Here is a 94,130-nt window from a genome sequence, read left to right on the forward strand (position 1 = left end):
TGGGCATCGTCCGGCATCGGTGGATCTGGCTTCAGCTCTTCTTCCGGAATCTTGGTGTCCGCGAGGGTCAGGATCACTCCTTCCAGATCGGTATGCTGCACCAGCACGGGCGTCGTTATCTCGGCGAAGGCTCGGAGCGGTTTCAGGCTCTTTGCCATATATTCGAACATCCTCTCGTCGCCCCCCTCCGGCGGTTGCGCCTGGAATATTCTTCCGTTTGTCGCCTTCAGGCTGTAACTTCCCTCTGGAACGCAGCGAACTGAAACTCGCCGCTCTCGCGGGCATGAGCATAAAACGATCGTCTTATCTGTCGTATCGGTTAGCTCCAGGCTGCAATAGTTGAGCGGGGCGCCGTCAATCCCGATGGCAATTCCACGAATCGTGTGCAGTCCCGTCAGCGGCAGTACGATTTCCCTTTCGCCTTATATTCGCTATACTCATTTTGCATCCTAACGATGCGATGATGACGACCCAGGACAAACTCGCAATCCTCGCCGACGCCGCCAAGTATGACGCCAGCTGCGCCTCCAGCGGCGCGAAGCGCGCCGGAAATGGCGAAGGCATCGGCCACTCCGATGGCATGGGCATCTGCCACTCCTACACGCCGGATGGCCGTTGCGTCTCCCTGCTCAAGATCCTGCTGACGAACTTCTGCACGTACGACTGCGTCTTCTGCGTCAATCGCGTCTCGTCCGACATCCGCCGCGCGCGCTTCACTCCGGAGGAGGTCGTCAACCTCACGCTGGATTTTTACAAGCGCAACTATATTGAGGGGCTCTTCCTCTCCTCCGGCATCATCCGGTCGCCGGACTACACCATGGAGCAACTGATCTCCGTCGCGAAGCAGCTTCGCAAGGTGCATAAGTTCGGCGGCTACATTCACTTGAAGGCGATTCCCGGCTGCAGTCAGACGCTGATCGACGAGGCAGGCCTGGTCGCAGACCGGCTCTCGGCCAATATCGAGCTGCCTACCCAGCAGGATCTTGTGCAACTGGCGCCGGAGAAGAAATCCGTCGTGATCGAGTCGACCATGTCGCAGATTGCCTTGCGCAAGGACGAGGCCGACGAGGATCGGCGGAGATCCAAGCTCGCACCGAAGTTTGCGGCGGCAGGCCAGTCCACCCAGATGGTCGTCGGCGCAACCCCAGCAAACGATCGCCAGATTCTGACCACGGCGACGCATCTCTACGGGCAGTACAAGCTGCGCCGCATCTATTACACAGGCTTCAGCCCTTATCCCGAGGCCGACACCCGCCTTCCCCTGGCGGCCACACCGCGCATACGCGAGCATCGCCTGTATCAGTCCGACTGGCTTATGCGTTTTTATGGCTTTGAAGCCTCGGAGCTGACGACGCCCGAAGCGCCCGACCTGAGCCTCACCGAAGACCCGAAGACCGTGTGGGCGAAGGGGCACCCGGAGTTCTTCCCTGTGGACGTGAACGCCGCGCCGCGCGAGTCGCTGCTACGGGTGCCAGGCATCGGCTACCGGAATGTCGAGCGAATTCTCAGCATCCGGCGATATCATGCTCTTCTGGTCGACGATCTGAAAAAGCTCCACGTTCGCCTGAAGCAGGCGCTTCCGTTTCTCATCGCCGTCGATCACCTGCCGGGACGTACGCTTGCGCAGGATTCACAGCCAGGTCTCCAGCTCGATCTCTTCGCGCCCATCAGCGCACTGACAGGTTCCATTTAGCCTCGTTCTCTGCATCCAAACAACGTGCATCGAGTTCCCCTTCAATCCGACTTCGAGGCCTGGCGCGCCGCCGCCCGCGACGCCCTGCACGCCGGTTTCAGGCCGGAAGAGCTCGACCTGCAGGACGCAACCGTCCCCAGCACGCTTGCGCTGACGCTCGATACGGACGACGTGGCGACGGGCGCGCCGATTGTGCGGCCGCATACCTCGAAGGCTTTTCTCGAAACCGCGGCGATCGTGGCCGTTCATCGCAGCCCCGACCGCTGGAATCTGCTCTACCGGGTGCTCTACCGCCTTCAGAGCGAACGCAATCTCCTCCAAATCGAGACCGACGACGATGTCAGCCAGCTCGTACGGCTGGAGGCGCAGGTGCGGCGCGACCTGCACAAGATGCATGCCTTCGTCCGTTTTCGCAAGGTGATGGAGGCGTCCGATCCGTCCGAGCGCCCGGTCGTCGTCGACGAGCCGATCCCGATCGACCCCGATCCTCACGCCCACCACCTTGTGCTCGTGACTCCCACGCCCTTCGGTGAGGTGAAGACCGAGATCGAAGCCTGCCCGCCGCCCGTCTCGATTCCCGACAAGGACTGCGAACACTTCGTCGCCTGGTACGAGCCGGACCACAGAATTCTGCCTTTGGCAGCGCCGTTCTTTGCGGAGCGTTTCGCGATCATGCGCTGGTCGATCCTCACGCCGGAGGCCAGCGTCTCATGGGACCCGATCGCAAAGAAACTGATCTTCGGGCCCGGCGTGCCACGCGAGTCCGCTCCGGCTGAAGATGAGCTCGAAGACCTCTGGCGGACCTATTACGCCAGCATCTTCAACCCCGCCCGGCTGAACCAGGAGGCGATGCGGTCGGAGATGCCGGTTCGCTACTGGAAAAATCTCCCCGAGGTCGCGCTTCTTCCGGCCCTGATCGGCGGCGCACAAACCCGGGTCGCGGCCATGGTGAAACGCCAGCAACAACAGCCCACAGCCGAGCCATTTTTGCCGGCCCAGCGCAGCCTTCCCGCCCTGCGCGACGCTTTACCCAGCTGCAAGGGCTGCGAACTCTACTGCCACGCCACGCAGGTCGTGCCTGGTGTCGGTGCGTCAAACAGCCCTCTCATGCTGGTCGGCGAGCAGCCCGGCGACCAGGAAGACGTGCAGGGGCTGCCCTTCGTTGGACCGGCGGGCAAACTTCTCCACAAGGCTCTAGCCGAACTAAACATCGATCCAGCAAGCATTTACATGACAAACGCGGTCAAGCACTTTAAGTTCATTCGACGCGGAAAGATCCGTCTCCACCAAAGCCCGCGCATGTCCGAGATCACCGCCTGCAAGCCGTGGCTGCTGGCGGAGATTGAAGCGTTGAGACCGCGCGTCATTCTCTGCCTGGGCGCTACCGCGTCCAAGTCACTCCTGGGCGGAACCTTCGCCCTCATGCGCGACCGCGGAAAGATCCTCGCAACTCCCCACGCCGAAAGGGTGCTGGCAACGGTTCATCCCAGCGCCGTTCTTCGCGGTCGCGACCAGCAGTCGATCGAACAGCTCTACCAGTTTCTCAAAGACGATCTAGCCCTCGCGTGGAAGTCGGCGCAGGCGACGGCCAGCCCCGCGAGCTTCCTCGTATCGCCCGCGCAATCCTCGTATAGTAGATAGGTCGGCGAGCCAGCCTCGCCTTGAAGGAGTTTCATGAGCACCGTTTCCCTCGTCCCGTTCGACGCCGCGGCATTTGCCGCAAATGCATTGTCCTCCCCGGCCAACCTGGCCGCCGTGCTCGACCACACGCTGCTGAAGCCAGAAGCGACCCGCCAGCAGGTGCTCCAGCTCTGCGCGGAGGCCGCCGAGCACCGTTTCGCCTGCGCGATGGTCAACCCCTACTGGGTCCAGACCGCCGCATCCGCTCTCGCCGGAACGGGCATTAAGGTCGGCGTCGTCATCGGCTTCCCCCTCGGCGCGACGCTCTCAGCCTCGAAGCGGGACGAGACCGCACGCGTGCTGAAGCAGGGTGCGCACGACATCGACATGGTGTTGAACGTCGGCCTGTTGAAGTCCGGCGAGGCCGCCGACTATGAAGCGGTCAAGCAGGACATCCGCGGCGTCGTCCAACTCTCGCACGATGCCGGCGCCATCGTGAAGGTCATCCTCGAAACGTGCCTGCTCACCTTCGAAGAAAAGCTGCGCGCCTCCGAGATCGCACTCTCCGCCGGAGCGGACTTCATCAAAACCAGCACCGGATTCTCGACCGGCGGCGCCACGGCGGACGACATCGCACTCATGCGCGGCGTCGCCGGCTCGCGCGCCGGGGTGAAGGCCTCGGGCGGCATCCGGTCGCTCGCGGACATCACGACCATGCTGAATGCCGGCGCCTCCCGCGTCGGCGCCAGCGCCAGCGTCCGTATCCTGGCTGAACTCGCCGGACACGCCGCTCCGCCACCCGCCTCCAGCGGATACTAAGGGCATTTTTTGTGAAGAGTGGTTCGTGATTGGTGGGGTTTTGCGCTTCTTCTTACCACTCATCACGAACCTCTAAAAACTGTCCTTCGAACCCGGTACAATCGGGTATCCGATGCCCAGCGCACCACAATCCGCCGGACCCGAGGATCTGTCCGCTCCCGAGTCCTTCGAGGGCGACTACCGCCCCTCCGCGTCCGACGCTGGCGCGGGCACGCCGGAAGACTCCAAGCCCCGCGCGCTCTTCCATCCGCACGCCGCAGACCCGCATATCCGGCTGGAGCCGCTGCAGCTCGACTTCCTCATGCGTCTGGCCGACGCGCTCAACACCACGCTCGACCTGAACACCCTGATGCATCGCGTCGCCGACCTCGTCCGCGCCGTCATCGACTACCGCATCTTCGCCATCTTGCTCATCAACGACCGCACCCACGAACTCTGGATGCGCTTCCAGACCGGCCACACGCCGGAGGTCGCGGCGATGCGGATCAAACTTGGCCGCGGCGTCATCGGGCAGGCTGCGCTCCATCGCAAGTCCATCCTGGTCGAAGACGTGCGAACGCTCGACAACTACATCGACGCGAATCCGAACGTGCGCTCCGAACTGGCCGTCCCGTTGATCGTCAAGAACAAGGTTATCGGGGTGCTCGACATCGAGTCCGAGATGCCCGGCTACTTTACCCAGGATCACCAGCGTTTGCTTGAACTTACGGCCTCGCGCATAGGCGTGGCGGTCGAAAACGCGCGGCTGTATACGCGTGTCTCCCGGCAGGCCCAGACCCTGACGGTCTTGCACGAGATCTCGCGCGAGATCACCAGCATCCTCGATCTGGACGACCTGCTGGAACGCATCGGCCAGTTGCTGAAGCGCGTCATCGACTTCCAGATGTTCACCATCCTGCTCTGGAACGACCGGACGGAGCAGTTCGAGCACCGCTTCAGCACCCGCTATGGCGAGCGCGTGCCACGCAGCCGCGACGTTAGGCTAGGCGTCGGCATCATCGGCGCCGCCGCGCAGGATCGCGCGCCGGTCCTTTCGCCGGATGTGCGCAACGATCCGCGCTACATCGCCGAGAACCCGGAGACGCGCGCCGAACTGGCTGTCCCGTTAATTTATAAGAGCAAGGTCATCGGCGTGATCGACCTCGAGCACACCAAGGTCAACTACTACAACGAAGACCATCAGCGGACCCTGACGACGCTGGCCGCGCAGATCGCGACCAGTATCGTCAACGCGCGGCTCTACCAGCGCATCTTCGAGGACGAGCAGCGCATGGAGCGCGACCTGGAGATGGCGCGGCAGGTCCAGCTCCGCCTGCTGCCGTCCGCTCCACCCCGCACCGCGCGCGCGGAGATCGCCGCCAGCTTCGAACCCGCCCGCTCGATCGGCGGCGATGTGTACGACTTCCTCAGCTACGACACCAACCGGACGGTCCTCGCGTTGGGCGACGTCTCCGGCAAGGCCGCGCCGGCCGCGCTTTACGCCGCACTGGTCTCGGGCATCCTGCGTTCGCTCGCGCCCCAGCGCCTCGGCCCCGCCGAGCTGCTTGCCGCTCTGAATGACCAGTTGCAGGAGCGCAAGCTCGACTCCCAGTACGTCACCATGTTGATGGCCCTGTGGGACGACGAGGCCCAGACAATCCACATCGCCAACGCCGGTTCGGTTCAGCCGCTCCAGGTCTATCGCACCAGCACCAGCCTCACCGACGCTCTCGAGGTCCACACGATCGAGGCCGAGGGCTTCCCGCTTGGACTCTTTCCAAACGCCAGCTACGACGAGCACACGTTGCCCATGCAATCCGGCGATCTGGCCGTCTTCTTCTCCGACGGCATCGTCGACGCGCAGAACTCACGCGGCGAGATGTTCGGCTCCGAACGCCTGGCGCTGATCCTGAAGCACCACCCGACCGCCACCGACAGCGCCCAGTCCGCCGTCGATGCCATCCTCGAAGCCGTCCGTACCTTCCGCTCCGGTACGGACCACTTCGACGACGAGACCATCGTCGTGCTGCGGGCGCTCTAGCAAAGCGGGCAGGGCCGAGCAGTCTTGCTTAGCCCCACCCTCGACGATGGAACGCGTTGTCCTAGGAGTTATCGTCGCTGCTGTAATCGCCCGAGTCGGTTGCGTCCGAGTCATCCGAACCGGAGTTGTCTGAACCGGAGTCGTTTGCGCCGTCGTTCGCGTCCGATTGATCGTCGACAACCTCGCTACGCGAGTCGTCTCCGGAGCCGGCAAACCGGTCGCTGCCATCGTTGCCACCCGAACCATGCTCGAACGCGCGATAGCCGTCGTTGTCGACAGGGCCAGGATTGTCCCGGTTGCCCGAGTCCTCGAAGCCACGAGAATCGCCATACCCGGCATGATGCTCGAAGCCGTGCATCAGCGATTCGATGCCCTCGAACGCCAGCGCGCCCGCGGCGACACCGGCCGCAGTCTGCATCGCTCCCTGCAGGAACCCGCCGCCGCCCATACCCGGTCCGGGCCCGTACTGTGGCTGGCCGTACTGGGGCTGGCCGAAGACCGGCCCACCATACTGCGACTGACCATATTGCGGCTGGCCGTATTGAGGTTGACCGTATTGCGGCTGGCCATATCCCGGCTGCGGCATCGCATACCCGCTCTGCTGGCCGGCGTACACCGGCGTATATCCGGCCTGCGACGTTGGCGGCGGCGGTGGAGGCGCCGGCCGATCCTGCCCCAGCAGACTGCCGAGGAAGCTGGTGTGCGGCTTGTTCGCGGCATCGGCCGCAGCCTTCTTCGCTTCGCCCAGAGCAGCTTTTGCCTGGGCTAACTGGCTCTGTGCCTGATCGAGCGCGTACTTCTGCACCAGCACCGTCTGGGCCAGAATGTATAGCGCATCCGGATTTCGACCCAACCCCTGCTGCAGCAGTTCTTCGGCTGCCCCATCCTTTTCCCCAAGCTGTGTGCCGTTTACCCGCTGGACCAGCCCGTCGATCATGTCCTTCTCTTGAGGTGTCATCTCTTCCCTTTCACGCCATGTGAATCTTGCCTCTGGTTAGACGCTGCCGCGAGCCATAGCGGCGATCCATCCGAATGCAGAGCTGTGAAAATCTATACACATCACCAAGACCATCGGATCAGCCACGCCCTCCATCCGTTAAGATAGAACGTAATGGCTATTGAAAAAGTTCTGCCCGCCTCTTCGCTCCAGGGCTCGCTCGTCCTGCCGGGCGACAAGTCCATCTCCCACCGTTATGGCATGCTTGCCGGCCTCGCCGAAGGCACGACCCGCCTTTCGAACTTTTCAACCGGCGCCGACCCGCACAGCACACTCGCCTGCATGGCCGCGCTCGGCGCCACGGTGGAGAATAAGGGCACGCACATTGAGGTGACGGGTGTTGGCGGCGAGTTCCAACAGCCCGACGCGCCGCTCGACTGCGGCAACTCCGGCTCGACCATGCGCATGCTCTCCGGACTGATCGCGCCGCACCCGCACACCTTCACCCTCATCGGCGATCACTCCCTCACCCTGCGCCCAATGGAGCGCATCCGCCGCCCGCTCTCCGCCATGGGCGCGCGCATGGAGCTGGTGGACGGCCACGCGCCGATCACCATCTACGGCGGCCCGCTCGCCGCCATCGACTTCGAGACCCCCATCCCCAGCGCGCAGGTCAAGACCGCCGTGCTCTTCGCCGGCCTGCAGGCCCAGGGTACGACCAGCCTGTCCGAAGCCATCCGCACCCGCGACCACTCCGAGCACGCGCTGCGCGCCTTCGGCGCCACGCTGACGCGCGAGAACAACCGCTTGAGCATCGCCGGCGGCCAGAAGCTGCACGCCATCGACGCGACCGTCCCCGGCGACCTCTCGTCGGCCGCTTTCTTCCTCTGCGCCGCCCTGCTCTTCCCGGACTCGAACCTTATTCTGGATTCGCTCGGCATGAACCCCACCCGCTCGGCGCTGCTCGACGTCGTCACCGCGCTCGGCGGCAAGGTCCGCATCCTGAACGTCGAAGAGACTCACGGCGAGATGGTTGGGACGATCCAGGTCAACGCCGGCCCCAGCAGCCTGCGTGGACCGCTCGAAATCCGCGGCGCGCTCACAGCGCAGCTCATCGACGAGCTGCCGGTGCTCGCCGCCATCGCGCCCTACATGCCCTCCGGCATGATCATCCGCGATGCCAAAGAACTCCGCATCAAGGAGTCCGACCGCATCGACCTCGTCGCACGCAACCTGCGCGCGATGGGCGCGACCTTCACCGAGTTCGAAGATGGCCTCGAAATCCCCGGCGGCCAGACGCTCCATGGCGCAACCATCGACTCCGGCTCCGACCACCGTATCGCCATGGCTTTCGCCATCGCCGCCCTGCGCGCAACGTCGGAGAATACGATCGAAGGCGCCGAGGCCGCGGCGATCTCGTTCCCGGAGTTCTTCACGCATTTGAAGACGTTGTGCAAAAACTGAAGACTGAAGCAGATTCCCTGCGGGAATGACAAACAAGCAAAGGCAACAGCGAGGAGTCTTTACGCTGTTGCCTTTGCCTTTGTGTCTTCTGGTTTTCTCTGCTCTCTTGCCTTTGTCTGTTCCTCTTGTTTGTCATTCCCGCAGGGAATCTGCTTCCGTCTTTCAGACCCAGCACCAAGCTACATCTTGTACTGCCCGGTATCGTCCTCGTTCAGATTCTCGAGCCACCGCTTCAGATCGTCGGCGCCGACATTGGCCGCCGTCTCCGCATTGTTCTGCCGCGTATGCCGCATCACCTTCGAGCTGACGTAGATCGGGCAATCCCAGCGCAGGGCCAGGGCGATCGCATCGGACGGCCGCGCGTCGATCACCACCGTCTCGCCCCCCTGCTCCATCCAGATGGAAGCGAAGAACGTATCCGCGCGCAGGTCCGAGACGACGACCTTGCGAACGGTTGCGTTCAACCCCTTCGCCAGATTCCGCAGCAGATCGTGCGTCATCGGCCTCGGCGTCTCCGTCTTTTCCAGCTCCAGCGCAATCGCGTTCGCTTCGAATACGCCGACCCAGATCGGCAGCACGACATCGCTGCCAACCTCCTTCAGCACGACGATCGGCATGTTCGTCACCGGGTCGAGCATGAGGCCGCGAATCTGCACCTCGATCTCCGGCTCACCGGCCGCGCCGGGAGTCTCGAGGACCGCCACTACTGCACCCGCCCCGGCGCCGCCAGCGCCTCGCCAACCAGGCTGTTCGGAAAGGTCTGCGTGATCCGCACCTGGTGATACGTTCCCGTCGCCGGCATGATGAGCTGCGTCGTCGTGAAGTTTACCGTCTTATTCTGCGAGCTGCGCCCAATGATCTGGTTGCGCGCCTTGTTGTACCCCTCAACCATCACCTCCATCACCTGCCCTAAGTGACGGTCGTAGTTGATCCTTTGAATCTCGCGCTGACGGTCCAGCAGAATCTGCAGGCGTGCCGACTTCACCTCGTCCGAAAGGCTGTCCGCGAGATGCTCGGCCGGAGTATTTGGGCGGGGCGAGAACTTGAAGGCAAAGATCGCATCGTAGCCGACTACGTCGAGCAGCGTCGCCGTATCTTCGAGATCGGCGTCCGTCTCGCCCGGAAAACCGACGATGATGTCGGAGGTCAGCGAAAGATCGCGCTTCGCCGCCTTCATCCACGCGATGCGCTCCAGATACCACTCGCGGGTGTACTCGCGCGCCATGGCCTTCAGGATGCGGCTGGATCCGCTCTGCACCGGCAGGTGGATGTGGTCGCAGAGCGTCGGCGTCGCGTCGATCACGTCGACGATGTCCTTCGTAAAGTCGCGCGGATGGGATGTCGTGAACCGCACGCGGCGTATGCCGGGAATCGTCCCAACCGCCTGCAGCAGCTCGGCGAAGGTCATCTTGCCGGACGGATCGCGGTAGCTGTTCACGTTCTGGCCCAGCAGTTGAATCTCGGTGAAGCCGGCGTCCGCCATGCGCGTCGCCTCTTCCATCACGGAAGCGGCAGTGCGGCTGCGCTCATTGCCGCGCGTGTACGGAACCACGCAGTAGGCGCAGAACTTGTCGCAACCCTCGATGATCGTGATATAGCCGCGGTGCGGGTTCGTGCGCGCGACGAACGGCGTCTCGAAGGTCTCGGTCGTCTTCTTGTCGTCAAGGCCAGTAATGCGCGAGTCGCCGCGCTCCAACCGGTCGAGCATGCCCGGCAGATTGCGGTACGAGGCCGATCCCGCGACGATCGACACGTACGGCGCCTTATCGAAGATCTTCTCGCCCTCCTGCTGGGCGACGCAGCCGATCACGGCGAACTTCTTCCCCTCGCCCTGCAGCTTCTTGTACTCGTTCAACCGGTGAAATACCTTCTGCTCCGCCTTGTCGCGGATCGAACAGGTGTTGTACAGGATGAGACCGGCATCGGCCTCATCCTGCACCTGGGCGTAGCCCTGCTGCTCGAGCGTGCCGACCACCTTTTCGGAGTCATGCGCGTTCATCTGGCAGCCAAACGTCTCGATATAAAAAGTCTTGCTCACCGCTTTAGTATATCGCCCGCTTTAGTCAACCTTCTTCGCCGTCGGAGACTTTGCGCTGGCCAGCTTCACTCTCGCATTGTCCAGCTTGCGTTTCACCTTCGCCACATCCGCCGGATCGGCGTCCGCCGGCAACGAATGCGCGTACTCCGTCATCGCGCGCTCCCACTGCGAGACCGCCAGCTTCAGCCGGCCCGTCTTGTCGTAGACCTCGCCCAGATGGTCGTGGATCGACGCATCGGTCGAGACGCGCTCGATCGCCTTCTTCAGGTTCTGCTCCGCCTGCTCGTACTTGCCGGCCTTGAAGTTCACCCAGCCCAGCGAATCCAGAAACGCGCCGTTCTGCGGATCGAGCTCCAGCGCATGCGTGATCATCTGCTGCGCCTCGGCCAGACGTGTGCCGCGCTCGGCCAGCATATAGCCGAAGTCGTTCAATGCTGTCGCATCGTTCGGATCGATGGCGATGGCCTTCTTGTACTGAATCTCCGCCTCGGCGTAGTCCTTATCGCGGTCGGCGATCGTCGCGCGCAGCCGGTAGATGAACGCCTTCTCCTCCGGTCGCATCGTCAGCGCCTCCGCCTTGTCGAGCGCCGCATAGGCGTCCTTCGACCGCTTCAGACGCAGATTCATATTCGCCAGGGCGACATACGTATCGCGGTCCTGCGTCCCGTCGCTCGTGCCCGCCTCGCCCGGAGGCGACGACAACTGCGCCTTCGCGAGCGCGATTCCCTCGTCCGGCTTGCCCGTGTCGGCAAGCTGGAAGGCGTACATCAGCTGCACGCTGTGATCGCGCGGCAGAGCCTGCGCCGCCTCGGCCGCAGCCGCCAGCAGCTCCTTCCAAAGGTGAGCGTCGCGATACGCGTCCACCTCGCCCTGGTAACCGCGCGAGACATACTCGCCGCCAAGCGAAATCTCTTCCTTGTAAGCGGCAATCGCCTCGGGCGTCTTGTTCGCCTCGCGCTCGACGATGCCCAACCGGTCCAGGAAGATCGAGCGATTGCTCTTCTCCGGATCAGAATACTTGCCGTCCGGATGCGCGGTCTGCTTAAGAATCGCGGTCAGCGACGCCGTCGCCTTGTCGTACTGGCCGAGCGAGTCGTAGATCAGCGCTTCGTTGTAGCTCAGCTCCTCGTTATCGTCCTGCGCGGGCAGCGACTTCGCCTTCTTCAAGGTTGCGAGCGCTTCGGTGTAGTGCCCCTGCCGCCGCTGAATGTCCGAGATACGAACCTGCGACTGCACATCGTTCGCATCGGTTGCGACGAGCTGCTGCAGCACCACCAGCGCCTCGTCGAGCCGATTGTCCTGCAGAAGCGCGGAAGCTAAGCCTTTCTGCGCGTCCACGTTATCGGGATTCTCTTCAAGCGCCGCCTTATAGGACGCGGCCGCATCTTTCGGGCGCTTCAGAATCTCATAGGAACCCGCCAGCGCCAGATCGATTCGCTCCGACCGGTCGGCTTCGGGCACGGAGGCGAGCGTATCCACCGCACGCTGCGTATCGCCCTGCTCCTCATACAACCGCGCCATGTTCAGCACGACCTCTTCGGAGTTCGAATCCAGATGCTGCGCCAGCTTGAACTGTCCCTCCGCCTTGGCCGAGTCATGGTTCAATCCATAGAGCTGACCGAGCAATAGATGCGTCTCCACATCCTCCGGCTTCAGCTTCGAGATGGTCTCATACTCGGCGATGGCCAGCTTCAGCATCTCACCCGACTGCGAACCCTGCATATCGCCCAGCGAGCGCAGATACACCTTGCCCAACAGCGAGTGCGCCTCGAAGTCGTTTGGATTCTTCTTCACCTGGTCCTGAGCCGCCGTCACCGCCTCGCGGATACGCCCGAGCTTGAAGTAAAGATCGGCCAGGCCATCCTGCAGAAACTGGGAGTTCGGATCGGCGCTCAACGCCAGCTTGTACTCCTCCACCGCCTGCGTCGCGTAGTCCGGACGGCCCGCGTTCACGGCCATATCCTCGTACATGCTCGCCAGCCCCTCGTGATAGTACGCCGAGGAGTGGTCCGGGGCCTGCGTCGCGGCGGGTACCTGCGCCATCACGGCATGTGCGGCAAGCAGAACGGCGGCAGCGGAAAGGAGACGGGAGGCGCGGAATACAGGCAGTGTCATAGGCGGTAAGGTTCCTGAGTACGATCGTTAAGCCCGTGGGCCGTTGTCGAGACACTGGTTAGACGGCGCTGCAGGGGCTTTGGATGCTGACCCCGCAGTCCATGGAATCCATGGCCGTGATTATAAACGGAATGTCAATCGTATTTCTCTGCCACAAAAGCGGATGCCCCATGTCTCGCACCTGAGACATGGGGCGCCCGAACAAGCTCGGGTGCAAAATCAGCCGTGCCGGAAGTGCCGCACACCCGTGAAGACCATCGCCACGCCCAGCCTATCCGCCGCCTCAATCACCAGCGCATCCTTCACCGAACCGCCCGGCTGAATGATCGCCGTAGCCCCGGCAGCCGCCACCACCTCAAGCCCATCCGGAAACGGGAAAAAAGCATCGGAGGCCGCAACCGAGCCGGCGAGCGGCAGTACCGCCTTCATCGCGCCGAACTTCGCCGCATCCACACGCGACATCTGCCCTGCCCCGACGCCGACCGTCTGGCCATGCCCATCCTCGAACCGCGCATAGACGATCGCGTTCGACTTCACATGCTTGCAGACGTTCCAGGCGAAGAGCAGCGCGCGCATCTCCTCCGCAGTCGGCTTGCGCTTCGTCGCCACCGTCAACTCATCTTCAGTCACGTGCCTGTGGTCGGAGTCCTGCACCAGCAACCCGCCCGAAACCTGCTTCACCACGCGCGGCGTCCTCGCCGGGACGATCTCGATCAGCCGCAGATTCTTCTTCGCGGCGAAGCGGGCGAGCGCATCTTCGGTGAACGAAGGCGCCACGATGGCCTCGACGAAGAGCTTCGCGATCTCCTCGGCAGCCGCGCCGTCGACCTCGCGATTGATGCCCAGCACGCCGCCAAAGGCCGATACCGGGTCCGAAGCCAGCGCGCGCGTGTAGGCCTCGAGCACGGTCGAGCCGGTCGCCGCACCACACGGGTTGGTGTGCTTGATGATGACGACGGCCGTCTCGTCGAACTCGCTCACCAGCTCCCAGCAGGCGTCTAGGTCGACCAGGTTGTTGTAGCTCAATTCTTTGCCCTGCAACTGCTTAGCCGCTGCGACTCCGGTCCCGGTGCCGTCGGCATAGAGCGCCGCCTTCTGGTGCGGATTCTCGCCATAACGAAGGACGGTCGAGCGCGGCTCGATCAGCCGGACGGTCTCGGGCAGCTTTTCCGTGTCGAAGACCGCCGGCGCATGCGGCGTGTCGGAGTCCACCAGCGATTCGAGCGCGCTCGCAATGCCTGCGTCATACGCAGCCGTCACGGCGAAGGCCGCCTTGGCCAGCCGCCAGCGCGTCGCGCGTCCCAGGCTGCCGCCGTTCGCGGCCAGCTCCTCGGCCAGCAGCGCGTAGTCCGCGACGGAGGTGACGATCGCCACATCCTCGAAGTTCTTAGCCGCCGAACGCACCATCGACGGCCCGCCGATATCGATGTTCTCGATGATCTCCGCCGTCGAGACGCCGGGCTTCTGCGAGGTCTTCTCGAAGGCATAGAGATTCACGACGACCATGTCGATGGGCTGAATCTCATGCTCGGTCACCGCGGCCACGTGGCTCTCGTTCGAGCGAATGTGCAGGATGCCGCCATGCACCTTGGGATGCAGCGTCTTCACGCGGCCATCGAGCATCTCGGGAAAGCCGGTCAGGTCGGAGATGTCGCGCACGGTGAGCCCCGCCTCGCGCAGCGCCTTCGAGGTGCCGCCGGTCGAAACCAGTTCCACACCAAACTCAGCCAGCGTGCGGGCGAACTCCACCAGCCCGGTCTTATCGGTAACGGAAAGCAAAGCGCGGCGAACCTGCTTCAAATCGCCGGGCAGATCGAGGTGCGAGTCGGTCAAACATTCGATATTCACGCCTACCAGTTTATCCGACCAATGTTTACCAGATGCGACGAATGCCAAATCCATCGAGCTTTGGATCGATGCTGATGACGGGGATGTCGTCGGCAAGCGCCTGCGCAGCGATCATGCGGTCGAAGGGGTCTTGATGCGGCCCCATCAAGCGACCTGCGCGCAGACCGTCTTCCACCGTAATCGCTCGCATTTCATATCCGGCGGCTCCTATATCTTCGAGGAAGTTCATCTCGAATTCTGCTGCTTCGGGCATCTTGCCAAGCCGCACCTTCGTAGCTATCTCCCACGCCGATGCCGCCGAGACTACAATTTCGTTTTCTTCATCGGCAATAAGCTCAGAGGCATTCTTACTGAGTGAACGAGAGGCGAGCACCGCCCAGACTAAAGCGTGGGTGTCGAGGAGAACTCTCATTCGCCTTCGCCGTTCCAAAGCCTCAGCTCCTCTTCAGGGAGCGGCTCCCAAAAACCTTCACCCAGAACAAAGCCCAGTGTTTCGCGAACCCCCAAACGCTTCGGTTTGAAGGGCTTGATCGCTTCAAGCCTCGCTACAGGCGTCTTCTCGCGCCCGGAGGTAATGATGACCTCTTCCCCGCGTTGAGCCCGCTTCACTAGCTCCGAAAGATTGGTCTTCGCCTCAAAGATCGTCGCAGAGATCATGGTCGCCCCCCTGACTGCTAACCAATCTTAGCTAAGATGGCCGATAAATATCAACGAAGAAAATCAGTTCGCCCGAGGATGCGACTGGTCATACACACGCTGCACCTGCGTCATGGTCAACTGCGTGTACCGTTGCGTGGTCGACAGCCGCTCATGCCCCAGCATCTCCTGGATCGCGCGCAGATCGGCGCCTTCTTCCAGCATGTGCGTGCCGAAGGCGTGGCGCAGCGTATGCGGATGCACGTCCGCCGGAAGTCCCCGGCTCAATGCAATCGACTTCACAATCCGGCCGACGCTGCGAGTCGTCAGGCGGCAGTCGCCGCGAGCCTTCGCATTCATCAGCAGCGCGCCTTCATCCACCAGCCTGCCCTTGCCTGCCTTGCGCAGCTTTGCGTCCCGCAGCGGCAGGTAGGCACGGATTGCGAGCGCGGCCTCATCGCCCAGCGGAACCAGCCGCTCTTTCTTGCCCTTGCCCCGGACGAGAATCGCGTCGTTGCCCCACTGTATGCTCGCCATCTCCAGCCCCACCAGCTCCGAGTTGCGGATGCCGCAGCCATAGAGCAGCTCGAAGATCACGCGGTCGCGCTCCGGCCATGCGCCTGCCTCATCCTCCCGCTGCACGCCTTCGAGCGAGTTCAGCACGCCATTCAACTCCTCCATGCTCGGCACACGCGGCAGATGCTTCGGCAGCTTGGGCGTCGAGACCAGCAGCGCCGGATTCTGCGCCACCTTACCCTCCTTCGCCAGCCATTTGAACCAGCTCCGCACCGACGCCAGCGCACGCGCCGCGCTCGCCTTCGTCAGGCCACGTTCATACAACGAACCCAGATACGACCGGATATGCAGATGCTCAACCGTATCGATCGCGGCATCCCTGCCCAGCAGCTTCTCCAGAAACTCCGCAAAGTTGTGCACCTCGCGCCGATACGCCCGCACCGTGTGCTCGGAGGCGCCGCGTTCGTTCGCCAGCGCGCTCAGGAATCCATCCGCAAGCTGCGTGAACTCGCTCATGCGGGCACCTGCTCGCTCTCGGACTGCTCCGAAGGCAGCCGCCGCCGCCCGCGCGGATGATGCATCCGGTGGACCTCCTTCAGATGTCCCAGCGCAACATGCGTATACACCTGCGTCGTCGCGATGTCCGCGTGGCCCAGAATCGTCTGCACCGAGCGCAGATCCGCGCCATGCTCCACCATATGGGTCGCGCAGCTATGCCGCAGCCGGTGCGGCCCGGCCTTCGCCTCGCCGGACGCGGCCCGAACCATCGTCCACACCCACTGCCGGGTCAGCGCCCTGCCGTTGATGCTGAGAAAAAGCGCCCGCTGCAGCCCGACGCCGCTCTTCTGCAACACCGGCCTGCCTTCCTTCATATACCGCTCCAGCGCCTCACAGGCACGGCGTCCCAGCGGCACGATACGCTCCTTGTCGCCTTTGCCGCGCACCTGCGCCCGCCCCAGATCGAGATGCAGATCCTCCACACGCAGCGAACAGATCTCCCCCACGCGCAGCCCGCCAGCATAGAGCAGCTCCAGAATCGCGTGGTCGCGCAGCGCCATCTTTTTGCCGTCTTCGAGATTCGCCGCCGCGCCCGAGCGATCCAACATCTCGCCCACCTGGCTCTCGGCCAGCGACTTCGGCAGCGTCTTCCACACCGCTGTCGCCTCGACATTGATCGTCGGGTCGTGCGCAATACGCTTATCGAGCAGGAGCCACCGATAGAACCCACGCAGACAACTCAGCTTGCGCGAGATCGTCCTTGCCTCCGCGGCATTCGCGCGGCGCTCCTCTATATAGTTACGGACGTCTTGCTGCGTGCAGGTGAGCAGCATGCCGTCAGTTTTCTCGAGAAACTCCGCAACCTGCTCCAGATCGGCCTTGTACGACGCGCACGACGCCGGCCGCAGCCCGCGTTCGATCCGTAGATATCCCACATACTCCCGCACCAGACGCATGTTGCCCGTCTCGGGAACCGGCACGGGTTTCGGAACCAACTGAATGCCTGCCATAAGCCCTCATTATCCGGCTGCGGCCCCGTTGCGAAACGCGAACCTGAAACCGCGAACCTCCCCTGCTACCGCCGCCGCAGGTTCCACCCACGGGTTTGTAACCTGCGGCGAACCGCATCGCCATCCATGCCGGATGCTTGTCATCCTTCGCGAAGCGGAGGATCTGCTTCTCTGCCACCGCACTCTCCCCCACACTGATAAACTCGAAGAGCCATGTTTGAAAACCTCAGCGACAAGCTCCAGCGATCCTTCAAAAACCTCCGCGGCCAGGGCGCCATCACCGACGAGAACATCTCCGACGCCATGCGCGAGATTCGCCTCGCCCTCCTCGAGTCCGACGTCAACCTCGACGTCGCCACCAACCTCGTCGAGCAGATCCGCGCCAAGGCCATGGGCTCGCAGATCGCCACCGCCCTCTCTCCGTCCGAGCAGATCGTCAAGATCGTCCACGACGAACTCGTCGCGCTCCTCGGCAAGGACATCGCCAAGTTCAAGACCGCCAGCCAGCCGCCGTCCGTCATCCTGATGGCCGGCCTGCAGGGTTCGGGTAAGACGACCACCTCCGGCAAGCTCGCCGCATGGCTCAAAAAAGGCGGCCACCGCCCCATGCTCGTCTCGGTCGACGTCTACCGCCCCGCCGCGCGCGAGCAGCTCGCCATCGTCGCACGCTCCATCAACGCCAGCCTGTACGAAGGCAAGCTGATCGATGGCGAAGCCGCAACCGACTCCGTGCTCCGCCTCGCCAAGGAAGCCAAGCGCGACGCCGCCAACTTCGGCTGCGACATCCTCATCGTCGACACCGCCGGCCGCCTCGGCATCGACCAAGTCCTGATGGACGAGATGGCCAGGCTCAAGGCGCTGCTCAACCCCAGCGAGATCCTCTTCGTCGCCGACGCCATGACCGGCCAGGACGCGGTCAAATCCGCCAAGGCCTTCAACGACCTCCTCACCATCACCGGCGCCGTGCTCACCAAGATGGACGGCGACGCACGCGGCGGCGCGGCGCTCTCCATCCGCCAGATCACCGGCGCGCCCATCAAGTTCATCGGCACCGGCGAGAAGCCGGACGCCTTCGAACCCTTCCACCCGGACCGCATCGTCAGCCGCATCATGGGCATGGGCGACATCGCCACCCTGCTCGAGCGCGCGGAAGAAAAACTCGACCGCGGCAAGGCCGAAAGCTTCGCCAAGAAGGCCCTCTCCGGCGACGGCTTCTCGCTTGAAGACTTCCGCGAACAGCTCCGCCAGATCAAGAAGCTAGGCTCCATGAAGTCCATCATGAAGATGCTGCCTTCGGTCGGCCCCTTCGCCGGCATGGCGCAGGCAGCGGAAAACGTAGACGAGAAGCAGTTCGGCCGCGTCGAAGCCATCATCAACTCGATGACCAACAAAGAGCGCCGCAACTCCGACATCATCAACGGACCCCGCCGCAAACGCATCGCCGCCGGCTCCGGCACCACGGTCCAGGAGGTCAACAACCTCCTACGGCAACACGCCCAAATGTCCAAGATGTTCAAAACCATGGGCGGCGGTGGCGGCATGAAGCAGCAACAAAGACTGATGGCTCAAATGCAGCAGCAGAAACAAAAATTTGGGCGATAGGATAGTAACACTGTATCTTATGGCTGCACCGTGCCAAGCTTTTGGTCTGCTTTGGCCTTTGCGATCGCAACAATCTGTTGCATTTGAAGGTCTCTGTTGTGACGGTTTATATACCAGTCGCTGAATAACGTCTCGATCAGACGTATCAGCAACTCTGCTTCGCCCGGATCGACATCAATTATGAGATTTATGTCTTTTTCCATGTGAGCGCCAATATTCCCGATGCTTCTTATAGCGTCGATTGCAGCCCAAGTATTCGCATCCACCTTGTCCTTCAAGTCATAAATCTCGTCGACAAGCCGATTTTTTGAGATTTTCCAAAAATCGCGAATGATGCCTTGCAGACACCGACGCGAAAGCGTTGCCGATGCTTTCGGACTGTCATTGAGAACCATGCACGCTTCTTCGTAGTCCTGTCGAACTGGCCCAGGAATGTAGTTCGGGAAAACTTTTGCGGTCGATTTCGGCCGAAGCTGCCAATTAATAAGTGATGGTCCGTCAATCGCTGAAAACGGTTGGCCAGCACCACTGTATTGCACCTTCGTTTTGTAAAGTGCCGCTTGGATGGAATATTCTTTGCATTCGAGATTTGGGCAAACTATGACGAAGGTTTGGAGGCGCAACAGCTTTTCGTCCTTGTTGTTATTGTTAAAATCATGCTCGGATCTGCTGATATTAGCGTTGGTAATGGTCGCGATCTGATTGCAATAAGGACAAGTCCATCCGCTTGGCATAACATTCTCCCCTGTACTCAGGTGTCAATAACAAGCATATCCCGGGATCGCATAGCGGGTGGCCCACATCTCACCGCCGAATCAGGTGCCCCGTATTTCGATACTCAGATGTGGGCCTCGCCCAAAGGACGACTGCACCCCTAATACTCAAATTGACTCCTAGGCCGCAGGGTACGATAGAATCCAGCCAGCGGAGGACACCATGATCGACACCACGCAGGAAGTCCACACCCTCGCCAGCTTCAACGAGCAGCCTGCCGACATGATCCGCCAGCTCAAGGCGACCCACCGCCCCATCACCCTCACCGTCGACGGCCATCCGGAGATCGTCGTTCAGGAGGCCGCCGCCTACCAGCGTCTCCTCGATCTCGCCGCGTTCGCCGAGGAAGAGCAGGCGATTCAGCAGGGTCTCGAAGATATGGAAGCCGGACGCGTTCAGCCGCTGGACGAGGTCTTTGAGGAGCTTCGGGTAAAGCATGGGATACCGCGTTGAAGTCTCCGCGCAAGCGAAACGCGACCTGAGCCGTATCTATCTGTTCATCGAAGCCTACGAGTCGCGAACAGCAGCAAAGTGGTTCAATCGGCTCCATGAGGACTTGCAGTCGCTCGCGAATATGCCCGAGCGCGCACCGCTGATCCGTGAAGGCCAGAACCTACGCCATCTCCTCTTCGGGACTAAGCCGCATATCTATCGCGTCATCTTCCGCATTCGCGAGGATCGCGGCACGGTAACGATCCTATCGATACACCACGGCGCGCGGAAGCCGTTCAAGCCATCCGAACGCTGATCGCCTACTGCGCCAGCAAAAGCGTAATCAGCAACAGATTCTGCACACCCTTATAAGCATCCGTGCTGTCGTAGCTCTCACCAAGAGAGTGCGCGCCCTTGCCCGATCCGCCGCCGCCCAGCGTGACCGCCGGAATCCCGAGATGCATCGGCACATTGGAGTCGGTCGAGCTGGCCTCGAGCCTTGGCGTACCCAGCTTCAGCGCCTCGATCGACGACTTCACCTGCGCGACAATCGCCGAATCAGCCGGAGTTTCGCCCGCCGGACGCACGCCGATCGACTCCAGCTTGACGCTCAGCTTACCCTTGTCGTGGCGAAAGGCATTCTCCTCGTCGAGCCCCTGTTGCACCGCGGCCTTGAACTTCCGGTCGACAGCATCCAAAGCCTTGGGATCGGACGAACGCTCATCGAACTCGAACCATGCCTCGAACGGGATCGAGTTCACCGACGTTCCGCCGCCGATTCGACCTGTGCTGTAAGTCGTCTTCGGCGTCGTGGGCACGTCGATGTCGGCGACATGCGCAATCGCCCGGCTCAGCGCGTGAATCGGATTCGCCAGCCCGAACGCGCCATAGCTGTGTCCGCCCGGACCGGTAAAGGTCACGCGATAGCGGAAGCTGCCGACGCCAGTATTCACAATATGCACCGGGTCATCGCCGTCGATCGAGATGAACTTGTCGATCTGGCCCTTCAGCGTCGTGTTGAAGAGTTCCTTCGCCCCGCGCGAGTCGCCGAGGCCCTCCTCGCCAACGTCCGCGACAAAGGTGACCGTCCCGTTCGTCTGGAGCTTCCCGCGCTGCATCGCGTCGATCAGCGCCAGCAACGAGGCGAGCCCCGTGCCATCGTCGCCGATGCCGGGCGCGGTCAGCACGTTGCCGTTGCGCTTCACGCGAACATCCGTACCCTCGGGAAAGACCGTGTCGAGATGCGCGGCGATCACAAGATGAGGATGCGGCTGCATGCCCGGCCGGTCGCCGAGGATGTTCCCTACCGCGTCCGTCCGGACGTTCTGCAACCCGGCTTCGGTGAAGAGCCGCTTCAGCTCCGCGCCGCGTACGCTCTCGTGGAACGGCGGTGCGGGGATCTCGGTCAGGCGAATCTGCTCTTCGATAAAGTGCGGCTGGCGCGCCTCGACCGACTGCATCGCGGCCTGAACCGCCGGGTCGGCGAGCAGTTGCGCGGCGGTCTTACCCTGGGCCAAAACTACAACAGCCGGGGTCAGGCAGACCGCGGCTGCAAGCCTTGCAAACGAGCTGAACCTCATCGAATTCTCCGCCAGTCGAAACGTTTACATCGCAGGCTTAGGCGCAGCCGGCGGCATCTCATGCGGCTTGGGGACAAAGGCCGGCGGCTTGGCCATGCCGCGGTGGCAGGTGCCGCAGCCTACGGGCGCCGGCGCGGGCGTGCTGCCGAGCGCGGCCAGATACTTCGCGTTGATCTCGGCGGTCATGCGGATCATCGTCCGCGCCTTCTCCTTCATCGGATTGGCGTCCGAGGCGAAGTCGTTACGTTTGGTCTCGGGATTCTTTGCGTGGCAGTACGAGCACTCCACGCCGAGTTCGTCCTCGTACGCGTGCATGTACTTGATCGTCTCGTCGCCGGAGATGTCCTTCGGCAGCGCCTGGATGTTGGTCGGCTTGGGACGCGGTCCGCGCGGCGGCTGCGGCGCGGCGGGCGCCTGAGCCAACGCGCAGACGGCCGCGCCGAGAAGGAAGGTGAGGCTCAAAAACGAAGTCCGGCGAAGCTGCACGCTCATAGTCGTCCGTTCCTTGTTGGATCGTTGAATGGCTGAAGGCTGGTCCCGATGGAGAGAAGAGTATCACCCGCTCACCGGCCCATCAAGCCGCGCCGGATAAGTCCAGGCGCAGGATAACGACTCTCTATACCCGGCAGTGCGACGCATGGCCTCAGATGCGGCTGCCGCTCGTGCTTAGGGTAATCTTTCAGTTATGGATCAGATTCAATCACCCCCCACGGCTGCGAAGTCCGGAGCCAGTTCGCTGCTCGTTCGCATCCTGCTGACGCTCGCCTTCCTTGTACTGGGCTATGAGTTCAGTCTCTTCGCGCTGCAGCACTCGCCCAGCTTCTGGTATGTTCCGGCGGCGGTGCTGTTGTTTGTGGGCGGCTTCCTGTGGTTCTGGCCGGCCATTGCGGCGGCGTTTTCGCTGCCGCTGACGCTCGCGCTGTTGCTCATGATGCTGACGTTGGGTCCGTGGCGCTGGGTTGCGAATCGTGGACCAGGGTTCTCCGCGATCCTGGTGCTGCTGGCCGCCGCCGCCGTCTGCGTGGCGCAGATTCGCCGCCACGGCGTGGCGCAGAAGGCGCTGACGACTGCGGTCGTGCTGCTGATCGTGGCTCTTGCCGTGGATCGCGCCTTCACCAACCGCGTCGAACTGCGCGGCTTCGATATGTCCTGGACCGCGGACGGCGTCGACCCGGTGGGCGACCCGGTCGAGCCCAACGCCAAAGGCGAGAAGCCCGTTCTCCTCTTCCTCAAGGTCGGCGGCGGCTTCTGCTACGACGCCATCTTCTCCGAAGATCTGCGCCGCATGCTGAACACCGAACACAAGCCGCTGGTCCACGTCGTCTACAACGAGTTCCACACCTTCGGACGAGCGACCGATTACAACGTGCATTCGGTCGAGGGCATGATTCTGAACGAAGGCCGCAAGCCGGTCATCGCCAACCCCGACGGCTATCACGGCATACTCCTGAGCGGCGGCGATCAAGCCGATGCTCCCGCAAGCTGCCCTCAGTATCCATAACGCAAAGCGGCTCCCGAACATTGGGAGCCGCTTTGCACTGCGCCGTTACTGCGGCGCGAGCTTGCCGTCGAAGGTCGTGCAAGCCCCCGGGTCACCCGTGCTCAGCCCCTTGCGGAACCATGAGATGCGCTGCTCGCTCGAGCCGTGGGTGAAGCTCTCCGGGCTCACTGCCCTGCCGCTCATCTTCTGCAGATGGTCGTCGCCGACCGCCGCCGCGGCCTTCAACGCGCCGTCAATATCCTTGTCGTCGATGATCTTGCGCTGCTGCGTGCTGTGGCCCCACACGCCGGCGAAGCAGTCCGCCTGCAGCTCCAGATCGACCGAGAGCGCGTTCTTCTCGGACGGATTCGCCTGCACCATCCGCACCTCGCGACCTTCGATGCCCAGCAACTTCTGCACGTGATGGCCCAGCTCGTGCGCAATCACATACGACTGCGCGAAGTCGCCTGTATCGCCGCCGAACTTCTTCAACTCATCCCAGAAACCCAGATCGATATAGACCTTTTCGTCCTGCGGGCAGTAGAACGGCCCGGTCGCCGACTCCGCCGTGCCGCAGCCCGACTGCGTACGCCCGCGAAAGATGACCAGCTTCGCATGCCGGTAGGTCTTGCCCTTGGACTGGAAGATCTGCGTCCAGGTCTTCTGCGCGTCGTCCAGCACGAAGCTGATCAACTGCACATCGCGATCCTCACCCGCCGGATGCGACTGCGCCGCGGGGCGCGAAGAACTCTGGTCCTGATCCACCGGGGCACTCCGACTTACCGTCGAACCGCCACCGCCCCCCGAGAACAAGCTGCCCAGAAAATTATGCCCTGTCACCAGACTGATGATGACCACGATGACCAACCCGCCAATTCCCAGGCCGCCACCGCCGCCCAGGTTGAATCCGCCGCCTCCGCCGCCGTCGTCGCCCGACGAGTCCCGTCGATCCTCGATATCGCCGCTGGTCCCACCCGGTGTCCATTCCATGTCGTGCCTCCGCCCTCCATTCTCTCCCGAGTGAGATGCAGCCAGGCGAGATTTCGCGGAACGAATTTGCATCGCACAGCGTATCTTTCTGGCATGAGCACAACCGTCGTCCGCCCACGGGATGAGAGCCTCGCCGCTGCCCTGCGCCTTGCGAGCGGCTTCGGCTTGCTGGTCTTCGTCTTCCACGTTGCCATGAACCTCCTGCAGCGGCATCTCGGCTACGGCTACTTTCGGGACGAGATGTACTACCTGATGTGCGGCCGTCACCTCGCCTGGGGATACGTCGACCACGGACCGCTCGTCGCCGTGCAGGCGCGGCTGGCGGAGACGCTCTTCGGCGATTCGCTCGCCGGCATCCGCATGCTCAGCGGACTGGCCGGCGCGGCACGCATCTTCCTGACCGGCCTTCTGGCCTGGTCTCTCGGCGGCCGGCGTCCCGCGCAGGCGCTCGCCATGACCGGCGTCCTCGTCGCGCCGGAGTATCTCGCGCTCGACGGCTTCCTCTCCATGAACTCGGTCGAGTCGATCTTCTGGATGCTGTGCCTGCTCGCCGTCATCCTGATCCAGCGCGGCGGGTCCGAGCGGCTCTGGCTGCTCTTCGGCGTCGCCGGGGGTCTGGGACTGCTGAACAAGCCGTCGATGACCTTCTTCCTCGTCGCGCTGCTGGCAGGTCTGCTGCTCACGCCGCAGCGCCGACTGCTCGCCAGCCGATGGGCCGCGATCGGCGTCGGCGTACTGATTCTGATCGCGCTGCCGAATCTGCTGTGGCAGATTCACAACCACTGGCCGACGCTTGAATTCCTCTCCAACGGTCGCAAGGAGCACAAGAACGTCGCACTCCCGCCGCTTGCCTTCCTCGGCGCGCAGATCGTCGCGCTGCACCCGCTGAACCTGCTGCTATGGGGCGCGGGCGTCGTTTGGCTGGTGCGCAACGCCGCATGGCGCTGGGCCGGCATCGCGTACCTCCTCTTCCTGGCGGCGATGATGGCGATGCACGCCAAGGACTACTACGTCATGCCGGTCTACCCCGTGCTCTTCGCCGCCGGCGGCATCGCGTGGGAGGGCTTCTACGGCAAAAGCCGCGGCGTGCAGGCCGGGCGCCGCTTCGCCTTCCCGGTTCTGCAGACCGCGCTGGTGGTCACCGGACTCATCATCCTGCCGTTGTCGACGCCTATCTTCACCCCGCCCACGTGGCTCGCGTATACAAAGGCCACGCACCTTTACAACATCGGCGGCAATTCAGAGAACACAGAAAACGGCCCGCTGCCGCAGTTCTTCGCCGACCGCTTCGGCTGGCAGGAGGAGGTCGACGAGATCACCAGGATCTACAACTCGCTCTCGCCGGAAGATCGCGCCAGGACGGCTATCCTCTGCTCGAACTACGGCGAAGCCTCGGCCATCAACATGCTCGGACACGGCCTGCCCACGGCCATCAGCGGACATAACAACTACTACCTGTGGGGCACGCATGGCGCCACCGGCGAGGTCGTCATCGTCGTCTCCGGCGGCACGGTCGCCGACATGCAGGAGAACTACGCCGACGTCCAGATCGCAGGCCGCATGGACCACCCGCTCGCCATGCCCTACGAGCATCGCAACATCTACCTGCTGCGCCACCGCAAGCTGAACCTGACGGCGGATTGGCTGGCGCTCAAACACTACATTTGAAAACCATGGCTTCACGGAGCGAAACCAGTGCGCCCATTGGCCGACGCTCAAACACTACATCTGAAGGTCATGGCTTCATGGTGCGAAACGGGTGCGCCCATTGGCCGGCGCTCAAGCACTACATCTGAAACCGGCTAGACTGGAAGAGATGTCCCAGATACGCAAGCCCAAGCTCGGCCAGAACTTCCTCGTCGACGACCACGCCCGGCACGCCATCGCCGACGCCCTCGGCGATCTCTCGCAGCGCACCGTCATCGAGATCGGCCCCGGCCACGGCGCCATCACCGATATCCTCGCCCTGCGAGCCAAACGCGTGATCGCGCTCGAACTTGACCGCTCGCTCGCCGCTGAACTCACCTTCCGCTTTCGCGAGCAGCCTCACGTTCAGATCGTCGAGACCGACGTCCTGAAGGCCGACCTCGTCGCGCTCGCCGCGGACGAGACGGTCGACGTCATCGGCAACCTGCCCTACTACATCACCTCGGACATCCTGCTGAAATTGTTTGCAGCGGCTACGCAAGGCGTTCTGGGACGCGCCGTCCTAATGATGCAGCGCGAGGTCGCCGAGCGCGTGTCGGCCCCTCCAGGAATCCGCGACTATGGCCTGCTCTCGGCCACCACGCAGATGTACGCCGAGGTCGACAATCTGTTCACCCTGCCGCCGACAGCCTTCAACCCACCGCCCGATGTCTACTCCACCGTCCTGCGCCTGCACTTCGCGCCACGCTTCGCCGAGCTTGGAGTAGACGCGGCAGGCTTCGATGCGTTCCTGAAGAAATGCTTCGCCCAGAAGCGCAAGACGCTTTCAAACAATCTGCGCTTCGCAGGCGTGGTGCCGGAGACGATCGCCTCCAACTGGCCCCCGCAGATCGCTCCACAGGCCCGCGCGGAACAGCTCTCGCTCGAAGACCTCGCGGCGTTGTACAGGGCATTGCGGATCGAGGGCTGAGGCGCACAGTCAGCTTGTAGCCGTCTCTTGCTTGTAACTCTCGACGCTACAAATACACTCTGTCATCCTGAGCGAAGCCTTATGCAGTCTTATCGTATGAGGCGCAGTCGAAGGACCCGCTTCTTTCTCACGGCCGCACGATGTCTCATTCCGCTTCGAACGAAAAGCAGATCCTTCGGCTACGCTCAGGGTGACAAGCATCTGGGCAGGGACGAGAGAACGCTACTGCATCTCTTTCAACCAACGCGCAGCCTTGGTCCGCACCCGCTCCAGCACCTCGGGATCGTTCGCGATCGCACGCAGCACGGGAGCGATGTTCGCCAGTTCGATGGCGCGCCCGCTCTTCACCGAATCACCGAGCGCGTTGATCTCCGCATCCAGCCCCAGCCGGTCGAAGCGGCGCTTATGCGCCAGCCGCGCGCCTGCCTGCATCGTCTCCGCGATCGCCTGGAAGGTCTCTGCTGTATCCATCACGCCTTTGTCATCCGAGTAGTTGAACACGCAGGAGCTTAGCGCCGTTCCAAACATATAACTCAGCTCTTTGCGGCCCGTATTGGCGATGTGCCTGGCCTTCGTCTCGCAGTCTCCCGTGCTTGCCTTCGCCCCACCGGCGCGCAGGCGCTGCAAGGTCGCTTCGCCGATGACAAGCGTCCGCCAGGCCTTGCCGGCGGGATTCTGCGCCGTCGCCGCCGCAGGCTCCCAGTAGCCGCCCTTCCCATCGGGATAGACGTCGATCCCCCACTTCGGCACGGCCAGCCCATCCCGTTGAAACTGAAACGAAATCGCCCCCGAAGGCAGTCCAGCCGACAATCCGCCGGAAGCAGCTACCGATTTCTCCTGCGCGTTCGCGTCAATCGCGCAGAACATCAGCAGACAGGCGAGCAACACACCCCTCAACGGCCACCACCTTGCGCAATCAAGCTCTGCGCCGTGTGGATGTGGCAGATCGCGATGGCCAGCGCATCGGCGGCATCGGCCGAATCCGGTGCGACATCCAACCCAAGCAGCCGCACCACCATGTACTGGACCTGCTCCTTCGCGGCCAGACCGTAGCCGACGACGGCGCTCTTGATCGACAGCGGCGCGTACTCCGCCACCGGACGCCCGCAGGTCGCCGCAGCCAGCATCGCCACGCCGCGCACCTGCCCCAGCTTCAACGCGGACTTCGCATTGGCCGAGAAGAAGACCTCCTCGATCGCGACGACCTCAGGATCGTGCAGAGTGATCAACGCCGAGAGTTCGGCATAGATCTGCGCCAGCCGCTGCGGCGTCTTATCCCGCTTGCTCAGCCGGATCGTCCCCGCGGCGACATGCGCCAGCTTCGGCATCCGCGCCCGCTCGTCCACCTCGACCACACCATAGCCGGTGAACTCCGTTCCGCAATCGATCCCGAAGACGCGCATGGTGGAAGTCTACCGCAGTGTCTTCTTCAGTTTGACTTGAACCACACGTGCCCAGACGACTGCACCTATCGAGGCAACAAGCAGGAAAGGCGTGGCGTAGGAAAGCCATCGCGCATAAACCATCTGTTGATGCATGCGCACCTGACAGGGGCCGTCGCACCATTTCATCCACATCGAATCGCCTGCAGCCATTCCCATGCCGACCGCCCCCATGAAGACGGCGGGAGCAGCCAGCAGCAAGCCCAGAGCCAGCATATAAAGCCAAGCCGCCCTGGACCATCGCTTCACTTCGAAATCCCATCCAGCGGCGAACTAGCCGTAGCATAAAGTCGCCGAGGCATCCGCCCAGCCAGATACGCCTCGCGCCCAGCCCGCACGCCCAAGCCCATCGCCGAGGCCATCAGCACCGGGTCCTTCGCCCCCGCAATCGCCGTGTTCAGCAACACGCCGTCGAAGCCCATCTCCATCGCCAGCGCGGCATCGGAGGCAGTTCCAAGGCCCGCATCGACGATCAGCGGAACCTCCGTAATCAACTCACGCAGCATGCGCAGCGCATAGCTGTCCGTGATGCCCAGACCCGTGCCAATCGGCGCGCCCAACGGCATGACGGCAGCGGCCCCGGCGTCGATCAACCGCTTCGCAAACACGATATCGTCCGACGTATACGGCAGGACGGTGAAGCCTTCCTTCACCAGAACGCGCGTCGCCTCAAGCGTCGCCTGCACATCCGGGTAGAGCGTCGGCAGGTCGCCGATGACCTCGATCTTCACCCAGTCCGAAAGCCCCACCTCCCGCCCCAGCCTTGCGGCGCGGATCGCCTCGTCGGCCGTGTAGCAGCCGGCGGTGTTCGGCAGCAGAAAGTACTTTGCCGGATCGATGTAGTCCAGCAGCGACTCGCTCGACCGGTCCAGATTCACCCGCCGCACCGCGACCGTCACCATCTCCGCGCCCGAGGCCGCAATCGCATCCCGCGTCTCCGGTCCATCCTTGTACTTCCCCGTCCCCACGATCAGCCGCGAGGAAAACTCTTTGCCAGCAATGACCAACGAATCCATAGGCTTATTCTAGTCGCTTCGGCGGAAACAGAAAGGCCCGCAGCTCAAACGAGCTGCGGGCCTTTCTGGCGGTGAACTGTTGAGATTGACCTGAGGCGTCCACACTCTGAAGTGGGCCTCGGCGGAGAACTGCATTTGAAAACGCCAGGACTAGAGCTGTGACGCCCTAAGCCTCAGTCACCTCACGTACCGTGTTGATCGTGCAACTGTTACTGTCAATTTTCATAGGCTGGATCATCCTCCTTTCCCGTGTAGACAAACGATAACTCTTCGGTAAATAGACGTCAAGCGGCGCACTACTTCAGGTACGCCCTCACCAGGTCGATGATCTCCTCGCCCAGCTCCGGCGTCAGCGGCGCAGCGCCGTCGGCCAGCAGATGCAGACGCACATGATCCTCCAGCACCTCGGCCATCAGCGAGTTGATGCCGCCCCGCACCGCCGCCAGCAGCATCAGCACCTTGGTGCAATCGTGCTCCTCGGACAACGCCCGCTTCACCGTCTCCATCTGACCCTGCACACGCTTCACCCGGTTCAACAGCTTGGTCCGTTCCCTGTCCGTATGCATCTTTATCCTCTTTTAGCTCCAGCTTGATACCCTAGGGGGGTATACTACATACAACGATCCGCGATCCTCGCAAGAAATGAACGAAGCGCCATGCCGATTCTCACTCTATTCAAACATCTGCGCGATGATGTCGTATCCATGACCAAGCGCCCCGTCCTGACGCCGCTGCTGCTGCTCGCCCTCTGCGCCCCGCCGGCGCTCGCCCAGGACGCCCCCACGCCCGCCGCCCCCGCTACCGAGCCGGTGACCATCTTCCCGCACCCGGACGCCGCGCGCTACTTCGTCGCCGGACAGGCGAACATCATCCTTCAGGGCCACACGCCGTTCCACTCCCCCTACGAGGGCGACAACAGCTTCCTCAGCCGTGGCGAGTACAAGACCTCGCTCGTCGGCACACTCTTCATGGGCTTCCAGGTCGTCAGGAATCCTCGCTGGGCCACCGACATCCTCGTCGACGAAGAGTCCGCCGGCGGCCGCGGCGACTCCGAAGCGCTCGGCCTGGCCGGCTTCACCAATCTGGACGTCGTCCGCAATCCGAGCCTCGGTTCGACGCCCTATCTCGCCCGCTACGAACTGCACCAGGTCATCGGCCTTTCAAGCAAGAACGTCGACGTCGAACGCACGCCGTTCTCGCTCGAAACCAGCCTGCCCGAGCGCCGGCTGGAGTTTCACTTCGGCAAGATGGGCCTGCCCGACTTCCTCGACCAGAACTCCATCGGAACCGACTCGCACCTGCAGTTCCTCAACTGGACCACCGACAATAACGGCGCATGGGACTACGCCGCCGACACGCGCGGCTACACCACCGGCATGGTCGCCGAGTACACCGACCACGCCTTCACCCTGCGCTACGCCCTCGCCATGCTGCCCACCGTGCCGAACGGCATCGACCTCGACACCAGCTTTCGCCGCGCCAGCGGACAGAACTGGGAGCTCGAGCACCGCCACGAGGCTTTGCCCTTTCTGCCGAAGCGCAAAGGCGCCGTCCGGCTGCTCGGTTATCGCAACCAGGCCAACATGGGCGTCTACCGCACGCAGAACCAGCTCTTCCTCGCCGGCAAGACCGCCACGCCCGACATCGACGCCCACGCTCTTCACCCCACGGTCAAGTACGGCTTCGGCCTGAACGCCGAGCAGGAGCTGACCGAAAACCTCCGCATCTTCGGCCGCTTCGGCTGGAACGAAGGACAGCACGAAAGCTGGGCCTACACCGAGGTCGACCAGACGATCGAGTTCGGCGGCGACTACGCCATGAAGGATCTGCTGCACCGCGCGAACGACAAGGCCGGCATCGCCTTCGTCACCAACGCGATCAAGCGCGACCATCAGGCGTATCTCAAGCTCGGCGGCAAGGGCTTCATCCTGGGCGACGGCAATCTGGACTACGCCCGCGAAGACATCCTCGAGGGCTACTACAACCTGCACGCCTGGCGCGGCGTCTTCTACGCGCTGGATATGCAGTTCATCGAGCACCCCGGCTACAACCAGGCCCGCGGGCCGGTGCCGGTGGGGTCGATCCGGATGCACGTGGATTTTTAGGCTTTCCACGGCGCACGGATTTGTAGCCGCTTTTGTTTGTCATCCTTCGCGAAGCGGAGGATCTGCTTTTCGTCCCGCCTATACTGATCCAGTGACTCCCATATGGATCTACGAGGTCTTCGGCGCCATCCTCGGCCTCTGCTTCGGCAGCTTTTTGAACGTCTGCATCGGCCGCATCCCTCACGGCGAAAGCATCGTCAAGCCGCGCTCCCGCTGCCCCGAATGCCGCCACGAAATTCGCTGGTTTGACAATGTGCCGCTGCTGAGCTGGATTCTCCTCCGCGCGCGCTGCCGCGACTGCAAGGCGTCGATCTCGTGGCAATACCCGCTGGTGGAGCTCGCGACGGGCGTGTGGTTCACCGAAGTAGGCAACCGGATGTGGCACGCGTGGTGGGTCAACGGATATCTCCCCGCCATGCGCGATTTCAGCCAGGGCAGCATCCTCACCCTCGACGCGCTCGGCCTCGCCATCCTGGGCTTCCTCCTCATCGGCCTGATCGTCATGGACTGGCAGACCTTCACCCTGCCCAACGCCTTCACCTTCTCGGGCATCGCGGCGGGAATCTTCCTCGTCTGCACCCAGGCCATCTTCCTCGGACCGACCGACGACCAGATCGTCCTCAACTCCGCCCACCAGCTCCGCCTGCGCAGCCCCGGCAGCTTCGCCTCGCGCGGCAACGTCTTCCTCACCGGGCCGGAGGCGCTCATCTTCGGCCGGCTGGCCGCAATCGTGGGAGTTGTCCTGCTACTTCTGGCGGTACGCTGGCTCTACAAGCTGCTCCGCCACCGCGACGGCATGGGTCTGGGCGACGTCAAGCTGCTGGCCATGATTGCAGCCTTCCTCGGCTTCTGGCCGTCGATCCTCGCGCTCTTTGCCGGCGTGGTGCTCGCGACCTTCTACGCGGTCTGGCTGCTGGCCCGAAAGCAGGCAAACGCACTCACCCGGCTTCCCTTCGGCAGCTTCCTGGGCATTGGCGGACTGGTCAGCGCGCTCTGTGGGCCGGGGTTGATCGACTGGTATATGGGACTGTTTCGGTAGGAATTCGTGTCACCAACAAATTCGGTTTTTGATACGTTATCAACGGCTTATCGCCGCACAAAACTTGACACTGGACAGCCACACTCCTAACCTCAAGACTGGCCATGCAGACATATCCCTACATCTGGCAATACCTTCCTCTCGTGCTCCAGGTCCTGGTCGCCATCGGTCTGGCGGGCGGCATGGTTGGGGCGAGCTTCCTCATCGGCAAGCATAAGAACTCCCGCACCAAGGGCGGCGCCTACGAGTGCGGCATGGACCCCGTCGGCGACGCGCGCGGACGCTTCTCGGTCCGCTTCTACATGGTTGCCATGCTGTTCATTCTGTTCGACGTAGAGGCCGTCTTCATGCTCCCCTGGGCGGTCATCTTCAAGCAGCTTCCGGCCATCACGGGCAACCACATGTTCGGCTTCTGGGAGATGTTCGTGTACCTGCTCTTCGTCGCCGTCGGCCTCTTCTACGTCTGGAAGAAGGGCATTCTGGACTGGGCCAACGATAAGGGAGACCTGTAACCATGTACGAACCCGCATCCAAAATCTCGGGCACGGAAGCCGTCTTCGCACACCTGATGGCGAACGAGTATGAGCATCCCGCCGTCGCCGCCTTCAAGACGCTCGCCACCGACGCCAAGTTCGACCGCGCCGAGCTGACCATCACGGTCGCCGCCGAGAACATCGTCGCCGCCGCCGAAGCCGCCAAGGCCGCCGGTTACAACTTCCTCGAAGACGTCACGTGCCTCGACTGGTACCCGTCCGAGCCGCGCTTCCGCGTCACCTACCACATCCTCTCGCACAAGCTGAAGTCGCGCCTGCGCCTCGGCGTCGAGCTCGGCTCGGACGCGGCGTCGCTCGACTCCATCACCGGCGTCTGGCCCTCGGCGAACTTCTACGAACGCGAGGTCTTCGACCTCTTCGGCGTTCACTTCAACGGCCATCCCAACCTCGTCCGCATCATGATGCCCGAGGACTGGAACGGTCATCCCCTGCGCAAGGACTACCCCGTGGAGGGCTACCGCTAATGGCTACCGCTACCCCGATCAAGGACCAGATCACCCCCGGCATCGACGACGTCGTCGCAGACGCACTGAAACACGGCAACGCCAACGGCGGCAAAGACCACACCATGGTTCTCAACATGGGTCCGCAGCATCCGTCGACGCACGGCGTGCTCCGGCTGGTCATCGAGATCGACGGCGAGACCGTCGTGGCCCTCGCGCCCGACATCGGCTATTTGCACACCGGCATCGAGAAGACCTGCGAGGCGAAGTTCTTTCAGCAGGTCGTGCCGCTGACCGACCGCATCGACTACCTCTCGCCGATGACCAACAACCTCTGCTACTGCCTGGCGGTAGAGAAGTTGCTCGGCCTTGAAATCCCCGAGCGAGCGCAGTATATGCGCGTCCTGCTGAACGAGTTGACGCGCATCTCGTCGCACCTGGTCTGGCTCGGCACGCACGCCATGGACATCGGCGCTCTGACGGTCTTCCTCTACTGCTGGCGCGAGCGCGAGGATATCTCGCGCATCTACGAGAACGTCTCCGGCCAGCGCATGATGAGCTCGTACTTCCGCATCGGCGGCCTGTCGCTGGAGCCTCCGCTCGACTTCTTCAAGCAGGTGCAGGACTTCCTGAACAAGATGCCCGCGGCGATCGATCAGTATGAGAACCTGCTGACCGGCAACCCGATCTGGATGAGCCGTCTGAAGGGCGTCGGCTACCTCTCGGCTGAGGACGCCATCGCGCTCGGCGTCACCGGTCCACCGCTTCGCGCGAGCGGCGTCGACTGGGATCTGCGCCGCGACATGCCCTACTCCGGCTACGAAAAGTTCAAGTTCGACGTACCGGTCTCGACCGACGGCGACGTCTGGGCGCGCTATGTCGTTCGCATCCAGGAGATGCGCGAGTCGGTCAAGATCTGCCAGCAGGCGCTCGACGGCATGCCCTCCGGCCCCATCGTCGCCGACGCGCCGAAGATCATCCTGCCGAACCGCGAGCAGATGAAGACCCAGATGGAGTCGCTCATCCATCACTTCAAGATCGTTACCGAGGGCTTCGCGGTCCCGGCCGGAGAGGTGTTTCAGGCGGTCGAATCGCCCCGCGGCGAGATGGGCTACTACGTCGTCTCGGACGGCACCGCCAAGCCCTTCCGCGTTCACATGCGCAATCCGAGCTTCGCGACCCTGCAGGCGCTCGAAACCATGTGCAAGGGACGCCTCATCGCAGACGTCGTCTCGGTCATCGGCTCCATCGACATCGTACTCGGGGAGATCGATCGATGACACCGGAGCCCGCCGCGCCACCCATCCTCAGCTTCGACGCTGAGCGCAACGAGCAACTGCTCGCCATGGTCCTCGACAAGGTCCATGGCGCCCTCGCCTACTCGCAGCAGATCTACCGCGAGCTGGACGAGCTGGTCTCGGCGATGGACGCGGTCGCAGCGGCTTCGGACAAGGTAGGCGCGGGCTTCGTGCGGGTCGGGCTGAGCCGCGCCGAGCTGGACGCGAGCCTCGGCCGCGTCATCATCAAGGCCATGAGCAAGATCGCAACAGCTGCCATCGAGGTCAACGTCGGCGCGCCCGGTGAGGTGACCTGGGAGGTGGTGCACGACCTTACGGGCAAGGTGCTGCTCGAAAAGAAGACCATCCTGTTCCCCGCGAGCGATTCGGTGACCTCCGGCGTCAAGCCGCTCGCCATGAACATCTACCGTCAACTCGTCTCGCCGAAATAACGGTGGAGACCAACCTTCAACGCGAACTCTGGACCTCGTGGGCGTCCATGCTTCGTGTCTACGCCGCCGCCCACGGCATGAACAGTCCGTATCACGGCGTGGTCGAAGTCAGCGCCGAAGACATTACGTTGCGGGTCAACGATCGCTGGGTCCGTTTCACGCACGACGCGCTCGAAACGAGCGAAGGCAGCACGGCAGGATTCGCCCTTCAGGAAGACGGCAATATCCTGATCGGCGAGGTTTCGGAAGAGATGGATATGGCCGCCGAACAGGTTGCGCGGCGGATGCTTCAAGGCAGCGAATGATGCGATAATTGTGCAATACCCGGCAGCAAAGAATCAGGAACGGAAGCAGATCCTCCGCAGTGTGCGAAGGATGACAACAAGAGACTGTGGTTGGTTCGATCAGAGTCAGGAGTTCGATGAGCGCGATTCAAAATTCCATCTTTACGCCGGAGACGGCAGCCCGCTTCGACAAGCTGGCCACCATCTATCCGATGAAGCGTTCGGCTCTCGTGCCGATGCTGCTGTACGCGCAGGACGAACTCGGCTACATCTCCGAGCCCGCCATCACCGAGATCGCCAAACGGCTCGACCTCTTCGACCTCGACGTGCGCAACGTGATGAGCTACTACTCGATGCTCCGCACCAAGCCCGCGGGCAAGTACAACATCCAGGTCTGCACGAACATCTCCTGCATGCTGCGCGGCGGCTACGAGATCCTCGACCACTGCAAGGCCAAGCTGGGCATCGGCCACAAGGAAGTCACCGCCGACAAAATGTTCTCCCTCGAAGAGGTTGAGTGCATCGGCGCCTGCTGCTGGGCTCCCGCCATGCAGGTCAACTATAACTTCCACGACGACCTCACCACCGTCAAGGTCGACGACATCATCGAACAGTATCGCCAGGGACTCGGAAAGGATGTGAAGTAATGCCGACCCTCGTCTCCCATCCCGACGAAGTCAAGGTTCTCTCCCGCCGCTTCGGCCAGGGCGCGGCCAACATCGACAAGTACCTGGAGCTGGACGGCTACAAGGCCGTCCAGCAGGCCATCGCCGAAGGTCCGGCCTGGATCATCGACACCATGAAGGCATCGGGACTGCGTGGACGCGGCGGCGCCGGCTTCCCCACCGGTCTCAAGTGGTCCTTCGTCCCCAAGAACGATAAGGCCAAGTACGTGCTGGTGAACGGCGACGAGTCCGAGCCCGGCACCTGTAAAGATCACGTCATCTTCCGCGAAGATCCGCACGCCGTCATCGAAGGCACCATGATCGCCGGCCTCGCCATCGGCTCGAAGCTCGGCTTCATCTACCTGCGCGGCGAGTACCGCTACCTGCTGAAGATCGTGGAAAAGGCGGTCGCCGAGGCCTACGAGCGCGGCTTTCTCGGCAAGAACATCTTCGGCACCGGCGTGGACTTCGACATCATCACCCAGACCGGCGCGGGCGCATACGAGGTCGGCGAGGAGTCGGCCCTGATGGAGTCGCTCGAAGGCAAGCGCGGCGTTCCGCGCATCAAGCCTCCCTTCCCTGCCGTCGTCGGCCTCTACGGCGGACCCACCGTCATTAACAACGCCGAGACCATCGCCAGCGCACCGCACATCCTGCTGATGGGCGGCCCTGCTTACGCTGCTCTGGGCTCCGAGCGCAACGGCGGCACGCGCCTCTTCGGCATCTCCGGTCACGTCGAGCGGCCGGGCGTCTATGAGCTGCCCATGGGCTACAACCTCAAGAAGGCGATCTATGAGGTAGCTGGGGGAGTCAAGGGCGGGAAGAAGCTCAAGGCGGTCGTCCCCGGCGGGTCGTCCTGCCCGGTCCTGCTGCCGGACGAACTCGACGTAGGCCTCGACTTCGACCAGATGGGTAAGGCCGGCACCATGCTCGGCTCCGGCGGCATCGTCGTGCTCGACGAGACCGTTTCGATCGTCGAGTTCGCGCTGCGCGTTATCAGCTTCTACCAGCACGAGTCCTGCGGCTGGTGCATTCCCTGCCGCGAGGGCACGGACTGGATCAAGAAGACCCTCACACGCGTCTACGAGGGCGGCGGCCAGAAGAAGGATGTCGCGAACGTCCAGTATCTTGCGGAAAACATGATGGGCCGCACCTTCTGCCCGCTTGGCGATGCGGCCGCCATGCCGACGCTCGGCTTCGTCAAGAAGTTCCGCCAGGAGTTCGAGGACTACATCGACGGCAAGAAGGCCGGCACACCGATCATCACCGAGCAGCTTCATGTAGGAGCGCATTGATGAAGACGATGCTGAAGCGTGGTTTGCCTCTCATCCTGTGCGCATCGGCACTGTGTTCGTCCGCCTTTGGGATCGATAAGCCAGCAATTCACAACGGCTCGTGGTGGAAGAACAAATCCGGCGCCTACCGTGATGGATTCGTATCCGGCTATAAGTCCGGGGCGCTGCACTCGACCGGTCACACCGCCATGATGAACAAGCTCGCCACCGCCGACATCGTCGCCGGGCTCGACGCCCTCTACAAAGACTTCCGCAATCGCAACATCACCGTGGAAGACGCGCTTCCCTACATCGCCGATCAGTTGAGCGGCGTACCCGACGACAAGCTGAACGCCGAGCTGCTGCATCTTCGCCAAACGGCGGTCGCCACCGAGGAAGAGCAGTAATGGACACCTCAACCTTCACCGCAGAGCAGAACGTGGGCAAACATTGATCCAAACGATCCGCAGGACCTCACAGCTCGCGATACTCTTTGCCTGCGGCCTAGCCGTGGCCGGTTGCGACGCCCGTCAGATGGGCGTCCATACCTCCGCGACCCAGGCCAAGAGCGTCGACGCAACCTGGGCGACCGCGGCTCGGAGCTGCTGGCCCATGATGGCCGACAAGAGCGACACCTACATGAAGTACAACCTTGCCGAGCCAGCGGTCTTCCGCAATACCTTTCCCGCCTATGCGGCGCTTGGCGATTCGCAGATCGCCAAGCTGGTCGCGCAGCCGGTGAACCAGGCGCAGACGCCCGATCCCAGCTTCTTCCAGAACTCGACCTATCCGCTGCTGACCCGCGAGGCGGCTCTCAGCAATCAAGCCAGCACCGCCGACGCGCAGACGACCGCAGCCAATGCGTTTTGCGCCAAACACCCAGGAACGCCCGCAGAATACAGGTAGACGACCTTATGCCAGACGTATCTTTTACCGTTGACGGAAAGAAGCTGACCGCCCCCGCAGGCACGCTGCTCATCGAGGCCTGCAAAACTGCGGGCATCGAGATTCCGGCCTTCTGCTACTACCCCGGCCTGTCACTGCAGGCCGCCTGCCGCATGTGCGTCGTGCGCCAGGAGAAGGTGCCGAAGCTCCAGACCGCCTGCACCACGCCGGTCGCCGAGGGCCAGGTCTTCTTCACCGACACGCCTGAGATCGTCCAGGCCCGCAAAGCCACGCTGCAGTTGCTGCTCGGCAACCACCCGCTCGACTGCCCCGTCTGCGACGCCGGCGGCGAGTGCGAGCTGCAGGACATGACCTTCAAGTACGGCGCGGCCGATTCGTTCTACGCCGAACCCAAGAACCACCGCGAAGAGCAGAAGTGGTCGCCGGTCGTCTACTTCGACCGCCCGCGCTGCATCCTCTGCTATCGCTGCGTGCGCATGTGCGGCGAAGGCATGGACGTCTTCGCGCTGGGCGTCGAGAACCGCGGTTCGTCGGCGGTCATCGCGCCAAACGTTCCCGCCGGGCTCGCGCCCGACCATCTGAACCACGTCGACTGCGAGCAGTGCGGCATGTGCATCGACGCCTGCCCGGTTGGCGCGCTCACCTCCGGCACCTACCGCTACAAGACCCGGCCGTGGGAGATGAACCACGTCGCAACCGTCTGCACCCACTGCGGCGACGGCTGCAAGACCACCCTCGGCGTGCGCTCCACCACCGACGGCGCGGAGATCGTACGCGGCGACAACCGCGATCGCTCCGGCATCAACGACGACTTCCTCTGCAACAAGGGCCGCTACGCCTTCGACTTCGCCAACCACGCCGACCGCATCCAGCAGCCGCTGGTCCGCAAGGCGGGCAAGCTGGAGCCGGTCTCCTGGGAAGAGGCGTTCACCCACATCGGCAAGAAGTTCCGCGAGCTGCGCGATGCGAAGGGCGGCGACAGCTTCGGCGTCATCGGCGGCAACCGCCTGACCAACGAAGAGGCCTACCTGCTGCAGAAGTTCGCCCGCACGGTGATCGGCACGAACAACATCGACCACCACCGGACGGCCGACCACGTCACCTTCGCGCAGGCGCTCATCGGTCACAAGGACCGTACCGCGTCGCTCCGCGACACCAAGACCGCGAAGTCGATCCTGATCTTCGGCGGCGACCCGACGAATCAGTCGCCCGCGACCGCCTGGAACCTGCGCACGAACATCCGCAACAACGGCGCGAAGCTCTTTGTCGTCAACACCGAGGAGATCAAGCTGCGCCGCCAGGCCAAGGCCTTCGTCCGGCTCGCTCCCTTCGGTTATGGCGCGATGGCTGCATTCCTGAACGGCGACGACGCCTCCGGCCCGAGCGCGGTCTCGAACGTCGAGGCGCTCGCCGGATTCCGCGATACGCTCAAAGCGACCGAGGGCCTGCTGATCCTCATCGGCTCGGAGCTGCGCGGCTCGGAGCTGAAGGCGCTGATCGAGTTCGGTCTCACGCTGCCGGGCGCGAAGTTCGCCCTGCTCTCGGACTATGTCAACTCGAAGGGCGCGGCCGACATGGGTCTGCTGCCGGACATGCTGCCCGGCTACACCCCCGTGGGTTCCGAGATCTTCGCCGAGTACAAGGCTCCTGCTCAAGCCGGCCTCGGCCTGCTTGAGATCTTCGACGCAGCCGCCGCAGGCTCGCTCTCCGCTCTATATATAGTTGGATCGAATCCTGTGCTGCGCTACGGCGTCGAGCCTGCTTCGCTCAAGAACACCTTCGTCGTGGTGCAAGACCTGTTTATGACCGAAACCGCCGTGCTTGCAGACGTGGTTCTCCCGGCCGCGAATCTCTACGAGAAGGGCGGCTCGGTCACCAACCACTACGGCGACCTGCAGTTGGTCAAGAAGGCCGGCGACCGCGCGGGCGTCCGCACCGATTTCGAGATGATCGTACGCATCGCCGACAAGATGGACGCGCACATCCCTACCCTGATTCCCTTCGGCAAGGGCTTGCGCGCGGACATGGGTCAGACCCGCGGCGCGCAGTCCGGCGAGGCCGACCGCCACGCCGTCTGGCTGACCGCGCAAAACCTCGAGCCGCGCCTTTCGCCATTCGATCCGTTCGCGATTCTGGACGAGATTCAGCGCCTCGTCCCCGGCTATGACATCCTTCGCCTGCAGTTGCTCAGCGGCAACGATCAGCATCTGGAGCCCGCAGCGTCGCAGCCGCTGGTCCAGATCGGCGCCCGCCGCGACCTCGTGCTGCCCTCGGGCGACACGCTCTTCACCTCGGGCACACTCGGCCACTACTCCGATATGCTCATCGACCTGCAGCAGAACAGCCGGCGCGAACAGCTTCCCATTCTCGACCAGACGGCGGCGGACTAACCCATGAACCTGTCTCCCTTTTTGACGTTTTTTCTATTGACCGTGGTCAAGATCGTCATCGTGCTCGTCATCACGCTTACGTCGGTGGCTTATACGGTTCTGCTCGAACGTAAGGTCGCTGGACGGATGCAGAATCGCTGGGGGCCTTCGCGTGTCGGTCCTTTCGGTCTGCTGCAGCCTCTGGCCGACGGCATCAAGCTCTTCCTCAAGGAAGATCTCATGCCGCTCGCGATTCAAAAGCCGCTCTTCGTGATCGCGCCAATCATCGCGCTCTCCTGTGCGCTGGTCTCGATTGCCGTGGTGCCCTTCGGCCCGCTGACCGAGGTCCACGTTCACGGACAGCCCGGCTTCGACCTGTTCGATATCTCGAATATCAATATCGGGCTGCTCGTCATTCTCGGTATTACCTCGATCGGCGTTTACGGCATCGCGCTGTCGGGCTGGTCGTCGAATAACAAGTTTGCCCTGCTCGGCAGCCTCCGCGCCACGTCGCAGATGATCAGCTACGAGCTTGCGCTTGGGCTTTCGCTGGTTGGCATCGTCCTGCGGGCCGGTTCGCTCAACCTGCGCACGATCGTCGCCAGCCAGTCGGCCCACGGCGCGCTCTCGTGGAATATCCTGGGCGGTTTTCAGATCGTTGCATTTGTGGTCTACCTCATCAGCGCATTCGCCGAGGCAAACCGCACCCCGTTCGACCTTCCTGAAGCAGAGTCGGAGCTGGTCGCGGGCTATCACACCGAGTACAGCTCGATGAAGTTCGCCATGTTCTTCATGGCTGAGTACGCGAACATGATCACCATCAGCTGCGTGGCGACGTTGCTCTTCTTCGGCGGCGCCTCCAGCCCGTGGGGCAACGCGCTGCCAAATATCGGCGGGGCCATCGGCGCGGCGATCTTCCCGGTTCTCTGGTTCGTCCTCAAAGTCTTTTGTTTTCTGTTCCTCTTCATCTGGGTCCGGTGGACCATACCGCGCTTCCGTTACGACCAACTGATGGCCTTCGGTTGGAAGGTGCTGATGCCCATCGCCATCGTCAACATTCTTGTGACCGCTTTGGTGATGTCCGTCCGTTCGTAGTTCAGACTTTGCTTCACCGCGTCAAACGCAGGATCACTGTTTTACAATCGGCAGAACGGCCACATCTCAGCGTCTGCACCGCACTCACACCGAAACCCGGGGCCTTCAACCGGGAAAAGGATACGACGGCACTCATGCAACTTGCCCTCTTCATCATCTTCGCCGCACTGGCCGTCGCAGGAGCTTTGAATTTCCTGCTCCAGCGGCACCCGATCAACTCGGCGCTCTCGCTGGTCGTGGTCATGCTCTCGCTCGCGGTTCTTTACTGGTCGCTTGGCGCGGAGTTCCTCGCCGCCGCGCAGGTCATCGTCTACTCCGGCGCCGTCATGGTGCTGTTCGTCTTCGTTGTCATGCTGCTCAACGCGGGCGAGGAAGAGCGAACCACCGGAAGCCGAGCCGCGTACTTTGCCGGTATCCCCGGCGCCGCCGCTGTCTTCTGCCTGCTCAGCTTCGTCTTTTTGTCGGAGTCGAAGACGCTCGGTTCCTCAAACCTCGGCGGATATCTGAACGACGGCACGGTCAACATCGTCGAAATCAGCAAGATCCTTTTCACCCGGCTGCTGCTGCCCTTCGAGGTCACCTCGATCCTGATTCTGGTCGCCATTCTGGGCGCGGTCGTGCTGGCGCGCAAGGAACCGGATCCCAAGGTCGTCACCAGCTCGACCGATGCGGCGGGCGTGATTGTCATCAAGGAGAAAGTGTAACCATGGTTCCCATCTCCTATTACCTCATCCTCGCCGCCGTCCTGTTCTCCATCGGCGTACTATCGTTCCTGCTCAAGCGCAACGTCGTCACGGTCTTCATGTCGATCGAGCTCATGCTGAACGCCGTGAACCTCACCTTTGTGGCCTTCGCGCATCGCTGGCAGGCCGTGTCACCGCAGGCCGTTTCAGGACAGATCTTCGTCTTCTTCGTGATGGTCGTCGCCGCCGCCGAAGCCGCCGTGGGACTCGCGATCATCATCTCCATCTTCCGCACGCGGCAGACCCTGAACATCGACCAGATCAACCTGATGAAGAACTAACTGGAAATCGAGACCATGAATCCTCAGCTACTCTGGCTCATCCCGCTGCTTCCCTTCACCGGCTTCCTGATCAACGGAACCGTGGGCCGCAAGCTCCCGCGCGCCGCCGTAAGCGGCATCGCGCTCCTCTGCACCGCCATCCCCGCGATCATCGTCGCGACACTCTGGGCGTCGATCCTCGGCGGCGGCTCCGGCATACTCGCGGTCGCCTCGGCGCCGTGGATTCAGGTCACCGGCTTCTCGGTCAACTTCGCCTTCGCGGTCGATCACCTCACGGCAATCATGCTCGCGGTCGTCACCGGCGTCGGCTTCCTCATCCATCTCTACTCCGTTGGATACATGGCGCATGAGGACGGTTACTGGCGCTTCTTCGCCTACCTGAACCTCTTCATGTTCTTCATGTCGGTGCTGGTGCTGTCGGACTCGTTCCTGCTGCTCTTCGTCGGCTGGGAGGGCGTCGGTCTCGCCTCGTACCTGCTGATCGGCTTCTATTTCACCAAGACGGCTGCGGCCAACGCCGGCAAGAAAGCCTTCATCGTCAACCGCGTGGGCGACTTCGGCTTTCTGCTGGCGATGTTCCTGCTCATCCAGCACTTCGGCTCGCTGAACTTCTCGACCGTCTTCTCGTCGATCTCGGCCAGCTCCACGCAGGGTGGCTTTCTGACCGCCATCGCGCTGCTGCTGGTCGTCGGTGCGGCCGGCAAATCGGCGCAGATTCCCCTTTACGTCTGGCTGCCGGACGCCATGGAAGGACCGACGCCGGTCTCCGCCCTCATCCACGCCGCGACCATGGTCACGGCCGGCATCTACATGGTGTGCCGTTGCCACACGCTCTTCGATCGCAGCCCCTACGCCCTCGGCGTGGTTGCGATCATCGGCGCGCTGACCGCCATCTTCGCCGCCTCGATCGGCATGGTGCAGAACGACATCAAGCGCGTGCTGGCGTACTCCACCGTATCGCAGCTCGGCTACATGTTCCTGGCCTGCGGAGTCGGCGCGTACACTGCGGCCATCTTCCACGTCATGACGCACGCTTTCTTCAAGGCGCTGCTCTTCCTGGCCGCCGGTTCGGTCATCCACGCGCTCTCGGGCGAGCAGGACATGCGCGTCATGGGCGGCCTGCGGAAGAAGATTCCCGTCACCTTCTGGACCATGCTGATGGGCGTCATCGCCATCGCAGGCATCCCACCCTGGGCAGGCTTCTTCTCCAAGGACGAGATTCTCTACCGCGTCTTCGTCAGCGACAATCCCATCGGCAAGCTGCTCTGGCTGGTCGGTCTCGTCACCGCGGGCATGACCTCGTTCTACATGTTCCGCCTGCTCTTCAAGACCTTCTTCGGTGAGCAGCGCTTCGCGGAGCACGCCGGCGCCGGTCATGGACACCACGACGATGCGCATGCGGGCCACGGCCACGGCGTCCATGAATCGCCCTGGATCATGCTCTTCCCGCTCGTCGTCCTCGCGCTGCTCTCGATCGTCGGCGGATGGATCGGCGTGCCGAAGGCGCTTGGCGGTTCGAACGAGATCGAACACTTCCTCGATCCAGTATTCGGTGGCGGGGTGGAGCTTGCGAAGAGCGCCGCAGGCGCATCCGAGATCGGTCTGGCGGTCGTCTCTGTGGTCGTCGCCCTGCTCGGTCTCGCGGTCGCCTACTTCCTCTACGTCGTGAAGCCCGGCACAGCCGGAGCCTTCGCCCAGAAGGCAAAGCCGCTCTACGAACTCGTGCTGAACAAGTTCTATATCGACGAGATCTACAACGCGATCTTCGTCACCGGTCTGCTCGGCCTGACCACTGCTCTCTTCCGCAGCGTCATCGACTTCGGTCTGGTGGACGGCTCCGGCTGGGCCGCGAGCAACGGCGCCAAGGGACTTGCCTCCGTCACCCGCAAGATGCAGTCCGGCAACATACGCTCTTATGCTGGCTGGCTCGCGCTGGGCGCGGCGGCGGTGATCGCAATCATGATCTTCGGGCTTCACAACATCAGCTAGCTGGTCGGCATTCAAGACAGGGCAACGCACGTACGGCAGACGTAACCACAAGGATCCGATGAATTTAGACACCTCCATCCTGACCCTCATCATCTTCGCTCCGCTCGTGGGCGCGATCGTCCTGGCGCTTCTGCCGGATCGCGGCAAGACCATGCAGTGGGGCGCGCTGATCGTCACCCTGATCACCTTCGGTCTCACCCTGCATCTTCCGGCGCACTTCCAGTCCGGCATGCCCGCAGGCAGCTTCCAATTCGTCACCGATCTGCCGTGGATCGCGGCGCCCGCCATCCGCTACCACCTCGGCGTGGACGGCATGTCCATGTGGCTCACCGTGCTGACCGGCTTCCTCGCCCCGCTTGGCGTTCTCGCCTCCTGGAACACCATCTCCGAGCGGAAGAAGACCTTCTATGTCTTCTTCCTGCTCCAGCAGGTCGCGATGCTCGGCATCTTCGCCGCGCTCGACCTCTTCCTCTACTACGCCTTCTGGGAGCTGTCGCTCGTTCCCATGACGCTGCTGATCGCCACCTTCGGACGCACCGCCGCCCGCCGCGACGCCGCCGCCAAGTACTTTCTCTATGCCTTCATTCCGTCGGCGATGTTGCTCGTCGGCATGATCTGGCTCTACGCGCAGACCGGCACCTTCGACCTGCCGAAGCTCGCCTCCCTCGCCGCCAGCCACGGCATCTCGTCGAACTCTGCCGCACTCTGGCTCTGCTCTCTTGCGTTCCTGCTCGCCTTCGCGGTCAAGGTTCCCGTCTTCCCGCTGCACGGCTGGTTGAAGGACGCCATCGCCGAGGCCCCCACGGCAGCCGTCATGGTGCTGGCCGGCAAGACCGGCCTCTACTCCATCCTGCGCTTCAGCTTCGCCATCTTCCCGGATGAGAGCCATCGCATCGCGCCGCTCATGATCGCGCTCGGCGCCATCGGCGTGGTCTACGGCGCGCTGATCGCCCTGACCCAGAACAACATGAAGCACCTGGCCGCCTACTCGACCCTCGGCCACCTGTCGATCATCACACTCGGCATCTTCACCTTCACCATCGCAGGCGTCGACGGCGGCATCTACCAGATTCTGAACCACGGCATCTCGGGCGGCGCGCTCTTCATCCTGATGGGCATCCTCTACGAGCGCTACGGCACATACGACATGCGCGACTACGGCGGACTCGCCGCGACTCTGCCCTGGATGGTTACGCTCTACGTCATCACGACGCTCTCGGTCGTCGGCCTGCCCGGCCTGAACAGCTTCGTCGGCGAGTTCCTCGTGCTTTCGGGCACGATGCAAGCCACCATCGCCGAGCACCATGTCCTGTGGACGGTGATTGCCACCTCTGGCGTCATCTTCGGAGCAGCCTACATGCTCGTGATGATCCAGCGCGTCTTCTACGGTCCGGCCTCGAACCCCAACGGCTCCGCCCCGCGCGATCTCGACGCACGCGAGCACCTCGCGCTGTGGCCGATGGTCGCCGTTATGGTCGTCATGGGCGTGCTCTCGCCCTACTGGATCGGCTCGATCGACCCGAACGGCGTCGCCATCTCGCACCAGACCTCCTCCAGCACGAGCGCACCCCAGCAGCACTTCCGCCGGGCGGAGAACGCCCCCGCCTACGCCCGCGACATCACGTCCGCGTCCGCAACCCAAGGAGTGAAGTAATGTCCCCAAATCTTCTGGCGCTCCTGCCCGAGATCATCCTCACCGTTGGCGGCGTCCTGATCATGGTCGCCGAGCCCTGCCTGACGCCCGGCGGCTCGCGCAAACCTCTCGGCTGGCTGGCCATTCTCGCGACCCTCGCCGCCGGAGCGGCCAGCATCTTCCAGCTCGGCTTCACCAAGTCGGCCGCCATCTTCGCCTTTTACGGCACCATCCAGGTCGATCCCTTCTCCATCTTCTTTCACCTGCTGATCGCCGCCATCGTGCTCTGTTCCCTGCTCGGCTCGCTCGACTACTTCGAAGGCGCGACCAACCACGCCGGCGAGTACTTCGCGCTCGTGCTCTTCGGAGCCGTCGGCATGATGTTCATGACCTCGGCGACTGAGCTTCTGATGGTCTTCGTCGGCCTCGAGATCTCTTCGATCTCGACCTACATCATGGCTGGCTTCCGCAAAGGCCAGGCCACCAGCGCCGAGTCGGCGATCAAGTACTTCCTGCTCGGCTCCTTCGCTACCGCCTTCTTCCTTTACGGCATCGCGCTGGCTTTCGGCGCGACCGGATCCACCTCCATCCACGCTATCGCCGCCGGCCTCGCCGGAACCAGTACTCCAACCCTCGCCATCGCCGCGTTGACGCTCATCATCATCGGTCTGGGCTTCAAGGTCTCGGCCGCACCCTTCCACGTCTGGACTCCGGACGTCTACCAGGGCGCCCCCGCTCCGGTTGTCGGTCTCATGTCGACCGCCCCCAAGGCCGCCGCCTTCGCCGTCCTGCTGCGCATCACCTACAGCGCCTTCGGCTCCATGGAGGCCCGCTGGACCATCCTCCTCTGGATTCTCGCCGCCCTCTCGATGACCGTCGGCAATCTCGGCGCGCTGCTCCAGACCAACGTCAAGCGCATGCTCGCCTACTCCAGCATCGCAAACGCCGGCTACCTTCTGGTCGCCTTCACCGCATCAGCCGATCGCGGCATCGCCGCCGCCGCCTTCTACACCGCCACCTATGCAGCGATGAACGTCGGAGCCTTCGCGGTCATCACCCAGGTCGGCGGTTTCAACGAAAGCACCCGCACGCTGGCCGATTACACCGGTCTCGCGCTGCGCCGCCCGGTTCTCGGCGCGCTCCTCTCATTCTTCCTGCTCTCGATGATCGGCATCCCCTTCACCGGCGGATTCTTCGGCAAGTTCTACGTCTTCACCGCGACGATCCATAGCGGCAACGTCTGGCTCGCAGTCGTCGGACTCTTGAACAGCGGTGTCGCCTGCTTCTACTATCTGAGGCTGATCGCGGCGCTCTATACCCGCAGGGAGACGGCGGAGACAAGCCCCGTCACCTCTATCAGCTTCCCCGCCGGCCTCGGTCTGGCCGCCACCGCGCTCGCCACTCTGATGCTGGGCGTGTTGCCCGGACAGATTCTGCACCTCGCCGGTCGCGCAAGCTGGAGCATCACCTCTCCGTCCGCGGCCCGTATTGGTGCAGCGGCCGAGACCGCCTCACGATAATCGTTGTTTCAATCTATGAAATGTCGTATCCTTCCGCTCAGGCTTGGTCCGCTGGGCGGAGATGTTTTGCGACGACAGAACACACCGGCCCCATGCGGATGATCGCCAGCCATGTTTGCGAACACATCCTCTCTTGTCCGGGCCGTGATCTTTGGATATTCGCACGATCTATGAGTTGACCGCCTGCGTCCTGCTGGGAGTCATCGGCTACCTGCTGCTGATCCAATTCAGTACGCCCGGCCTCAAAGGCATTCGCTGGTTCATCGTGGGCTATATCTCAGCCGCTTCCGGGCTGGAGTTGATCGCCCTCCGCAACCATCTGCGCCACCCCATCTTCATTCTGTTCTCGAACACCCTGCTTCTCTTCGCGAACCTGTTCATCTACTGGGGCGTAGCCGACCTGATCGGCGTAAAGAGGCATTTCAAGACGATCCTCTATGTGACCTCCGCGCCGCTGCTGCTCATCAGCTATTTCATCTTCCTCCACGAGCAGATGGCCTCACGGGTGCTCGTGTACAGCATCGCGAACGTCATCCAGTTCACGCTGCTCATCCTCCTCGTTCTGCGCAGCGGTCCGGCACGCACGCGCATGCCCAGGGTCGGCCTGGCGATCATCTCCCTGCTCTGGATCGTCGTCCACTGTGTGCGAGCCATGCAGGCCATTCACAATCATCCACTCTCCATCCTCGATGAAGGCCAGAGCCTGAACTCCTTCCTGCTGCTGGTCCCCGTCATGACGGCCGTCATGACCTGCATGGCCTTTCTCTGGCTCGCCATGGCGCAACTCCAGTCCGAGCTTGAACAGCAATCCCACACCGACGTCCTCACCGGCCTCTTGAACCGCCGCGCTCTGACCAAGCACGCCGAACGCGAGATCGCCTACGCCACCCGCATCGGGACGCCGCTCGCCTTGCTCATCTGCGACCTCGACCACTTCAAGTCGGTCAACGACCGCTTCGGCCACGACGCCGGCGACGTCGCCCTCAGCACCGCCGCGACCTGCATCGTCGAGGCCCTCCGCACCAACGACATCGTCGCCCGACTCGGCGGCGAGGAGTTTGTCCTGCTTCTGCCTAACACCACCGAAGCCGGAGCCCTGCTCGTCGCCGAGCGAACCCGCCTGCGCCTCGCCGCGTTGGAGATCCGCTACCGAAGCTATAGCTTCACCCTTACGGCCAGCTTTGGAGTCACCACCCTGCAGCCCGGCGATCGAGACCTGGAAGACATCATCCACCGGGCAGACAAGGCGCTCTACTTGGCGAAAGACACGGGCAGGAACCGCACCATCGTCGGCGAGCATAGCGAGAACGGCGAACACCAGCCAGCCCCGCACCCTTCACATCCCGGCCCCGGCGAACGCCGCGCCGCGCTGCCTGACAATCCCGCCGGCCTGCAGACGCCCGACCCGCTGCATAGCTGACATCGCGCCGCAAACAAGAGAGCCCTCCACGCGGGAGGGCTCTTTTGCGCATAAAGCGCACTTCCAAAACCGTACTTACTTGGTGAGGAAGATGATGACGAACGTGAACAGTGCGAGCGACTCGATGAACGCCAGACCGAGAATGAGGAAGGTGAACAGGCCGGGGCGTGCGCCCGGGTTGCGCGCGAGCGCCTCTGCGGCGGAGGCAGTCGCCTTGCCCTGACCGAGGCCGCAAAGACCGGCGGCGATCGCCATGGCAAGGCCGGCGCCGATGGGAGCCAGGTTGATCGGACCGCTGGTTGCGGTCTGCGCGAAGGCCGGCGTTGCGAGCAGCAACACAGCCAGGGACATGAATACCATCTGAAGCATACGCATCGTGAATCTCCAACTCTCCCAGAATTCGCCGCCAGTGGGTGGTTGACGCTCACCGTGCTGGCGCCCTCACGCTAAGCGGCGCAGAACCCCGTGGGGGGGAGAAGATCCCACGGTCAAACTTGGACTTACTCACGACCACCAGCTCTAGTGGTCGTGCGAGACAGCCAGCGACAGATAGATCGTCGAAAGCAGCATAAAGATGTAAGCCTGAATGCAAGCCACGCCCAGATGCAGACCGAGGAAGACGAGCGGGATACCAACCGGAACCAGCGAGAAGAACGCGAGCGTCAGCAGGTCGCCGGCGAACATGTTCGCATACAGACGAACCGTGAGCGAGAGCACGCGCGCAAAGTGCGAGATGATCTCGATCGGCAGCAGCAGCCAGTACAGCCACCAAACCGGTCCCAGGAACTGCTTGATGTAGCCGAAGCCGTTCGCCCGGATGCCATGGTAGTGGTAGTAGAGGAAGATGCAGATCGCGAGACCGAGCGGCACGACCACGTCGGCAGTCGGCGACTCGAGGCCCGGGAACAAGCCCATCAGATTCGAGACCAGGATGAACAGGAAGGTCGCGGTCAGGTAGCTCGCAAAGCGCTCGTGACCGTGGCCGATGATGCTCTCGCTCTGTCCGCCGACGAACTCGTGGGTCATCTCCGCGAGATGCTGGAATCCGCCCGGCGTCTCGACGCTCAACGTCGCCCGCACGATCAGGAAGTAGGCGATCAGAATCGCGAAGACGAGCAGCTCCATCGCGAAGGCGTTGCTGATGGGTGCATTCGGATACGTCGGCTGAATGTGCAGGGCACGTAGCAGCGAGGTCACCGGACCGGCGAAGGCATGATTCAGAACTTCAGTCAAAAGGCGCTGTGTCGGCATAATTCCAATTTGTCGGGGAAGCCCGGAATTACCGAAGAGTCCGGCTAAAGCCGCCTATACCGTCCAGGCCTTCATCAACCGGATTGCCTGGATTGTGAGGCAGAAAACACCCAACCCAAGGCCGGCTGCGAGAGCGAAAACCGAACCATTCAGTAGCTTAAGACTAACATAGAGCAGCACCACGGCGAGCCCCAGACGCAGGAAGAACCCGATCAGGATCAGCGCCATCGGCTTCGTCTCGCCGCCCGCGTCCATCCGGACCATCACGGCCGACATCAGCCGCAGCCACTCCCACAGCCCCGAGCCCGAGATCAGCGCGCCCACCGCCAGCAGCGCCGCGCTTCCCCAACCCAGCTTCCACCACAGCGCAGGAATCGCCACCAGGCACAGAATCAGCTCCAGCTTGATCGCCGAACGCATCGTCTCTTTGAAATCGTCGTCGGTATAGTCCGACATCGTCTTAAATGTCTTCAACTCGTTCACTTTGACTGCCCCAGGTAGCGCGAGGCCGTGCGGAAGATCTGGATGAACCCGCCAACCGCGCCCATCAGGATGCCGACCACGCCGATCCAGTGTTGGCCGAACTTGTGGTCCAGCCACGTTCCAAAGAGCCAGCCCAGCACACAGCCCACCGGCAGCGCGATCGCCACCTGGATCATGGACTCCGCCGTCACCAGCTCCCGCATACTGCCTTTGTTCTTACCGTCTGCCATCGCCAGACTATTCTACGCTTCCGAACGCGATACTCTAGAAGAGACGAGCCCGTTCGGCTCTTGAGGAAAGATCTTGTTCGAATCCGAGTTTGAAGAAAACATGTACCGCCTGCGTCAGGATAAGCTGCGCCAGATCGCCGAGATCGGCGAGCGCGCCGGCCTGACCTACGCCGAAGCGACCTACCCGAACCACTTCGCCTTCACCCACACCATCCCCGAGCTGCGCGCGCTTTACATCGACCGCCCCCAGCCCTTCACCGAGGCCGAGTTCGAAGCCAACCCAGTCCATGCCGCCGTCGCCGGCCGCCTCATGCAGATTCGCATTCAGGGCAAAGCCGGTTTTGCCAACCTGCAGCAAGGCGGCAAGCGACTTCAGATCTACATCAAGAAGGATGTCGTCGGCGAGGACGCCCTCGCGCTCGCCAAGCTGCTCGATCTCGGCGACCACATCGGCGTCACCGGCCACCTCTTCGTCACGCGCAGCGGCGAGACGACGCTCCAGGTCGCCACCATCACCTTCCTCGCCAAGGCGATGCTCGCCCTGCCCGACAAGTACCACGGCCTCGAAGACGTCGAACTCCGCTACCGCCAGCGCTATGTCGACCTCTTCATGAACACCGGCCAGTCGGCCAAGCAGACCGAGCACGGCCCCGCCCCGGTGGTCGCCAACAGCACCGAGCCCTTCGCCACCGCCACCGAGGCCACCCCGGTCGTCAGCGAAGCACCGCCGCCGAACGTCCGCGAGGTCTTCGTCAAGCGCGCCGCCGTCCTCCGCGCCCTGCGCAAGTACTTCGACGAGCGCGGCTACATCGAGGTCGAAACCCCCATGCTCGTCGGCATCGCCGGCGGCGCGGCGGCCCGCCCGTTCATCACCCACCACAACACCTTCGACATTGACCTCAGCCTGCGCATCGCGCCGGAGCTTTATCTGAAGCGCCTGGTCGTCGGCGGCCTCGACCGCGTCTACGAGATCAACCGCAACTTCCGCAACGAAGGCGTCGACACCAGCCACAACCCCGAGTTCACGATGCTCGAGTTCTACCAGGCCTACGCGAACTACCACGACCTGATGGACCTGACGGAAGAGATCGTGAAGTTCGTGGCGATGGAGGTGAATGGGACGACGATTGCCAACTTCAATGGGGTGGAGATTGATTTGGGCAAGTGGACCAAGCTTTCCATGCGCGAGGCGATCATCAAGTGGTGGCCTAGTGAGTTTGGCGACGCTCCTAGTTCCAATTGCTTCCAAAGTCGAGATCTTTTCGTTCAGGTCCTAAGGAAAGCGGCAGAGACTTATCTGCCTGTGTTCCGCGAATGGTCTAAGGATGTGCCTACCGCTGAATGGTCGAATCCGCAAAAGGACGGCACTCTGGTCACCGCTATTCGTCAAATGCACAGAACCTTGGCCGCAGGTGATGCGTTCAAGAAAGGATTCGTTAATGTCATCGTAGAACTGGCCGAAGGTGCGCCTCTGGGGAAATGTATCGCGACACTTTTCGAGGTTGTCGGAGAGAATCCATTTGCTTCGAACCTAACCCAGCCCACCATCATCTACGACTTTCCCCTGGCCGTCTCGCCGCTCTCCAAGCAAAAGCCGGACGAGCCAGACTGGGTCGAGCGCTTCGAGTTCTACATCGGCGGCTTCGAGGTAGGCAACGCCTTCTCCGAGCTGAACGACCCTCTCGAACAGCGCGAGCGCTTCCTCGACCAGCTCAAGGAGCGCGACCGCGGCGACGACGAGGCCATGCACATGGACGAAGACTACGTCCGCGCTCTCGGCTACGGTCTTCCCCCCACGGGCGGCGAAGGCATCGGCATCGACCGCCTCACCATGATCCTCACCGGCAGCAAGAGCATCCGCGACGTCATCCTCTTCCCGCTCCTCCGCCCGCAGGCGAAGCAGACCGAGACCGCCTCATAAGTCGTGTTAAGGGCACGGCTTCAGCCGTGCCGTAACCGCCGCCTTTGCTCTGCGGCTTCAGCCGCTGAGGTACGCTTGAAACGAGTGCCAACGCAGACGAAGAGCGTACCCCAGCGGCTAAAGCCGGTTTTTTCGCAGCACATGACGGAACGGCTGAAGCCGTGCCCTTAAGCAGAGCTTCGAGACGCAATCACAAGCGAACGTGCGGCACCCCAGTTTGATTTGACAAGTAAGACAAGGACAACGAAATGCCCCTCAACGTAGGAATCGTAGGCCTGCCCAACGTCGGCAAGAGCACCATCTTCAACGCCCTCACCTCGGCCAAGGCCCAGGCGGCGAACTATCCCTTCTGCACCATCGACCCGAACGTCGGCGTCGTGCCCGTGCCGGATGCGCGCATGAACAAGATCGTCTCCATGGTCAAGCCGAACTCCATCGTGCCGACAACGATGGAGTTCGTCGACATCGCGGGAATCGTCGAAGGCGCCAGCAAGGGCGAAGGCCTCGGCAACCAGTTCCTCTCGCACATCCGTCAGACCGACGCCATCCTGCACGTCGTGCGCTGCTTCGCCGACCCCGAAGTGATCCACGTCGCCGGTGGCGTCAACCCGCTCAGCGACATCGACGTCATCAACACCGAGCTGCTGCTCGCCGACCTCGACACGGTCGAGAAGCGCGCCGTGAAGTCCGAGAAGGCCGCCAAGAGCCAATCCGCCACCGCCGCGCAGAAGTCCGAGTGGTCCGCGATCCAGAAGCTCCGCGAGGCTCTGAACGCAGGCAAACCGGCGCGCACCGTCGACCTCGAAGACGACGAGAAGCTCATCGCGCGCGACCTCTTCCTCATCACCGCGAAGCCCATGCTCTACGTCGCCAACGTCGACGAGTCCGCACTCTCCACCGGCAACGACTGGACCGCCGCAGTAGAAAAGCGCGCTGCCGAGGAGAACTCCGAGGTCGTCCGCATCTGCGGCCAGATGGAGGCCGACATCGCCGAGCTGCCCGCCGACGAGCGCGCCGAGTTCCTCGCCGAGATGGGGCTCGAAGAGCCCGGCCTCGACCGCCTCATCCACGCCGCCTACCGGCTCCTCGGCCTCTATACCTACTTCACCTCAGGCGTGCAGGAGGTCCGCGCCTGGACGATCAAGAAGGGCACCAAAGCCCCCGGCGCCGCGGGCGTCATCCACTCCGACTTCGAGCGCGGCTTCATCAAAGCCGACTGCTACCACTGCGAAGACCTCTTCAAATACGGCAGCGAACAGGCCGTGAAGGAAAAGGGCCTGCTCCGCTCCGAAGGCAAGGAATACGTCGTCAAGGACGGGGACATCCTCTTCTTCAAGTTCAACGTGTAACGGCGCCTTGTTTGCCATTCCCGAAGGGAATCTGCTTTTGCCTTTGTTGTTGCTCCTTGCTTGTCATCCTTCGCGAAGCGGAGGATCTGCTGTTCGCTTTTGCCGCCACACAGGCAAGAGACGGACAGCAGATTCCCTTCGGGAATGACAAACAAAAAGGGCCTCTTACTCCACCGACCGCACCCGCAACAACTTCCAAAGCGCCACCCCCGCCACCGGCAGCACCGCGATCAGCCAGAACCCTCGCGCAAACTCCCGCTGGTCGAAGAAGTGCCCCAGCACCGGCGTCAGCAGTCCGGTCACGCCGGCCCAGCAGGAGATCGCAAACCCAGCCAGAAAGCCGGAGTGCTCCTTCCTCTGCGCGTTCATGCCATCGGCCAGCGACAGCACGACAAACCCACCCGCGATAAACATCTGCAAGAAGAAGATCGTCATCGTCGCCAGAATCGGCCGCGCACACGTAGCCGCCAACGGCGCCAGTACAATCAGAAACCCACTGACCATCAGCCCGGCGAATAGCTTCCCCGGCGGCCCTGCCCGGCGAGCATTCCGCCGGTCCGCGACCTTTCCCCAGAACAGATACCCCGCCTCCCAACCCGCCGGCGGAACCCACAGCAGATGCCCCAGCGACGCCTGTCCCACATGCAGCACGCGCGACAGGTAGAGCGGAGCCGCATACAGACCGAACGCCAGCGGCGCACAACCCAGCCCATAGATCGAGACCGTCGCAAACAGATTCCGGTTCCACCGCCCGGCCTTCCCTTGAGACACAGGCAAGGCGATAGCAGGCGCCGAAGCCGGATAAAGTCCGCTCGCCCGCAGCCACACCCAGAGCCCGATCCAAAGCAGCCCCATCACCGCCGTCACGTAGAAGGTCGACCGCCAGCCATACCGGATCGCCACCGGCGTGATCAGCAGCGGCGTCAGCGCCGCGCCCAGCGATCCGCCGCTGTAGGCCAGCCCCAGCCCGAACGACCGCTTCTCCACAGGCAGCGTGTCAGCAACGGTCGCCAGCCCCGCCGGAAAGGTCGCGCCCTCGCCGAAGCCCAGCACCCCGCGCGCCAGACACATCCCGCCCAGTCCCACCATCAGCGCGTGGCTGCCGGAGGCCAGCGACCACACCGCCACGGCGGCCAGGATCGTAATCCAGACGCCCTTCCGGTCGATCCACCAACCCCACACCGGATTGGCTAACATGTAGCAAACGCTGAAGACCGAGACCGCATAGCCATACTGCTGAGCGTTCAGGTGCAGGTCTGCGAGGATCGTCGGCGAAAGAATGGCCAGCACACTGCGGTCCGCGTAGCTCAGCAGCGATAGCAGCAGCATCGCCACGCACGGAGCCCACAGGCGTACAAAGCTGGAGCGCGAAGAGGTCGGCATCCCGCTATTCTTACAGCCCGGCGGCTCTCCCGCCCAGCGATATCTCTCTTCATCAAGTCTTAATTCACGCCGATTCTCCGGTAGACTAGGCGAACGAGTCGCTCCGGCGCTCTTCTTTCCCTATGACATCTTTCTCCGCGCTGCGCCTGCTGCTCTGCTCCCTGCTTCTCGTCCCATCCGTCGCGGTTCTCGCGCAGGACGACCTTCCGCCCGGCATCAACACCCTGCGCGTCACCTCGCGTCTGGTGCTGCTTGACGTCAGCGTCGTCGACAAGGAGGGCCACCCCGTCTCCGGCCTGACGGCGAAGGACTTCCAGGTCTTCGAGGAGAAGCAGCTTCAGCGCATCGTCAGCTTCGAGAGCGCCGCCGACCACACCCTGCCGCCCAACGTCACCGCCGCGACCATCTTCGACCCCGCGCAGCCCCGCGTCTTCGGCTCCTCGCCCGTCACCATCCTCGTGCTGGATGAGGTCAACACGCACTTCTCGGACCTCGCCTACGGCATCAAGTGCCTCAAGGACTACCTGAACAAGCAGCCCGCCACCCTCACCCAGCCGACCGAGCTGCTCGTCGTGCGCGACTCCGGCTTCCAGCAGCTTTCGCCCTATACGCTCGACCGCGGCCGCCTGCTTGGCGCGCTCGCGAAGCATGTGCCCTCGCAGGCCTGGGCGCTCGAACAGTCGAAGTCCGCCGGCCCCGGCGTCGGCGATCGCCTCGACCGCTCCATCTCCGTGCTCGAACAGATCGCGCAGAACTCCGCGCCGATCCGCGCGCACAAGAACCTCATCTGGGTCGGCGCCGGCTTCCCCTCGGTCGACCCCGACGCCCTCACCCCGGGCACCGACACGATGCTCAAGAACATGCTCCAGCACGTGACCGACACCCTGCTCGACTCACGCATCAGCCTCTACTCCATCGACCCCACCTCCACCCTGCCGACGATGGACGAGATCATCAACGACGACCAGATGGGCGTCTTCTCGATCGGCGGCTCCTCGGCCGGCAACATCCTCTCGCCCTTCGACACCAACCTCGACTTCGATCACCTCGGCCCCGTCACCGGCGGACGCAGCATCCGCGGCCAGAACGACGTCGACCGCTACATCAACGACGGCGTTCTCTCCGGCACCCAGTCCTACACCCTCGGCTACCGCCCCACCGACAACGCGGAGACCCCCGGCGCCTTCCGCCACATCCGCGTCGTCTGCCTGCGTCCCGGCCTCACCGTCCGCACCCACGACGGCTACTACACCACCGGCTCGAAGACCGCCAAGACCCGCGACACCATCGGCTACGACCTGAACAACGCCGCCACCGCCGACCTGCCGCTTCACGGCCTCGACTTTACCGTCGAAGCCGACTCGAAGCCTGGCGAGTTCATCCTGCACGTCCACGCCGACGGCCTGACCTGGACCTCCCAGTCCAACGGCGCGAGCACCGCGAACGTCGAAGTGCTGGTCGTCGCACTCTCGGCGAAGAACAAGATCCTCTCGCACACTCTGCACTCCGAGACCGCCACCGCGAACCCCAACGTCGACCTGCACTCCAGCGCTCAACTCGCACGCTTCGCCATCGAACTCGGCCCCCGGCCCAAAGCCACCCACCTGCGCTTCGTCGTCCGCGACGCCTCGAACGGTCGCATGGGCACCTTCGACCTGCCACTCACCAAATAGCTTTTGTCGTTGCTCGTCCTTTCGTTTGTCATTCCCGCAGGGAATCCGCTGTTGCCCTTGCCCCTTTTCCTCCGCCAACCCATTTAAGATCGAACTCAGATCATGGCTGACCAAAAGCAAGACGCAAAGACCCTTTCTCCCGAAATCCTCCTTCACATCGCCAAGACCCTCAACGTGCCCCTGCACTCGCTGGTCGCAACCATCGGGCTGCTGGACGAGGGCGGCACCGTTCCCTTCATCGCGCGCTATCGCAAAGAGGCCACCGGCGCGCTCGACGAGGTGCAGATCCGCGACATCGAAGACCGCCTCGGCTACTTCCGCGACCTCGTCTCCCGCCGCGAGACCATCCTGGCCTCCATCGCCGAACAGGGCAAGCTGACCGACGAGCTGAAGGCCAGGATCGAGAAGACGCTCGACAAGTCCGAACTCGAAGACCTCTATCTGCCTTACCGCCCCAAGCGCCGCACCAAGGCCACCATCGCGCGCGAAAAAGGCCTGGAACCGCTGGCCGACTACCTCTGGGCACAGACCGCGACCGGCACGCCGCTGCTCGAATTCGCGCAGACCTTCATCAATCCGGAGAAAGAGGTCGCCACCATCAACGACGCCCTCGAAGGCGCCCGCCACATCGTGGCCGAGACCATCTCCGAGACCGCCGAACTCCGCAAGGCCGCCCGCCAGCTCCTCTTCGACGAGGGCGTCATCGTCTCCCGCAAGGCTTCAGAATCCGACGGCAAAAAGAAGGATGAGCAGGGCAAGTTCAAGATGTACTACGACTACCGCGAGCCGGTGAAGACCATCCCCTCGCACCGCATGCTCGCCATCCGCCGCGGCGAGGCCGAATCCATCCTGTACTTCCTCATCGAGCTTGACCCCGCCCGCGCCACCGGCCTCCTGCGCGCCGGCATCCACAAGGCCGAAGGCGACTGGACTCCACAGCTCGACCTCGCCATCGAAGACTGCTGGAGCCGCCTGCTCAGCGCGTCGATCCAGGGCGAGATCCGCCTCGAACTCAAGAAGCGCTCCGACCTTGACGCCATCGGCGTCTTCCGCGACAACCTTGCCAACCTGCTGCTGGCCGCGCCCGCCGGCCCCATCTCGGTCCTCGGCCTCGATCCCGGCCTGCGGACTGGCTGCAAGGTCGCGGTCGTCGACGAAACGGGCAAGTTCCTCGCCCACGACGTCATCTACCCGCACACCGGCCAGACCGCGAAGGCCACCCAAACCCTCGCCCACCTGGTCAAGCAGCATGACGTCCGCGCCATCGCCATCGGCAACGGCACCGCCTCGCGCGAGACCGATTCCTTCGTCCGCGACTTCCTCGCCGAGCACAAGCTCACCGATATCTTCAAGGTCATGGTCTCGGAGTCCGGCGCCAGCGTCTACTCGGCGTCCGACGTGGCGCGACAGGAGTTCCCCGATCTCGACCTCACCGTCCGCGGCGCCATCTCCATCGCGCGCCGCCTCCAAGACCCGCTCTCCGAACTGGTCAAGGTCGACCCCAAGTCCATCGGCGTCGGCCAGTACCAGCACGACGTCGACCAGCGCCAGCTCCAGCAGTCGCTCGAAGCCGTCATCGAGACCTGCGTGAACAAGGTCGGCGTCGACCTGAACACCAGCTCTTGGACGCTGCTGCGCTACGTCGCCGGCATCACCGAGCGCACCGCGCTCAACATCGTCGCCTACCGCGACGCCAACGGCCGCTTCACCTCGCGCGCGCAGATCAAACAAGTCCCCGGCATTGGGCCGAAGTCCTTCGAGCAGGCCGCCGGCTTCCTGCGCATCCGCGGCGGGGAGCAGCCGCTCGACTCCACCGCCGTCCACCCGGAGTCCTACGCCGTCGTCAACCAGCTCGCCGAGACCGTCGGCGCCAGCATCGCGGAGATCATCCTCAACCCCAGCCTCCTCGACAAGGTCGACAAGTCCAAACTCCAGGCCGGCTCCTTCACCCTCAACGACATCCTCGCCGAGCTGCGCCGCCCCGGCCGCGACCCGCGCGACAAGTTCGTCGCCCCGGCCTTCCACGAGGGCGTCAAAGAGCTGACGGACGTCGTTCCCGACATGATCCTCGAAGGCGTCGTCACTAACGTGACGAAGTTCGGCGCGTTCGTCGATATCGGCGTCCACCAGGACGGTCTCGTTCACATCTCAGAACTCTCGAACCGCTTTATCAAGGAGCCGTCCGAAGCCGTCAAGGCCGGTCAGATCGTCAAGGTCAAGGTGCTCTCGGTCGACACCGTCAGCAAGCGCATCGCGCTCAGCATGAAGGCCCTCATGACGCCTGCGCAGGGTGGTCAGCGTCCGCAGCCGCAAGGCGCCCGCCCGCCCCAGCCCGGTCAGCAGCGCCCCGGACAGCCCTCACGCCCCCAGCAGAAGCCCCAACCCAAAGCGCCACCGCCGCAAAGCATGGAAGACAAACTGGCCGCCCTCTCCACCCGCTGGAAGGTCCGCTAACCTCAGATTCGAACAAAAATTACAGGCTGCTTAGCGATCTCTCTAAGCAGCCTGTAATTTCTTCCATCGCTCCAGGACATCTTTCGTAGCACGTTCGTGGAATAGACTCCTGGCCCATCATGCGGCCTGCGCTGCTCGAATCCGCCGCGCGCCTGGCCCCGGCAAGAACGAGGTGAGCTCCCGCAGATCATCCTCCGTCAGCGAATACATGAACACGTCCGCGATGCCATCGAGTTGATTCTCCTCCACATGACTTTGCCGCAGCCGCTGAAACTCAGCGAATCGAGAGGCTGGCACCTCGAAGTCCTGCCCCGTCCCCGGTACCGCCGGGTAGACGAAGACCTGGTACGAGTCCGTCGCTGGAGTCGCGTAGAGCGTGAAGTGATCCCTTGAGTCGGCGGTCGTGCTCAGCATGCGGGTTGTGGCCCTCCCTGTGGAAATCCGCCTGACCTCGGCCTGTGCGGCGCGCGAGAATCGGGGCTTATCCAGGGATAAGGCAATCGGCATGCCAAACTTTACCAGCTCGATGCCTCTTCTCGAATCCCGCGCGGTCAGCGTCGAATCGTCCGCTTGATCGCCGCGTACTGCATCAGGATGTACGCATCCGTCATGCCGGCGATGTAGTCCGCCACCACCCGCGCCAGACCTTCCTGCTCGCTCTCCTCGAAGTATCCTTCGGGCAGCTCGTCCGGGTTTTCGACCCAGAAGTTGAACAGCGCCGTCACGACCTCCTCGGCCTTCGTATGCTCCAGATCGAGCGCATGGCAGGTGTAGAGCGTGTCGTAAAGGTACTGCTTCTCCTGCAGCCTCTCCGACTCCACCTTGGGCGAAAACGTCGCCAGCCGCCGCGGATGCCGCCGGATGTCCGCCAGAGACTTCGCCCCGATCGCCGCCGTATTCTTGCGCGTATTGGCGATCAGGTCTTCGGTCAGCGTGTTCTGCATCAGTTGCAGCGACTCGTTGAACTTGTACTTGTCGTCGATCTCGGGATGCTCACGCTCCACGGCCGCGTAACAACGAGCCAGAATACGCACATGCCTGACGATGTGCGACACCTCCAGCAGGCCCGACTCGACGCCATCGTCGAGATCCGCCGTCAGGTACGCGATCTCGTCCGCCAGGTCGATGATCTGCGCCTCGAGCGGCGGCGATTGATCGAGAAAATAGTCCGCCAGCTCCGGGTGCGTCGCCACGTTATAGTCGCGCGAGTGCTTGATGATTCCCTCGCGCACGGCCAGCGTCAGGTTCAGCCCGCGATGCGCGGCATAGCGCTGCTCGAAGTGTTCGGTGATGCGCAGCGCATGCAGATTGTGGTCGAAGCGGCGTCCGTGCCGCTGCAGGCAGCGGTCGAGCGCGCGCTCGCCCGCGTGGCCGAAGGGCGGATGCCCGATATCGTGCACCAGCGCGAGCGTCTCGGCCAGATCCTCATTCAGCCCCAGAGCGCACGCCACCTCGCGCGCAATCTGCACGACCTCGATCGTGTGGGTCAGACGCGAACGGAAGTGGTCCGACGCGCGGCTGGTGAAGACCTGCGTCTTGCCCGCCAGCCGGCGAAAGGCGCGCGACTGTACGATCCGGTCGCGGTCCCGCTGGAAGGGCGAGCGATAGGCATGGGTCGGCGCGGGATAGACCCGTTCGAAGAGCGTCAGGTCGCCCGTCGCGGAGGGCTCGGGCACGGCACACGGTTTGAGATCGTAGGGCATCTCTTCGAGTGTAATGCGCTAAAACGTCTGTAAACTAGAGCTATGAAATTCGGCGTGCTTGTCTTTCCCGGTTCCAACTGCGACCACGATACCTACAACGTCATCGACCAGGTCGCCGGCCATCCTGTGACCTTCCTCTGGCATGCGTCCGAGAACCTTGAGGGCTGCGACGCCATCGTGGCGCCAGGCGGCTTCGCCTATGGCGACTACCTGCGCACCGGCGCCATCGCCAAGTTCGCGCCGGTCATGCAGTCGGTCAAGAAGTTCGCCGCGAATGGCGGCCTGGTGCTCGGCATCTGCAACGGCTTCCAGATCCTCGCCGAGGCGGGCCTTCTGCCCGGCGCGCTCATGCGCAACGCCAGCCAGCGTTACATCTGCAAGCAGGTACACCTGCGGACCGAGACCGCCGACTCGCCCTTCACCCACGGCATCGCCAAAGGACAGGTGCTGCAGATGCCCATCGGCCACATGGAAGGCAACTACTTCTGCGACGCCGACACGCTCGCCACGCTCAACCGCGAGGATCGCATCGCCTTCCGGTATGCGGACTCAGCCGGAACATGCGACGCGGCAACCAACGCCAACGGCTCGCTCGAGAACATCGCCGGCGTGCTGAACGAGGGACGCAACGTGCTTGGCATGATGCCGCACCCGGACCGTTCGAGCGAATCGCTGCTCGGCTCGGCCGACGGCCTGCTGCTCTTTCAGTCTATGGCGCAGTCGCTTGTCGCGGGCGCACGTTAGCCTTCGCGGCAACTCAAGACGTAAAGACAGGCTCATACCCATATGGTCGATATACATCATCATCTGTTGTGGGGTTTGGACGACGGCGCGAAGGACTTCGAGACCTCGGTCAAGATGGCGCGCCTCGCCGCCGACGACGGCATCACCCACGTCGTCTGCACCCCGCACGCGAACAGCAACTACACCTTCAACCCTGAGTTGAACCGCGCGAAGCTGGAAGAGCTGAAGGCTCGCCTCGAAGCCGAGCAGATTCCTCTTACCCTCGGGCTCGGCTCGGACTTCCACGTCAACTACGAGAACATCGAAGAGGCGCGTGCCGACAAGACAAAGTTCAGCATCAACGGCCTCGGCTACCTCATGGTCGAGCTGCCGGACTTCGGCCTGCCCAAGGGGCTGACCGATATCTTCTACGATCTGCGGGTCGCCGGGATGACGCCCGTGCTGACGCATCCCGAACGCAACCCCACGCTGGTCGCCAACAACGACCGCATGCTGGAGTGGATGCGCGGCGGTCTGCTCGTGCAGGTCACGGCCGACTCCGTGACCGGCCAGATGGGGAAAAAAGCCGAAAAGATGGCGTGGACGCTGCTCGAAAAGCGCTGGGTCCACTTCATCGCCTCCGATGCACACGGTCTCACCGGACGTCCGCCACGCATGCGCGCCGCAGCGAACCTGGTGGCAAAGAAGTATGGCGCCCAGTACGCCGAGAGCCTCGTAACCACGAACCCGATGGCCGCCTTCCACGGCAAGAGCTTTCGCCCGGTGGAAGAGCCCCTTGGGCTGGAAGAGGAGACAAAGAGGCCGGGAATCTTCCAACGGCTCTTCGGACGTTAGAACTCCTTTGAACGGAGCCCTGTTTTGAAAGGGCTGAGCCGTTTTGAAAGGGCGGGACTTCAGTCCCGCCATAAAAGCTCGGCGATCGAAGCGGCTTTAGCCGCTGAGGGACTGCAGATGCGCTACGCAGATCTGCCCTACAGTCCCAATCCGCCATCGACGGCCAGCAACTGGCCCGTGATAAAGCGCGGGCCGGTCGCGAAGAATAGCACCGCCTCGGCCACATCCGCGGCGGTACCGTTGCGCTTCATCGGCGTCCGGTCGGCGAAGTGCTGGTACGCCGCGCCGACCTCGCCCTGCACGATCATGCCCGGCGCCACGCAGTTCACGCTGATCTCCGGCGCCCACGCCTTGGCCATCGTCTGCGAGAGCATATGCAGCGCCGCCTTCGACGTGCAGTAATGCGCGTGCGTCGCCCATGGCTGAATGCCGCCCAGCGAGCCGATGTTGACAATGCGCCCATACGCGGCCTTCAGGTACGGATGCGCCGCCTGCGCCATCAGGAACGGCCCCCGTGTGTTGGTCGCGAACATCGCATCCCACTGGTCGGCCGTGATCGACTCCAGCGCCTCCGAGGCGAAGACCCCGGCATTATTGACCAGCAGATCCAGCCTGCCGTGGACCGCAACGGTCTCCGCCACGGCGTTGCGCACCGACGCGGGATCGGCCACGTCGCACTGCATGGCGCTCGCCTGCACCCCGAGCGCGACGAGGTCCCGCACCGTGGCCGCAGCCTCGTCGTGCGAGCCGCGATAGGTGATCGCCACATCCGCGCCGGCCTCAGCCAGCTTCAGCGCAATGGCGCGCCCAATACGTCGAGCCGCGCCCGTGACGAGCACAGTCTTCCCTGTCAACAACCTATCCATGAAATCCTTCGAATCCTTACTTGGCGCTCGCCGGCGGCGGCTCGACCTTTGGTGCGCTGTCCGGCTCCTGCACGCCCGGCTTGCGGTCGGCGGGCTTGTCGCGGTTGTCCTCGTACTTCGAGATCTGCGCCTGCGGCCGCTTCATCGCGACCAGGATCGAACGCGAGCTTTCGGGAATGTCGAAGGTCTCGGCGTAGGTCGCGAAGCCATCCGCGAGCACCTGCACCACCACCCGGCTGCCGGTTGGAATCACATCGATGACCGCCTTGCCGTCCGGGTCGGTCTTGACCTCGAGATTGCCCTCGTCCTTGCCGTCCTTCATCGGATGGAAGATGACGGCCGCGTTCGCGATCGGCTTCTTGTTCGTTCCCTTGATCACCGTGATCTCGATGTGCGAGACCTCCGGCGGCGCCTTGTACTTGCGTCCGCGGCGTGCGGAGTCATCCTGCCCTACGAGGTTTTGCGGGCAGACCAGTCCGGTGGCGAAGGTCAAAGCAAGAGCGGTGGCGGAGATACGGCGAAAGAACGACATGCTCTGCATTCTACGACTTAACTGCGCGAATGGTCGAACCGCAGGCAACCCGAACAGAGTTGCGTCACTTTCACTCACATTTCACAACACAGAGTTGACACGACCCGCCTCAACCGCCTAAAGTTAGCAATCGTAGGGCGAGACTGCTAACGGCCTGACCGGCCCTGGCGCCTCCCCGAGCAGCCCAGTCTTCCGGCGCGACTGTCGCCGAGCGAGGCATCTGCTCACCCGCAACACAAAACAGCTTTAGAGGAGACTCATCGCATGGCAACAACATCCTTTACCCCCCTGCATGACCGGATTCTGGTCCGTCGTGTCGAAGAGGGCGAGACGGTTCGCGGCGGCATCATCATCCCGGACTCCGCCAAAGAGAAGCCCCAGCAGGGCAAGGTCGTCTCCGTCGGCAAGGGTAAGTCCAACGACGAGGGCAAGGTATTCCCGCTCGACGTGAAGGCTGGCGACACGATCCTGTTCGGCAAGTACTCCGGCACCGAGATCAAGCTCGACGGCGAAGACCTGCTCATCATGCGCGAAGAAGAAGTCCTCGGCATTCTGGCGTAATCAGCATTCACGCCGCAAGGCGTCCAAAACGGTACGAAGTACCAGGAGCAAAAGCATCATGGCAAAACAGATTCTGCACGGAGAAGATTCGCGCCAGGCCATCCTGCGCGGCGTCAACATTCTGGCGAACGCCGTCAAGGTGACCCTCGGTCCCAAGGGCCGCAACGTCGTCATCGAGAAGAAGTTCGGCTCGCCCACCATCACCAAGGACGGCGTCACGGTCGCCAAGGAGATCGAACTTGCCGATCCGATCGAGAACGTCGGCGCGCAGTTGGTGAAGGAAGTCGCCTCGAAGACCTCGGACATCGCCGGCGACGGCACCACGACCGCAACCGTCCTCGCCCAGGCCATCTTCCGCGAAGGCGTGAAGACCGTCGCCGCCGGCGCGAACCCCGCTGCTCTCAAGCGCGGCATCGACAAGGCTGTCGAGGCCATCATCGGCAAGCGCGATGAGAACGGCGCAGTGGTTGGCGGCGCTCTCGCCGAGTTCTCGAAGCCCGTCACCGGCGACATGATCGCCCAGGTCGGAACCATCTCGGCCAACTCCGATCACCAGATCGGCTCCATCATCGCCGCCGCGATGACCAAGGTGGGCAAGGACGGCGTCATCACCGTCGAAGAGTCGCGCACGATGGAGACGCAGCTCGATGTCGTCGAGGGCATGCAGTTCGACCGCGGCTACCTCTCGCCCTACTTCGTCACCGACGCAGAGCGCATGGAAGCTGCCCTGGAGAACCCCTACATCCTGATCTACGAGAAGAAGATCTCGTCGATGAAGGACCTGCTTCCCCTGCTCGAGCAGATCGCACGCACCGCCAAGCCCCTCGTCATCATCGCTGAAGACGTGGACGGCGAAGCGCTCGCGACCCTGGTCGTCAACAAGCTGCGCGGCACGCTGAACGTCGCTGCGGTCAAGGCGCCTGGCTTCGGCGATCGTCGCAAGGCGATGCTCGAAGACATCGCAAAGCTGACCGGCGGCAAGGCGATCACCGAGGATCTGGGCATCAAACTCGAGGGCGTCAAGCTCGAGGATCTCGGCACCGCCAAGCGCGTCACCATCGACAAGGACAACACCACGATCGTGGATGGCGGCGGCGATGAGGCCGATATCGCGGCCCGCGTGAAGGAGATTCGCGCTCAGGTCGAGAAGACCACCTCCGACTACGACCGCGAGAAGCTCCAGGAGCGCCTCGCCAAGCTGGTTGGCGGCGTTGCCGTCATCAAGGTCGGCGCAGCCACCGAGACCGAGATGAAGGAGAAGAAGGCCCGTGTCGAGGATGCGATGCATGCAACCCGCGCGGCCGTCGAGGAAGGCATCGTCCCGGGTGGCGGCGTAGCGCTGATCCGTACGATCCCCGCAGTCGACGCGCTCATCAAGACCCTCGAAGGCGACGAGAAGATCGGCGCATCGATCATCCGCCGCGCCATCGAAGAGCCTCTCCGCACCATCGTCGGCAACGCCGGCGAAGAGGGTTCGGTCGTCATCGGCAAGATCCACGAGTCCAAGGATTCCAGCTTCGGCTACAACGCCGGAACCGGCGTCTATGAGGATCTGGTTGCTGCCGGCGTCATCGACCCCACAAAGGTCACCCGCACTGCCCTGCAGAACGCAGCCAGCATCAGCGGCCTTCTCCTCACCACCGAGGCGATCATCGCCGAGATTCCGGAGAAGAAGGAAGCGGCGGGCGGCGGACACAACCACGGCGGCGGCGGCATGGACGGCATGTACTAAGTCTCCACGCCATCGCGGCAAACAGGAAGCCCCGGACTCGAGCGATCGAATCCGGGGCTTTCTGTTGTCCGGCGTCTACTTCCCTGCGCCGCCAAGGCTCTTGATCCGCGCCTGCGCCAGCACGTAGGTTGACGTCGGACCGATGTAGGTGTGGTCGTCGAACTCATGCGCGTAGACCCGGTTATAGGCTTCGAGCGCCGCGGTCTTCGCGCCGTACTGCTCGTAGATCAGACCCAGCGCGTACCAGACCTCGGAGTTCGGCTCCGGCTGGCTGGAGGCGACCAGCGCCTGCTTCAGCACCTCCCTCGCCTCCGTCGTCTTACCCTGCGCCGCGTAGATGCAGGCGAGCGTATGGAGTTCCCCGAAGCTGCCGTTATGCGTCAGCATGTTCGACTGCTGCGCAGCCTTGGTCACGTCATCTCCCAGGTAGTCGTGGAAGAGGCCAAGCCAGGCGAACTGGTTGTAGTCGTTCGCGACGGCCTTGCCGGAGTCCAGCACCTTCTGCGAGGCGGTCTGCGCGCCGGCGAAGTCGTGCGCCAGGGCGAAGACGCCAATCTGCTCGCTCAACAGGTCGCGGTCGGTGGGATGCTTCGCCAGCTTCGACGTCAGCAATGTCCGCCACGGCTCCGGCTGCCCCTGCAGGCTGTACGCACGTCCCGCCAGATTCACCGCCGTAAAGGAATCGGGATCCTGCTCCATCAGACGCTTTGCCGCCGGCAGGGCGATCGCGGGCTCCTCGGCGCCATCGGCCGCGCAGGCCAGCAGCAGGTCGAGGTCGGTCTGCCGGGAGCCGGAGGCCTTCGCCTGCGCATCGCCGATTTCGGCAAGGTAGGGCTTCGCATCCATCGATCCAGCCATCAGCGACAAAGCCGCAATCCGCATCGCGGCCGGCGAGTCGGCGCCTTCCTTCGAGCTGCCCACGGTCCAGAACCGAGGCAGCAGCGGTCCGGCGAAGCTGTCGTCGCCTCCGGCCCTGTGGGTCAGATCGCGCTTCCAGTCCAGCATTGCCTTCGCCTCCGCGGGCTTGCCATGCTGCAGCGCGTAGAGCACCGCATTGCCGATCTGCGCCGAATCGTTCTCGTCTCCAATGATCCGGTAGGCGCCGTCGTCCTTCACGACATAGTGGTGCAGAGGCGCGGCGCCCGGCGTCTGCGTGACGATGGCATAGCCGATCGCATCGTCTCCCCCGGCGGTGGTGAAGGTCGAGTTGCCGGCGACCAGATCCATCAGCACCGATTCGGTCATGTCGGAACGGGATGCAATCACCCGCAAAACGCCGGAGCTCGCCAGATTCTTCTTCACATCCAGATCGAACGCAGCGTCGCTGGCGTAAGCCTGATGGCTGAGCGCGCCGGCGGCCTGCTCCCGCGTCAACGTGCCGGCCAGCAGGCCGAAGAGCATCGCCTGCACCGGCCGCGCGGGGTTCGTCGCGGGCAGCGGCTTCAACGAGGTCTCGTGCAGATTCTTATAGAGCTCGATCTGCCGGGCAGCCGTGGCTGCGTCGTTGTCGCCCTGCAGGCCGGCGCTCAGCACTTCGGCAGCCTGCGCGTAGAGATGCAGCATCGCAAGCTGGGTGGCCGCCGTCCGCAGGTTCTTGTTTCTGTCGGATGCGCCCGCGTTCCCCTGGCCGGCCTGCGCGATACCCGCCGGCGCACCATGCTGCGCGGCGGCGGAGGTGATCGCAAAGACAGTATGCGTATTCGTCGAAGGCAACGCCGCGATCATCTTGTCCAGCTCCGCGAACTGCCGCGAGTAGAGCAGGCTGTAGAGCAGATTTTCACGATAGGAGGCGGCCGACTGCGGATCCTTCTCCCTGGTCTTCTCGACCAGCGAGCGATACAGCTTGATCGCCTCCGGCATGTCGGCATCGGAGGAATAGCGCACGCCGCGCGCGTCGAACTCCAGCAGGATCGCCAGGTCGTACGGCGGATCGTTATCGTCGGGATCCAGTGCGATGGCCTTGCGATAAGCCGCGATCGCGCCGGCACGGTCGTAGTTCTTGCCGAAGCGTTCGCCGAGGCTGTTATGCTGCAGCACCCAGCCCAGCGCCGAGAAGGCGACTGCTGACTTCGGATCGAGCTCGGTCGCACGCCGCGCCTCGACGTGGGCCTCGTCGCCGATGCCTGCCTCCAGCAACGCCCTCGCCAGCCGCGCATGGTGCAGCGCCTCCGCGGGATGCGCTTGAATGAGCGCGTGATCGGCCTCCAGCGCCTCGCGGATATGCCCCGCGGCCATTGCCTTCGCGCCGATCTGGTCGAAGTAGATCGCGACATAATCGCGCTTGTTCAACTCCAGCACGGCGGCGCGCATCGCCAGCGCCTGCTCCGCGGTGATGGTCGAAAGACCGCTGTCGAAGCGCAGGTCCGCCGTAACGACTCCGGGCTCCCTATCGCTGTAGGTCTCGGTCAGGGTCGCCGCTCCAAGCTGCGTCGTCTTGCTGGGCGGCAGCGAGCGCGGCGTGAATCCGTCCGGGATGAGAATGCGGACGTGCTGCTCCGTGATGAACGGGCGAAAGCTGTAGGTCGCCTGCCGGCTCTTCTCCGCCAGCTCCTGCTCCGCGCGAGCCGTCGGCGAAGTGTCCGGGCCGATCACCGGAGGAGCCACCGAGAACCACTTCGGCAATCCGTTCACCGTGCCGTTCGGAAAGACCGCCACGATCGCCTCATTCATCGAGGTATACCCGCGACGCGCGCCATCGGCGACGATGGTCAGGTGAAAGGGATGCTCCAGATCGGACCCATCGCCGTGCGTCACCGAGGTTAGCTTCTTCGCCAGGTAGGCGGTCTGGACGTACTCCTCCAGCCCTTCGCGAATCTTCTTCGTATCCGTGCCGCCGTAGTCGCTGCGGTAGAAGGCATCGATCGAGCCGAAGGTATCGGAGTCTTCGACGACATGCGAGGGACCGAGCTGCGCCAGCGTGAAGGTACGCGTCTCCTTCAACACCGACTGATCGGCGGAAGGCATCGTCGTGCGGGTCAGCGCGGTCGTCGTGGGCGCGACGATCAGCGCCATGCGGCCGGTATCGGGATACGGCAGCGAACCCACCGTGTTGTACTGTGCGGTCGCGTCGATCCACAGAGCCTCCTCGCCCTTGCCGCTGCCGGCCGGCACATAGACGATGGCATGGTCGAAGAGATTCATCCCCGGCAGCTCCTGGTCCAGATCGCGACCGGGCCCGGTGGAGAGCAGCGCCAGATTCGCCGGGATGCCGGCCGAGCGCAGCATCGCCACCAGCAGCGTCGCCTTGTCCTTGCAGTCGCCGTAGTGCCGCTTGATGACCTCGGATGGCCGCATGGGCGTCAGTTTGGCCGCGCCGAACTCCACGCCGGTATAGCGAATCTCGCGGTGCAGACGTTGCACGATGGCGCGGATGCGGGCCATCCGCTCCGCCGGCAGGTCTTCAGGCAGCAACGGCGCGGCCTCGGCGGCGACGGTCTGCGGATCGGCCAGCGCGGCATAGGAGGTTGCAATCGCGCCCCACGACGCGCCCGTCGCGAACTCCACCACCGGCGAGGCAGGGTCATCGGTCGAAAGGTCGATGTCCGAGCCGTGCGAAGCCTTGAGGTTCGTCTCCTCATAGACCGTGCGGCGGACGCCATCCTTCTCCGACCGCGCGATGGCGACCCCCGGCAGGTTGCGCAGCTTGTCTTTGTAGGGGAACGAGGCAGGCAGCTCGACGATCACACGCTCGCGCAGCGTCGGCACGTTGGGGTGAAAGCCGAAGCGGTTCACGCTGCCGCCGGCGAAGTACGGCGTCTTCTCCTCCACCGTCTCTGTCTCTTCGACGATCGACCCGATCGCGAGGCCCGGCAGCGGCGCGCGACGAACGCGGCTGGAGGAGAAGGTCTCGTTGTCCTCCGCACTCACCGGCGCGTCGGTCACGGTCTTCTGGTCCAGCTCGATGAAGTCTCCGTCCGGCCGCAGAACGCGCGCATGCAGACCGGCCATCTTCTCGTACCACGGGTCCCAGCCCGAGGAGATCTCGGCCCAGTCCTTCACGCCCTCGGCGGAGTCGAGCCGGTAGATCATCCTGTGCTGATAGAACAGCGTGCCGTCCGCCGCCGTGCGAAAGACACCCTCTTCGAGCAGCACCTGCACCTCGTAGTCGTGATCGACCGGCGCGGCAGCCGAGGCCGCGCGCAGCTCCGCCACGGTAGCAGAGAACGGCGCTTCGGCGAAGGTCGGGGTCTGGGCAAAGAGCGCGCGGCTGGCGAAAAGAGCCGCAATACTCAAGAGAGGAAACAGACAGTTACGGCGGCTCATGGCAGGGACCCTTCAGCTCGATTGGGTAATGTTTTAAAAGAAGATACCATCGCCCCGAAGCTCCGTCTCTACAACCTCTTACGCGCATGCAAAAGCGGCTTCCCGAGTCGGGAAGCCGCTTCTCTCTTTCTTATCGAATGGAGGAGTTACTCGACGTTACCCGGACGCACGTCATCCGCGTGGCGAATCTTCACCTTCGGGATGTCGCTGGTTATCTTGATGCGAACCAGGTCGTGATCCCGGTGGTTGGCGATGGCGGCAAAGCTGGCCACGTAGCTCTCGTCCAGCGCATGCTCAAACTGCTTGAAAAAGGGCGTAAGCGAGATCGGACTGCCAGTGCCTTCGTAATACGTGTCGCCGCCGGTGGAGTCGGCTACCTGGCGCAGGTAGCTCTGTCCGCTGAACGAACCGCCGCGCATGCCGGAGTCGCCATAGTAGATCGAATAGACAGCCACGCCGGCACGGTTTGCATCGTCGATCGCGGTCTGCACGTAGGGGCTATCCTGGTTCGAGATCCGCGTGCTCCCGTTGTAGGGGTCGACGCCGTTGGTCAGCATGAGAACGACGCGCGCCTTGCGCGGTCCGCCGCCGCTGGGCCAGTTCTTCACGAAGTCCGACAGGCAGAAGTACGGGCTGGCGCTCATCCCCGGCGCGCCGAACGGAATGCGCAGGCTTTCCGCCGCGGCATTGTGGTCGGCCGTAAATGGCTGCGCGGACGCTACGCGACCGTTCTGCATATAGCCGATCAGCACCTCGGAGCCCGGAGGCAGGGTGTCGAGAAAGCCCTTGATGTCGCCAAGCTGCGAGGCGATCGAACGGCGCAGGCCGTCGTCGATCAGCAGAGCAATCTGCAGACCCGTGGGCGCGACACGATCCAGAGAGACGAGCGAAGCGGGCTTGCCGTTGAGTTGAAGCTGAACGTTCGCGGGCGTCAGTACGACCTCCGCCTTCGAGTTGACCGAGATCAGCGTCTGGGTGGGAGCGGGCCCCTCCTGCGCGGCCATCGACAGGGTGAGGGCGACCGAGGCGGCGAGTGCGGAATACTTCAGAAATCGAGACATGGGAACACCTTCCACAGCATTAGACGCAAACCGCGCGAACGGGGTTCAGATAGCTCCGGACGCTATCTCCCGCCGATATGTATCTTCAACCCGGAGCGCACCGTGAACGGCACGCTCACATAGCCAACCGGGGCCATGTGCTGCTGGTCCAGCAGATTCTCGAACTGCGTAAAGATCGTCACATGGCGTCCCGCGACGTAGGTGAAGTTCGCGTCCAGCTTCGCGTAGCCGCCGTCGAGATCGCGATTCGGCAGCAGCATCGCGTTGCCGCTGTTCGCGTCGCGAAAGGCCGCGAAGGTCGAGTCGTCCGCGCGGCTGGCCAGCGCGCCCTGAAACGCCGCTGTGAACGCCTTACCCGTGTACTGCACCGCGAAGAAGCCCGTGTGCCTTGGCTGCTCGAAGGGCCGTGCGCCAACCAGCGGCGACGAAGCGCCGATCGGGATGCCGGGCAGGTTGGGGTTCGTCGTCGCGCCATTCGCCGCCAGTGCATTCGACGCAAACGACCGCTCCACCGTGCTCGGCATCCAGGTATAGCCGCCATGCAGAAACAGCCGATGCGTCGGCTGGTACTCCACCGCCGTTTCGATCCCCTGCGCGCGGTAGTCGAGCGTGTTCGCCGTCGCCGGACGCACCGTGGCAATCCCGAACAAACCCTGCAGCGATCCGGTATCAACCGTGTCGAACTGGTGCGCGAACTGATTGTGAAAGTAGCTTGCGCGCACGATCAGCTTCTCCAGAAAGATGTTCTGGTCGACGCCCAGTTCGAAGGTGCGCGATCGCGGCGCGGTCACTGGCGTCACGCCATAGCGCGCGCTGGCGGCCGGCGTCAGCAGCCCGTAAAGCGAACTCACCTCCTCCTGCAGGCTCGGCTCGCGGAAGCCGGTCGCGGCGTCGCCATGAATCTTCGTGCCGCGCACCCAGCGTCCGCCGGGACGCACCGGCGTATACGCGAGCCCAACGCGTGGCGCACCCATGATGCCTGCGAAGTGATTTTTCTCCAGCCCCCCGGCGACCGAGTAGAAGACACGGCGAACGATGTCTCCCTGCAGCGAGATCGTGTAGCCGAAGTTCACCCGTAGGAGCGGCACCCGCGCCAACGTCACCGGCTGAATCGCCAGCCCGCGTTCGTTCGCATACCGCGCGCCCAGCAGAACTGCGGCGTGCCGGTTGAGGGCGTAGTCCGTCTGGATCGAAAGCTCGTCGCGGCTCGAGTCCGTGTCCTGCCGGCCAGGATACGGCCCGGCATAGTCGAACGCGGCGCGCCCCGTCGCCACATAGCCGTTCGCTCCGCGCAACGTGACAGGGTTGCCGTAGTACCGCGTCCCGCCAGCCGTGGCGACCGGCAGCCCGACCGGGTAGAAGTGGAACAGCTCCTCGCGCCGCCGCGAGACGCCATAGCGCGCCACGGTGTGCCAGTTCCCTCCCAGCGTGTTCTCGACCGTGACGCCGGAGACCAGATTCTGCTCGCCCAACCGTCCCGCCTGCACCAGATTGTAAAGATCGTAGGCGCCGGGCATGCCGCTCGCCGAGTCGGCGTTACGCAGCGTGAAGCGCAGCAGCGTATTCGTGAGGATCGCGTAACCCAGGTTCGCGACCGAGGTCGACGTGTGGAAGCGGTCGAGCAGAAGCGCGTTCGAGGTATCCAGCCGCGCGTAGCCCGCGAGGTAGTCCAGCCGCTGGCGCGTACCGGAGAGAATCGCCTCGTCCCGCCACGTGTTCAGATTGCCGCCATCGCCGCTGTAGTCGAACGCCGGCCCCGCGGAGTTCCCGCGAGTCGTCGCAAGGCTGACCGCGCCAGCCTCCGCGCCGCCGCCGAAGCGCGCCGTGTTCGCGCCGCGATAGACCTCGGTCGTCGCCATCGCCGTGCTGCCCAGGCTGCCGAGATCGAAGCCGCCGCCAACATCCTCCGCCCGCACGCCGTCGATCAGTACGGCGTTCGCCTGCGCATCGCCGCCGCGCAGCATCAGGCCCGCCGGGCTGCCCGTCTGGCCGATCTGCGAGATCGTCGCCCCCGAGGTCAGCCGAAGATCGTCGAGTAAGTCGAGACGCGTCCGCAGATCATCATGCGCCACATACGCCGAAGAGCCCGTCACCCGCGCCATCGGCCCCGCAAGCCCGCTCTGCAGCAGCGGCTGCGCGGGCTGAATCGCCGTCGGATCGAGGCTGATGTCGCGCGTGACCACCGCCGTACGTCCGCCGTAGAAGCTCTCTCCAATGCCCGGCGCAAGCCGCGCCGAGGTCGTCACCAGCACAAACCTTCCGGAGGCCGAAGAGCGCATCTCGTACGTGCCGTCGGGCCCGGAGAGTGCAAACGCCACCGAGCGTCCGCCCTGGATCAACTGCACGCGGGCAAAGCTCACCGGACGCCCCTGCGGATCGGTCACACGGCCATGCACGACGACGGCATGCGCGGTCCCGCACGCGAACACCGCCCACAAAATGTGATGTCGAAAGAATCGCGACAACGAATCCGCCTCTTAGAGGAACCGCTACTGCAGCAGGCTCTCTTCGCTCGAACGCAGCCGCAGAATGCGGTCGACCGCGTACGGCGCGCGATGGTTGGCGTTGTGGAAGTGGCGCACCTGCAGCTCGCCCAGCAGGCCAATCCCCATCATCTGGATGCCCGCAAGAATGGACACACCTGCAATGACGAAGAGCGGCCCATGGTTGTTAGCCATATTCGCATGCGTCGTCAGCTTCAGGACCAGCAGCCACGCCGCCAGCGCCGAGCCGCCCAGCATGCCCACCGCGCCGAAGGTTCCGAAGAAGTGCAGCGGACGCGTCATGTACTTCAGCAGGAACCGGATCGTCAGCAGATCGAAGAAGACGCGGAACGTGCGCGAGATGCCGTAGTGGCTCTTGCCGAACTCGCGCGCCGGGTTCGAGATCGGAATCTCGCAGATGCTCGCGCCATACCAGCTCGCCAGCGCCGGAATGAACCGGTGCATCTCGCCATACAGCGGAATGTTCTGAATCACCTCGCGGCGATACGCCTTGAACGTCGTGCCGAAGTCGTGAATGTTCACGCCCGAGAGAGCGGCCATCAGCCAGTTCGCCGCGCGCGAAGGAATCCGCCGCAGCAGGAAGTTGTCGCCGCGCTGCGAGCGCCAGCCGCTCACCACGTCATAGCCCTCTTCGAGCTTCGACAGAAACGCCGGAATCTCGCGCGGATCGTGCTGCAGATCGCCATCCATCGCCAGGATGTACTCACCCTGCGCGTGATCGAAGCCGGCGGCCAGCGCCGAGGTCTGGCCGAAGTTCCGCCGCAGCTTCACGACCAGCACACGCGAATCGACCGCGGCGATCTCTTCGAGCAGCCGGTAGGTGCGGTCGCGCGAGCCGTCGTCGACGAAGACCAGCTCGAAGGTGTCGCGGCCCGGCTCGAGCACCGCCTCCATGACGGCCTTCAACCGGTCATACAACGTCGTGACATTGTCTTCTTCGTTATGGAACGGGACGACGATGGAATATTTCGGCACAACTCCATCATACGCCGGGGCGTTTTCCTGTCGCGCGCATGCAAACGGACAGTGCGCGAATTCACTTCGTCAACAGGTGGCGAGATAGTCACTAAGTCCAAACCGGATTCAACTCGACGTTGCACTAAACACAGTGCATAGTAAATGAGGGAATGCACAACGAATTGGGCAGAAGCTGTCTATGCCACGAAGGCTGTACGTGGATATCGCGGCTGATTTGTCGAAATGTGTGCACCTTACGTCGCCATCAGGCAGACCGCGGAGGATGGAAGAATGAGTCGAGTGTTTGCATTGATAGTGCTTGTGGTCATCTGCGTGGGTAGCTGGTTCTGGTGGCAGAATCATCGCAAGAGCGCGAGCCTGAACGACGGTGAGGTCGCCTGCGAAGGCTGTATGTCTCCCGAGCGCAAAGCCGCCTTCCTGAAGGAGAACTCCGGCGAGGACGCCGAAGGGCAGTTGGAGCACAAGTCCACCAGCCACAACGAGCTTCTCGAAGACAAGGGCGTGAAGACGACCACCACCGTTGCAACCACGACGACGCCGGTTGCAACGACGGCCTCGACCCCGGCGGCTGCAACGACCACCACAACCGCCAGCACGACGACCTACCCTGCCGCGACGCCCGCTGCCCCGGTTGCGGCGCCGGTGGTTTACTCCGGCCCCACGTCGACGACCGTGTCGACGGCCTCCACCACGAAGACGCCGGTGGGCGCTCCTCCGGCCTACGACACCATCGCGCCGAACGCACCGAATGGCGCGGTCTTCACCGGCTCTGGCGCGTACCAGTGGTATCGCCAGGGCAACCTCACCTGGCGCGTCGACAGCCGCACCGGTCGTAGCTGCATCGTCTTCGCTACGGACGAAGAGTGGCGCAAGGAACGGGTCTTCAGCCATGGATGCGGCAAGAACGCGTAACACGCCGCACATGTTGAAAATGGCCGTCCCCAACCAGGGACGGCCATTTTGCTTTGGCATGCGTACAAATATCCAGCGCCCCGTCACAAAACCTGTCATCCTTCCACAAAACCTGTCATCCTTCCACAAAACCTGTCATCCTGAGCGTAGCGAAGGACCTGCTTCTGCCTTTGCTGTTGCCCGTTCTAACTGGCCACGACGGCTCTAGGCCGTGGCCTGCCGGTCGCGGAATCGCCGATACCGGTCGATCAGGGATGCCGGTCCGCGCGCCCGCAGATAGACCAGGTTCCCCTCGAAGCGCTTGTCTTCAATGATGGAGCCGGCTTCGAGCGACGCCAGAATCGCGCCCTCGGACTGCGGCAACCGGAAGCTCGCTTCGATCAGCGGGTCGGCCACCAGCGCGGCGTCGATGGCAAGCAGCAGGCGTTCGAGGCCGGTGTGTTGCAGCGACGAGACCGGGATCGCCTCGCGCTCGCCGCCCAGATGCGCAAGCTCCTGCGGCGGCAGCAGGTCGACCTTGTTCAACACCTGGATCACGGGCTTGGATGAGACGGAAAGCTCCGCAAGCACCTTCTCCACCTGCAGCTTCTGCTCCTCGCGGATGGGGCTCGATGCGTCCTGAATGTGAAGCAGGACCTCGGCGCGCTCGACCTCTTCAAGCGTCGCGCGGAAGCTCGTGACCAGCGTATGCGGCAGGTTGCGGATAAAGCCGACCGTATCCGAAAGCAGAATTTTGCGCCGGGACGGAAGCTGCAACTGACGCAGCTTGGGGTCGAGCGTGGCGAACATCCGTGCGGATTCGAGCACCCCTGCTTCGGTCAGCGCGTTGAAGAGCGTGCTCTTCCCCGCGTTCGTATAGCCGACCAGCGCGACCACCGGCACCGGAACCGCCTCGCGCCGCTGGCGCTGCTGCTGGCGGATGCGGCGAACCGCTTCGAGCTGGCTCTTGATATGGTCGAGCCGCAGGTTGATCTTGCGGCGATCCGTCTCAAGCTGCGTCTCGCCCGGTCCGCGAGTTCCGATGCCGCCGCCGAGCTGCGACATGGCGCGTCCACGACCGGCAAGGCGCGGCAACTGGTATTCGAGCTGAGCGAGTTCGACCTGAAGCTGGCCTTCGCTGGTCTTCGCATGACGCGCGAAGATGTCCAGAATGAGCTGCGACCGGTCGATGACGTGGCACGGCAGCCGCGCCTCGATGTTGCGCAACTGCGACGGCGTCAGGTCGTGGTCGAAGAGCACGAGCGAGGCGTTGGTGCTGGCGACGACGCCGACGATCTCGTCGAGCTTGCCCTGGCCGACGAGGCTGGACGGATCGGGCTTCTGCCGGCGCTGAACGAGCGTCGCGGCAATGGTCGCGCCGGCGGACCGGGCCAGCTCCTCGAACTCGGCGCGCCCAGCGTCGAAGTCGATCGTGGAGGCCGTGTACTCCGTCAGGTCTTCTTCACCGGCCACCACCGCGGCGGCGGTGCGTGCGAGCCGGGCGGCAGCGGTCAACTGTTTGCGCTTGCGCAGCTCGCCGGTAAACTCGACCACGACGATGACGGCGAGTTCCTGCTGAGTCTGCGAGGTGCGAAGCTCGCGGGCCAGCAGCGCCGCATCCTGCGCGGCGCTGGCTTCGACGAGGCTGCGGCGTACGGTCTTTCCACGTCTGCGGCGCGATTGCGGCTCGGCGTTTGTCTCTTCGGTTGCAGCTTGTTCGGCGGCTTCGGGCGAAGCCTTCTTGCTGGTCAAATTCGTCTCAATTCAAAGGGCTTGGTCATGCACACCCATGATACCCCTCGCTCAGTGCGAGAGGTATGGGCCGGGTTGGAGGCGGAGGATGAACTGCGCACGCTGCGCCTGGGCCGGGGCGTCCAACGCCACGTCGTGCTTCGCCGCCTCATCGATCTTCCGGTAGCTCGCGACCGCGCCTGCCGGCCCCAGTTGCAGCAGCTCCGACGAGACCGGCTGCCCCGGAATGCGTGCGCCGAACCAGTGAGGGTCTTCGATCTGCTTCCAGGTCGTCAGCAGCAGCTTCGCGCCCGCCGGATAAGAGACCGGCTGTCCCGCCTTCTGTGACAGCGGCGAGTCGCTCGCGTAGAGGATCGACATCGTCCCCGCCTGCCGGTCGACGTAGAGCGTGATTGGCCTCGCGCTCGACGGGTCCACCGGCAGGTCGGTATAGCTGGCGGCGATATTGTTCAAGCCGTCGGATCCCGGCTCGACCGCACGCGAGATCGGCTGGGTGTAGACGTAGTCGTTCCGCTTCACCGGCGCATGGCAGCCCGTGCATTCCCTGACGAGCGAGGCATCCGTTCCATACGGAGTGAGCTTCGGTCCCTTCCAGCGGCCCCAACCCCAGCCCTCGGAGGCTTTGAACTTCGTCGCGTCCTTCAGCATCTGCTCGACCTGGACGAACTTGCCCGGAGCCATGATGCCGTCGGCGGTCTGCCTCTGCTGCCAGGCCACCTTGGCGAAACGCGATCCGTCGGGCCACGGGTGGGTGTGCCCTTCGCGCGCGGCCTTCACGGCAATGTCGTTGCCGAGAATGAAGCGAAAGGTGCCGTTGTCGCCGCGATCCGTCGCGCTCAGCAGATGCCAGCTCGTATAGGAAGGATCGAAGGCGAGGCCGCCGAACTCCGGATCCGCCTGCGCGGGAGCGACCACATCCGTCGGATCGGGCTGCGCCTCGGGCGTATCGGACCACGGCGCCAGGTACGCCTTCAGCTTGCCGAGCGCTGCCGGATTCACCTTCGCATCCGGATGGAGCGCGAGGAAGCTCGACAGCGGCATGTAGTTCAACTGGGCCATGTTCACTGCCTCGAACAGCGCGGCGCGCTGCGCGGCCACCGGCTTCGAGCCCAGCGTGGAGAAGTTGAGATGCGCGCGCGCCTCAAGAATGTCGTGCCTCACCAGCCAGTACGGCGGCACGATCTCGTCGAACCACGCCAGCCGCCGCTCGTTCGAATGGCAGCTATAACAGCTCGTGCGAAGAACCTCGGTCGCCTCCCGCGAAGCCTGAACCTCGTGGATCTCGCGCGGCGCGGGGATCGACGGCCGCACACACTGCAAGACCGCAAAGACGAGGACTCCGGCAAACAGCAGAGTTAGAAGGCGCTTTGTCATAAGACATCCTATACACAATCGCTGCGCTTTCGTTCGCTCCACGCTTGTGGATGAGTAGGGACGGCTTGTCATCCTGAGCGAAGTGAAGGATCCGCGTTGGCTCCTGTCGTTGTCTGTCCTTGCTCATCGCAATCCGCTCTGAGCCATCCCTACCTCATCAACTCCGTGGACTGTCCGCTGCCTGCAATGCATGCCTCGCAAGCAGGCGGAAGGTCTCGCGCAGCTCCTCCGGGCGATACACCACGACGCGCCGTCCCACACTGAGCAGCATCGCCGCAAACATCTCCAGCCGGTCTCGCCCGCAACGCAGGCGCGTGCCGCCGTCGCTCGCCTCCATGGCGATCCGCCAGAACGCGAAGCTGCGCTCCGCCTCCTCGAGCGGCATGTCGATCCACACATCCACCTGGTAGTTCGACTGGACGAACGGCATATGATCCGCCATGTAGCGTCGCGGGTCGAAGTCCTCCGGCGGCGTGAAGCCGGCCGAACAGACCTCCAACTGCGTCGCACGGTCCAATCGAAAGGTGCGCAGCGCCTGCCGCGACAGGCAGCGGCCGATCAGGTACCAGCGTCCATCCGTATGCAGCACGGCATAGGGCTCAATCTCCCGCTGGGAGAACGCATCATGATGCGATCGATACCCGAAGCGGACTCGCCGGCCGGTGCGGATGGCGGTAGCCGCGCCGGTCAGGCACTCGACCGAGGTCGGCGCGACCCACGGACCCGGCTCGACGGCGACCACCGCCTCGACCGTCCGAATGCTCTCGCGCAGCGACTCCGGCAGAACGCGCCCCAACTTAGCCAGCGCTCCCTCGGTCGCAGGCGCAAACCCGGCCAGTCCAACCTGACGCAGCGCGCTCAAACCCAGCGACAACGCGAACGCCTCCTCGTTGGTCAGCAGCAGCGGAGGCAGCCGAAAGCCCGGCCGAAGCCGGTACGCGCCGCCCACCCCTGGCGACGAGTCCACAGGAATGTTCAGATCCTTAAGCCGTACGATATAGCGCTGCACGGTCCGCAGATCGACCTCCAGCCGCTGCGCCAGCTCCAGGCCGCTGACGCGGTCGCGCCCCTGCAGAATCTCGAGGAGCGTGAAGACGCGCATGATCGGATCGTACATACGATTTCGATTCTTTCTCGAATCTACGACAGAGCCTGTCGGGAATGGTCCGTACCCTCAGAATAAGCCCAAATGGGCTGTGGAGGTTGAACATGACAACGGAGACATTGGTATCGGCCGACGCCCTGCTCGAAGGCTGGCAGGCGCATAGACGGCTCACACGCAGGACCATCGAGGCATTCCCGGAGGACAAGCTCTTTGAGTTTTCGATCGGCGGCATGCGCAGCTTCGCAGCCATGGCGCTCGAGATGATCGGCATGGCCATGCCGACGGTGGAAGGCGTCGCCAGCGGCAGATGGGCGCCCTTCGAGCACGCGAAGACCGAGACCAAAGCAGAACTCCTCGCGCTATGGGACGCCCAGACCGCGCCGCTGAACGAGCTGTTTCCGAAGATTCCGCCGGCCCGCTTCTCCGAGGTCGATAAGGCCTTCGGCCAATGGGAGATGCCCGGGCTGACCATCATCCAATACGCCATCGACAACGAGATTCATCATCGAGGCGAAGGCTATGTCTACCTCCGTGCGCTCGGCATCGAACCGCCGCCGTTCTGGGACCGGGCCTGACCGGCGCCTCCCGCCGGCAGCCGGCGCCTCCACCGGGCCCGGCTGCCTTACAGCCCCATCTCCGTCAGCCCCGGATGATCCACCGGACGAACTCCCAGCGGCCAGTGGAACCTCCGGTCGTTCTCGGCGATGGCCAGGTCGTTGATCGACGCCTGCCGCCGCCGCATCAGGCCGTTCTCGTCGAACTCCCACAGCTCATTGCCGAAGCTGCGCCACCATTGGCCGCTCGCATCGTGGCTCTCGTAGACGAAGCGCACGGCGATGCGGTCTCCCGTGAAGGTCCACATCTCCTTGCACAGGCGATAGTCCAGCTCCCTTGCCCACTTTCGCGTCAGCAGTCCGACGATCGCCTCGCGTCCCACGGCGAACTCGCTCCGGTTACGCCACCGGCTGTCGACTGTGTAGGCGAGCGAGACCCGCTGCGGATCGCGGGTGTTCCAGGCATCCTCGGCCTTGCGCGTCTTTTCGACGGCAGTCTCATGCGTAAACGGCGGCAGCGGCGGTCTCTGTTCGGACATGGCGCCCTCCTGTACCCTTCCACCTTAGCGCATCGCATCGCCTCAGCGTGTGGCCGGGTCAAAAACTGCATCTCACCCTGCAGGACGGATAAGCGACGCTCTCTGAACGCGAACCCCGACCTGCTATCCTCCCGACAGTGGGCCAAATGACCAACGAGATCTCCGCGAACAAACCGAAGAGCGGCATCGCCCCCATCGCGGGCGCAGCCACCGCGCTCGTCCTCCTCACCGCGCTCAACTTTGTCAACTATATCGACCGGTACATCCTGCCCGGCGTGCAGGAGCTCGTCAAAAAAGAGTTCCACGTCACCGACTCCGAGATCGGTTCGATCACCTTCTGGTTCTTCCTGACGTATATGCTCGCCGCCCCGCTGACCGGCTGGCTGGGCGACCACCTGCCCCGCAAGCCGCTGATCGTCGGCTGCGCCCTGCTCATCAGCGGCGTCAATATACTCACCGGGACGGTCCACGCCTTCGACTCGCTGCTCATCCGCCATGCGATCCTCGGCATCGGCGAGGCGTCGCTCGGCATTTACGCCCCAGCGCTATTGGCGGACTTCTACCCCGAAGACCAGCGCAACCGCATCCTGACCATCTTCTATACGGCCATTCCCGTCGGCGCCGCGCTCGGCTACTTGATCGGCGAGATCGTCGGCGCGAAGTTCGGCTGGCGCATGCCGTTTTATGTCTCCGCCGTGCCCGGCTTCCTCATCGCGATGCTGATTCTTTTCATGATGAAAGAGCCAGCCCGCGGCGGCAGCGACGTCAAGGCCTCTGCCGCCGAGAAGGACGCGCCGAAGAAGTCCGCCAAACAAAATATCTTCGACCTGGCGAAGAACGCTCCCTACATCACCGCGACCCTCGGCATGGCGATGGTCACCTTCTCGCTCGGCGGCATCTCCGCTTGGATGCCGTCGTTCCTCGAACGCAGCGGCTTCTCGGCGAACTCGGTTGGCATCACGCTCGGCGCCATCACGGCCGGCGGAGGCCTCGGAGGCACGGCCGCCGGAGGATGGATCGCCCAGCGCTGGCTCCGCACCAACCACCGTGCGCTCTACCTTGTCTCCGCCTGGTCTGCCGCGCTGGCCGTGCCCCCGGCGTTGCTGTGCTTCTTCGGACCGCGCGTCACGATGCTGCCTGCGCTCGCGGTCGCCATGTTTCTCATCTTCCTCGGCACCGGACCATTGAACGCAGCGATCATCAACGCCGTACCCTCAGCCGTCCGTTCCACCGCCATCGCCTTCGAGCTGCTGCTCATCCACCTGCTCGGCGACACGCCCTCGCCGAAGATCATCGGCATGGTCTCGGACCACAGCAACCTCGCGACGGGCCTCGGCGTCACCCTCATCACCATGCTGATCGCGGCGGTACTGCTCTTCATCGGCGCGCGGACGGCGCCTGAGGTCTCCGAACACGCCACCGCTTCCGCCCACTGACGATGCTCAATCCTCTTCTTTGGAGCGCCGCGGCACACAGCCTTCGCACGCATCCCTTCCCCTGGCTGGTCGCTTTCGCCTGGACGGTTCGTGTCGCCGGCGCGGCTCGCGGCCTGCCCGGCGTACCGAACCTGCTTCTGCCGGAGTTCGATCGAACCCCGGCGGACAACCCCTCCATCACGGTCATCGTTCCCGCGCTCAACGAGCAGGAGAAGGTGGCGGCCTGCCTCGAATCGCTGCTTCGGCAGGACTATCCCAACCTTCAAATTCTCGCCGTGGATGACCGCTCCACCGACCGCACCGGCACCATCATGGACGAGCTGAGCGCCGCTCACCCAGACAAACTCAAAGTCATCCACATCACGGAACTACCGCCGCAATGGCTCGGCAAGACCCACGCCATGGCCACCGCCGCCGCGCGGACCACCTCCGAATACCTGCTCTTCACCGACGCCGACATCCTCTTTACACCCGGCGCCATCCGCCGTTCTCTGGCCTATGCCGTTGAAAGCAAAACGGATCATCTCGTCACCTTTCCCACCACCATCATCCACCGCTGGGACGAAGCCGCGCTCCTCGGCTTCTTCCAGATCTTCGGCCTCTGGGCCGCGCGGCCCTGGAAGGTCGCCGACCCGCGCGCCAAACGCGACGCCATCGGCATCGGCGCCTTCAACCTCGTCCGTCGCGAAGCCTACGAGCAGATCGGCGGATTCACCGCCCTGCGCATGGAGATCGTCGAAGACCTCGGCCTCGGCCGCCGCATCAAGCGAGCCGGTCTCGCCCAACGCGTTGCCTTCGCACGCGGCATGGTCCGCGTCCACTGGGCCGCCGGCGTACCGGGTCTCATCAATGTCATGACGAAGAACACCTTCTCGGCCTTCAACTTCCACATCTCGCTGCTGCTGATCGGCTGCGCGTGGCTCGCCTGCTTCTGCGTGGCCCCCTTCGTCTGGATACTCCTCCCCAGCGGCGCGCACCTGCCCGCCGCGATCGCTATCACAGCCGTCTTGTATGCCTATAAATTGGTTGGGAGACACTCCGGCATCTCCGCATGGAACGGCCTGCTCGCGCCCTTCGCGGCCAGCGTCTTCATCTACACACTGCTCCGTTCGATGGTCACGACGCTGCGGCAAGGCGGCGTCTACTGGCGCGGCACCTTCTATCGATTGAAAGAGCTACGCGAAAACGCCGCACCCCTGTTCTAGGAGCGCGGCGCCTTTTGCCTCTCTTGTTTTGCCATCCCCGCAGAGGATCTGCTCTTACTGGATCACTGAAAACACAGGCGGTTCCACCGGCGCAGCCACAGAAGCAACCCGCCCAGCTCCGCCACTGCCATAACGCTTCTGCACATACTCATCCAGAATCACCTGGAACTCTTCGACGATGTGGTCGCCCTTCAGCGTCGTGGCGAACTCGCCATCGATATAAACCGGCGCCTTCGGATCTTCGAACGTTCCCGGAAGCGAGATGCCGATGTTTGCATGCTTGCTCTCGCCGGGTCCGTTGACGATGCAGCCCATCACCGCCAGCTTCAGTTCCTCGACGCCGGGATAGATCTTCTTCCACTCCGGCATCGACTCGACGAGATATCCCTGAATGTCCTCGGCCAGCTTCTGAAAGTAGGTCGAAGTCGTGCGGCCGCAACCAGGGCAGCTCGTCACCTGCGGCATGAAGCTGCGGATGCCAAGCGACTGCAGAATCTGCTGTCCGCAGCGAACCTCCTCCGAGCGGTCGCCGCCCGGCGTCGGCGTCAGCGAGACGCGAATCGTATCGCCGATTCCCGCCAGAAGAAGCGGCGAAAGCCCGGCGGTCGAGGCCACGATCCCCTTCATTCCCATTCCGGCCTCGGTCAGACCGAGGTGCAGGGTGTAGTCGCAACGCCGCGCCAGCTCGGTGTAGACATCCACCAGATCGCGCACGCCCGAGACCTTCGCCGAAAGAATGATCTGGTCGCGCCGCAGCCCGTAACGCTCCGCGGCAGCCGCATTGTCCAGCGCCGAGACGACCATCGCCTCCATCATCACGTCGCGCGCGTCGAGCGGCGCAGCCAGCTTCGAGTTCTCGTCCATCATCCGCGTCAGCAGCGCCTGGTCGAGCGAGCCCCAGTTCACGCCGATGCGCACCGGCTTCTGGTTGTCCACCGCGCACTCGACCATGGTGCGGAAGTTGTCGTCGTCCTTGCGCCCGATCGAGACATTGCCCGGATTGATGCGGTACTTCGAAAGGGCCCGCGCGCACTCAGGATACTTGCGCAGCAGAATATGCCCGTTGTAATGAAAGTCGCCGACGATAGGCGTCGTCCAGCCCTTCGCGTGGATCGCATCGACGATATAAGGAACAGCCTTGGCCGCGTCATCGTTGTTCACGGTGATGCGGACCATCTCCGATCCGGCGCGCGCGAGCGCCGCAATCTGCTGGACGGTGCTCTCCACATCCGCGGTATCGGTATTGGTCATCGATTGCACCACAACAGGCGCATCGGACCCGACAAGAACTCCACCCACGTTGACGCTTACGGTTTTACGACGCTGAATCGAAGGCATAATAGTAACTCCAGTTTACCACCGGGCCTGCGTTACACTGGAACCAAGTGGCCCGGTAGCTCAGTTGCATAGAGCAGCGCACTCCTAACGCGAAGGTCGCAGGTTGGACTCCTGCCCGGGCCACCATAAGCCTCCTAAAATCAACAACTTGGAAAGCATACCCCATGGGGGTATAGGGGTCATTTTTCGAGTGGGATACTTTTGGGATACCTGCCCCAATCTATTACAGGCCCTTTGGGGGTCTAAACCGGCCCTCAAAACCTCGCCGTGACACACCAACCGACACGACAAGACACACAAAAGGTCTCCCGGCTAGATTTTTTTCGTTGCCCAGGAGCGCTCCCCTTGCTCGCTCATATTGATCCAAAATGGGTGATATGAAAGATTGACTATCTACCATCATCGGAATAATCTAAGCCTTGAGGGACACCCAAAATGGCTCAGGCAAATCAGCTCCGTCAGACCCTTCCCGAGGTGATGGTGGGAAGCAGCACCGAGGTCAGCGAACGGCTCCACCGAGCCGCCGTCCCCCGCGCCCTAGCCATCACTTTTTCAGACGACAGCCAGCAGCTCGTCTTCGAGGGAGTCTTCCGTCAGGTGACGGCCTTCCTCCCCCAGCTCATCCGCCAGCGTCAGACCGACACCCTTGAAAAGATCGTCGGGGCGTTGCTCCCCGACATCGCCATCTCGGACGCTGCCCTCGCTGAAGCGCGGATGATGGTCGATGCCAAATCGACCATTCTACGGAGCGGCGACTTCCTGCCCGCTGGCGACATCGCCAAGATGGCCGGCTACAGTCCCAAGAACCCCAGCGCCCAGCCGAACAAGTGGAAGCGTGACGGGGCCATCTTCGCCTTCCAGCACAAAGGCATTGACTACTTCCCCCGCTACGCTCTGGACCCGGTAGAGAGCTACCGCCCCTACAAAGCCCTCGCCGATGTCTTGAAGATCTTCGGCGAAACGAAGAGCGGCTGGGGTGCAGCATTCTGGTTCGCCGGCCTCAACAGCTTCCTGGACGACCAGCGCCCGCAGGACTTGTTAGCGACACGACCTGACCTCGTGATCGCGGCAGCTCAGGATGAGGTAGGCGGAGTCCAACATGGCTAAGTCGGCGGTCGGGCTTCCGCCGCCGCCGAAAAGCCTTGACGCAACTCTAGTGGCCTGGGGAGGCGGGCTTGAGTTCCACCGCGTCCACGACCTCGCCTTCGGCGGCAGCGAGTTCAACACAAGCACCAAGGGCAACGCCCGCTTCAGTCCAATCACCGACGATGCTGGTGTCCTCATCCCAACGCTCTATGCCGGTACGACCCTCGACTGCGCCCTCATGGAAACGATCTTCCATGATGTCCCGTTCAAAGCCGGATTCAAGCCATTCTCCAAGCTCAAGATAGACGGGAAAGTTCATAGCATTCTGCTCCCAACAGCAGACCTCCGCCTCATCGACCTCAGCACAGTCGCGCTCCACAAGTTGGGCGTCAAGCGAACACAGTTGATCGACACCACCAAAGCCCACTATCCAGCTACGCGTCGGTGGGCGGAAGCACTCTACACCCAGTTCCCCGAGGCCCAAGGATTCCGCTGGACCTCCCGGCAGGACGACCAGGCACATGCAGTTATGCTCTTCGGCGCTCGCGTAAGCCCATCCGATCTCGGATGGGACGGCTCATCGGCCAGTCTGATTCAAGACGGACACACGAATCCGTCGGTCATCGACCTTGCGGTTCGCATCGGCATAACGCTCGTCAACTGACTCAAAACGCCAAGCGGCGGTCGCTGGAACTTCGACCGCGAAGTCACGAAGAAGCCGCTTCTGATCTTGACGTCAGGCGTAAGTATCTACAAATCGAACGGACAAACTCAACTACCTTTTCATTCAGCTCGCCAAGGATGACCTCTGTGCCCTGCTCCGGCGGTAGCGCACCAATGCTACCGTTCATTATCTCGTCGTAAGGTCTATTTGGGCCGTCGCTTGTCCAAACCACTGCGTCATCCCACGGGGTAATACCCTCGGTCGCGGGATGAGCGATCCAAACTTGTTTTACGACAGGCCTATCATCCACGATTCCTCTGATGTTGTTGTACTTGCTGACCCCCTGGCGCTGGGACTCTTTCACAACTCTGGAATACTTCGCGTCAACGACCAAGGCATATTGCGCTTGAGAGCCGGATGCGCTTCCAGCAAAAACTTCGATCAGTACATCCGGGCTCCATGCGACATCGCCAACTATGCCTCGATACAAGGTCTCTCCGGCTTGTGTTGCAGTGGCCTTCGGATGAACCCAAGGCTCATACCTGACTAAGATGGCACGACCGTCGTGCGCTATGAATTCAACTCGCGTGCCACGGTCAAAGTCAATTGTGAATCGGTTTTGTTGTGACCGAGACAGGAGAGACTCTTGCGAGACGGGTTGGAGTCCTACAAATCTCATAGATGCAACCAGTTGCAAAAATACCCATTGTTCATAAATTCGTTGCGTCGCCTTTGACCGTTCCTCTATCCCTGTATCAAGTAGAGCGACAGTGCTACGAAAATACCTTATAGCTTCGTCCCGCAGCCTCCGATATGAGGGAACATGATTGAACACTGGACTGACTAGTGCAGCGAGCTCAGGTTGAAGTCCCTTGAACAGAGATAAGGACATCGCAGATCTAATTTGCTCTCTGAGCAACGCAGCCTCAGTAATGATTGCTCTAAGCCGCTCGATCTTCGGGATATCCGTTTCCATAAAGGGATTATGCCCTTGTATCTCGAAATCTCTCAGTGGACGTTCCGACACCATATAGGCAACTTGTGCATTTGCACGTCTCTCACAATCTTCTACTCTTGCGTAGAGCAGTTGCAGGATAGCAAGGATCGTCCGATGCTCGGAAGTATCTATTGACTCTTCAATCACATGCCGAACAACCCGAACAGACCCCAACGAACGTGGACTTCGAAGATCAATTCCGCGCTTAACAAGAGAATTCAGATCCCGTCGACTGATTCGAGTAGAACGTAAGGAAGCCTGAACGGCTTTGGTCCGTTGAAGAACTCCAGAGGGTTGCGACGCAATCTCCGCAATCGCCAATGAAAGACGGCTCCACAGTTGACTGAGCATCATTAGTTCTGAACTGGCGGGACGAACGGATAGATTGTCCTCGGTCTTCAACCCCACTGAAACTCGGCTTTTTGATAACAGATCGAAGACTAATCCAGCAGAAACTGCCCTTAGACTTTCGTACATCGCGTTATATCGGGCGTCACCTAATTTGGACGGGATGACTATAACGGCCAAATCCATTCGTTTCTTCCACGCTCCACCGGCGCGGAGACTGCGACTAAACAAGTGAATGGTTACACGGCCACGAGCACTCTCAAAATATACCCACGGGGTCCACCAAACTTGTGGCCCTAACTCTTTGCCTTCGGGTTCATCCGGCTCGAAGTCTCCGATACAAATCTTGTATACCTCATCCTCCTCAGGATCGTCGATTCGAAAGGCATAGCGCTCATCTTCACTGAGGGCTTCTGTAGTGGTTGTGAGTGTAAAGATATCTGAGAACGCTGTCTCAGCGAGAACCTGACGCGATCTCAAGACACAAAATGCGGGCATAGGCGATTCCTATCAACTCGTTGAGATCATGCCTAGCCCGCCATCCTCATTGCGACGCAGATCGTCGATGGAGGCGAGTGTCTCTGGAAACCCATATGCGTTTTGAGAAAGAGTAAGCTGCAAATCATCCAAAGTCATTTGTACCTCGGATCGATATGTGCCCCTGACTTGTGGAATCATTCTCTGCGCCATCTGGAGATCGAAAGCCTGAAGGGGCGAGATCAGCTCTCCAGCGCTCGCTATGAATGCTTCCATGCCTCGCCTTCTGCGTGGGGTCGCTGGCACTCCAAGTTTGACGAGATGTTGCTGTACTTTATCCCAAATTACGGCAACATCTTTGGGGAGAACATCAGATCGTCGCCAGTCTCGAAAATGGCGCAGAGTAATCGTTGGGCCGTCGACAGTTGGACGGGCATCGCCTTGGGCCGCGAAATAAGTATTCTGATCACCTGGTCGCAATCGAATCAAGTTGGCTCGATCAAGCAGCCGACGGCTCAGCTGCCGAGTCGTCTCATCAAAGTTGACTGTGCCAACAAAACGGATAGAAAGCGGAACTCTGATGCTGCCGTGCAGAGCGAAGGTGGAGGATGAACTAACGCTTGAGGCGTCGAAGACGGAAATCTCTCGACTGCCCTCTAATGCTTGCAAGAAACCGCTGAAGTAGTGCTCAACATGTGCAAGGTTCATCTCATCCAAGGTGGCTACATAGATTCCCGTCTCCTGCTGGTGACGCCGGCTCTCCTCCTGAGCTATCAGCAATTGGCGATATAGCCCAGATTCGGAAGGCTCAAAGGTACGCTCCAAGCTGTTTATACCGCCGAGTAGATCTTGCATACTGACCCAGTTAGGACTGACGCCAATTTGCAAATAACGTTCCTTTATCGCGGATTGGCCAGCTAATGCTTCGGCGTAAAGCAGCGGAAGCGTCGATTTACCAGTGCCAGACATCCCCCCCAAGATTGTGATATCGCCGCATTTGACGCTGAGATGAAATGCGACCAAATCTAATCGTCGGTAGCCGTTATACCCACTCTGTTCGACGTGCTTTACAAAGCGAGAAAAGAAGTCGCCTTCCGAGACCTGTGGCGTAGCACCACCTCTTGGAGCAGTGACAAACTGCGGATACGCGAATTCTTCTTGAGCATTCCTCGGGGTTGGATCTTCGTGAAGCGTCATTGTTCCACGCGATTGTGGGGCCATCAGTTTGAGGGCATCCATCAAGGGAAGAAGGGTCAGAAAGTCTTCCATCACGGTGGTACTCGAAATTTCATACCGACGCACGACGTTCTCTAGTAGAGTGGCAACCCTTGACCGCTGGGTATCGACTTCGCGCTTCGCTTCGGCCAAGGTGTTCTCTGCTTCTGTTCGCCACCGCTCAAGTTCAATTTTCTTCTTTTCTATTTCCTCTTCCGCGTGACGCTGTTTTCCCTCTACTTCATCTGTGAGGGAATCTTTTTGTCGCTGTAAATGTTCGAGTTCGATTTTCCGCGCATTGATGTTGCTTGCAATCTCTGATGACAATTTCGCAGACTGCTGCGACACATAGGCCTCAGCACGCTGTTCGACTGCACTTTGGATCTGTTGATCCAAAAGGCCAGAACTAACTAGCGATTGAGAGAGAATGTGGAGCTCATCCAAAACGTCAGTTGATCGACGCCGAATAGATTCGAAGACCTCCCGTTCAATTTGTACAGAATCGCCGGTCTGTTCAAGATCTGGTTCAACGGTAGACAACAAATCGCGCAACTGTTGGACAGTCCTTCGGCTTGTAAATCGTCGAGCATAACGCAGCAGCATCTCGCGATCGCTTTCAACGCTTACCAATTCAAAGCCCATACTGGGAAGTCTCTTAAAGCCGGCACCCATGATCACCTCGTAATTGCACTCAGGTGAATTCTGAACAGGCTCTCTTGATCCGTAGCTGACTTGAGCGGATATCCGGTGATGATGGGGCGCAAACGTATTCACGTTGCTTAATTCAGCGGCAGGTATTTTGAAAACCGTTTGGTCCGGTCGAGGTGACCTCAGGCTCACGCTCCAGGTACCGCCCGTGGTATTAAGTGCCTCCGCCCTGAAGGGGCCGTAAAGCTCTGAGTTCCATCGAACCAGGACTAGTGGTGTCGGAGGATGGTCGATATTGATAAGATCGTCGCTATTAACGAGGTCTCGCGCTACCCGAATGGGAGCGCCTTCACAATCAAGAATTTCGATTAACTCGCTCGGAGGAACAATCTCCGCCGTTTCTGGAACTAGTTGGTAATGATGCTTATCTCGACGCACAGCGTTTTCAAGGCGGCCCGAGACCAACCTTCCGGGGTCGGCAAATCGGAGGTTTTGCGGCCAGACCATCCAAAACACTAATCCCACGCCAGGGAAATCCTGCTTCTGCAGAACTTCACCGGACAACGAAATTAACGGCACGACAGTGGCGAAGTTGTTACTACTGCCAGATTCAGCCGCGACCTCAAATGGTTCCTGCGCTACAGCGAAGATGACCTTCTTGCCAACGTGCTCCATAGGTTCCGTAAGTATCTCATGTTGAACCTAAAGAATTGAGATTTTGACGCCGAGCGCATATCTGACGTCAACGCGAAACCAGCATAAGCGTGTCCCGCCGGACCGCTCGTGAACGACACCATCCGAGAAGGCCTTCGACGTTATCCCTCTGCGCTGCCATCAGCCAGCAAGCCGCTCCGGGTGATCCCCGCGCGAGAAGCGCCTCAGGTCGGCAACTTGAATTAGCACACGCGCACCGATATGGCGGACGGCAATCTGCTTATTGGTGACGAGGTAATCGAGTGCCCTGCGGCTAATTGAGAGCATCTCTGCGGCCTCGTGTCTGCCGACCAGGAGCTTCTCATCTTGAGAGATCGTTACGCGGCCCGGACGCTTGCGTTCGGTGACATTTATTTCTGCCATTGGCTAACTCCGTGGGGTTCCTGCGTATCGAGTGGTGCGATACCCAGTGAAGGATGTTTCAAGGATGGGGCCGCGCATCGCTGGCGTCCAATACAAATATCCAATGGCACAATCCGAGTTGCTATTGGTTTTTCCGATGACGGCGTTTCAAGTCAAATTGAGACGTAGCGGAACTGCACTACGTTGACTTCATTGGTACATGCGCCCACAATTAGATTGACTTCGGGCCTGACTTGCATTGCGAGGTGAGCCGCTCTCCGAATCGCGCACGGCGCTATCAGAGAGGGACTCCCACTATGCCAGACCCAATCGAACACCGTCATCTCAAGAACCTCACCGTGGTCGCTGAAGAAGGCAACATCAGCCGCGCCGCCATTCGCCTTTACATATCGCAGTCTTCCCTCAGCCAGCAGATGAAGCAGCTCGAAATCGCTGCTCAGGCTTGCTTGCTGGTGCGGCATCCCGGCGGCGTTCACGCGACGCCTGCCGCAGAGATTTTGATTGCCGGGAACAAACAGATCCTCAAGCTGTGTAATGACGTGCTGACTGCGGCACAATCTGCAAACACTGTGCCGCTTCTACCCTTGCGCCTGGGCTTCTCCTCTTTCGTAGACCATGACTTGTACGAGATGGTTTGCTCCATCCACAAGACTCTCTTTCCGTCGTGCGAGATCATGTCGCAGAGTGGCGATCCGGTGGACCTTCTCCGTATGCTCGAAAGCGGAGAGATTGACGCGGCGTTGGTGACGCTTCCCGCTAGCGGCGCGGGATTGACTGCACATCAATTCACGCAGAGCCGACTCGTCGTGTGCATGAGAGCCGATGATCCGTTGTCGAAGTTGAAGGAGATTACACCGGCTGAGCTTGGCTCAAAGCTGACAATATTCCGAGACCCCAAACAGCATCCCGAGGCGCATGAGCGTTTGATGGAGATGTTGGATGTTGCTGGTATCAGTAGTGACATTGTCAGCACGAACAAGACGCCAAACGATCTCCAATGGATGGTCGAATCGGGTCGCGGCTGCGCGCTCATCCCGGAGGGTTCACATCTACAAGATGGGCTCATTACGCGCCCCATCGCAGGCGTGACCTGGACAGTGGATAGCGCGCTTATCGTGGGACGGTCGAAATCGCAGAAGACTCTACCGCGATTGGTACAGGAGCTGCGAAGGAGATTCCGCGCGGTAGCGAAGCTGCCACCAGCCAAGCCGGTTCGGTCCGTGCGGCCGTCCGTGGGCGATAAAACTCTTCCGCTTTTTGCATAGAGTTTGCTATTGGATTTTCCAATAGCAAACTCGCTTTGGGCCGAAATCGGTATTGGATATTTGTATTGGACGCGAGAGGAATCGCGGCCTAGTGTCATGGCTATCACGACCATCCCGGTCGTTGGAGGTGCCAATGACACGTATCCGAATCATCATCCCAGCAGCAACGATTGAGCGGACCCAGCTCTATCTTGTACGCGGTGCAGCCCTGCTCCTATGCGTATTGATCTTCCCACTCGCCGCTCACGCGTCGCCGTTCGATAGCGGCATCACCTCAATCCAAACACTCTTTACCGGAACGATTGCGAAGGCTGCCAGCCTTATCGCCATCGTGATCGGCGGCTATACCGCCTCTTCCTTCCAACGTTCGACGCGGGAGCGAGTATCCTCCGCTAGACGGCTCTTGAAGTGCGAGCGGAGCTGCTCTTTTCCGTCTTCAAT

86 protein-coding genes and 1 tRNA gene (1 of these 87 running past the window's edge) are annotated in these 94,130 nt (G+C 62.6%); 47 read left to right on the forward strand and 40 right to left on the reverse strand.

The genetic code is table 11. The annotated features are described in order from the left end of the window. Nucleotides 1–158, reverse strand: the 5' portion of a protein-coding gene (locus tag CHB87_RS08730) for a hypothetical protein (protein ID WP_176441667.1). The gene continues 10 nt to the left of window position 1, outside the view; only the first 158 of its 168 coding nucleotides appear in the window; its start codon is at nt 156–158; the stop codon falls past the left edge of the window. Between the two features lie 302 nt (nt 159–460). Between CHB87_RS08730 and CHB87_RS08735 the strand changes: the two genes are divergently transcribed. The 4 genes from CHB87_RS08735 (at nt 461) to CHB87_RS08750 (ending at nt 6,152) form a co-directional block, all read left to right on the forward strand. Continuing rightward, nucleotides 461–1,693, forward strand: a complete 1,233-nt coding sequence (locus tag CHB87_RS08735) for a putative DNA modification/repair radical SAM protein (RefSeq protein WP_089408012.1) — start codon at nt 461–463, stop codon at nt 1,691–1,693. Nucleotides 1,694–1,717: 24 nt separating this feature from the next. Continuing rightward, nucleotides 1,718–3,334: a UdgX family uracil-DNA binding protein gene (locus CHB87_RS08740; protein WP_089408013.1), complete on the forward strand. Its 1,617-nt coding sequence runs from the start codon at nt 1,718–1,720 to the stop codon at nt 3,332–3,334. Nucleotides 3,335–3,367: 33 nt separating this feature from the next. Next, nucleotides 3,368–4,132: a deoxyribose-phosphate aldolase gene (deoC, locus tag CHB87_RS08745; RefSeq protein WP_089408014.1), complete on the forward strand. Its 765-nt coding sequence runs from the start codon at nt 3,368–3,370 to the stop codon at nt 4,130–4,132. A 112-nt stretch (nt 4,133–4,244) separates the two neighbouring features. Beyond that, on the forward strand, nt 4,245–6,152 hold the full coding sequence (locus CHB87_RS08750) for a SpoIIE family protein phosphatase (RefSeq protein WP_089408015.1): 1,908 nt from the start codon (nt 4,245–4,247) through the stop codon (nt 6,150–6,152). 61 nt (nt 6,153–6,213) lie between these two features. On the opposite strand, the gene CHB87_RS08755 is transcribed toward CHB87_RS08750, so the two are convergent. Continuing rightward, a complete protein-coding gene (locus tag CHB87_RS08755; RefSeq protein WP_089408016.1) occupies nt 6,214–7,110 on the reverse strand; it encodes a DUF2076 domain-containing protein in 897 nt (298 codons plus the stop codon). A gap of 153 nt (nt 7,111–7,263) precedes the next feature. On the opposite strand from CHB87_RS08755, the gene aroA reads away from it, so the two are divergent. Next, nucleotides 7,264–8,553 carry a 3-phosphoshikimate 1-carboxyvinyltransferase gene (gene aroA, locus CHB87_RS08760; protein WP_089408017.1) on the forward strand — a complete coding sequence of 430 codons (1,290 nt, stop codon included), beginning with the start codon at nt 7,264–7,266 and terminating at the stop codon, nt 8,551–8,553. 179 nt (nt 8,554–8,732) lie between these two features. On the opposite strand, the gene CHB87_RS08765 is transcribed toward aroA, so the two are convergent. The 8 genes from CHB87_RS08765 to CHB87_RS08800 all read right to left on the reverse strand — a co-directional run bounded on the left by CHB87_RS08765 (nt 8,733) and on the right by CHB87_RS08800 (nt 17,214). Continuing rightward, entirely contained in the window at nt 8,733–9,191 is a 459-nt protein-coding gene (locus CHB87_RS08765; protein WP_089408142.1) for a bifunctional nuclease family protein, read from the reverse strand. A gap of 65 nt (nt 9,192–9,256) precedes the next feature. Further along, entirely contained in the window at nt 9,257–10,591 is a 1,335-nt protein-coding gene (gene miaB, locus CHB87_RS08770) for a tRNA (N6-isopentenyl adenosine(37)-C2)-methylthiotransferase MiaB (RefSeq protein ID WP_089408018.1), read from the reverse strand. A gap of 21 nt (nt 10,592–10,612) precedes the next feature. Beyond that, nucleotides 10,613–12,706: a tetratricopeptide repeat protein gene (locus CHB87_RS08775; protein ID WP_089408019.1), complete on the reverse strand. Its 2,094-nt coding sequence runs from the start codon at nt 12,704–12,706 to the stop codon at nt 10,613–10,615. A gap of 219 nt (nt 12,707–12,925) precedes the next feature. After that, nucleotides 12,926–14,554 carry a bifunctional phosphoribosylaminoimidazolecarboxamide formyltransferase/IMP cyclohydrolase gene (gene purH, locus CHB87_RS08780; protein WP_245817891.1) on the reverse strand — a complete coding sequence of 543 codons (1,629 nt, stop codon included), beginning with the start codon at nt 14,552–14,554 and terminating at the stop codon, nt 12,926–12,928. A gap of 25 nt (nt 14,555–14,579) precedes the next feature. Further along, a complete protein-coding gene (locus CHB87_RS08785; RefSeq protein WP_089408021.1) occupies nt 14,580–14,966 on the reverse strand; it encodes a type II toxin-antitoxin system VapC family toxin in 387 nt (128 codons plus the stop codon). Next, entirely contained in the window at nt 14,963–15,211 is a 249-nt protein-coding gene (locus CHB87_RS08790; RefSeq protein ID WP_089408022.1) for a type II toxin-antitoxin system Phd/YefM family antitoxin, read from the reverse strand. Before CHB87_RS08790 ends, CHB87_RS08785 begins: the two co-directional genes overlap by 4 nt. 63 nt (nt 15,212–15,274) lie before the next feature. Then, entirely contained in the window at nt 15,275–16,222 is a 948-nt protein-coding gene (locus CHB87_RS08795) for a tyrosine-type recombinase/integrase (protein WP_089408023.1), read from the reverse strand. Then, complete coding sequence (locus tag CHB87_RS08800) at nt 16,219–17,214, reverse strand: tyrosine recombinase (protein ID WP_089408024.1); 996 nt, start codon at nt 17,212–17,214, stop codon at nt 16,219–16,221. Before CHB87_RS08800 ends, CHB87_RS08795 begins: the two co-directional genes overlap by 4 nt. A gap of 213 nt (nt 17,215–17,427) precedes the next feature. Between CHB87_RS08800 and ffh the strand changes: the two genes are divergently transcribed. Further along, nucleotides 17,428–18,816, forward strand: a complete 1,389-nt coding sequence (ffh, locus tag CHB87_RS08805) for a signal recognition particle protein (protein ID WP_089408025.1) — start codon at nt 17,428–17,430, stop codon at nt 18,814–18,816. Between the two features lie 17 nt (nt 18,817–18,833). Here the strand turns inward: ffh and CHB87_RS08810 are convergent, their stop codons facing one another. Further along, nucleotides 18,834–19,550 (reverse strand): DUF4145 domain-containing protein, encoded by a 717-nt coding sequence (locus CHB87_RS08810; RefSeq protein WP_089408026.1) that lies wholly within the window; start codon nt 19,548–19,550, stop codon nt 18,834–18,836. Nucleotides 19,551–19,752: 202 nt separating this feature from the next. On the opposite strand from CHB87_RS08810, the gene CHB87_RS08815 reads away from it, so the two are divergent. After that, the gene (locus tag CHB87_RS08815) at nt 19,753–20,043 is read left to right on the forward strand and encodes a type II toxin-antitoxin system Phd/YefM family antitoxin (protein ID WP_089408027.1); all 291 of its coding nucleotides are present in this window, start codon (nt 19,753–19,755) and stop codon (nt 20,041–20,043) included. Beyond that, nucleotides 20,027–20,338 (forward strand): type II toxin-antitoxin system RelE/ParE family toxin, encoded by a 312-nt coding sequence (locus CHB87_RS08820; protein ID WP_089408028.1) that lies wholly within the window; start codon nt 20,027–20,029, stop codon nt 20,336–20,338. Before CHB87_RS08815 ends, CHB87_RS08820 begins: the two co-directional genes overlap by 17 nt. Before the next feature lie 4 nt (nt 20,339–20,342). Here the strand turns inward: CHB87_RS08820 and CHB87_RS08825 are convergent, their stop codons facing one another. Next, nucleotides 20,343–21,602 (reverse strand): M20/M25/M40 family metallo-hydrolase, encoded by a 1,260-nt coding sequence (locus tag CHB87_RS08825; protein WP_089408029.1) that lies wholly within the window; start codon nt 21,600–21,602, stop codon nt 20,343–20,345. A 24-nt stretch (nt 21,603–21,626) separates the two neighbouring features. Continuing rightward, on the reverse strand, nt 21,627–22,094 hold the full coding sequence (locus CHB87_RS08830) for a c-type cytochrome (protein WP_089408030.1): 468 nt from the start codon (nt 22,092–22,094) through the stop codon (nt 21,627–21,629). Nucleotides 22,095–22,287: 193 nt separating this feature from the next. Between CHB87_RS08830 and CHB87_RS08835 the strand changes: the two genes are divergently transcribed. Beyond that, on the forward strand, nt 22,288–23,103 hold the full coding sequence (locus tag CHB87_RS08835; RefSeq protein WP_089408031.1) for a hypothetical protein: 816 nt from the start codon (nt 22,288–22,290) through the stop codon (nt 23,101–23,103). A 45-nt stretch (nt 23,104–23,148) separates the two neighbouring features. Here the strand turns inward: CHB87_RS08835 and ypfJ are convergent, their stop codons facing one another. Further along, nucleotides 23,149–24,072 carry a KPN_02809 family neutral zinc metallopeptidase gene (ypfJ, locus tag CHB87_RS08840; protein ID WP_089408032.1) on the reverse strand — a complete coding sequence of 308 codons (924 nt, stop codon included), beginning with the start codon at nt 24,070–24,072 and terminating at the stop codon, nt 23,149–23,151. A 93-nt stretch (nt 24,073–24,165) separates the two neighbouring features. Between ypfJ and CHB87_RS08845 the strand changes: the two genes are divergently transcribed. Together CHB87_RS08845 and rsmA are read left to right on the forward strand one after the other, a co-directional pair. Beyond that, nucleotides 24,166–25,740, forward strand: a complete 1,575-nt coding sequence (locus CHB87_RS08845) for an ArnT family glycosyltransferase (protein WP_089408033.1) — start codon at nt 24,166–24,168, stop codon at nt 25,738–25,740. Between the two features lie 148 nt (nt 25,741–25,888). Continuing rightward, nucleotides 25,889–26,689 carry a 16S rRNA (adenine(1518)-N(6)/adenine(1519)-N(6))-dimethyltransferase RsmA gene (gene rsmA, locus CHB87_RS08850; RefSeq protein ID WP_089408034.1) on the forward strand — a complete coding sequence of 267 codons (801 nt, stop codon included), beginning with the start codon at nt 25,889–25,891 and terminating at the stop codon, nt 26,687–26,689. 222 nt (nt 26,690–26,911) lie between these two features. On the opposite strand, the gene CHB87_RS08855 is transcribed toward rsmA, so the two are convergent. From CHB87_RS08855 to CHB87_RS08875, 5 genes are all read right to left on the reverse strand, one after another. Further along, nucleotides 26,912–27,577, reverse strand: coding sequence for a hypothetical protein (locus CHB87_RS08855; protein ID WP_142988280.1), 666 nt, complete (start codon nt 27,575–27,577; stop codon nt 26,912–26,914). A 5-nt stretch (nt 27,578–27,582) separates the two neighbouring features. Next, nucleotides 27,583–28,092, reverse strand: coding sequence for a crossover junction endodeoxyribonuclease RuvC (gene ruvC / locus CHB87_RS08860; protein ID WP_089408036.1), 510 nt, complete (start codon nt 28,090–28,092; stop codon nt 27,583–27,585). Between the two features lie 9 nt (nt 28,093–28,101). Next, nucleotides 28,102–28,380, reverse strand: coding sequence for a hypothetical protein (locus tag CHB87_RS08865; RefSeq protein ID WP_142988281.1), 279 nt, complete (start codon nt 28,378–28,380; stop codon nt 28,102–28,104). Then, complete coding sequence (locus CHB87_RS08870; protein ID WP_089408038.1) at nt 28,377–29,147, reverse strand: thiazole synthase; 771 nt, start codon at nt 29,145–29,147, stop codon at nt 28,377–28,379. Before CHB87_RS08870 ends, CHB87_RS08865 begins: the two co-directional genes overlap by 4 nt. 296 nt (nt 29,148–29,443) lie before the next feature. Further along, nucleotides 29,444–29,713, reverse strand: coding sequence for a metal/formaldehyde-sensitive transcriptional repressor (locus CHB87_RS08875; protein WP_089408039.1), 270 nt, complete (start codon nt 29,711–29,713; stop codon nt 29,444–29,446). A gap of 138 nt (nt 29,714–29,851) precedes the next feature. On the opposite strand from CHB87_RS08875, the gene CHB87_RS08880 reads away from it, so the two are divergent. From CHB87_RS08880 to CHB87_RS22740, 19 genes are all read left to right on the forward strand, one after another. Next, a complete protein-coding gene (locus tag CHB87_RS08880; protein WP_089408143.1) occupies nt 29,852–31,252 on the forward strand; it encodes a carbohydrate porin in 1,401 nt (466 codons plus the stop codon). Between the two features lie 91 nt (nt 31,253–31,343). Next, a complete protein-coding gene (locus tag CHB87_RS08885; RefSeq protein WP_089408040.1) occupies nt 31,344–32,291 on the forward strand; it encodes a prepilin peptidase in 948 nt (315 codons plus the stop codon). Between the two features lie 104 nt (nt 32,292–32,395). Then, nucleotides 32,396–32,803, forward strand: a complete 408-nt coding sequence (locus CHB87_RS08890; protein WP_089408041.1) for an NADH-quinone oxidoreductase subunit A — start codon at nt 32,396–32,398, stop codon at nt 32,801–32,803. Between the two features lie 2 nt (nt 32,804–32,805). Then, the gene (locus CHB87_RS08895; protein ID WP_089408042.1) at nt 32,806–33,309 is read left to right on the forward strand and encodes an NADH-quinone oxidoreductase subunit C; all 504 of its coding nucleotides are present in this window, start codon (nt 32,806–32,808) and stop codon (nt 33,307–33,309) included. Then, nucleotides 33,309–34,568, forward strand: a complete 1,260-nt coding sequence (nuoD, locus tag CHB87_RS08900; RefSeq protein ID WP_089408043.1) for an NADH dehydrogenase (quinone) subunit D — start codon at nt 33,309–33,311, stop codon at nt 34,566–34,568. The genes CHB87_RS08895 and nuoD overlap by 1 nt, the downstream gene beginning before the upstream one ends. Then, a complete protein-coding gene (locus tag CHB87_RS08905; protein ID WP_089408044.1) occupies nt 34,565–35,017 on the forward strand; it encodes a hypothetical protein in 453 nt (150 codons plus the stop codon). Before nuoD ends, CHB87_RS08905 begins: the two co-directional genes overlap by 4 nt. Before the next feature lie 2 nt (nt 35,018–35,019). Beyond that, nucleotides 35,020–35,322, forward strand: coding sequence for a transcriptional regulator (locus CHB87_RS08910; RefSeq protein ID WP_089408045.1), 303 nt, complete (start codon nt 35,020–35,022; stop codon nt 35,320–35,322). A gap of 116 nt (nt 35,323–35,438) precedes the next feature. Further along, entirely contained in the window at nt 35,439–35,948 is a 510-nt protein-coding gene (locus tag CHB87_RS08915; RefSeq protein WP_089408046.1) for an NADH-quinone oxidoreductase subunit NuoE family protein, read from the forward strand. Continuing rightward, a complete protein-coding gene (gene nuoF / locus CHB87_RS08920) occupies nt 35,948–37,261 on the forward strand; it encodes an NADH-quinone oxidoreductase subunit NuoF (protein ID WP_089408047.1) in 1,314 nt (437 codons plus the stop codon). Before CHB87_RS08915 ends, nuoF begins: the two co-directional genes overlap by 1 nt. Next, entirely contained in the window at nt 37,261–37,647 is a 387-nt protein-coding gene (locus CHB87_RS08925; RefSeq protein WP_089408048.1) for a hypothetical protein, read from the forward strand. Before nuoF ends, CHB87_RS08925 begins: the two co-directional genes overlap by 1 nt. Before the next feature lie 127 nt (nt 37,648–37,774). Then, nucleotides 37,775–38,146 (forward strand): hypothetical protein, encoded by a 372-nt coding sequence (locus CHB87_RS08930; protein ID WP_089408049.1) that lies wholly within the window; start codon nt 37,775–37,777, stop codon nt 38,144–38,146. Nucleotides 38,147–38,154: 8 nt separating this feature from the next. Then, entirely contained in the window at nt 38,155–40,536 is a 2,382-nt protein-coding gene (locus CHB87_RS08935; RefSeq protein ID WP_089408050.1) for a molybdopterin-dependent oxidoreductase, read from the forward strand. A 3-nt stretch (nt 40,537–40,539) separates the two neighbouring features. Continuing rightward, entirely contained in the window at nt 40,540–41,610 is a 1,071-nt protein-coding gene (gene nuoH / locus CHB87_RS08940; RefSeq protein WP_089408051.1) for an NADH-quinone oxidoreductase subunit NuoH, read from the forward strand. A gap of 134 nt (nt 41,611–41,744) precedes the next feature. Continuing rightward, nucleotides 41,745–42,314: an NADH-quinone oxidoreductase subunit J family protein gene (locus CHB87_RS08945; protein ID WP_089408052.1), complete on the forward strand. Its 570-nt coding sequence runs from the start codon at nt 41,745–41,747 to the stop codon at nt 42,312–42,314. Between the two features lie 2 nt (nt 42,315–42,316). Continuing rightward, nucleotides 42,317–42,634, forward strand: a complete 318-nt coding sequence (gene nuoK, locus CHB87_RS08950) for an NADH-quinone oxidoreductase subunit NuoK (protein ID WP_089408053.1) — start codon at nt 42,317–42,319, stop codon at nt 42,632–42,634. 15 nt (nt 42,635–42,649) lie between these two features. Then, nucleotides 42,650–44,623, forward strand: a complete 1,974-nt coding sequence (gene nuoL, locus CHB87_RS08955; protein WP_089408054.1) for an NADH-quinone oxidoreductase subunit L — start codon at nt 42,650–42,652, stop codon at nt 44,621–44,623. Between the two features lie 58 nt (nt 44,624–44,681). Further along, nucleotides 44,682–46,277: a complex I subunit 4 family protein gene (locus CHB87_RS08960; RefSeq protein ID WP_089408055.1), complete on the forward strand. Its 1,596-nt coding sequence runs from the start codon at nt 44,682–44,684 to the stop codon at nt 46,275–46,277. Continuing rightward, nucleotides 46,277–47,776: an NADH-quinone oxidoreductase subunit N gene (locus CHB87_RS08965; protein ID WP_089408056.1), complete on the forward strand. Its 1,500-nt coding sequence runs from the start codon at nt 46,277–46,279 to the stop codon at nt 47,774–47,776. The genes CHB87_RS08960 and CHB87_RS08965 overlap by 1 nt, the downstream gene beginning before the upstream one ends. 151 nt (nt 47,777–47,927) lie before the next feature. After that, a complete protein-coding gene (locus CHB87_RS22740; RefSeq protein ID WP_089408057.1) occupies nt 47,928–49,196 on the forward strand; it encodes a GGDEF domain-containing protein in 1,269 nt (422 codons plus the stop codon). Nucleotides 49,197–49,271: 75 nt separating this feature from the next. On the opposite strand, the gene CHB87_RS08975 is transcribed toward CHB87_RS22740, so the two are convergent. The 4 genes from CHB87_RS08975 to CHB87_RS08990 all read right to left on the reverse strand — a co-directional run bounded on the left by CHB87_RS08975 (nt 49,272) and on the right by CHB87_RS08990 (nt 51,160). After that, nucleotides 49,272–49,571 (reverse strand): ATP synthase F0 subunit C, encoded by a 300-nt coding sequence (locus CHB87_RS08975; protein WP_089408058.1) that lies wholly within the window; start codon nt 49,569–49,571, stop codon nt 49,272–49,274. A 144-nt stretch (nt 49,572–49,715) separates the two neighbouring features. Beyond that, the gene (gene atpB, locus CHB87_RS08980) at nt 49,716–50,447 is read right to left on the reverse strand and encodes a F0F1 ATP synthase subunit A (RefSeq protein WP_089408059.1); all 732 of its coding nucleotides are present in this window, start codon (nt 50,445–50,447) and stop codon (nt 49,716–49,718) included. A gap of 54 nt (nt 50,448–50,501) precedes the next feature. Beyond that, nucleotides 50,502–50,921: a hypothetical protein gene (locus CHB87_RS08985; RefSeq protein WP_245817892.1), complete on the reverse strand. Its 420-nt coding sequence runs from the start codon at nt 50,919–50,921 to the stop codon at nt 50,502–50,504. A gap of 5 nt (nt 50,922–50,926) precedes the next feature. Next, the gene (locus tag CHB87_RS08990) at nt 50,927–51,160 is read right to left on the reverse strand and encodes an AtpZ/AtpI family protein (protein WP_089408061.1); all 234 of its coding nucleotides are present in this window, start codon (nt 51,158–51,160) and stop codon (nt 50,927–50,929) included. A gap of 100 nt (nt 51,161–51,260) precedes the next feature. Between CHB87_RS08990 and CHB87_RS08995 the strand changes: the two genes are divergently transcribed. Then, the gene (locus CHB87_RS08995) at nt 51,261–53,081 is read left to right on the forward strand and encodes a lysine--tRNA ligase (RefSeq protein ID WP_245817893.1); all 1,821 of its coding nucleotides are present in this window, start codon (nt 51,261–51,263) and stop codon (nt 53,079–53,081) included. 248 nt (nt 53,082–53,329) lie between these two features. Further along, the gene (ychF, locus tag CHB87_RS09000; protein WP_089408063.1) at nt 53,330–54,430 is read left to right on the forward strand and encodes a redox-regulated ATPase YchF; all 1,101 of its coding nucleotides are present in this window, start codon (nt 53,330–53,332) and stop codon (nt 54,428–54,430) included. 165 nt (nt 54,431–54,595) lie between these two features. On the opposite strand, the gene CHB87_RS09005 is transcribed toward ychF, so the two are convergent. Further along, nucleotides 54,596–55,813 carry an MFS transporter gene (locus tag CHB87_RS09005; RefSeq protein WP_089408064.1) on the reverse strand — a complete coding sequence of 406 codons (1,218 nt, stop codon included), beginning with the start codon at nt 55,811–55,813 and terminating at the stop codon, nt 54,596–54,598. A gap of 122 nt (nt 55,814–55,935) precedes the next feature. Between CHB87_RS09005 and CHB87_RS09010 the strand changes: the two genes are divergently transcribed. Together CHB87_RS09010 and CHB87_RS09015 are read left to right on the forward strand one after the other, a co-directional pair. After that, nucleotides 55,936–57,486 carry a VWA domain-containing protein gene (locus tag CHB87_RS09010; RefSeq protein ID WP_089408065.1) on the forward strand — a complete coding sequence of 517 codons (1,551 nt, stop codon included), beginning with the start codon at nt 55,936–55,938 and terminating at the stop codon, nt 57,484–57,486. 102 nt (nt 57,487–57,588) lie between these two features. Next, on the forward strand, nt 57,589–59,940 hold the full coding sequence (locus CHB87_RS09015) for a Tex family protein (RefSeq protein WP_089408066.1): 2,352 nt from the start codon (nt 57,589–57,591) through the stop codon (nt 59,938–59,940). A gap of 117 nt (nt 59,941–60,057) precedes the next feature. Here CHB87_RS09015 and CHB87_RS09020 read toward each other — a convergent pair whose 3' ends face one another. Together CHB87_RS09020 and dgt are read right to left on the reverse strand one after the other, a co-directional pair. After that, nucleotides 60,058–60,354, reverse strand: a complete 297-nt coding sequence (locus CHB87_RS09020) for a hypothetical protein (RefSeq protein WP_142988282.1) — start codon at nt 60,352–60,354, stop codon at nt 60,058–60,060. Nucleotides 60,355–60,491: 137 nt separating this feature from the next. Then, nucleotides 60,492–61,643: a dGTP triphosphohydrolase gene (gene dgt, locus CHB87_RS09025; protein ID WP_089408068.1), complete on the reverse strand. Its 1,152-nt coding sequence runs from the start codon at nt 61,641–61,643 to the stop codon at nt 60,492–60,494. 42 nt (nt 61,644–61,685) lie between these two features. Between dgt and purQ the strand changes: the two genes are divergently transcribed. Further along, complete coding sequence (purQ, locus tag CHB87_RS09030; protein ID WP_089408069.1) at nt 61,686–62,387, forward strand: phosphoribosylformylglycinamidine synthase subunit PurQ; 702 nt, start codon at nt 61,686–61,688, stop codon at nt 62,385–62,387. A 42-nt stretch (nt 62,388–62,429) separates the two neighbouring features. Then, complete coding sequence (locus tag CHB87_RS09035) at nt 62,430–63,221, forward strand: tyrosine-protein phosphatase (protein WP_089408070.1); 792 nt, start codon at nt 62,430–62,432, stop codon at nt 63,219–63,221. A 137-nt stretch (nt 63,222–63,358) separates the two neighbouring features. Here the strand turns inward: CHB87_RS09035 and CHB87_RS09040 are convergent, their stop codons facing one another. Both CHB87_RS09040 and CHB87_RS09045 read right to left on the reverse strand, forming a co-directional pair. Continuing rightward, complete coding sequence (locus tag CHB87_RS09040) at nt 63,359–64,087, reverse strand: SDR family NAD(P)-dependent oxidoreductase (RefSeq protein ID WP_089408071.1); 729 nt, start codon at nt 64,085–64,087, stop codon at nt 63,359–63,361. 16 nt (nt 64,088–64,103) lie between these two features. After that, nucleotides 64,104–64,619 carry a carboxypeptidase-like regulatory domain-containing protein gene (locus tag CHB87_RS09045; protein ID WP_089408072.1) on the reverse strand — a complete coding sequence of 172 codons (516 nt, stop codon included), beginning with the start codon at nt 64,617–64,619 and terminating at the stop codon, nt 64,104–64,106. Nucleotides 64,620–64,883: 264 nt separating this feature from the next. Between CHB87_RS09045 and CHB87_RS09050 the strand changes: the two genes are divergently transcribed. Then, nucleotides 64,884–65,180 (forward strand): co-chaperone GroES, encoded by a 297-nt coding sequence (locus tag CHB87_RS09050; protein ID WP_089408073.1) that lies wholly within the window; start codon nt 64,884–64,886, stop codon nt 65,178–65,180. Nucleotides 65,181–65,238: 58 nt separating this feature from the next. After that, a complete protein-coding gene (gene groL / locus CHB87_RS09055) occupies nt 65,239–66,912 on the forward strand; it encodes a chaperonin GroEL (protein ID WP_089408074.1) in 1,674 nt (557 codons plus the stop codon). Between the two features lie 75 nt (nt 66,913–66,987). Here groL and CHB87_RS09060 read toward each other — a convergent pair whose 3' ends face one another. From CHB87_RS09060 to CHB87_RS09075, 4 genes are all read right to left on the reverse strand, one after another. Next, complete coding sequence (locus tag CHB87_RS09060; RefSeq protein ID WP_089408075.1) at nt 66,988–71,175, reverse strand: transglutaminase family protein; 4,188 nt, start codon at nt 71,173–71,175, stop codon at nt 66,988–66,990. Between the two features lie 146 nt (nt 71,176–71,321). Beyond that, nucleotides 71,322–72,236: a vWA domain-containing protein gene (locus tag CHB87_RS09065; RefSeq protein ID WP_089408076.1), complete on the reverse strand. Its 915-nt coding sequence runs from the start codon at nt 72,234–72,236 to the stop codon at nt 71,322–71,324. A 62-nt stretch (nt 72,237–72,298) separates the two neighbouring features. Continuing rightward, nucleotides 72,299–74,665, reverse strand: a complete 2,367-nt coding sequence (locus CHB87_RS09070) for a TonB-dependent receptor (RefSeq protein ID WP_245817903.1) — start codon at nt 74,663–74,665, stop codon at nt 72,299–72,301. 60 nt (nt 74,666–74,725) lie between these two features. Then, nucleotides 74,726–75,715 (reverse strand): glycosyltransferase family 2 protein, encoded by a 990-nt coding sequence (locus CHB87_RS09075; RefSeq protein WP_089408078.1) that lies wholly within the window; start codon nt 75,713–75,715, stop codon nt 74,726–74,728. 273 nt (nt 75,716–75,988) lie between these two features. On the opposite strand from CHB87_RS09075, the gene CHB87_RS22225 reads away from it, so the two are divergent. Continuing rightward, nucleotides 75,989–76,630: a hypothetical protein gene (locus CHB87_RS22225; protein WP_176441668.1), complete on the forward strand. Its 642-nt coding sequence runs from the start codon at nt 75,989–75,991 to the stop codon at nt 76,628–76,630. 204 nt (nt 76,631–76,834) lie between these two features. Here the strand turns inward: CHB87_RS22225 and hflX are convergent, their stop codons facing one another. The 3 genes from hflX to CHB87_RS09095 form a co-directional block, all read right to left on the reverse strand. Continuing rightward, complete coding sequence (gene hflX / locus CHB87_RS09085) at nt 76,835–78,361, reverse strand: GTPase HflX (protein ID WP_089408079.1); 1,527 nt, start codon at nt 78,359–78,361, stop codon at nt 76,835–76,837. Nucleotides 78,362–78,412: 51 nt separating this feature from the next. Next, nucleotides 78,413–79,735 carry a cytochrome P460 family protein gene (locus tag CHB87_RS09090; protein WP_089408080.1) on the reverse strand — a complete coding sequence of 441 codons (1,323 nt, stop codon included), beginning with the start codon at nt 79,733–79,735 and terminating at the stop codon, nt 78,413–78,415. A 157-nt stretch (nt 79,736–79,892) separates the two neighbouring features. Next, entirely contained in the window at nt 79,893–80,852 is a 960-nt protein-coding gene (locus tag CHB87_RS09095) for a helix-turn-helix transcriptional regulator (protein ID WP_089408081.1), read from the reverse strand. 92 nt (nt 80,853–80,944) lie between these two features. Between CHB87_RS09095 and CHB87_RS09100 the strand changes: the two genes are divergently transcribed. Then, nucleotides 80,945–81,415: a DinB family protein gene (locus CHB87_RS09100; RefSeq protein ID WP_089408082.1), complete on the forward strand. Its 471-nt coding sequence runs from the start codon at nt 80,945–80,947 to the stop codon at nt 81,413–81,415. A gap of 47 nt (nt 81,416–81,462) precedes the next feature. On the opposite strand, the gene CHB87_RS09105 is transcribed toward CHB87_RS09100, so the two are convergent. Further along, nucleotides 81,463–81,933: a nuclear transport factor 2 family protein gene (locus CHB87_RS09105; protein WP_089408083.1), complete on the reverse strand. Its 471-nt coding sequence runs from the start codon at nt 81,931–81,933 to the stop codon at nt 81,463–81,465. A 146-nt stretch (nt 81,934–82,079) separates the two neighbouring features. On the opposite strand from CHB87_RS09105, the gene CHB87_RS09110 reads away from it, so the two are divergent. Together CHB87_RS09110 and CHB87_RS09115 are read left to right on the forward strand one after the other, a co-directional pair. Continuing rightward, nucleotides 82,080–83,369, forward strand: coding sequence for a spinster family MFS transporter (locus CHB87_RS09110; RefSeq protein WP_089408084.1), 1,290 nt, complete (start codon nt 82,080–82,082; stop codon nt 83,367–83,369). A 2-nt stretch (nt 83,370–83,371) separates the two neighbouring features. Continuing rightward, entirely contained in the window at nt 83,372–84,574 is a 1,203-nt protein-coding gene (locus CHB87_RS09115; RefSeq protein WP_089408085.1) for a glycosyltransferase family 2 protein, read from the forward strand. Nucleotides 84,575–84,628: 54 nt separating this feature from the next. Here the strand turns inward: CHB87_RS09115 and ispG are convergent, their stop codons facing one another. Then, complete coding sequence (gene ispG, locus CHB87_RS09120; protein WP_089408086.1) at nt 84,629–85,912, reverse strand: flavodoxin-dependent (E)-4-hydroxy-3-methylbut-2-enyl-diphosphate synthase; 1,284 nt, start codon at nt 85,910–85,912, stop codon at nt 84,629–84,631. Nucleotides 85,913–85,961: 49 nt separating this feature from the next. Between ispG and CHB87_RS09125 the strand changes: the two genes are divergently transcribed. The 3 genes from CHB87_RS09125 to CHB87_RS09135 all read left to right on the forward strand — a co-directional run bounded on the left by CHB87_RS09125 (nt 85,962) and on the right by CHB87_RS09135 (nt 87,662). After that, nucleotides 85,962–86,038: transfer RNA gene (locus tag CHB87_RS09125), tRNA-Arg, on the forward strand. Between the two features lie 309 nt (nt 86,039–86,347). Continuing rightward, a complete protein-coding gene (locus tag CHB87_RS09130) occupies nt 86,348–87,019 on the forward strand; it encodes a hypothetical protein (RefSeq protein WP_089408087.1) in 672 nt (223 codons plus the stop codon). Continuing rightward, on the forward strand, nt 87,012–87,662 hold the full coding sequence (locus CHB87_RS09135; RefSeq protein WP_089408088.1) for an RES family NAD+ phosphorylase: 651 nt from the start codon (nt 87,012–87,014) through the stop codon (nt 87,660–87,662). Before CHB87_RS09130 ends, CHB87_RS09135 begins: the two co-directional genes overlap by 8 nt. A gap of 43 nt (nt 87,663–87,705) precedes the next feature. Here the strand turns inward: CHB87_RS09135 and CHB87_RS09140 are convergent, their stop codons facing one another. From CHB87_RS09140 to CHB87_RS09150, 3 genes are all read right to left on the reverse strand, one after another. Further along, entirely contained in the window at nt 87,706–89,505 is a 1,800-nt protein-coding gene (locus CHB87_RS09140) for a DUF2357 domain-containing protein (protein ID WP_089408089.1), read from the reverse strand. 12 nt (nt 89,506–89,517) lie between these two features. Next, complete coding sequence (locus CHB87_RS09145) at nt 89,518–92,022, reverse strand: hypothetical protein (RefSeq protein ID WP_089408090.1); 2,505 nt, start codon at nt 92,020–92,022, stop codon at nt 89,518–89,520. Nucleotides 92,023–92,181: 159 nt separating this feature from the next. Next, the gene (locus CHB87_RS09150; protein WP_089408091.1) at nt 92,182–92,424 is read right to left on the reverse strand and encodes a helix-turn-helix domain-containing protein; all 243 of its coding nucleotides are present in this window, start codon (nt 92,422–92,424) and stop codon (nt 92,182–92,184) included. A gap of 296 nt (nt 92,425–92,720) precedes the next feature. Between CHB87_RS09150 and CHB87_RS09155 the strand changes: the two genes are divergently transcribed. Both CHB87_RS09155 and CHB87_RS22460 read left to right on the forward strand, forming a co-directional pair. After that, nucleotides 92,721–93,689 carry a LysR family transcriptional regulator gene (locus CHB87_RS09155; protein ID WP_089408092.1) on the forward strand — a complete coding sequence of 323 codons (969 nt, stop codon included), beginning with the start codon at nt 92,721–92,723 and terminating at the stop codon, nt 93,687–93,689. A gap of 133 nt (nt 93,690–93,822) precedes the next feature. Next, on the forward strand, nt 93,823–94,130 hold a 308-nt coding region (locus tag CHB87_RS22460), incomplete at its 3' end, for a TrbC/VirB2 family protein (RefSeq protein WP_217897024.1).

Origin of the sequence: Granulicella rosea (genome assembly GCF_900188085.1) — a bacterium.
GTDB classification, from domain to species: domain Bacteria; phylum Acidobacteriota; class Terriglobia; order Terriglobales; family Acidobacteriaceae; genus Edaphobacter; species Edaphobacter rosea.

Excerpts from the sequence above, each read along its gene's own strand:
- CHB87_RS09095 (WP_089408081.1), bottom strand. The coding sequence starts at position 80,852 with ATGTACGATCCGATCATGCGCGTCTTCACGCTCCTCGAGATTCTGCAG.
- CHB87_RS09110 (WP_089408084.1), top strand. The coding sequence starts at position 82,080 with ATGACCAACGAGATCTCCGCGAACAAACCGAAGAGCGGCATCGCCCCC.
- CHB87_RS09060 (WP_089408075.1), bottom strand. The coding sequence starts at position 71,175 with ATGAGCCGCCGTAACTGTCTGTTTCCTCTCTTGAGTATTGCGGCTCTT.
- rsmA (WP_089408034.1), top strand. The coding sequence starts at position 25,889 with ATGTCCCAGATACGCAAGCCCAAGCTCGGCCAGAACTTCCTCGTCGAC.
- CHB87_RS08925 (WP_089408048.1), top strand. The coding sequence starts at position 37,261 with ATGAAGACGATGCTGAAGCGTGGTTTGCCTCTCATCCTGTGCGCATCG.
- groL (WP_089408074.1), top strand. The coding sequence starts at position 65,239 with ATGGCAAAACAGATTCTGCACGGAGAAGATTCGCGCCAGGCCATCCTG.
- CHB87_RS09130 (WP_089408087.1), top strand. The coding sequence starts at position 86,348 with ATGGCTCAGGCAAATCAGCTCCGTCAGACCCTTCCCGAGGTGATGGTG.
- CHB87_RS09015 (WP_089408066.1), top strand. The coding sequence starts at position 57,589 with ATGGCTGACCAAAAGCAAGACGCAAAGACCCTTTCTCCCGAAATCCTC.
- CHB87_RS09020 (WP_142988282.1), bottom strand. The coding sequence starts at position 60,354 with ATGCTGAGCACGACCGCCGACTCAAGGGATCACTTCACGCTCTACGCG.
- CHB87_RS08960 (WP_089408055.1), top strand. The coding sequence starts at position 44,682 with ATGAATTTAGACACCTCCATCCTGACCCTCATCATCTTCGCTCCGCTC.
- CHB87_RS08965 (WP_089408056.1), top strand. The coding sequence starts at position 46,277 with ATGTCCCCAAATCTTCTGGCGCTCCTGCCCGAGATCATCCTCACCGTT.
- ffh (WP_089408025.1), top strand. The coding sequence starts at position 17,428 with ATGTTTGAAAACCTCAGCGACAAGCTCCAGCGATCCTTCAAAAACCTC.
- CHB87_RS08820 (WP_089408028.1), top strand. The coding sequence starts at position 20,027 with ATGGGATACCGCGTTGAAGTCTCCGCGCAAGCGAAACGCGACCTGAGC.
- CHB87_RS08785 (WP_089408021.1), bottom strand. The coding sequence starts at position 14,966 with ATGAGAGTTCTCCTCGACACCCACGCTTTAGTCTGGGCGGTGCTCGCC.
- CHB87_RS22225 (WP_176441668.1), top strand. The coding sequence starts at position 75,989 with ATGAGTCGAGTGTTTGCATTGATAGTGCTTGTGGTCATCTGCGTGGGT.
- CHB87_RS08880 (WP_089408143.1), top strand. The coding sequence starts at position 29,852 with ATGACCAAGCGCCCCGTCCTGACGCCGCTGCTGCTGCTCGCCCTCTGC.
- CHB87_RS08815 (WP_089408027.1), top strand. The coding sequence starts at position 19,753 with ATGATCGACACCACGCAGGAAGTCCACACCCTCGCCAGCTTCAACGAG.
- nuoH (WP_089408051.1), top strand. The coding sequence starts at position 40,540 with ATGAACCTGTCTCCCTTTTTGACGTTTTTTCTATTGACCGTGGTCAAG.
- CHB87_RS09115 (WP_089408085.1), top strand. The coding sequence starts at position 83,372 with ATGCTCAATCCTCTTCTTTGGAGCGCCGCGGCACACAGCCTTCGCACG.
- CHB87_RS08765 (WP_089408142.1), bottom strand. The coding sequence starts at position 9,191 with ATGCTCGACCCGGTGACGAACATGCCGATCGTCGTGCTGAAGGAGGTT.
- CHB87_RS08800 (WP_089408024.1), bottom strand. The coding sequence starts at position 17,214 with ATGGCAGGCATTCAGTTGGTTCCGAAACCCGTGCCGGTTCCCGAGACG.
- ispG (WP_089408086.1), bottom strand. The coding sequence starts at position 85,912 with ATGCCTTCGATTCAGCGTCGTAAAACCGTAAGCGTCAACGTGGGTGGA.
- atpB (WP_089408059.1), bottom strand. The coding sequence starts at position 50,447 with ATGCCGACACAGCGCCTTTTGACTGAAGTTCTGAATCATGCCTTCGCC.
- CHB87_RS08905 (WP_089408044.1), top strand. The coding sequence starts at position 34,565 with ATGACACCGGAGCCCGCCGCGCCACCCATCCTCAGCTTCGACGCTGAG.
- CHB87_RS08755 (WP_089408016.1), bottom strand. The coding sequence starts at position 7,110 with ATGACACCTCAAGAGAAGGACATGATCGACGGGCTGGTCCAGCGGGTA.
- CHB87_RS08995 (WP_245817893.1), top strand. The coding sequence starts at position 51,261 with ATGTACCGCCTGCGTCAGGATAAGCTGCGCCAGATCGCCGAGATCGGC.
- CHB87_RS09035 (WP_089408070.1), top strand. The coding sequence starts at position 62,430 with ATGGTCGATATACATCATCATCTGTTGTGGGGTTTGGACGACGGCGCG.
- CHB87_RS08790 (WP_089408022.1), bottom strand. The coding sequence starts at position 15,211 with ATGATCTCTGCGACGATCTTTGAGGCGAAGACCAATCTTTCGGAGCTA.
- deoC (WP_089408014.1), top strand. The coding sequence starts at position 3,368 with ATGAGCACCGTTTCCCTCGTCCCGTTCGACGCCGCGGCATTTGCCGCA.
- nuoD (WP_089408043.1), top strand. The coding sequence starts at position 33,309 with ATGGCTACCGCTACCCCGATCAAGGACCAGATCACCCCCGGCATCGAC.
- CHB87_RS09155 (WP_089408092.1), top strand. The coding sequence starts at position 92,721 with ATGCCAGACCCAATCGAACACCGTCATCTCAAGAACCTCACCGTGGTC.
- dgt (WP_089408068.1), bottom strand. The coding sequence starts at position 61,643 with ATGCCCTACGATCTCAAACCGTGTGCCGTGCCCGAGCCCTCCGCGACG.
- CHB87_RS09105 (WP_089408083.1), bottom strand. The coding sequence starts at position 81,933 with ATGTCCGAACAGAGACCGCCGCTGCCGCCGTTTACGCATGAGACTGCC.
- CHB87_RS09090 (WP_089408080.1), bottom strand. The coding sequence starts at position 79,735 with ATGACAAAGCGCCTTCTAACTCTGCTGTTTGCCGGAGTCCTCGTCTTT.
- nuoF (WP_089408047.1), top strand. The coding sequence starts at position 35,948 with ATGCCGACCCTCGTCTCCCATCCCGACGAAGTCAAGGTTCTCTCCCGC.
- CHB87_RS09040 (WP_089408071.1), bottom strand. The coding sequence starts at position 64,087 with ATGGATAGGTTGTTGACAGGGAAGACTGTGCTCGTCACGGGCGCGGCT.
- CHB87_RS09050 (WP_089408073.1), top strand. The coding sequence starts at position 64,884 with ATGGCAACAACATCCTTTACCCCCCTGCATGACCGGATTCTGGTCCGT.
- CHB87_RS08810 (WP_089408026.1), bottom strand. The coding sequence starts at position 19,550 with ATGCCAAGCGGATGGACTTGTCCTTATTGCAATCAGATCGCGACCATT.
- CHB87_RS08875 (WP_089408039.1), bottom strand. The coding sequence starts at position 29,713 with ATGCATACGGACAGGGAACGGACCAAGCTGTTGAACCGGGTGAAGCGT.
- CHB87_RS08870 (WP_089408038.1), bottom strand. The coding sequence starts at position 29,147 with ATGGATTCGTTGGTCATTGCTGGCAAAGAGTTTTCCTCGCGGCTGATC.
- ychF (WP_089408063.1), top strand. The coding sequence starts at position 53,330 with ATGCCCCTCAACGTAGGAATCGTAGGCCTGCCCAACGTCGGCAAGAGC.
- CHB87_RS08915 (WP_089408046.1), top strand. The coding sequence starts at position 35,439 with ATGAGCGCGATTCAAAATTCCATCTTTACGCCGGAGACGGCAGCCCGC.
- CHB87_RS09140 (WP_089408089.1), bottom strand. The coding sequence starts at position 89,505 with ATGCCCGCATTTTGTGTCTTGAGATCGCGTCAGGTTCTCGCTGAGACA.
- nuoL (WP_089408054.1), top strand. The coding sequence starts at position 42,650 with ATGAATCCTCAGCTACTCTGGCTCATCCCGCTGCTTCCCTTCACCGGC.
- CHB87_RS09100 (WP_089408082.1), top strand. The coding sequence starts at position 80,945 with ATGACAACGGAGACATTGGTATCGGCCGACGCCCTGCTCGAAGGCTGG.
- CHB87_RS08945 (WP_089408052.1), top strand. The coding sequence starts at position 41,745 with ATGCAACTTGCCCTCTTCATCATCTTCGCCGCACTGGCCGTCGCAGGA.
- ypfJ (WP_089408032.1), bottom strand. The coding sequence starts at position 24,072 with ATGGAATGGACACCGGGTGGGACCAGCGGCGATATCGAGGATCGACGG.
- CHB87_RS08990 (WP_089408061.1), bottom strand. The coding sequence starts at position 51,160 with ATGGCAGACGGTAAGAACAAAGGCAGTATGCGGGAGCTGGTGACGGCG.
- CHB87_RS08795 (WP_089408023.1), bottom strand. The coding sequence starts at position 16,222 with ATGAGCGAGTTCACGCAGCTTGCGGATGGATTCCTGAGCGCGCTGGCG.
- CHB87_RS08830 (WP_089408030.1), bottom strand. The coding sequence starts at position 22,094 with ATGAGCGTGCAGCTTCGCCGGACTTCGTTTTTGAGCCTCACCTTCCTT.
- CHB87_RS08930 (WP_089408049.1), top strand. The coding sequence starts at position 37,775 with ATGGGCGTCCATACCTCCGCGACCCAGGCCAAGAGCGTCGACGCAACC.
- CHB87_RS08975 (WP_089408058.1), bottom strand. The coding sequence starts at position 49,571 with ATGCGTATGCTTCAGATGGTATTCATGTCCCTGGCTGTGTTGCTGCTC.
- ruvC (WP_089408036.1), bottom strand. The coding sequence starts at position 28,092 with ATGCGCGTCTTCGGGATCGATTGCGGAACGGAGTTCACCGGCTATGGT.
- CHB87_RS08835 (WP_089408031.1), top strand. The coding sequence starts at position 22,288 with ATGGATCAGATTCAATCACCCCCCACGGCTGCGAAGTCCGGAGCCAGT.
- CHB87_RS09065 (WP_089408076.1), bottom strand. The coding sequence starts at position 72,236 with ATGTCTCGATTTCTGAAGTATTCCGCACTCGCCGCCTCGGTCGCCCTC.
- CHB87_RS09145 (WP_089408090.1), bottom strand. The coding sequence starts at position 92,022 with ATGGAGCACGTTGGCAAGAAGGTCATCTTCGCTGTAGCGCAGGAACCA.
- CHB87_RS08845 (WP_089408033.1), top strand. The coding sequence starts at position 24,166 with ATGAGCACAACCGTCGTCCGCCCACGGGATGAGAGCCTCGCCGCTGCC.
- CHB87_RS09005 (WP_089408064.1), bottom strand. The coding sequence starts at position 55,813 with ATGCCGACCTCTTCGCGCTCCAGCTTTGTACGCCTGTGGGCTCCGTGC.
- CHB87_RS09010 (WP_089408065.1), top strand. The coding sequence starts at position 55,936 with ATGACATCTTTCTCCGCGCTGCGCCTGCTGCTCTGCTCCCTGCTTCTC.
- nuoK (WP_089408053.1), top strand. The coding sequence starts at position 42,317 with ATGGTTCCCATCTCCTATTACCTCATCCTCGCCGCCGTCCTGTTCTCC.
- purQ (WP_089408069.1), top strand. The coding sequence starts at position 61,686 with ATGAAATTCGGCGTGCTTGTCTTTCCCGGTTCCAACTGCGACCACGAT.
- CHB87_RS09135 (WP_089408088.1), top strand. The coding sequence starts at position 87,012 with ATGGCTAAGTCGGCGGTCGGGCTTCCGCCGCCGCCGAAAAGCCTTGAC.
- CHB87_RS08895 (WP_089408042.1), top strand. The coding sequence starts at position 32,806 with ATGTACGAACCCGCATCCAAAATCTCGGGCACGGAAGCCGTCTTCGCA.
- aroA (WP_089408017.1), top strand. The coding sequence starts at position 7,264 with ATGGCTATTGAAAAAGTTCTGCCCGCCTCTTCGCTCCAGGGCTCGCTC.
- CHB87_RS09045 (WP_089408072.1), bottom strand. The coding sequence starts at position 64,619 with ATGTCGTTCTTTCGCCGTATCTCCGCCACCGCTCTTGCTTTGACCTTC.
- CHB87_RS08890 (WP_089408041.1), top strand. The coding sequence starts at position 32,396 with ATGCAGACATATCCCTACATCTGGCAATACCTTCCTCTCGTGCTCCAG.
- CHB87_RS08825 (WP_089408029.1), bottom strand. The coding sequence starts at position 21,602 with ATGAGGTTCAGCTCGTTTGCAAGGCTTGCAGCCGCGGTCTGCCTGACC.
- CHB87_RS08935 (WP_089408050.1), top strand. The coding sequence starts at position 38,155 with ATGCCAGACGTATCTTTTACCGTTGACGGAAAGAAGCTGACCGCCCCC.
- CHB87_RS08750 (WP_089408015.1), top strand. The coding sequence starts at position 4,245 with ATGCCCAGCGCACCACAATCCGCCGGACCCGAGGATCTGTCCGCTCCC.
- CHB87_RS09150 (WP_089408091.1), bottom strand. The coding sequence starts at position 92,424 with ATGGCAGAAATAAATGTCACCGAACGCAAGCGTCCGGGCCGCGTAACG.
- CHB87_RS08775 (WP_089408019.1), bottom strand. The coding sequence starts at position 12,706 with ATGACACTGCCTGTATTCCGCGCCTCCCGTCTCCTTTCCGCTGCCGCC.
- CHB87_RS08735 (WP_089408012.1), top strand. The coding sequence starts at position 461 with ATGATGACGACCCAGGACAAACTCGCAATCCTCGCCGACGCCGCCAAG.